We start from the raw sequence: 80,805 nt of genomic DNA, 5'->3' as shown, positions 1-80,805 counted from the left end.
GCGGGAATTGCCGTCCGCGATGAGCCCATCTGTCCCGCGCCGTCCTCGGGCGCCGGACCCCGTCCCGCGATCAAGACGCCTCGCGAAAGCGCCCCTCAGAAGACAAGGTGGAGTGAGTGTAAGGCAGGTTTTCGGGGCGGGGATATCTTTTGGCGCAGCGGCGCTCGGGACCCGTCTAGGAGGGTCCGCGCGAAGGTGGAGGCGGACGGGATCAAGGCCTTCTGGTCCTAAGCGCTGTCGGACCGCCGCGCGGTGACGACCAAAGGCCGGTTTCCACTCCATCGATCCGGGGAAGCTCACGATGGCGCCCAATTTCGCGGAGGAATGCGCCGCGCAGAGATCTAGACGAGAGGCCGCAAGGCGATCCAACTGAAGAACAGCAAGACGACCATGAGCACGGCGATCGTCAGCGGCTTGTTCCTGAACGCCGGCCCCACCCATTGGGATCGCCCGTTGAAGATGAGAAGCGCGAGCGCGAGGACCGGGAACAAGAGCGCGCCCGTCACCGCATAGGCCAATTGGATGTCGCGAAAACCCCAAAACAGTCCGGCCATCGGCACGGTGGCGATGAGGAGGAGATAGGCGCGGTAGGGCGCGGCCTGCGTATCGACGCGCGTTGACGCGTCGGAGACGCCGCCTTTCAGCAACCCCCAGCAGTCGGCGAAAAGATAGGGAACCGACTGCCAGACGCCGAGCAGGCTCGAGAACACCGCGCCGAGCGCGCCGACGAGAAAGAGCCATTTGCCGACCGGCCCCATGACCTCCTCGAGCCGGCTCGACAGCGTGACCAGCAGCTTGGCGCCCGAGCCTTCGATGCTGATGCTCGAGCCCACGATGACCATGGCGAGGCCGAAGACAGCGGTCAGGAGATATCCCGTAGCGAGATCGATACGGCACACGCGCAGATCGTCCGGCTGCGTCCGCCCTTCCTCGCGCAACCAATAGCCGTAGCAGAGCACGGTCAGCGTGCCGCCGACGCCGCCGATCAAAGCGAGTGTCCAGGACAGCCCCTGCCCGCCCGCATCCGGAATGCGCGGGACGAACAGACCCTCGAGGACGGGCAGCGTGCCGGGCCATAAAAGCCCCGCCGCGAGGACGACGGTGACGAGCATGACGACGATGCAGGCGCGCATCACGGCCTCGAACAGCCGGTAGCCTCCGAACCAGACAAGCACGAGGCCGGCGAGACTTGCCGCGATGCCGAACACGACCTTGCCGCGCGCCGCATCCTCGAACACCGGCAGCATGGCGTGCAGCGTGACGCCCGTCGCGCTCATCAACGCCGACCCGACGAAGAAGGACCACAGCAGGAGATAGGGCAGGAACAGCCAGACGACGCCACGGCCGAGACGGCCGACGGCGCCCTCGATCAGCGTCTCGCCCGTCGCCAGCTGCCAGCGCGCGAGCCCCTCGGTGACCACGAACTTGAAGAAGGCGCCGACGACGACGGCCCACAGCACGGCCGTGCCGAGCAATCCACCGACGAAGCTGCTCGTGGCGAGATCGCCGGCGCGACGCCGGTCGCGGCGAGCAACAACCCAGGCCCGATCATGAGAATGAGCGGGGCGCGCGATGGCGATGCGCGTCCTGGCATCGGCTCGGCCGCCTTCCTGAAGCCTTACGGCCGCTTGCAGATCGGCAACGGCTCCGGTTTCGCCGGCGGATGATCCTTCTTATACGCAACCAGCGCCGGCTCGACCGTCTCTCGCGGCCAGAAGTTGGGCGCGCCGATCTCCGCCAGGCAGGACGCGTTCCAATAGAGCCCGGCACGCGCCGGCGATTGGCCGGCCTTCACCGCGCGTCCCACGGCCACGATGTCCCGCGCTTCGGGATAAATATAGACCGTGGTCGGCCTGTTCTCCGCCAGCGGCAGAATCTTCGCGGAGTCCGACGCGGGCCAGCTGGTGCAGCCATTGCTGCGCCCGGCGCCGTAGTCGATCAGCTTGCCGTAAGGCACGTAGCCGTCCTCGTCCGCGTAGGGGCTGCTCGGATATTTCATCCGGCAGATCCACGACACGATCAGGCCGGGATGGCCGCCGATGGCGCGCGCCCGGGCATTCGCGGTATCGCCCTCGCCCTCGAACTGTAGGAACGAGCGGACCAGCGGCTGGTAGCTTCCGTCCGCGCGGTAATAGCCCTTGAAGGATGTCCTGGTCTCCGCCGTCACATAGCCGCCGCCGGTCGTCAGCTTGGAATTCTCCGCATTGCTGAAATTCTTGGCGCAGCGCACGCTGTTCGAGAGATCGGCGACACCCGGCAGATTGCGGCCGCTGCCGTGGCCGGACGGCACCGCGCGGAACGTCTTGTTGGCTTCGCAGATGACATAGAACCGGCGCCCCGAGACGGCCGGACGCGTGGCGTCGAAGGCGAAATAGCAGGCATTGTCGACAGCGCCTTCGCGAACCTTTTGCAGATAGAACGCCCGTGCTCGGCGGAGCACCAGCCCCGAGATCTGTCCGTCGCCGTCGCCCACATGAGCTTGCAGCCAGGGCGGAATACCCGGCGCGGACGGCGCGGCAGGCGACGGCGGCACCGGCGCGGCCGGAACGGGCGCGACGAGCCACGGCAGATCCTCGGCGAAGGCTCTAGGCGAGCCCGGCAAGGCGCAGAACGCAGCCAGCGCAAGGAGACTGAGAAGGAGAGATGACATCCGCATAGGATCGAATCCCCTCATCGATCCGATTTTCGATGGTGCCCCGAGCATCCCGCCCTAGGCGCCCCAACCGGTCCAGATCATCAGGAAAATTATTGTCTAATCTGAGACGTTAGGGCGGAGTGCTTAATCGGGCCTAAACGGCGGCGGCCCTGCCTCAGCGCGCGGGGGATCGCTTCTCGACCGGCCCCAAGACCGCGGAAGCCTCCATATAGCCGGTGACGCCCGGCCGCCACAGTAGGTCGTCATCCCGGAGCTCGCCGCGCTTCGCTTGCCGCCGCAGCTCCTCGTAAGTGAACGGGCCCGAGCGCGTGCCCCCGCGCGACACATGCCAGATGCGCTCGAAGATGTCCTCGCCCATGCGCTCGTCCTCGGTGGGCGCCCGTGCCTTCAAATGCGACCGGACGCGGTCGAGAAAGCGGTCCCGCAATTTCAACTGCCCCGCCTTGGAGCCGAAGGCGCGGAACGCGCGCACGCTGATCCCAAGCCACACGCCTAAGTAAAACGGCGGACTCGGATAAAGACGCTCCCAAGCGACTGGTGCGTAGAGCGCCAGGAGATAGCCGGCCAAGGCGAACAGCGCGCCCCACACGATGGGAGAAACGAGAAAGCCGGGGACCGCGCGCCAGCGCAAGCGCCCCTGCACCGCCCACAAGACGGCGCGGGGCAGCGCATAGAGAAGCGGCAGGGCGATCGCGTGGAACGAGAGCGCGCCGAGAACATAGCCAGCGGCGAAGAGGCCGGCTTCCTCGGCTAGAAATCGTACGAGGTCCCAGTCCATCGGCGATCCTAACCTGCCAAATAAGGCCGGGTTCGGGTCAGAGGCGCGTTCCCCCCTACTCCCACTCGATCGTGCCGGGAGGCTTGGAGGTGATGTCGTAGACGACGCGGTTGATGCCGCGCACCTCGTTGCTGTTGCGGGGGCCCGGCTGCTAAACATCCAGCCATGTTCGAACCCATCCTGATCCTTGTCGATGCCGATGCCTGTCCCGTAAAAGACGAGGTTTTTCGGGTCGCCGCAAGATACGCGGTCAAGACCATCGTCGTTTCCAACGCCTATATGATGCTGCCGAAGGACGCGAACATCGAGCGCGTGATCGTCGATCAGGGCCTCGACATTGCCGACGATTGGATCGCGGAGCGGGCCCGCCCCGGCGTGATCGTGGTGACAAACGACGTGCCCCTCGCCCATCGCGCCCTCACTGCGAAGGCCGAGGCCATCGCACCGAACGGCAAAGCCTTCACCGACGCTTCCATCGGCATGACCCTCGCCATACGCGATCTGATGACCGATTTGCGCTCGGCGGGCGAGATCACGGGCGGCCCGCGGCCGTTCTCGAAGGCTGACCGCTCGGCCTTCCTCCAGGCGCTCGATGCGGCGATCGTGCGCCTGAAGCGCAGCGGTCACCCCACGGATCAGCCCGGCGCGTGATGCGCGCCGCTAAGAGGGATCACTCCCACTCGATCGTGCCGGGCGGCTTGGAGGTGATGTCGTAGACCACGCGGTTGATGCCGCGCACCTCGTTGATGATGCGCCGGGCGGCGTGCCCCAGAAACTCGTGGGAGAAGTCGTAATAGTCCGCCGTCATGCCGTCGGTCGAGGTGACGGCGCGCAGCGCGCAGACGAAGTCGTAAGTGCGCGCATCGCCCATGACGCCCACGGTGCGCACGGGCAGCAGCACGGCGAAGGCCTGCCAGATCGCGTCGTAGAGGCCGGCCTTGCGGATCTCGTCGAGATAGATGGCGTCGGCCTGGCGCAGAATCTCCAGCTTCTCTTGCGTGATCTCCGCCGGGAATGCGAATGGCAAGCCCGGGCCCGGGAATGGATGCCGGCCGACGAAGGCTTCGGGAAGACCGAGCTCGCGGCCGAGCTTACGCACCTCGTCCTTGAACAACGCGCGCAACGGCTCGACCAGTTTCAGCTTCATGGTCTCGGGCAGGCCGCCGACATTATGATGTGACTTGATGGTGACGGAGGGACCGCCCGTCGCCGACACGCTCTCGATCACGTCCGGATAGAGCGTGCCTTGGGCCAGGAACTCGGCGTCCTCGAGCTGCTCGGATTGCTCCTCGAACACTTCGACGAACAGCCGGCCGATGATCTTGCGCTTGGCTTCCGGATCGGAGATGCCGTCCAGCGCGCGCAAGAAACGCTCGCTCGCATCCACATGGATCAGCGGAATGTTGTAGGTGCCGCGGAACAGATCGACGACTTGGCGAGCCTCGTCTTGGCGGAGCAGTCCGTGATCGACGAAGATGCAGGTGAGCTGATCGCCGATCGCCTCGTGGATGAGAAGCGCGGCGACCGCCGAATCCACGCCGCCCGACAGCCCGCACACCACCCGGCCCTCGCCCACCTGATCGCGGATGCGCGCCACCTCCGCCTCGCGGAACTGCGCCATGCTCCAATCGCCGTCGCAGCCGGCGATCTCGCGTACGAAGTTGGCGATGAGCGCCGCGCCCTTCGGCGTGTGCACCACTTCGGGATGGAACTGGACGCCGAACAGCTTGCGACTGTCGTCGGCGATGGCCGCAAACGGCGCGCCGGTCGAGATGCCGACGGCGCGGAAGCCCGGCGGCAGCTTGGTCACCCGGTCGCCGTGGCTCATCCACACTTGCGCCCGCTCCCCCTCGGCGAACACGCCGGCAAAGAGCGGCGTCTCGTCGATGATTCTGAGCTCGGCGCGGCCGAACTCGCGCTCGCGTCCCGCTTCCACCTGACCGCCCAGCGCCGCGACCATGGCCTGCTCGCCATAGCAGATGCCGAGCACCGGCACGCCCGCGGTGAACAGGGCTTTGCCGGCGCCGCGCGGCGTGCCGGTCTCATGCACCGAAGCGGGACCGCCGGACAGGATGATGGCGCGTGGCAGAACGGGACCGAGGGCGGCTTCGGCCTTGTCGAAGGGCACGATCTCCGAGTAGACCCCCGCCTCGCGCACCCGGCGCGCGATGAGCTGGGTCACCTGGCTGCCGAAATCGACGATCAGCACCCGGTCCTGGGAGCCGTCGGGGGCCGGGTCTTGGGGCTCTTCGACTGAAATCTCGCTCACATCCGTCATGGCCGGTGGTTATAGCAGGGAACCCGAGTCGGCAATGCCGCTTGTGCCGGAAACGGCCCCATGCGATTTCCGCCTTATGAGCCAGTCCGAGCACGACGCCGAGGCGCGCCTGCGGGGCCAGATCGAGGCCTATCATGACGCGGCACTTGCCTATGCCTGCGTGAAGCTCGGCCTGCCGGAGACCATGGGGGAAAGCGCCTGGACGGCGGAGGATCTGGCCAAGGCGCTGGACCTCTCGGCCCCTCATCTCCTGCGCACCTTGCGCGGGCTGGTGACCATCGGCCTCTGCGCCGAGCAGCCCGGCGGGCGTTTCGCGCTGACCGAGACCGGCCGCGCGCTGGCGCCGGACGCCCACTCAACCTTGCGCGAGAAGCTGCTGATCGTGGTCGAGCAATATTGGCGTCCCTGGGCGAACCTCGCCGCTTGCGTGAAGACGGGCACCCCCGCCTTCGAGCAGGTGTTCGGCGAGTCTGTCGGCGCCTGGCGGCGGTCCCATCCGGAAGCCGGCGCCGTGTTCGAGGCTTATGTGGAAGGCGAGACCTTCGCGCAAAGCCAGCCCATCGTGGACGCGCTCGACCTTGCCGGGGTGAAGACCGTGGCCGAGATCGGCGGCGGTCATGGCGCACTCCTCGCCGCCGTGCTCCTGGCGCATCCGCACGCGAATGGCGTGCTGATGGACGTGCCCCACAAGCTCTCAGGCGCCCGGGTCTATCTTCAGTCCGATGGGCTGGCCGGCCGCGTCGGGCTCATGGCCGGCGACATGCTGCAGGCCATGCCCGTCGAGGCGGACCTCTATCTGTTGAGTCCGTGCTCCAGCAGCATGACGATGCGCCAGCCCGCGCCATCCTGGAGAACTGCCGCAAAGCCATGAAGTCCGGCGCCAGGCTCGTCGTCATCGAGCGGCTCTTGCCGGAGCACGCCACCGACGACCCCGCCGCGGTCATGCTCGACCTCCACATGATGGCGATCACCGGCGGCAAGGCCCGCACCGAGTCCGAGATCAGAGCGCTGATCGGCGATGCGGGCCTCTCCCCCGCCGATCTCTCCGCCACCCGGACCGGCCTCTCCCTCATCGCGGCGACCCGCCCGTGAATCAAAAAACCCCGGCCTTTGGGCCGGGGCTTTCTGTCGTCGCAGCGTGTCTCAGCGGCTAGTCCGCGGGCGCGCAGGTCCCGGAAGCATCGTCCCAAACCATGCCAGCGTCCTCGCAGCTCGCTTGATCCGTGGGCGCGTCCTGAGCGAACGCGACAGACGAGGCAAACGGAGCCGCTAGGCCCAATGCAAGAAGCATCGCAACCAGACTTTTCATTGACGTTATTCCTAGATGAAGACCGCCGGAAACCGGCCAACTCGACGCTTACGAGCGGATTTTGACAACGTCAAGTCCGAACTGCGGCGAGGGGCGTACGCTTTGCCGCTGCAATTGCGGCGGGCCGTTCGGGCGCCGAGCGGGACCAAAAACCGCTCCGCCCCGGCGGCAACAAAATCCGCGAACAGATTCAAAGGAATCGTGAAATCGCCTTGCCCCCGGAAGCGCCATGGCGCCTGACACCCGGACGGCTTATGCTGAAAACCACTGGCGGCGACAGGATACTGACGGCGATGCGAGGCTGGGTGGCGGGTTTGACCTTGGCCTTCGGCATGGCCGCCGCAAGCGGAACGCTCATCGCCTATAGCGGCCCGGACTACGCCAAGCTCAAGGCGCTGCTGCCGCCGGGACCGGACGCGGCGCTCTGCCTCTCCCGAACCTACGACGCGGATCACTTGAACAAGCATAAGCAGCAGCAGGTCACCGCGCTCGTGCTCCTCATCCGCTATGTCGTCTTGAGCGATGACGACGCGATCCTCGTCGCCACCGAAGACGGCGGCATCAGGAAGCAGCACTTCCGCTACGACTTCACGTTGGCGGCGAAGGTCAGAGACCGGCGCGAGACCCTTTACGCCGAGCGGCGACAGCGCCTTCGGAGGAGGCGATCGGCTGCGGCGTGGAATGTGACGGCGGCGGCATCGAGGTCGAGCCGGTCGCGGGCGGCGATGGCGCGGTCCTCGTGCGGCTCGAGCGCATCCGCATGACGCAAGGCTGCAGCGAAGGCGACGCCGTCGACCTCGAAGGCGACGTGGACGACAAGGTCTTCAAGCTGAGCACGGCGCCCCGATCCCTGTGCGACGCCATGCAAAGCCGCGCCGCGAAGGCGCTGCAATGACTCGCGCTTCCGCTTGAGGGAAGCGCTAGCCTGTACGCTCGAAGACGGCCACGAAGAACCCGTCGGTCCCGTGGCTGAGCGGCGTCATCAGCAGCGTCTCCTCCGCCCGTCGGCCGAGGGCGGCGCGCCGATGGCAGGGCGGCCTCCCAGGCCGCGCGCCACGGCACGAGCTTGAAGTCGGCATGACGCGCGAGAAAGGCGTCGACCTGGCCGCGATTTTCCGGCGGCAGCACCGAGCAGGTCACATAGACGAGACGCCCGCCCGGCTTGACCAGCGGCGCGCCGAGATCGAGCACGGCCCGCTGCTCGGCGCAGCGCGCCTCCAGCATCTCCGGCGACAACCGCCATTTGGCGTCGGGCCGCCGCCGCCACACGCCGGACCCCGTGCACGGCGCATCGATGACCACCAGATCCATCTTGCCGTCGAGCGCGGTCAGCGCATCGGGCTCGCCGGCGCCGAGCACCTGGATGTTGCGCGCACCCGCCCGCTTCAGCCGCTCGAAGATCGGCCGCAAGCGAACCCGGTCGGAGTCGTAGGCATAAAGCTGTCCGGTGTTTTGCATTAGCCCTGCGAGCGCCAGCGTCTGTAGCCGCCCGCGCGCGCGCACAGATCGATGACCTGCTGGCGCGGACCCGCGCCGCTGAGCAGCGCGGCAAGCTGCGAGCCCTCGTCCTGCACCTCGAACCAGCCTTTGCCGTGCGCGGCGTCCGCCTCAACATTGGGGCTACGCCCCGGCCCCGCCCCTTGCGCGATCCGCACCCCAAGCGGCGAATGAGGGGTCGGCATGGCATCTAGGCGGTGAAGCGCCTTCAGCACCTTCTCCCGCGTGGCCTTCAGCGTGTTGACCCGGAGATCGACCGCGCGCGCGCCGCGAGCGCCGCGCCTTCAGCCGCTGCGCGCTCCCCGAACGTTTCCACAAAAGCCGCATCGAGCCAGTCCGGAAAGTCGCCCCGCACATGAGCCGGCGCATCGTCGGGGAGATGACGCTTCACGCCCGCGAGCTCGGTCTCGGACAGCGGCGGCGGCGCGAAGCGGCTGCCGTCGCACAAGGCCACTACCGCATCGGGCGTCATGCCCCAGCCTGTGACGAGCGTGCGCAGCACGAGCGCGCGCGGGGTCTCCTCCCCCATGGCGGCGGCGCAGGACGCGCGCTTGCGCAAACAATCGAACACCAGATTGCCGATCGCCGCGCGGTCGCCCGAACCGGCAAATCTGTGGCCGAGCCCCCAATCCTTCAGAGCCTCGGACGCGGGCCGCTTGCGTTGCGCAATATCGGCGAGCACCTCGATGGCCGCGCTCGCCCGCGCCGCTGGGGTCATCAGGCCGCCTGGAACAGGATGACGCGGGCGATGACGATCACCCACATCAGCGCCAGCGCGATGGCGCCGATCAGGAAGACCGGCGTGCGGTGGCTGAGCCGGTTCGAGGTCACATGGATAGTGGCGTGCACGATGCGCGACACGACGAACATCCACATCAGCACATAGAGCGTGACGTCGAGGGTCCGCGTGATCAGCGCCAGCAGCACCACCACGTAGAACAACACCGGCATCTCCACGGAATTGTGGAAGGCATTGCTGATCTGGAGCACGCGCGGCGGCCAGTTCGGCTCGCGCAGCGCGATCTGCTCCGGCTTCACTTCGCCCCGCCGCACCGCCCGGAGCCGGAGAATGATGGTCCAGAACAAGAGCACGAAGGTCAGCGCGACCTGGACGAACATCGGCATCAGAATAGCTTCGATCGACATTGGGTCCCCTTCATGTGCCGCGAACAAGCGACCGAGCGACAACCCGGCGCGGAGCCCTTATACGCTGTGGGACGCCATCTGTAAGCCGGGGCACGAAACCGCATGTCATCCAGACCGATGCTCACCTATCCGCTCGCCTTCCTGGCCGGTGCCATCGGCGCCGTGCTCGGCTGGTTCCTGACAGGGTTCGCGGCAAGCTACCTCGCCGGGCTCGCGGGCGTCTCGGACATGGAAGGCGGCCGCGCTATGTTCGCCTTTTGGGGCGTGGGGCCCTTTGGCGCCCTCGCCGGCCTCGTCCTCGGCGTCTTGATCGTGCTGCGCTATCAGGGCGGCTACCGGGGGCTCGCGGGCCTCGCCGGCCGCACGGCCGCGGTGGTCATCGGCCTTGCCGCCGCCACCGGCCTGGGGCTCTGGATCTACAGCCTCTCGGGCGATGTCCTCGTCACGAACGGACCGGCCCCGCGGCTCGCCTTCGAGATCCGGTTTCCACCCGATGCCGTTCTCCCGGCCAAGCTCGAGGGAGTGGGGGTCGATCTCGATACCGACAAGAACTCCATGCCCGCCGCCTATTTGCGGACCGGCAGCGACGGCACGCGTCCGGTGCTCTCCGGCGTGGTGGAGCTCTATTTCCGCACGAGCCACCGCATCGTCGTGCTGCGCGTCAAGGGCGAGCCGGACCGGCTGTTTCTCCTGAAGCTTGCAAGCAATCCTTCCGCATCGGCAGAATTCGGGGCTTGGCAGCCGGTCGATCATGTCGCCGACCGGCCGGACGGCGCGCTGCGCCGGGGAACGAAGGAAGACGGCTACGAGATCCGATATCTGGTCGAGCGCAATTAATTGCCAAATTGCTTGGTAAACATGGACGGATGTTCAATTGACGCGACCCGCCGGGCCCTTCTACACCTAGCCCCAAAGAAAAAGTCCAAGCGTTCCCAAGGAGGTTTTCCATGCGCTTTCGCGCTTCCATGCTCATTTCCGCCGCAGCCGCCGCGCTTCTCGTCGCGGCCGTCCCGGCGTCCGCCGCCGAGGCGGAGAAAGATCCGTGCTTCGACGCCCACGGCTCGGTCAAGGAGGTGCTCGACGCCTGCGCCGACTTTATCGCCAAGGGCTCCGACGATACGAAGCTCCTGATCCGGGCCCACACCATCCGCGCCATGGGGCTGTCGGCGACCGGCAGCCTCGATGAGGCTCTGGACGAGATGACCGCCGCCGTCGAGCTCAACCCCAAGCGCGCCAATAGCTACTTCATGCGCGCGGCCGGTTACGACGCCAAGAAGGATTACGACAAGGCGATCGCCGATCTCGATACCGCTATCGGCATCAACGACGCGGACGCCGACTACTATCTGCTGCGCGGCACCGTCTACAGCCACAAGAACGATTTCGATAAAGCGCTTGTCGACATGAACAAGAAGGTCGAGCTCGATCCGAAGGCGACCAACGGCTATTCGAGCCGGGGCGCGCTCTACCGCAAGCGGAAAGAGTATGACTTGTCGATTGCCGACTATTCCGAGGTCATCAAGATCGACCCGAAAAGCACCCAGGGCTATATCGATCGCGGTTGGATCTACGTGCTCAACGACGACCTCGACAGTGCCGGGGCCGATTTCGACACCGCGCTGAAGCTGCAAGAGAACAACGCCATGGCGTTGGTCGGCCGCGGCGTGGTCAAGAGCCGCAAGGGCAAGCCCACCGACGGCAGCGCCGATCTCAAGATGGCGAACAGGCTCGAGCCTGGCATCTTCGACGAGGTCCGCAAGCTCGGCATCAAGTAGCCTCTCGCCTACCCCTCGCGCGGATAGTTGGGCGATTCCCGGGTGATGGTCACGTCATGCACGTGGCTCTCGCGGAAGCTCGCCGTTCGAGATGCGGATGAACTCGGTGCGGGTCTGGAACTCGGGGATCGTGCGCGCGCCGGTGTAGCCCATGGAGGCGCGCAAGCCGCCGATGAGCTGATGCAGCACGCTCCCGGCGGGGCCCTTGTAAGGCACCTGCCCCTCGATCCCCTCCGGCACCAGCTTCAGCGTGTCCTTGATCTCCTGCTGGAAATAGCGGTCGGCGGAGCCGCGCGCCATGGCGCTGATCGAGCCCATGCCGCGATAGGATTTGTATGAGCGGCCTTGATACAGGAACACCTCTCCGGGGCTCTCGTCGGTGCCGGCAAGCAGCGAGCCGAGCATGACGCAATCGGCGCCCGCGGCGAGGCGCTTGGCGAGATCGCCCGAATAGCGGATGCCCCCGTCGGAGATCACCGGCACGTCCGCCTTTTTCGCCACCTCGACCGATTCCAAGAGCGCGGTGAATTGCGGCACGCCGACGCCGGCGACGATGCGCGTGGTGCAGATGGAGCCGGGACCGATGCCGACCTTGATGGCGTCGGCGCCGGCATCGATCAGCGCGCGGGTGCCGTCGGCGGTGGCGACATTGCCGGCCACCACCTGCACGGCGTTCGAATGGCGCTTGATGCGCGCCACCTGATCGAGCACGAGCTGCGAATGACCATGGGCGGTGTCGACCACCACGAGATCGACGCCGGCATCGATCAGATGCTCGGCGCGGGCGAAGCCCGAATCGCCGACGGACGTGGCCGCGGCGACCCGCAAGCGTCCCTGCTCGTCCTTGCAGGCATGAGGATGAGCACGGGCTTTCTCGATATCCTTGACGGTGATCAGGCCGACGCAGCGATAATCGTTGTCGACCACGAGCAGCTTCTCGATGCGGTGCTGGTGGAGCAGCCGCTTGGCTTCTTCCATGTCGACATTGTCGGCGACGGTGACGAGCTTTTCCTTGGTCATCAGCTCGGCCACGCGTTGGGTCGGATTGGTGGCGAAGCGCACGTCGCGGTTGGTGAGGATGCCGACGAGCTTGCCGCCGACCCCGCCATTGCCCGCGGGCTCGACCACCGGAATGCCGGAGATCTGATAATCGGCCATCAGCTTCAACGCGTCGGCCAGGGTCTGCTCGGGGTTGATGGTGACCGGGTTCACCACCATGCCGGACTCGAACTTCTTCACCTGGGCCACTTCGGCGGCCTGCTCCTCGGGCTCGAGATTGCGGTGGATGACGCCGATGCCGCCGGCCTGGGCCATGGCGATGGCGAGCCGCGCCTCGGTGACCGTATCCATGGCCGAGGACAGGATGGGAATATTGACCGAGATCGACCGGGTGACGCGGGAGGTCACTTGGACCTCGTTGGGCAGGACTTCCGACGGACCCGGACGGATCAAGACGTCGTCGAAAGTCAGCGCCAGGGCGCTGTCGGGGAATCGGGAGCTATTCGAAGACTGCCCGTTGGGCATTGGCCAACCTCTTTTCGTCGGGCCTCTCGCGGTCTTGCGCAGTGCAATAAGCGGTGGCCGGTTGGCGGCTTCCTTTAGCAGCTTGTCCCGGGCTTGGAAAGCTGCCCGGCCCGGTTAACCCTCGCTGTCCACCGGTTCGGCCCGTTTGAGCCGCTTGCGCAGGCGCGGCACCGCAAAGCTCGCGAAGCTTTGGACCTTCACCTGCGGCAAGCGGTCCTCCCGATGGATGAGGCTGACCGGGATGGCCTCCGGCTCGAAATCCTCCAGCAGCAGGCGGAGCGAGCCGTCCGCCAGGCTCGGATCGGCCTGGTAGGACAGCACCCGCACGATGCCGAGCCCGGCCTTGGCCGCGTCGATGGCGGCATCCGCCGTGTTGACGATGAGCCGGGGCTCGACCGTCACACTCGCGGCTTTGCGGCCGGCGAAGGCCCACCGCTCCGCCGGCGTGAAGGTGTTGAAGCTGATGCAGTGATGCTGCGTGAGGTCTTTCGGCGTCTGGGGAGCGCCGGCCCGCGCCAGATAGGCCGGGCTCGCGCATGTCACGTAGCGCACGGTGCCGAGCTGCGTGGCGCGCATGGACGAGTCGGGCAAGTGCCCGATGCGGATGCCGAGATCGAGCCCCTCCTCCACCAGATCGACCACCCGGTCCACCAGCAGCATGCGCGCCGCCATGCGCGGAAAGGCGTCCAGATACGCCGTCACCACCGGCAGGACGTGCCGCCGCCCGAACACCACCGGCGCCGTGAGCGCCAGCATGCCTTGCGGCTCGGCCTGCTCGCCGGTCAGGCGCCGCTCGGCCGCGTCGAGATCCCCGAGCACGCGCCGGCAGGTCTCGAGATAGGCGCGCCCCGGCTCGGTCAAGGACAGCCGCCGCGTGGTCCGGGTGACGAGACGGACGTCCAGCGCCTCCTCGAGCGCCTTCAAATGGCGGCTGACCGTGGTGAGCGGCATGGCCAGCCGACGCCCCGCCGGCGACAAACCGCCCGCATCGGCGACGGCGACGAACACGCGCATGGCGGTGAGACGGTCCATTTAATCCTTCCGAAATATGGGACAATCACTTGAGAGATTAGAGGATACCGCCGCTAAACGGAATACGGCATAACAGCCCTCGCGAGCCGGCATCCGGCTCTTGAACCGCCAATGGAGGATCACGTGGCCAAGCTGAAGCTGTACGACCTCGAGCCGTCGGGGAATTGCTACAAGGTCCGGCTCTTCTGCGCGCTGCTCGGACTGGAGCTCGACCTCGTGCCGGTCGACTTCATGGCCGGTGCCCACAAGAAGAGTCCGCTCATCGACATGAACCCCTACGGCGACGTCCCCATCCTCGAGGACGGCGACGTGGTCTTGCGGGATTCCCAGACCATCCTCGTCTACCTCGCCAGGAAATTCGGCGGCGAGGACTGGCTGCCGACCGATCCCGTCGCCATGGCCGAAATCGTGGGCTGGCTCATGGTCGCCGAGAACGAGATCGCGCGCGGACCGGGCGATGCCCGGCTGCACGACAAGTTCGGTTACGCCATCGATGTCGAGCGCGCCCGCGAGAACGCCGCCCGCATTCAAGGTCTGCTCGAAGCGCATCTGAAGAAGAACGACTGGCTCGCGCGCAATCGCCCGACCATCGCCGACATCGCCTGCATGCCCTATGTCGCGCTCGGTCACGAAGGGGGCGTGTCGCTCGAGCCCTACCCCGCCATTCGCGCCTGGATCGGCCGCATCAAAGCGCTCCCCGGCTTCATCACCATGCCGCGCTCTAGAGAGCCTTCGCATGACGACCTGGATGGACATCGCCTTCTCGCCCGCGGTCAAGGACGCGCAGACCCGGCGCGGCTCCCGCCAAGCCTATGCCCGCATGGAGGCGAAGGGCTCGCAGCGGACGTTTCTCGACGCCGACCTCGCCGGTTTTATCGCGAGCATGCGGTCCGTCTATCTCGCCACCGCGAGCAGCAATGGCCAGCCCTATATCCAGCATCGCGGCGGACCGCCCGGCTTCCTGCGCGTCCTCGACGAGACCACGATCGCCTTCGCCGACTTCAGCGGGAACCGGCAATATATCTCCACCGGCAATCTCGCCGAGAATCCGAAGGCGATGCTCTTCCTCATGGATTACGCCACCGGCCATCGGGTGAAGATCTGGGGCACGGCCCGCGTGATCGAGGACGATCCGGACCTGATCGCCAGCCTGATGCCCGAGGATTACGGCGCACGCGGCGAAGCGGCGATCCTGTTCACCGTCGCCGCCTGGGACACCAATTGTCCGCAGCACATCCCGAAAATGCTCTTTGCCGAGGACGTGACCCGGCTTGCCGAACGCGTGCAATTGCTCGAAGCGGACAATGCGCGCCTGCGCGCGGCGCTTGCTGAGCACGCTTAGCCGCCGCGGGCGCCCTCGAGCGCAGCCGGCCTCACCCCATGTCCCGCGTCAGCCCTTGCGCGAGCCCGCAAGCGTGCTAAACATCGTCCATCGTCGAATAACGATGAACTGGAGAGACGATGGCTGCCGTCAAATTGCGCGACCCGGCGCCCCTCGCGCGCGTCCCGGCCGAGCATGAAAACATCGCGTCCCTGGCCAAGGCGCTGGGGCACCCTGCCCGGGTTGGCATTGTGCAGATGCTGCACGAGAAACAATCCTGCATCGGCTGCGATATCGTCGACGAAATCGGCCTCGCCCAGTCCACCATCTCCGAACATCTGCGCATCCTCAAAGCCGCCGGCATCATCACCGGGAGCATCGAGCGTCCGCGGGTCTGCTACTCGCTCAACGCTGCGGCTTTAGAGCCACTGCGGCACTTTCTCGATGACGTGGCGAAGCGTGCGGCCCGCCACCAATAACAACAAAGACTGAGGTCTCATGTCCACTTTCGAACGCTATCTCACTGTCTGGGTCGCGCTTTGCATCCTCGTCGGCATCGCACTCGGACATTTCTTTCCGGGCTTCTTCCAGACGGTCGGTGCGGCGGAAATCGCCCACGTCAACCTACCTGTCGCGGCGCTGATCTGGCTGATGGTCATACCGATGCTCATCAAGGTCGATTTCGGCGCGATCGGCAAAGTGCGTGAGCACTGGCGCGGGATCGGCGTGACACTGTTTATCAACTGGGCGGTCAAGCCGTTCTCGATGGCAGCTCTAGGCTGGTTCTTCATCGGCTATGTCTTCGCCCCCTATCTGCCCGCCGATCAGATCAACAGCTACATCGCCGGACTGATCGTGCTCGCAGCCGCGCCTTGCACGGCCATGGTGTTCGTATGGAGCAATCTGTCCCACGGCGAGCCGGACTTCACGCTGACTCAAGTGGCCTTGAACGACACGATCATGGTTTTCGCCTTCGCGCCGATCGTCGGGCTTCTGCTTGGGCTGTCGGCGATCACCGTGCCGTGGGAGACCCTGCTCCTGTCGGTCAGTCTCTATATTGTCGTGCCGGTGATCATCGCCCAACTCGTGCGCCGATTTGTCTTGGCAGATGGCAACGGCGAGGCGCTTACGCGGCTCCTATCGTTCCTGCAACCGCTATCGCTCGTGGCATTGCTCGCGACCCTCGTGCTCTTGTTTGGCTTCCAAGGCGAGCAGATCCTGGCCCAACCCCTGATCATCGCCATGCTGGCGGTACCGATCCTCGTTCAGGTCTATTTCAACTCAGGCCTTGCCTATCTCCTCAACCGCGCCGCCGGCGAGACCCATTCGGTCGCCGGCCCGTCGGCCCTGATCGGCGCCAGCAATTTCTTTGAGCTCGCCGTTGCCGCAGCGATCAGCCTGTTCGGCTTCCACTCAGGTGCTGCCCTGGCAACGGTTGTCGGTGTCCTGATCGAGGTTCCCGTCATGCTGTCCGTGGTCAAGATCGTGAACAGCAGCAAGGGTTGGTACGAGGCTGGAGCCGGCGTCCAACGTGTCGCGCGTGAGAGAGGAAGCGCCTGAGCGACAGGTCTCGATCGCGCCCCTTCTAGCAGCAGCTCGATGTCGCCTCGGACGGCTCCGCCGCATTGAACGGCAACGCCGTTCCCGGGCTCGCGCAGCCGGGGAAGATCCCGTAATGGGTCGAGAAGTCGCCGATGAAATCGAAATAGGGATGGAACCGCGTCTCGGCCAGCATGCGCCAGGAGTTGCCGCAGATCGGAAACACCTTGCCGCGCTCTATCGTGTGATGCTGGTCCAACGCGAAGGCTTGGCTCTCCTCGGCCACGCCGCCGCGATAGATGACCGCTTGGCCGTAATCCTCGCACGCCGGCTCCAGCCCATCGAGCTTGAACAGCCGGTAGGTGGCGGAGAAGAATTTCGCCTGGCCGAGCTTCTGCCGCATCGCCTCGTTCTCCACGGTGATCGGCCGTGAGGTGACGAGGCGCGGGTCGAGGAAGCCTGCCGCCTTCGCCATGGGCAAGAAGTCGTTCCAATAGAGCGCGCCGCCGAGACACTCGCCATAGAGCAACGGATCGGCGCGCACCTCGTCGGGCAACCGCCGGTCGCAATAGACATCGGCGAAATAGATCTCGCCGCCCGGCTTCAGCAGGCGATGTGCGCCGCGCAACACCGCGAGCTTGTCCACGCAGAGATTGATGACGCAGTTCGACACCACCACGTCGAAGGTCCCGGGCTCGAGATCCAGCGCGTCAAGCTTCTCAAGATAGCCTTTGAGGAAATGGACATTGGGCTTGGCATAGCCGAACTGCCGCATGTGCCAGTCTTTATGGGTCTCGGCCGTGGCGAGCTGCTCGTCGGTCATGTCGACGCCGACCACCTCGCCCCGCTCGCCCACCAGCTGCGAGATCAGATAGACGTCGCGCCCCGAACCCGAGCCGAGGTCGAGCACGCGGCAATCTCGCAGCGCCGACGGGATGACGATGCCGCAGCCGTAATATTTCGACCGCACCTCCTCGTGCACGTTGGCGATGGCCGCCTCGAGATGGCCGGGCACTCCGCCGCCGTCGCAGCAGGCCGAGGTCTTGAGGTCCTGCGAGCCTTTCAGGATCTTGCCGTAATACTCCTTCACCACCTCGACATTCATGGCGCGCTCCCTGTTCGCCGCAACCGATCAATATGGGCACAGTTTAGCAAGAGTCGTGGGGCGGCAGCAGCACACGCCCAAGCACAGTCCCGTGAATGGCCGCGGCCTAGCCGTCCGCCGGCGCGCCGCGGAATCCGGTGGCCAGCACGTAGACTTCCGAGGAATCGGCGCGGGACGCCTTCGGCTTGACATGGGCCACCTTGGTGAAGCCTTGGCGCAGCCGCGTCACCAGTTCTTGGCCCGCGCCGCCTTGCAGCACCTTGGCGAGATAGGCCCCGCCCGGGTTGAGGGTATTCTCGGCGATGTCGAGCGCCGCCTCGGCGAGCCCGATGACCCGCAGATGGTCGGTGGCGCGATGACCGGTGGCCGACGCCGCCATGTCGGACAGCACCACGTCGGCGCGGGCGCCGTCGAGCGCCGTCCTGATCTTCTCGCCCGCGTCCGGATCGGTCACGTCGAGCACCATGAAGCCGACGCCCGGCACCGGCTCGATCTCGTTGAGGTCGGCGGCGATCACCTTGCCCTTGCCGCCTTCGGACTTCACGCGCGCGGCCGCCACCTGACTCCAGCCGCCCGGCGCCGCGCCGAGATCGATCACCGTCTTGCCAGGCTTGAGCAGGTGGTACTTGTCGTCGATCTCGATGAGCTTGAAGGCGGCGCGGCTGCGATAGCCTTGGCGCTTCGCCTCTTCCACGTAAGGGTCGTTGAGCTGCCGCTGGAGCCAACGGGTCGAGGCGATCTTCCGCCCCTTGGCGGTCTTGACCCGGACCGTGAGCCCGCGCCGCCCGCCACCGCCGGAACTCCCGCCTTTCGTTGATTTCACCATGTGTTAATCACGCCCCACGCCGCACCGCCTTGACCCAGCGGGCCGGCTCGCCCCATGTCCACCTTGTCCGTCCTCTAACACCTGCCACATGCCCCGCTATTTCGTCACCCTCATCGTTGCGGTCGCCTTGTTCATGGAAACCATGGACTCGACCATCATCGCCACGTCGCTGCCGGCGATCGCGGCCGATCTGGGCGAGGATCCTATCGCGCTGAAGCTGGCGCTCACCTCTTATCTGCTGTCGCTCGCCGTATTCATCCCGGTCAGCGGCTGGATGGCCGACCGGTTCGGCGCGCGCACGGTGTTCCGCGCGGCCATCGTCGTCTTCACGCTGGGCTCCGCGGCTTGCGGCTTCGCCCAAGGTCTCGGCGACTTCATCCTGTTCCGCATCGTGCAGGGCATGGGCGGGGCGATGATGGTGCCTGTCGGCCGCCTCGTCATTCTGCGGAGCATCCCCAAGGCGGAGCTCATCTCCGCCCTCGCTTGGCTAACCGTGCCGGCGCTGATGGGACCGGTGATCGGCCCGCCGCTCGGCGGCTTCATCTCCACCGTGTTCGACTGGCGCTGGATCTTCTGGATCAACATTCCCATCGGCCTGCTCGGCATCTATCTCGCCACGCGCTTCATCCACAATTTCCGCGAGGAGAAGGTGCCGCCGCTCGACGTCAAAGGCTTCTTCCTCTCGGGTATCGGACTGTCCGGCCTTGCCTTCGGCTTCACCGTCATTGGACAACCCCTGTTTCCCATCGAGTTCGTCGCGGGCCTCCTCGTTGTCGGCGCCATCGGCTGCACGCTCTATGTCCGCCACGCGCTCCGCACGCCCGCGCCCCTGCTCGACCTGCGGCTGCTTAAAATCGACACCTTTTATGCCAGCGTGCTCGGCGGCTTTCTGTTCCGCATCGGCGTGGGCGCCACGCCTTTCCTGCTGCCGCTGTTCTTCCAGCTCGGCTTCGGCATGACGCCGCTGCAATCGGGCCTCCTCACCTTCGCCACCGCCGTCGGCGCCATCGCCATGAAGACGACCGCCGCGCCGATCATCCGCCGCATCGGCTTCAAGCGCATCCTGGTGTGGAACGCATTGGTGACAGCCGCGTTTGTCGGCGCGTCCGCGCTGTTCACCGCCGCCACGCCGGCGGCGGTCATCCTCGCCGTGCTCCTGGTCGGAGGCTTCTTCCGGTCGCTCCAGTTCACGGCCATCAACTCCATCGCTTATGCGGATATCGAAGAGCATGAGATGAGCAAGGCGACCAGCTTTGCCAGCGTCGTCCAGCAACTGTCCATGTCCGCCGGCGTCGCCACCGGGGCGCTCGTGCTCGAGTTCGAGCGCATGGGCCGCGACTCGCATGAGGTGCTGGCGAGCGACTTCCCGCCCGCCTTCCTGCTGGTCGCCACCCTGGCGGCGAGCTCGGCCCTCGTCTTCATGCGCCTGCCGAAGACCGCGGGCTCTAGCCTGTCGCGGCGCGCGCATGCGGTCGGGCGAGCCGGCCAAGCCAGTCGAAACGGTGTAGTCGGACGGCGCTAGCCGCGGCCGGGATGAGGCTGGCCCCCGCCCCTACGGCGCCGCCGCTGCGGGCGCGGCGCGGACCGGCGCTCGTGACCGTCCTCGGCCATGAGCGTGGTGAGAATGCCCTCGCGCAAACCGCGATCGGCGACGCGCAGGCGCTCACAGGGCCACATGCGCAAGAGCGCTTCGAGAATGGCGCAGCCGGCCAACACGAGGTCGGCGCGCTCATGACCGATGCAGGGCTGCGCGACGCGGTCGGCATAGCTCATGGCGATGAGGTCGTTGGAGACGGTGCGCACGTCGCGCTCGGAGAGCCAGCAGCCATCGACGCGCGAGCGCTCGTAAGCCGGCAGCTTCAAATGAATGCCGGAGATCGTGGTGACCGTGCCGGACGTGCCGAGAAAATGCGCGCTGCCTTCGGTGACTCTCTCGCCGAAGCGATGCTGCGACTCGAAGCCTCTCAGCGCCACCATGACGTCTTCCACCATGGCCTCGTAATTGGCCGGCGTCACGTCGCGGCCGCCGTGGCGCTCGGCCAGACTGACGACGCCGATGGGCAGAGACGTCCACGCGGCGACGCAATTCTGTATCTCGGCGCGGTCGTGAAGCGTTCGCCGTCCGCGTCCGAGCCGCTTGAGGTCGAGCCAGATCAGCTCGGAGCTGCCGCCGCCGATATCGAACACCAGCGCCCAGTCGCAATTGCGGTCGAGCAGCGAGGCACAGCCCGACACCGCGAGCTTGGCCTCGGTTTCCCGGCCGACGATCTCGAGCTTGAGCCCGGTCTCGTTCTGCACCCGGTCCATGAACTCGGCGCTGTTGGTGGCGACTCGGCACGCCTCGGTGGCGATGAGCCGGGAGCGCGTCACCCCGCGCCGGCGCATCTTGTCGGCACAGACCCTGAGCGCGTCGACCGTGCGCTTCATGGCGGCGTCGGAGAGCTTGCCGGAGCTGAGGACGCCTTCGCCGAGGCGGATGATGCGGGAGAACGCGTCGATGACGACGAAGCCGCGGCGCGACGGCTTGGCGACGAGGAGCCGGCAGTTATTGGTGCCGAGGTCGAGCGCGCCATATACCGAATGAGCCGGACCTCGCGCGAGCGCGCCCGTCGCTTTTGTACCCTCGGCTGCCCTCGCGACACCGTCGGCCAACGCACTGACCGGTCCTTTGACCGGCGCGCCTGCGAGCGCCTTGGCCCCAACCGGGACCGGCGCACCGCTCTCGCCTGTCTCGCTTCGCATGGGGTCGGCGTCACGCGAAACTATGGCAGCCGTGCGGGGATCGCCGCTCGGCCCTATCACAATGGTCAAACCTCGTTCGCCGAGAGCCGCCAGCGTCTCTTGAGCCCAGCCAGCGGCTACGGCATTGATCCTATGTGACTAATCTAACAAGCTCCTGGGGCAGGTAAAGCGGGTTTCGGAAAGCCACCGCGGACAGGCCGAAAGCCTTGCCAGGCCCCACGTCAGCGTGCGGTCAAAGAGCGAGCGGAGGTCGAGAGCGTCGTCTTTCCGGCGCGTAGACACGCAAGACGACTCAAAGCCAATGAACATGCTAGACCCCCAAGACGCGGATCGGGACCGCGGCTCCACCCAAAGCCATCGCGGCTATCCAGCCGCGGGCCCCGAATGGAAGATCCGGGGTCGAACCGTCGGTCAGGAGTAGCGAAGTGAACCGCAATATCTATTTGATCGGAATGTTACTCGCCGCATCTGTCGCGAGCGGACCTGCTTTCGCAGAGAGCGCTCGGATGGTCTGCGAGCGGGCGTGCATTGCAACGTACAAAGCGAAGACCGACCGTGTGCAGAGCAAACTCAAAGAGTGCCGTGCGGATTTCTCGATCCCTCGCCCCCCCTGCGACGCAGCCCAGCTAACCGAGGATTACGCCCTGGACACGTATCGGCAGTGCGAGAAGAAGTGCGTAAAGCTGACGATTGCCCCTCCGTCTTAAGCACCCGGGCTCATCTGGTCGTTTAGCGCGACTGCCGCAAGACGCTTGGCCAACAGAATCGCTGCCCAGGCGAAGACGTAGGAGGCGAACAGCCATGTCTGCCACAGATCGAAGCCCGAGGCGCCGACGGCCGCGCCCGCCGCGAAAAGCCCATTGGCGCCGGCCTGGACCAAGGCCGGCAGGGTGCCGATCTGCCAAAGGGCCACCAGCCCTAGCCCGAGGGCCAGAGCCGCGCCGATAGCGCCGAGTTCGAGCCAGATCTGCAGGAAGATATTGTGCGGATGGGGCACGCGCCGCCCGTCGGCCACCGGATTGGCCTCGCGCAGCATCTTGGGATCGGCCGGCAATTGCAGCTTGAGCCCGCGGGCGCCGCGAATGCCCACGCCCATGATCGGGGTCTTCCAGACCTCGTCGGCCATGTGCTTCCAGATATAGAAGCGTGCCGCCACGCTCGCCGGCGGCAGCCACGTCCAACGGTTCCAGCCGAGATCGTAGGGCAGCGCCGACAGCGGCACGGCGAAGACCATGGCGATCGTCCACGCCACCATCAGACCCACCCGCGTGGCTTTTAGCGACAGCGCGCTTGCGCCCAGCACCAGCGCACCGAGACTAAAGGCGACGAGCGACGTGCCGCTTTCGGAGATCAGCACGCAGATGGCCGCCGCGAGGACCAGCGCCGCGAGCACCGCGTGACGCCTCGTCCGCGCCGCCAAGGCAGACGTGAACATCAATCCGGGGATCAGGAGGAGCACGAGGCTGGTGACGTTGCGGTTCAGCACCGAGGCCTTCACATCGACGATCTCGCCGTCGACGATCACCACTTTCTTCGGCGCCAGATCGAACAGCAGAATGACATGGTTGGCGATGTAGCGCTTGATCGGCTCGTCAAAGACCAGCTCGAGCAGCAGAAACGCCACCCCGAGCACGAGGCCGGCCAACGCCGACTTGGCCAGCACCCGCGTCTCCCGTGGGTCGCCCAGCAGGAAGGACGAGGCGATGAGGAACCCCGCCACCACAAGCCCGAGGGTGGCGGCGGCCTGGAGAATTCGCCGCTGCCGGTCCAGGCCGTATTGACGAAGAGATAGACGATGAACAGGACGAGCGCGATGCCGACCGGCGTGCGCAGCAAGGCCGACGGCCGCTTCGCATCGGCGGCGAACACGTGGAACGCGGCGACGATGCCGAGCAGGCCCAAGAGGACCGGGAGCAGGCGCGGAAACGCCGGCGAGGCGAAACACAGAAAGCCGACCAGCACCGCCTCGATACGAAACAGCAGCCGCCCATGGGGCGTGCGGGACCGGCCCCACCGTCAACCAAATCCGTAGCCACGCGGCATCCCCCCAAAGGCGCCAGGCCCCCACGGCCATTTTCGCGCAAAGCTACCGGGCTTGTGGCGGATTGACCATAGGGCATCCGGGACTACAGACCCGGCCAGCCTTTGCGTGCCAGCGGCGCCTAGGCCCGGCGGGCGTAATCGCGTGGCGCCATCCCGGTCCAGCGCCGGAAGGCCCGAATGAAGTGCGCCTGATCCGAATATCCAAGCATGAAGGCGATTTCCATGGACGAGCCGTCACCGGTCACGACACGGCGAGCCGCCTCGACGCGCCTGACGTCGTCGACGATCTCCTCGAACGCGAAGCCCCAGTCGCGAAGCCGCCGCTGCAATGTTCGCGTGCTCATGCGCAGCAACGCCGCCACCCGCTCTATCGTCACCCCACCGTAAGGCAACATCTCCTTCACCAGCGCGCAGAGATTGGCGGCGGTCTGCATGGGATCCGCTCCATTTGACGTCGCATGCGGTGCTGCCATGCTAGAATCCATGATCGCGCGATCGATCACGATGGCATCGAAATCACAACCGAACTGAAGCGACGGCCCGAACGCCTCCTCGAGCCGGTCGACCGTCCGCCCATAAGGTTCGGAGAATTGCACACCGATCGCTTCGGGCACGCCGGCGAGCAAGGCCACGCTGCGTAACACCGCCAGCGCGCCGTGGATGTGCTGCCGGGGGTCCGCGCTGGACCGGCCGGCGAACGCCAAACTGAGTTTGGCGACGCCGTTGGACTCGACCAACCGCATTTCGGTACCTTTGTGGATGAGACCGATGCCGTTTATGGCCGCGTGGCACGCCTGCCTGAGAGTCGCCGCGCCGGACACCGCTTCGCCCCATGGCCCGAGATCGGCCAGCCTGAATCGCCGCCCGACCGCGGCGCCGGGAAACAGCTCGCCGGTGGCGGCATACAATTCGTTACCGAGACGGAAGCAGAGATTGCGCGGTACCCACCCGTTCGCATCCAGCAGAGCCGACGGTGCCAGCCCGGCGCGCTTGAAGATCTCGATGGGATTGACGGAGCGGCTTCGCAAATAGGGCGCTATGTGGAGCAGCGTCCTTGGATTATGCGCGAAGGCTTCACTCGACATTGGCCAACTCTCCTTTGGCGCGAAATGGCAAGACTTATAGCGCGTACAGCCAATAGCGTCACCGGGCATATCACGCCGCCATTCAACCAGGAGTATTCCAAGGTGCTCGAGGGCGACATGCCGGCCAAGGGCGAAGACGTTGCCGTGTTCATCGACATCATCGGTATGCCGTTGACGCCGCTCTCCTACGCGGGCGTGGCGCGCCGCTCATTTCGGCGGGCTGCCATTTACTAAAGATCGTATGCTGCCCGGATGACAGGGACGAGACTCAGCAGTCTGCGAGAACGTTGGAGCGACCCGCTTCTGACGGCGCTCACGCTGCTGCTCGCTCTGCTGATGTTCGTTCTCGCGCCGCTTCGTGCGGAGCAAATTCCAGGCGCTCAGGAATTGGGATTCGCGCTCGTGGCCCTGGTCGCGGGCGCGGTTCTGATTCTGTCTGGGAAACGGTTCGCCATGTGGGCGTTGATGGTCGCCATTCTCATGGCTGCCATCGCCGCCATCCATCGGCATTTTCAGCCATCCACCTTGGATGTGTATCTCGACGCCACGGCGTGGCTGCTGATCAGTCTGGCACTCATTTTGGAGGTGGGCCGCGCGGTTTTCGGTCCGGGGCGCGTCACCTATCACCGCGTCATGGGCGCCATACTGCTCTATCTCGCCATGGGCTTGGCCTTCGCCGCGCTCTATACATTTATCGGCTTAGCGAACGACGCAGCATTCTCGGGCTTCGTCGTCAGGGACAGCCCAAACCTCGCCGACACCATGATTTATTTCAGCTTTGGAGCGCTGACCGGCATCGGTTCGGGCGATATCACGGCGCTGCACCCGATCGCGCGCAGCCTGACCATTGTGGAGGCCATGATCGGACAGCTTTATCCGGCGACGCTGCTGGCACGCCTCGTGACGCTCGAGGTGGAAGACAGCGGACGCCTTTAAAACTGGCATCCACGGCCGTCAATTGGCGCCAAATGGCAAGACTTGTTGCTATCGCGGCGAATAAGACCTCCTAATTATCAGCTGGCCAGGATGCCGGGCCATCATCAACCCAGGGGGGAAACACATGACGAAATCAGTTCTAGTAATTGCAGCCTTGTCTGGAATGCTGTCCACGGCGGCCTTCGCCGGCCAGCCCACGCAGGAAGAAACCCAGTTCTGCGCCCATGATTATCGGCAGTACTGCAACGAGGACGGGATCGGCAGCCAGTTGCTGGCACTTTGCATGCGCCAGCACGGCAAGGAGCTCTCCGCGCAGTGCATCAAGGCCCTGGAAGACGCCGGCGAGGTCACGCCGCAAGAGGAGGCCGAACTTGAGAAGCGGGGCCAATAAGCGAAGCCCGCAAGGCTTCGCTGCTCCACTTAAGCCGACCACGGATGGCCCGACGTCGCGACCTCAGGTTGTCGCAATTCCCTGCTAAGGCAAAATGTAATTCACCCGGGCCATCCGGGACCGCCTCGCTTGGATCGTGATGATGCCGGGCGAGAGCATGTGTTCGCACACGAAAATGCCCAATCTGGAGAAGATGGATGAAGCCTATCCAACTCGCCGCGCTTGCTACGGCTCTGACCTTGGGAACCGCTCTCACAAGCTTCGGCGCCGCCCTCGCCGAGGTCTCTCAAGAGACGGTCGATTCTCTCTCCGCGCCGAACAAGATCGACACCAGCCGGGGCACGCTTGAGTTCGAGGACGGTGCGCCGACTGTGGATACGGCCAAGAAGGTCTACGACACACTCGACTTCACACGCGCACTCAACGTCTACAACAACAGCTTCCGCGGCGCCTCGGCGCTGGCATTGGTCAAGGGCTTCGAAACCATCGGCGCAAGCCCGGCGACGTCGCCATTTTCTCCGAGCTGATGGATTCGAACTCGCTGTTCCTGACGGCCAACGCCGACACGGTCTACTACCTCACAGCGCTCGATCTGAGCCATGGGCCGGTGGTGATCGAACAGCCGTCGAACGCCGTCGGCACGATCAACGATATGTGGTTCTCCTGGATCATCGACATCGGCGGTCCCGGACCGGATCGCGGGCTCGGCGGCAAGTATCTGATCGTAGGACCCGGCTATGACGGCCCGCTGCCCGAGGGCGGCTACTTTATCGCCCATTCCAAGACCAATCTCGCCCTCTATGCCGCGCGCGCCTACCTCGTCGACAACGACCCGAAACCGGCCATCGACAACGTCAAGCAGAACCTCAAGATCTATCCCTACCAGCCGGGCAGCTTCGGCACGAGCATTGCGCAGGCCCTTGAGGGAACGGTGCGCATCGCGGGCGAGCCGAAAATCCCCGAAACGAAATTCATTGAGGCGAGCCACCTGTCGTTCAACACGATCCCGCCGAGCGATTTCGGCTTCTTCGAGATGATCAACGAGAACGTCCAGAACGAGCCGGCCACGAGCTACGACGTCGAGCTCGCCGGTCAGCTTGCCGCCATCGGCATTGTTCACGGCAAGGACTTCAAGCCGGGCGATCGGATGAAAAAGATTCTGTCGGAGGCGGCCGCCTTCGGCCAGGCAACCGGCCGGTCGCTCAACTGGCGCTACGCGATGAAGCACTCAGACTGGGCGTATTACGAAGGGTCGAAGTGGGGCAGCATGCTTTGGGAGGGTGGTGCATTTTTCGAAACGCCCCCGCCCGCCTTCAAGGACGGCATGTTCAAACCGTATCCGCCGACGGGTGCGCGCACGCTCGATTCGCGCGCGGCCTTTTACTACGGCTACACACTCGACTCGCCGGGCATGATCATGCGCATTCCGGGCGTCGGCTCGCAGTATCTGATGGGCTTTCTCGATGCGGATGGAAATCCCTTCGACGGCGACAAGACGTATAAAGTGACGTTGCCCAAAGACATTCCGGCAGAGGCGTTCTGGTCCTTCACCCTCTACGACAACCAGACCCGCTCGATGCTGCAGACGCCGCAGAAATATCCGCGCGCCGGCAGTCAAAGTTACCCCTCGCCCGCCGCGGAAGCCGATGGCGACGGCTCGACGACCGTCTATTTCGGTCCCGAGCAGCCCGACGGCGTGAAGCGCGGCAACTGGATCCAAACCGACCCCAAGAAGGGCTGGTTCACAATCCTGCGCCTCTACAGCCCGCTGCCGTCCTTCTTCGACAAGAGCTGGCGCCCAGGCGAGATCGAGCTTGTCGATGCCGGCGGCGAAAAGGCGGGCGGCACGATGATCCAGAAGATCGAAAAGAAGATCGAGGAACGGATGGACAAGAACTAGGCATCCCGCCAAAGGCCGAATAGCGCGAGCCTCCTGCGGCTTCAGCGAATGCGCCACCACAATCTCGTGCAAAATGAAGGAAACTCCCTGATGCAAACTCTGTTCGCGACCAGATCCGGTGCTCTCGCGTTCGCGGTCGCTGCAATTATCGCCTCTCCGAGTATGGCGCAGTCGATCGCGTTCGACGGCGCGACGGCGGACTTGATTCAAGTCACCGCGACGGTCGATGCGGTCGACAAAAAAGATCGCCTGATCACCCTGACGGGTCCGCAGGGCAACACCGTCGTGATCAAGGCAGGACCCAAGGTGAGGAACTTCGATCGGATCAAGGCCGGAGACGATGTCGTCGCCAGTTACTTCGAGGAAATTTCCGTCGTCGTCACCGATGCTCCGTCCGACGGCCCGCCGATGACCAAAGAGGAAGGTCTTGAAGAAGATGCCGAAGGCGGCATGGACGCGCCTCCTCCCGCCACCGTGGACGTCGAAGCTGGAGCGGCGGTCGCAGCCAAGGGCGCCGAGCCCGGCGCCGCGGTGGGAGAGGTCGTGACCATCAACACGACCATTGAGGCCGTCGAATACGATACCCGCATCGTCACCTTGGCCGGCCAGAACGGGTTGTCCCGGCGCGTGAAGGTCGGTCCGGCGGTCGCGATCGAACAGCTAAAGGCCGGTGACGGCGTGACGATACAGATCAAACAAGCCGTCGCCGTCGACGTGCAGGTTCCGTAATCGTTCCAAATTCATTAGAGGGAGACCAACAATGTTGTGGTCGAGAAGACTGACTTTAGCCGCGCTTGCCTTTGCAGTTTCGCTCGGCGGATTGGCTGCTGTGTCGATCGGACAGGCGCAGGCGGCGGACGACGACGCCGGCAAGATTCTCAAGTCGATGTCGGACTATATGGCAGCGCAGAAAACCATTTCTCTCACCTTCGATTCCAGTCTCGAGGTGATCACACCGGAAATGGAAAAGATTCAGTTCGCCAGTTCCGGCACCTTACTCATGCAGCGCCCCAACGAGCTCAAGGCGACGCGCACGGGCGGATATGCAGACGTGGAGCTGTTCTTCGACGGGAAGACGCTCACGGTGTATGGCAAGAACATCAATGGCTATGCGCAGCTGGACGCGCCCGGGTCGGTGGACCAGCTGATCGACACGTTGCGTGGGCGCGGCTGGGCCCTGCCGGGGGCGGATCTGCTCCTCGGTGACATCTCCGGCACCCTCATGTCGGATGTGATCTCCTCCAAGAACATCGGCCTTGGCGTTGTCGGTGGCATCGAGTGCCACCACCTGGCTTTTCGGAACCAGGATGTCGACTGGCAGCTGTGGGTCGAGGTTGGCGACAAGCCCATCCCACGGAAACTTGTGATCACGAGCAAGGCCATTGGCGGCGCGCCGCAATACACGCTCGTTGTCAAGGATTTCAAGACCGACGTAACGGCGGATCAGGCGATGTTTGAGTTCACGCCTCCAGATGGCGCAACAAAGCTCGATGTGGATGCCCTCGCCAAGCTCGACGAGCTCCCCCCAGCAGCACCCGCGAAAGGACAATAGTCATGAAGAAGTCAGCGAAGTCTCTCATGCTTGTTGCCGCAGCCGTCGCTGTCGGCGCTACCGCCTACCTCTGGAATGGAGACATCACCCAGACCTCAAAGTCGGGATTCGTGACAGAGGCTCAGGCGATCATCGGACGCCCCCTGACGCCACTAAGCTATGCCGGGGTCGCGCGCCGTACGGTACGTCGTTGCGCCGTTGGCGTTTATTATTGCTAGCAGTCATTGCACAACAGCGCCCGGTTCTCCGGGCGCTGTTTTTGATGAACTGGATCGGCTTTGTCTGGGCCATCGGGTTGCTTGGCCGAGAACTGCAGAAATGCACCGAAGCGCGCCACTAAGATGCTCGCGACAACGGTAGTGTCTCGGCTGTTGCCTCTTACGGCCACAGATCGCGAATGCGGGATAGGAGTTTTTGGACCATGAAACACGCGACACATTGGACCCAGACAGCGGTGGCGATGGCGCTCGCCGGCGTCTTGGCCGCCTATTCCGCTCCAGCAGCAAAAGCGGCCGAATGGCCCGGCATCGTCGAAGCCAAGGATATCGCCGAGGAAGGCTTCATCTACGGCCTGCCCATCGTGATGAACTATGCGGTGATGTACGCCTACGCCGTCGACAAGAACTCGGGCCAGTTCAAGGCCCCGTTCAATGAGATCAAGAACGAGGCGCGCGTGTTCACCTACGAGGACACGGCAATCGTCACGCCGAACAGCGACACGCCCTATTCCTTCGCCTGGCTCGACCTGCGTGCCGAGCCCGTCGTGCTTTCGGTGCCGGAGGTCGAGAAGACCCGCTACTACGCGGTGCAGCTCGAGGACGGCAACACGTACAACTACGGCTATATCGGCAGCCGCGCGACCGGCAACGAGGCTGGCGACTACATGGTTGTCGGTCCCGATTGGCAGGGCGAAGCGCCGAAAGGCATCAAGAAAGTCTTCCGCTCGTCCACCCAGTTCTCGCTTGCCGCCTATCGCACGCAACTCTTCAATCCAGCCGACATCGATAATGTGAAGAAGGTGCAAGCCGGCTACAAGGTGCAGCCGCTATCGGCCTATCTCGGTAAGCCGGCCCCGGCGGCCGCGCCGAAGATTGATTTCCCGAAGATCGACAATGACCTGGTCAAGGCCCACTTCTTTGAATATCTCGACTTCGCGCTTCAGTTCGCGCCGGCCCAACCGAATGAAAAAGACATTCGCGCCAAGCTCGCTCAGATCGGCGTCGGCGCGGGGAAGAACTTCGACTTCCACGAGCTGCCGCTCGGTCACAGACTCGAGGTCGGCCTCGGCATGAAGCAAGGCGACAAGAAGGTTGACGCCTATGTGGCCAGCGGCGCCAAGAACGTGAACGGCTGGAAGATCGGCTCTTGGTTCGGCGATAGCGCCTTCTTCGACGGCAATTGGCTGCTGCGCGCCGCCGGCGCCAAGGGCGGCATTTACGGCAACGATTCTGTGGAGGCGACCTATCCCCTGACCCGCGCCGATGGGAAGGGTCAACCGCTCGACGGCAGCAAGCACAACTACACGCTGACATTCCCGAAAGGTGAACTGCCGCCGGTCAACGCCTTCTGGTCGGTCACCATGTATGACGGCAAGACGCAGCTCCTGATCGAGAATCCGATCAACCGCTACCTCATCAACTCGCCGATGCTGCCCGAGCTGAAGAAGAACGCGGACGGCTCGCTCACCCTCTACATTCAAAAGGACTCGCCCGGCACCGACAAGGAATCCAACTGGCTGCCCGCGCCGGACGGCCCGATCTATCTCGTGATGCGGCTGTACTGGCCGAAGACCGAAGCACCGTCGGTCCTGCCGGCGGGCGAAGGCAGCTGGCAGCCGCCGGCTGTCCAAGCCGTGAAGTAGCGCGAGCTAATTGCTCTTGCCGAAAAGGCCGCCAAAGAGGCCATCGCCACCAAACAAGCCCCGCTTGCGCGGCTCGGCAGCCGGGGCGGACTCCTCGGCAACCGGAGTCTCCTTCGGCGTTGCTCTCGGCGCCGACGCCGTTGAAGGCTTTCGCCCGCCCGCAGCCGGGGCGGCCCGCGGGGGCGGCGCGGTCGCAGCGCGCCGGCGGTGCGAGGGCCTCTTTGTCGATCCAGCCGGTCGCGCCGCTCTTCAGTCCCGGATATGGGCGAAGCCTCCCTCTTGACCGATCACGCGGAACGGCCTGCCCGCGGGGAAGCCGAACATGACCGCCGCCGATGGCGACGGACTTGCCAGCAATTCGACGGGCCTTCTGGCGACCAGCATCAAGCCGGCGCCCGGCAGTTCGGCCGCGTCGCGTCGGCCCGGCCTGCTGAGCCGCATCCCCCGGTCTGCTCGACCGGCTCGCCGGCGGGGTCGCGGCCTCCTGCGTGGCGGGCGGGGGGTCTGACCGGGTACCGTTGCGGGCGGTAGTCTCACGCGCCGGAGCGGGCTCGGGCGCTTTGGCTGCCTCGGGGACCGTGGTGGTCTGCGGCGTAGAGGTTTCAACCGCGGCCGGCGCCTTATCCTCGCCGGCGGGCCCACCGATATAGTGGCCCGCGCGCAGCCCGATACCCACCACGAGAATGAGGCCGGCGACGCCAAAGAACGCGACCTGCTTCAACGAGAATCTGCCGAGCTTCGGCTGTGGTTTGGTGGGGCCTAGGTCCATGCCCGGATCATGGCATGGCCTGGCGTTTCGATCTACTCGGACGGGCGGCGCAAAGCCTCGTCAATAAGGCCTATGGCGTATCGGCGTGTGCCCCGGGCCGCCAATCGGCGACCGCCTTGGCATCCAGCTCCGGCTCCCAGCGGCCGCCCTGCCGGGGCGCTTCGTGTGGCGCATCGGCCAGCGCGGCAAGCCGCCGCAAATAGTCGGCGCGCGGCATCTCGTGGAATCCCATCTGCGCCGTGGTGGGCGTGAGCCACTTGTTGTCGGCGAGAACGAAGCCCCAGCGGGCGAGATGCCAGGCGAGCACCGAGAAGCCGATCTTGGACGCGTTCGACACGCGGAAGAATTGCGACTCGATGACGAAGACGCGGCCGACGGCGACGCCATAGCCACCGCCGACCAGTTCGCCCTGGTCGTTCCACACCTCGAAGGAGTGCACATGCCCGGCATCGTGAGCCTCGGCATAGGCGTGCATGATACGCGGCGTGATCCAGGTCAGGTGCCATTGGCCTGGCCGCCGTCCGGCGCACGCCTTGATCACGCCCTCGAAGTCGCGGTCGAAGGTGACCGCGTAGCGGCCCTGGCGCATCATGCTGCGTAAGCGCGACGAGATCCGGAAATTGTCGAGATGAAGCACGCCGCGCTTTGCCGGCGACAGCCATTTGGGCGCCCCCACATGGCCATGCGGAAACAATCCCTGGCGATAGGCGGCAAGCAAGGTCGGCACCGACAGGTCCGGAGCGATCCCGGCGAGCTCGCACGTCTCGGCGAGCGCGCCCGCATCAGGCAGGCCGCGGCTCGGGGCGACGAGGCTGGCGAGCCACATCCGCGCCAAGGGCCTCAGCGTGCCGATGCGGCCCGGCTTCAGCGCCCAAGCCGTGCCGAGAAGCATCCGCTCGCAGATCTGAAACGGCGTTTCGCGAAACAAGCACGCGCGCCTGGCCTCGGCCCTGTCGCGGCCGGCCACCGAGCCAGGCGCCGCGGACAGCCCGCGTGATATGACATTTTGCTCGGACACTGTTTCCCTTCGCGGCCCCATCACGTCCATGGGCCGAAAATAGCAGCCCGGAGCGCAGCATCCCGGGTCTCTGTGAGATCGCGGTTAATCGTGGCGCCCGCTCAAAATTGCCGAACGAAACCGAGCGCTGGGCGTTTTCCCTGTCCTGGCAATGCAACAAAAGGAAAACGACTATGACAGGACAGCATCCCTCGCATCAGCCGGCCAACGACGCTGACCGCTCGGCGGGCAATCTTGGTCAGAAAAAGGCCAAGGCCGAGAGGGCCAGCGACAGGAAACTCGACCATATGGGGACGCCCGACAAGGATAAGGCGAACCAGCCGTATCGCAATAATCGGCGTTCGGCCTAGCGAGGCGCCCGCCTGCGGTCCCACAGTCTCTCGTCGAGGACCCGCTGGACCCGTTCCGCCGGAGGAATCTCCTCGAGCTCGCGCGTGAAGCTGTGATATTCGTGCCGCGCGTCCTCGGGCCCAACCCCATGGAGCAGGCTGTTGCGCCATTCCAAGAGACGCCGCCAGCCGCGCGCATCGCCCCCCTTCTGGGGCGGCGGGACCCCGGCGATCACCAGACGCCGCATGACGGATTGGGCCGCCTCGGCCTCGTCTTGGCCGGCCTTGACCAGGAGATCGATCACCGCGGCGCGCGCGCCAGAAGCACCGGGCTCGGGGCCGATTTGTGACGGCGGTCGCGTTGCATGGCAACCGGGCCGGGCTGCGGCTTCCACGTGTCATCGAGACGCGTCTGCAAATCGACGAGTGGCTGAAGATCGTCCGTGGAGACGCCATCCGCGGCAAGCTGGGCGATCACCGCGCGCAGGCATTTGGCTCCGAGCACGGTGATATCCCCGTCCTCGGCCGTGTGCGTCTCGCGCAGCGCGCGAAGCGCCGCGCCCATGCGATCAGCCGATGGCGAGAGCGTTTCCATCCGGCCACATTACCCGGAAGCCTTGCAAATTTGGTTACTGCCCAAGGGTTTTTCCGCCCCTCCGGCCGCCTCAGGGTAAAAAGTCCGTTAGACTGTCGCTAGCCTTGCCAAGCGAGCGCGGCTGCGGCTAGAAGACTTGGCGGCCTCTGGTGGGGGATCGTCTAATGGTAGGACAGCGGACTCTGACTCCGCCAGTCTAGGTTCGAATCCTAGTCCCCCAGCCACCTCAGCACTTTCTCACTCTCCCGACCGTGCGATCCGCAAGCGAAGCACAGCCCTCGCGGGCATTCCGGCTTGGCACCCGCCGGCTGGGCGTCTAGCCTTTGGCGTGCAGACCTGGGGGAGGCGAATTGGGCCGGCCATTGCGCAGTATCACGATTGTCGGCGGCGGCACGGCGGGCTGGCTCGCGGCCTGCGTCCTCAATCGCTACTGCAAATCCCACGATTCAAAGCACAAGCTCGACATCACGCTGATCGAGTCGCCGACGATCCCGATTGTCGGCGTGGGCGAAGCGAGCCTGCCGGGCATGGTCGTGCTGTTGAACCAGCTCGGCATCCCTGAATCGGAGTTCTTCCAGGCCACGGATGCGACTTTCAAGGTCGCCGCGCATTTCATCAACTGGAACCACGACGACAAAGGCCGGCCCGTCGAGTTTCTGAACATCCTCAACGCTCCCGGCGCGATCGATGGCCGCCCGCTCGCCGATTATTTCGTCACATACGACCCGGCACGCGCCGCGCCGGACGCAGGCATGGCCTATGTGCGCGCCTTCTCGCCGGTCGCGGAGATCGTGCGCGGCAATCTCGCGCCGCGCCGCCCCGGCGAGCCTGATTTCAGCGGCGAGGTTGGCTACACCTATCATTTCGACGCGACCAAGCTCGCCGTGCTCTTGAAAGACGTCGCGACCGGCCGTGGCGTGAAGCACGTCCTGGACGACGTGGACAACGTCAATCTCGATGAGCGGGGATACGTCAAGTCGCTCACGCTGCGCCGCCAAGGCGAGCACGCGATCGATCTCGTCATCGACTGCACCGGCTTTCGCGGATCGATTCTGCAGCAGGCCTTGGGAGAGCCTTTCGAACCTTATGCCGACTATCTGCTGAACGATCGCGCGGCTGTCGTGCAGATCCCACACAAGGATCCGCGCATCATCGCGCCGACAACGCGGGCGACGGGCTTCTCGTCGGGCTGGAATTTCAACATCCCTCTGACGACGCGCGTCGGCACCGGCTACATCTTCTCCAGCCAGTTCATCTCCGACGAAAAAGCCATCGAGGAGCTGCTCGCTTTCTATGGCGATCAGGCGAAGGGCTGCGAGCCGCGCATCATTCCCATACGGACGGGCCGCGTGCGCAAGGCCTGGGTCAAGAACTGCGTCGCGTTGGGTCTCGCCGGCGGCTTCATCGAGCCTCTGGAAGCGACCGCGATTTTCATGACCGATCTCGGGGCGCGTTGGCTCCAGCACTATTTGCCGACACAGGATTTCGAGCCCGAACTCGCCGCCGCCTATAACCGTCAAGTGAGCCGCGTGTACGAGGAGGTGCGGGATTTCATCCAGGCGCATTACCACCTGAACAATCGGCAGGACTCCGAGTATTGGCGAACGGCGCGCGAAGGCATGAAGCTTTCCGACCGCCTCCAGGAAAATCTCAAGCTATGGCGGCACACGACGCCGGAATCGCTAGACCTCGACAGCTCATATCTCTTCGGCAGTCCGGTTTACACCCTGCTACTGATCGCCAAGGGCTTCTACAAGGACGCCAGGCTGGCGAAGGCGCCGTCTCTAAGCCGTACCGCGTATGACCGCTACCGCGCCGCCGAACGCAAGGCGCGTCCCGACCAGCTCGCGGGTCTCGTCAGTCATGCGGAGTTTCTGAAAACGGGGGGCAAGGCACCGGTCGGCCTCTTCACGAGTCCGCAGGTCGTCGATGCTCCGGCCTTCGCATCGGCGACGCGGATCAAGCTGCCCCCCTCGCCCGCCTTTTCGCACGGCCGGCGAAAGCCGAAGCGGTGACGGCGCTGGGTCGGGCGGCGGCTTGGACGCCGTTCAGATAATCTCGTCTTCGTCGAACAGCGGGTCTTCTTCGAGCTGACCGGCAAGCAAGTCGATCGTCGCGGCCGGATCGTCGCGCTGGCGAATTCGCGCGACATGGAAGAGACCGTCCCCTTCGTTCACCACGGGCAAATTCGTGCGGCCCACGATCAAGCCCGCTTCGTCGGCGATAATCTCGGTCTCCACGTCGCCGAACGGGTCGGACACCAGACCGAGGATGTCGCCCTGCTCCACATGGCTCCCCGGCGCTTTCAACGTCCGTAACAGCCCGCCTGCCGGCGCCCGCAGCCAAAAGCTGGAGGACGATCGCATCGGCGCCACATGCGGCTTGGTAATGCCCTTGGCCTTGAGCATGCCGAGCTGCCGCATCACGCGCAACGTGCCCATCACCCCGGTACGCACCGCGAGCTCGTCGAACCGCAAACCCTCGCCGGCCTCGAACAGCAGAATGTCCACGTCGTGCCGTTGAGCCGCCTGCCGCAACGACCCGTCGCGGATCTTGGACGTCATCACGATGGGCGCGCCGAAAGCTTCCGCCAGCGCCATCGTCTCGGGCTTGCGCGGCGATACGCGGATTTGTGGTAGATTGGTTCGGTGGATCGCCGCCGAATGCAGGTCGATGCCGACATCCGAGCGCGACACGATTTCCGTCATGAACTGATGGGCGAGCCGTGCCGCCAGCGATCCCGCCGCGCTGCCCGGAAACGTGCGGTTGAGATCGCGGCGGTCCGGCAGATAGCGTGAGTGGTGGAGGAAGCCGAAGGTGTTGACGATCGGCACCGCGAGCAACGTGCCCCTCAACGTATCGAGACTGGGCGTCCGTAAGATTCGGCGGACAACCTCCACCCCCATCACCTCGTCGCCGTGAATTGCGGCGCTAACGAACAATGTCGGACCCGGCTGCTTGCCGTGCACCACATGCACCGACATGGTGATTGGCGTGTGATCGGACATGACACTGACCGGCAGATCCACCGTCCGGCGCGTGCCCGGGGCGACGCTGTGGCCCCCGATCTTGAATGCGCTCTGTGCCGCCATCAGCCCTTGCCGCGCGTCCCCGTCTTACCCGGCTTCGCCTCTTTCTCCATGAAGTCGATAATCTTACCGGCGATATCGATGCCCGTCGCGTTTTCCACGCCTTCGAGCCCCGGCGAGGAATTGACCTCCATGACCACAGCGCCGTGATTGGTGCGCAGCATATCCACGCCGCAAACATTGAGCCCGAGCGACTTCGCCGCGCGCACCGCGGTCGAACGTTCCTCCGGAGAAATCTTGACCGGGATCGCGCTGCCGCCGCGATGCAGGTTGGACCGGAACTCGCCTTCCGCCCCCTGGCGCTTCATCGCCGCCACGACCTTGCCGCCGACCACGAGGCCCGGATATCGCTGCCGCCGGCCTCCTTGATGAACTCCTGCACGAGGATGTTCACATTGGCGCCGCGGAAGGCTTCGATCACCGACTTGGCGGACCGGTCGGTGTCGGCGAGAACCACACCGATGCCTTGCGTGCCCTCGAGCAGCTTGACCACCAGCGGCGCGCCGCCGGCAAGCTTCACCACCTCTTCGGTCTGCGAGGGATCGTGGGCAAAAGTCGTCACCGGCAGGCCGATGCCGTCGCGGGCGAGAATTTGCATGGAGCGCAGCTTGTCGCGGGACCGGCCGATGGCGACCGACTCGTTGAGCGGAAATACCCCCATCATCTCGAACTGACGCAACACGGCGAGGCCGTAGAACGTCACCGACGCGCCGATACGCGGGATCACTGCATCATACACGGGCAATCTTTCGCCGTTGTAGAAGATCTCCGGCCGCCGGGACGCGATATTCATGTAGCAGCGCAGCGTATTGATAATTTCGAGCTCGTGGCCGCGCTCTTCCGCCGCATCCTTGAGGCGCTGGTGCGAGTAGAGCTTGGCGTTGCGCGCCAGCATTGCGATCTTCATAAAAATCTCCGTTTCTATCTGGTCCGGCGCGCTGTTAGGCGCAGGACGCCGCGGCTTTGGGTCCCAGCGGCATTCCGGCGATATAGGACCGCCCAGGATTGACGACCATGCGATGGCGGCGAACAGCCGTGCGGCCGACGATGAGATCGAACTCCATATTGTCCCGGTTGGTCAGCGAGACCTCGATGACCCAGCGGTACCGGCCAAGGACCAACGTGGTCTCGATGATGGGGCGCTCTTCCGTGCTGCCACCCGTATTCTTGATATGGCGGTGATGGACGAGCGGCGCTTCGCAGCGCAACTCGTTTTTCCGTCCGGTAAGCGGCGAAAATCTGACCCAGGCGATCCCGTCGCGCTCAAAGCGTTCGATTCCCCCCGCATGCAGCGCGGAGGTCCGCGCGCCGGTGTCGATCTTTGCACGCATGGAGGAGACCCCGAGATCCGGCAGGCCGACATACTCGCGCCAGCCAATCTCCCGCCCGATCCGCAATTTGTCGGCTGGGCCAAGCTTCCTGTGCTTCATGACAGGCTATCCTCGTTGGCGCGCCGATAATTGACGAAGGTGTTGGCGGCCATCACCACGAAGAAGGTGTCCATATCGACCAGGATATAGCCTTGCTGCGCGAGCGCCCGCGTGAGCATCCGCACGTCATCCTCATAGAGCCGGCGGCATCCGAACATCTCCCGCAACAGCCGTGCCGAGATGCGATAGCGGCCGGTCTTCTTGCCGCCGAAGGGCTTGGCGTAGAGCGCCGCCAGCCTGTCCGCGACCGAGCTATAGTCGAGTCGATAACTCATGCGTCCCATCCATAGAAAGCCAAAGAGAATTTGTCTATGGAAATTTTTTTTTGCCTACAAGCCTAGCAGCCACTATATGGGGCCACGGGACGGCTCGCTGAGAGGGGTCTTTGATGGACCAAAGTGACGGCTTGCTTTTCGCCTATGTCCTGGACGGACAAGGCGGCGGGAGGGAGCTCGACTGGCAGGGCATTCGCGCGTGGTCACCGGCAGATGGGGTCTTGTGGGTCCATCTCGACCGGACCGGCGAGAAGGCCCGGTCGTGGGTCTCCGACGAGACCGGCATCGACAAGGCGACCTCTGAGACCTTGCTGTTGCCGGCGGCGACGCGCCCGCGGGTGCAACGCATCGCCGACGGGCTCTTCGTCGTCCTGCGCGGCATCAACCAGAATCCGGGCGAAGAGCACGACGACATGGTCGGCCTGCATATGTGGATCGATCCGGGGCGGATCATCACCTTGCGCCGCCGCCGCCTGATGGCCGGACAAGCCATCCGCGATCGTCTCATCAAGGGGATTGCCCGCGCGACCCGAGCGATTTCCTCGCAACGGTGGCGGAAGAGCTCTTGCATCCCATGGTGCCGATCATCAGCGATCTCGACGATGCGGTGGATGAGATGCAAACCGAGCTTCTCGTCTCGACGGACAAGCCGATCCGCAAACGGCTGCATGGCATCCGCCAGGAGGCGATCGCCTTGCGCCGCTACCTCGCGCCTCAGCGCGACGCCATGTCCCGCCTACAGACCGAGCCCATGACCTGGCTGAACGATCTCGACCGGGCCTATCTGCGCGAGACCGCCGACCGGACGTTGCGCTTCGTCGAGGATCTCGACTCGATCCGCGAGCGCGCGGCCATCGCTCAGGACGAGCTCAACAACCGGGTCAACGACCAAATGAACCGGACCATGTACCTGTTGACCGTCGTCGCCACCCTGCTCCTGCCCGCCAGCCTGCTCACCGGGCTGCTCGGTATCAATGTCGGCGGCGTACCGGGCGTGGAGTCCGACTGGGCATTTCTCGCGGTGGCCATCCTGATTCCGGGACTTGCGCTGCTGGAGTTCCTCTTCTTGCGCTGGATGAAATGGATCTAGCGCGGACGAGGCCGTCTCATCCTTGGAGGTTCGCTTGGACCACATTCTGAATGGCGAGACTTTGACGAAGGCCCGGGAGCTTTTCGAGCACTGGGTGCGAAGCGACGTCTTCGTGTGGTCGAATCTCGTCCAATTGCTCATCATCGTGCTGCTCTTTGCCGTCTCCCGGCCGATCGCCCGGGTGCTGCAGGCCAGGCTCGATACCTTGTTCGCCCGTGAGACCCGCCGGCGCGTCTCCTCCATCCTGCTCAAGAACGCGGCCAAGCTCACGGCATTAACGCTGCCGGCGACATGGCTGTTCCTGCTCTGGGTCACCCTGGTGGCGTTTGACTACTATGAGCAGCCGGCCGAGTTCTTGCGTATAGCCGCCGTCCTGCTGGCGGTGTGGCTGGTCATCCGTCTAACCTCCACGCTCGTGCGCGATCCGGGCTGGGCCAAGGCCATTACCGTCATCGCTTGGGCCATCGCCGCCTTGAGCATTGTCGGGTTGCTGGACGACGCCGTCGCCGTTCTCGACGGCGTGTCGCTGACCATCGGCGGTGTGCGGGTCTCCGCCTTGCTCGTCCTCAATGCCGTTCTGTCGCTCGCCATCTTGCTGTGGGTCGCCGTCATGGCCTCCCGCATCTTGGAACGGCGCATCACCCAAAGCGTGCAGCTCACGCCCACATTTCAGGTGCTGCTGATCAAGCTGCTCAAAGTGGTGCTTGTCGGCATTGCCATCGCTCTTGCCCTATCGACGGTGGGCATCGATCTCACCGCCTTCGCCGTTCTCGGCGGCGCCATCGGCCTCGGCATCGGCTTCGGCCTTCAGAAGATCGTGTCCAACCTAATCGCCGGCGTCATCATCCTGCTCGACAAGTCCATCAAGCCCGGCGACGTCATCTCGGTCGGCGAGACCTTTGGCTGGATCAACTCGCTTGGCGCCCGCTACGCCTCCGTCGTCACGCGCGATGGGACGGAATATCTGATCCCGAACGAGGACCTGATCACCCATCAGGTGGTGAACTGGTCCTACAGCAACGACGCGGTCCGCCTGAAAATCCCAATCGGGATTTCCTACAAATCCGATCCGCGCCAGGCGATCGCGCTCTGTTTCGAAGCCGCCCGCGAGGAGAGCCGCATACTGAAGCAGCCGGCGCCCAACGTGCTGTTGAAAGGCTTCGGTGACAGCTCGGTCGACATCGAGATGCGGGTGTGGATTCGCGACCCGCGCAACGGCGTGTCCAACATCAAGAGTGCCATCCTCCTCAGGGTTTGGGACAAATTCCACGAGCACGGCATCGAGATCCCCTACCCGCAGCGAGACCTTCATCTCGTCCCGCCTGCAGGTCTCGAAGTGGGCGCTGTAGTTAAGGAAAGCTGAAGGCCACCAAGGGCCCGAGCGTGCGGTTCCCGGCAAGGCTTTCTGCTCTGCAAAGCGCCCGCGAGCGCCCCGCCTCGCGGCCCCAAACGCCGCGCGAAGGCGGCGGCCGCCACGCCATCCCGACATCTGACCAGCCACGATTTATCCTTTATTTACTGCGGCATAGAACCTTTTTCCGGTTTTCAGAACTGTAGAGCATCTTGCAAGTTCGTCGGCTCTACATTGCCTCTGTAAAGGCTGACCGAGAGCGAACGTACCGAAAGAAGAATGCTGAAATTCACCGACAGGCGAGACGTCCCCGGCACGCAGGTGAGTGTCGGCCACTCACCGTCCGATGACCGCCCCCAAAAGCGCGCTGTCGTGGCCGCTACGCTGATCGGCGTCGCCTCCGTTCTGCTGGGCCTGATCGTGCTCGCCGGTTGGGTCTTCGGCGTAGATGCCATCAAGTCCATCCAGCCCGGCTGGGCGACGATGAAGGCAAACACTGCGATCGGATTCATCCTCGCCGGCACGGCTCTATGGTCGATCCAGCGCCGCTCCATCACGCCATGGGTCGTACCCGTGTCGATTGCCTGTGCCTTGGCGACGGTGGCGCTCGGCGGCATCACGCTGATTCAATATTTTACCCATGTCGATCTCGGCATCGATCAGGCGCTGTTCCCCACCGACGATAACGAGTTCCTGCCTGGCCGCCCCGCGCCCATAACCGCGTTCAACTTCACCCTGCTCGGCGTGGCGATGCTCCTGCTTTGCATCAAGGCGAGCGGACCTCGCGCCGCGGCACAGATGGTGGCCATTCCCGTGCTGACGCTGTCCTACGTCGCGTTGCTTGGTTACGCCCTGTCCTCGAGCTCGCTTTATCAGATCCCCGGATTTGTCTCCGTGGCGTTCCATACGGCCGTGGGCCAAATGCTCCTCGGCATCGGCACCATGGCTTCCTCGCCGGAGACGGGCATCACCCGGCTGCTGATCGGGAGCGGCAAAGGCAGCCGTCTCGCCAGGCGGCTCGTTCTCATAAGCGTGGTTCTATTTCCACTGCTTGGATGGATGAGGGTCGAGGCCGAGCTCGCGGGCCTCGTCACCGCGGAAATGGGCGTCGCCCTGCTCATCTCGCTGACGCTCATTATCGTCTTGTCCTTTATCTTACTCCCCATCGAGGCGCTCGCGCGGGCTGAAGTGGAGCGCGAGAGGCTCGGCGCCGCCGTCGTCTCCAGCAAGCGCGCCGAGAACACGATCCGCAACGTTCTCGACGCGGCGCCTGATGGCATGCTCGTCGTCAATCGAGCGGGCGAAATAGTCATGGCGAACACAGAGGCCGAGAAACTTTTCGGATATACCCATGATGAGCTGATCGGCCAATCCGTGGACATGTTGGTGCCCACGCGCCACCAGCAGATCCATGGCAGCCATCGCGGAACTTTTTGGAGCGAGCCGAGCACGCGGCCGATGAGCCAGGGGTCGAAACTGTCAGGACTGCGCAAGGACGGCAGTGAGATCCCCGTCGAGATCGCCTTAAGCCCCGTTCAGACCGATACGGGCGATCTCGTCATCAGCAGCATTCGCGACATCAGCGAGCGCATACGCTTCTTCGAGGCCTTGCGTGAGAAGAATATCGAATTGGAGCGGGCGGCAAAGGCGAAGGATCATTTTCTCGCCAACATGTCTCATGAGCTGCGCACGCCGCTGACCGTCATCATCGGCTTCGTCAAGACACTGATGATGAAAGTGTCAGGTCCGCTTGCCGCCGAGCAGGAGCGGCAGGTCCTAAAGATCGAAGCCAACGCGACACATCTCCTGGCTCTGCTCAACGACCTTCTCGATCTGACGAAGGTGCAGTCCGGCAATGAGGACATCAGTCTTGAGCCCGTTGACGTTCGATCCGTCCTTGAGGACGTGGAGACCTCGTTGCGCCCGCTTGCCGAGAGCAAAGGTCTGGCCCTCCAGATCGAATGTCCGCAAAAATATCACCTCAACCGCAGCAGCCGCCGCACCCTCCTGCAGATATTACTGAACTTGGCCAACAACAGCATTAAGTTCACCAATAGTGGATCGGTTCGCATCGTGATCGAGGGAGCGTCGCAGAACACGCAGACGATCACGCGCATCCACGTCATCGACACCGGCATCGGCATCCGGCCGGAAGATCAAGAAAAACTCTTCCACCCGTTCACGCAGTTGAACCCGGACGCAAACCAAGGCGGCACCGGCCTTGGGCTCCATCTGAGCCGCAGCCTCGCCCACTCGCTCGGGGGTGAGGTAACGTTCCGCAGCCTCTATGGCCAGGGCAGCACCTTCACCCTGACCTTGCGCGAGGAGTCGGAGGCGCCGGCTCAAACGCGCATCGCCAGCTAGAGCGCCTGAGCGACGCGCACGCCTACTCCGACTCTCCTGAATTGAAAATGTGAATGCGCGAAGCGGCGCAGGCGCCTGCAATCAGGCCGAGGAACGCGCAAGAATATCGCGGACGTTCTTGGCCAAGGTCATCGGGTCGAACGGTTTGGCGATGACCCCAAGAGCGCCGAGATCCATGTAACGAGACCGCTCGTGATCCATGGTGCGCGCCGTCATGAAGATGACTGGCGTCCGTGCGTGGCCCGGCAAGCCGCGAAGACGTGCAAGCGTCTCGATGCCGTCGATCTCGGGCATCATGACGTCGAGCAGAATGACGTCAGGCTTGAAACCATCCGACAGAAGGTTGAGCGCCTCCATACCGGACGCGGCGGTCCTCAGTGCGATGTCAGGATCGACGCCCAGCGAAATCTTGACGATGTCCCGGATGTCGTCCTGGTCTTCGACCTGCAAGACCTGTAGCGATGTCACGGGTTCGGTTTTCCCTTCCGAATAGCCAGCCGATTGACCCCCCTCATGCGGCTCGCGAACAAAATCCCAGTACATGGTTGCGCTCCAACTTCAAAAAGCGCGAGCGTGATGCCTCTGGTTGGTGAATCCACCATTAGCTCGCGGCTGACGATTGTTGCTTTCGGGAGACAAAACACGCAGCGCCATAGCGCCGTTCCCCGCATCCCTCGTCCATGCCTAACGAACTAAAACCGATGTCCAAGTCGGTTACTCGCCCTCGCTAGTTTGGGCGCAAACCAGGCAAAAAAGGGGCTGTGAGGCCGTCATCGCGCTCTATGGTTACAAGAGCGGCACCGAATAATTGACGATTGCGCGGAACTGCGTCAGGTCGTCACTCGGCAGCCCGGCATCGAACACCTGCCAGTCGATATATTCCAACTCCACACGCAGCCCCTCCAGACGCCCGCGATGCGGCTCATACACGAAACGCAGGTCGAGCTCTTCCTGGTCGGCGAAGCCGCCATTGGTGGCGAGATCGGGCGCGCCGCTTCCCTTGCCCCATGCGGCATGGAGCTTCACCCCTTCAAGCCCGATCTGCTCCAAGTCGTAAGACAGGGAGAGGAGATAGGCCCGCACGCTCGCTTGGTCGAAATTCGTCACGATCATCGCCGTGTAGGACGTCGAGAAGCCGAACGGCTTTTGGATGCTGGCTTCGTCGCCGACATCGGACACCGCGCCGGTGAAGACGAACCCCGCATAGCTGGCGATGAGCCGCGCCGAGGCCTGATAGGTTTGATAGGGGCCACCCGCGATCAGGTCCGCGCCCACCGTCCTCTGGTCGAGAGTGTTGACGCCAACGCGAAAACTCGGACCATCCCCGCCACCGCCGAAGGGCAGCATATAGTCGAGCTCCGCATAGGCGGTGTTGAGCGTGTCCTTGATCCAATAATTCGCGACGCCGGCATTCCACCGGGCGCCGTGATAGCCGATGCCGTTGACGAGGACGCCCTCATCCTGGGCGACACCGAGCCCGTTGCTGAACGACTGGAACGTGGCGGTGTTGCGCGGCTTGTATTGCGTCAGATAGGACGCGATGTAGTCGAGCGTCTGGTTCTCCTTGTGCTCCGGCACGAGGACAATGCCCTCGAAAGTCAGAGGGATCATCCTGACATCGTAGGGATTGATATACGGGGTGCGCACGAGTTGCCGGCCCACGGCGAGCTCCTGCCCCCCGAATTTCACCAGCCCGTTGATCTGACCGAGCGTGGTGATCTGATCGCCGTCAGTGGTGAGATTGACCGAGTCCCCGGCGAACGCATTCCCATAGAGCGGCTGGGATGTGTAAAGGACGCTGCGGAGCTGGAAGAAATCGGCGATATAGCCAGACTCGTAGGCCAGGGAGCCGCCGGTGGTCAGCGCCTTGGGCTCGTCGTAACCGAAGTTATGCTCGTCGAACCAGTAGGTCCGGCTGTTGGCCTTAAGTTGCGTGTCGCGGAAGAAGGCCGGCGCGTTCGGCATGTGCTCGCCGCGCACCGCGTCGAAACGCGCCTCCCGCGAATCGGCATAGGGCTTCGGACCCCTCAGATCGTCCCGCGGACCGAGAGGCGTCGTGAACCCCTCACCGATCGGGCTGAAAGCCTCTTTGGCGCTGGACGGGATGGGATAATCGGTGGCGCCTTGGGCGAATGCCCGGGACGAAAGCCCGGCGCTGGCCGCCAAGCCGCACCCCAAGAGGGCAAGGAAAAGGGCTGCACGCCCCGCCCCGCCTCTCATCACCTGAGCCATAGCCCCCGCCTCCCCCGCCATGAGGCCAGCCCCTAGGAACGGGAATGCCGATCCTAGCAGATTCTCGATTGCCTGCGATTCGCGCACCTTCAGGCTCCCGCAAGCTGGCGCGCTTTGCTAGTGTCGCGCCATAAAAAATCCCCGCCAACTCAATAAGGTCGGTTCATGCTCAAACATTCGCGCCGCCGCGCGCTGGGTCTTCTGATCGCCGCCGGCATCGGCATTCGCCTCGTTCCGGGCGCCTCCCGCGCCCTCGCCGCCGGTGAGGCCGAAGAGCCCGAGACCACGGAGGATATGGAGGAGGCCGAGGAGGCAGAGTCGGACGAGGTCGAGTGCTACGACTCCAAGGACTTCGGCCCTTGGAAGGCGCAAGCCAGCGACCGCAGCGCCGGAGCGCGGCTAGGCGAAGTGCCGGTGCTCAATCCCAAGGCCTGCGACCTGACCATCGAGCTTCAGGTCAATACGGACTTCGACGCGAAGATCTTCATCACCGGCAATCCCGACGAATTGCCGGAGGACTTCCTTATCAAGCCGGAGAACCGCCTGATCGCCAAGACCGCCGCGGGCAAGGTCACCGTGGACGAGCAGTTATGCGGCAATTGCACCGACATCTACGACGACCAGGTGAGCGTCGTGCTGCCGCTGGCCACCGCCCCGCTGTTCCGCGATGAGGACAGCGTCGAACTCGTCATCAGGCTTGCCGGCAAGGAGGCGGACTGCCGCTTCAAGGTGGACACCGTCACCTTGCGAAAAGCGCTCGATTGGGCCGATGAGCGGCGGGATGCGCTGGCCAAAGAGCGCGACGACGACAAATGCGTCTCGCCGGAAGGGTGCTTCATCACCACTGCCTGCTGCGAGGTGCTGGGTCTCGGCGACGATTGCTTCGAGCTGCGCGCGCTTCGGCGCTACCGTGACGAGGTGCTCGCCAAGCAGCCGGGTGGCGTATCCGACATCGCTCGCTATTACGCGCAGGCGCCGCGCATCCTTGCGGGGCTTTCCACGCAGACGCGGGAAACGCGCTTGCTGTCGGTCTATGCCCGCTTCGTGCTGCCCGCGGCCATCGCCGCGCGGCTCGGTCTCAACCGTCTGGCCTATCGTCTCTATGTGCGGATGCTCGATGAGCTCGCGCCGGACATGCTGACGGGCGCGGAGCAAGCCCCGCGCCCGTTGCGCTAAGCGGACCAGGGACAGCCGGCTAGCTCACCGCCTCGGTCTTACCGAAGGTCAGCGGATCGCCGATGGGCTCGAACGCCCACACCATGGCGTCGCCCGTGGCGTTGCAAAGATAGAGCGCACCGCCCTTGTCCTCGACGAAAACGGCATAGCCGGGATCCTCGGAAAGCCCATCGGGCCGGCTCGACAGCACCGTGCCGCCCTCCGTCAAATAGGCCGCGCAGATCGTCTCGGCGACGGTCTGCGGCTGATCCTCGTAGCCGCCATTGGACGCGGGCTTCAGGCCGATCAACTCCGGCCCCGCGCCTTCGAGAAGATCGTCGTTCACCAGGGAGTAGGAATAGACGAAGCCCTCGGAATCGGCATCGCACATCCACAGCCGGTCCTCGGAATCGGTGATCCAGACCAGGCTGAAGCCGATGCCGCTGCCGTCGTCGACCGCGCCGATAGCCTCGACCGGCTGGGCCGGGTTGACCGTGGAGCAGGCCTGAATGGCTTTGTCATGGTTGCTTTCGCCGGTCTTAGCCGTGGCCGGAACGAGCGCGACCGCGGTCAGGGATAGCGCGGCCAGCCCCGCGCCAAGCATCGCAAGTTTGCGTGTCATTTTCAGTCTCCTCAGAAATTCGCCAAAAGGCAGGATTGCCGTTGGCCTTGAGGGACAGATGGCGGCCCGCGGGGCGCCTCATTGTGAGCGGCCTCACACTCGCCGCCACAGACAAAGCCAGGCTTCGCCCCATTGAGGCCGGGCTGATGCCCCGCTTCCCCAACTATCATTCGGCCCACGGCGGAATTTCGGGAACCGGATCGGGACTTCGCGCATTGGGGTGCAGGACCGCCGGCAAGGGGACTTCGGCCGGTCTTGGAGGGACCTCGCCAATGCCACGACCATTGCTTCGGAGCCACGTGCGTGCCGGCTGGCCCGCTGGCGCTTGCCTGCTTGTCCCAGCCTCAACCCAACCAATTCACGGGAGGTGCCGCCGACACCGCTGATGACCTTGCCGCGCTCAGGGGCACGAGCGCACGTCCGAAATTGGGGAATGGGGGGCGTAGGCCGCAACGGTGGGGAACCCGTACGGCCAAGCGAGGGAGCCTACGATGATCAGTTCCACACTACCGTTGGTCGAGCATCCCGACTGGCACCCGGTACACCGGGCCACGGCAATGCTGCGCCAAGCGCTTCTCACCTCCGCCTCGTCCCGTCCGGATGCCGCGGAGATTTGGGGCGATCGCCTATACCGCCTCGATCCGGCGCCGGTCGAACTCGTGAACGGCCCGGTCAGCATGGCGCAGCCCGCCTCGCTGCCGGCGCTTCTCGGCCTGCTGTCCATCGACGACGCGGCCGGCGTGTGTCAGTCGCCTGTCACATATGGCAACGATGTTAGCGCCCCGGAGGGCTCCGCCATGGAGTCGTCGGGAGAGGACGAGATGCTCGACAGGACGGAGCTGCTGCAACTGCAGGGGCTGGTGCAGGCCTTTTACCGGCGCCAACGCCAAGCGAGCCTGTTGGTGGCGGCCTCGATCGCCGCGGCGGTCGTGCTGACCTTCGGCGGTCTCATTCTGCTGTTCAGCATGACGGGTCCGGGGCCGGACAAACGCGAGGATGCGGCGCCGAAGGACGGGACCTCCGTCGCCCGCGCCGCGCGCGCGCGGAGATCGAAGCCCCGTTCTTTCAACCCATCCCCGTGCGCGTGAGCCGGCCGGCTGCGCCCGCGGCCCTCCTGATCCGGGCCAAAGCCGAAGTACCGGCGTCCGACCAAAGCGCCTTGGACACCAGCGTCGTCCACGCCACGGCCAAACGCCCGCTCGCCCTCGGACCGCTCCTGCCGCTCGGCTCGGCGCGCTATCTCATGATGCGAGGACTTCCCGAGGAAGCACAGCTCTCCGCTGGACGCCGCACCGGCACCGGCACCTGGATGGTCAAAGCCGCGGACATGGCCGATCTCACCCTCACCCTCAACGATGGCGCGGGCGGCGACTATCCGCTCGATGTCTATCTGCTGGATACAAGCAACGGCCCGCAGGCCCGGCGGCGCCTGGTGCTCCGGGTCGATCCGGCGCCGCAAGCACCGCAGGCCTATGCGGCCGGTTTCGGCCTGACCTGGCCCGCGCCGCAGACGCCGCCGTCGCCTGCCGCCGAGACCGGCACGGCGTCCGCCCTGCTGGCCGACGCCGATGCGCTACACGAGCGCGCCCAAGTGCTGCTCGGCGAAGGTAAGCTCGCCGCGGCACGGCGTCTGCTCACAAGCTTGGCGGAAGAGGGTCACGCCGAGGCCGCCTACGAGCTCGCCCTCACCTATGACCGGGAAGTGCTGGATCATGCCGGCATCCACGGCGTCGACGCCGACCCCGCCATCGCCACCGCCTGGTACGAATATGCCGCCAGGGAAGGCCATGCCGGCGCGGCCCAGCGCCTGAAGGTTCTGGCTAGACGACGTGGCGACGCCTGAGCTCGTCGACCAGCATCTCGACCAAGGCTCGGGGCTGGTATTGCTCGTCGACAGGGCAAGCTCGGCCTGCTCCGGCGGCTCGTAGCTTGAGTCGATGCCGGTGAAGTTGCGGATCAGGCCCGCCCGCGCCTTGCGGTACAGCCCCTTCGGATCGCGTGCCTCGCAGACTTCGAGCGGGGTATCGACGAAAATCTCGATGAACTCGCCCTCGCCCACCAGCTCGCGGGCCATGCGCCGCTCGGAGCGGAACGGCGAGATGAACGACACCATGACGATGAGCCCAGCATCGACGAACAGCCGCGCCGCTTCGGCCACGCGCCGGATGTTCTCCACCCGGTCGGCGTCGGTGAAGCCGAGATCCTTGTTGAGCCCGTGGCGGACATTGTCGCCGTCGAGCATATAGGTGTGTCGGCCGAGAGCGTGCAGGCGTTTCTCGAGCGTGTTGGCGATGGTGGACTTACCCGAGCCGGACAGCCGGGTGAACCACAGCACGCATGGCTTCTGACCCTTGAGAGTGGCGCGCGCCGACTTGTCGATGAACAGCTCCTGCCACTGAACATTGGTCGCGCGGCGCAGGCCGAACTCGATCATGCCGGCGGCCACCGTGGCGTTGGTGAAGCGGTCGATCAGGATGAAGCTGCCGGTCTCGGCGTTGTCGCCGTAAGGGTCGAACACCAGCGGCCGCGCCAGGCTGATATTGCACAAGCCGACCTCGTTGAGCTCCAGCGTCTTGCCGGCCACATGGTCGAGACTGTCGACATTGAGCTTGTATTTGAGCGCCGAGATGGTGGCGGTAGTCGCCTGGCTGCCGCACTTGATGGTGTATGCACGGCCCGGCAGCATCGCCTCCTCGTCGAACCAAATGACCTTCGCGGCGATCTGATCTGACACGGACGGCGCGGTCTCCGGCATCGCCGCCGCGATGACGTCACCACGGCTGGCATCGACTTCCTCGGCGAAGGTCAGCGTCACCGCATCCCCTTCTTCCGCCCTCTCGAGATCGCCGTCAGCCGTCACGATGCGCGCCACATGCACATGCTTGCCGGACGGATGGATGACGACCTCGTCGCCGGTCTTGATGCTTCCGCTCGCCACCGTGCCGGCATAGCCGCGGAAATCCAGATGCGGCCGGTTCACCCATTGCACGGGAAAGCGGAACGGCGCGTTCGTCACCCGATGGCTGACATCGACCGTCTCCAGATGCGCAAGCAGCGTCGGGCCGTGATACCAGTGCATGTGCGGGCTGGGGCTGGTGACATTGTCTCCGCGCAGCGCCGAGCACGGGATCGACGTGATCAGCTCGAAGCCAAGCGGCCGGGCGAACTCGGCGAACTCTTCGGCGATCGCCTCGAACCGCGCCTGATCGAAGTCGATCAAATCCATCTTGTTGACCGCGACCGCGACCTTGCGGATGCCGAGCAGCGACAGGATACAGGCATGACGCCGGGTCTGCGTCAGCACGCCTTGGCGCGCGTCGACCAGCAGCACGCCGAAATCGCAATTGGACGCGCCCGTCGCCATGTTGCGCGTGTACTGCACATGGCCCGGCGTATCGGCGACGATGAATTTCCGCCGCGGCGTGGAGAAATAGCGATAGGCCACGTCGATGGTGATGCCCTGCTCGCGCTCGGCCTGGAGACCGTCCACAAGGAGGGACAGATCGATCTCGCCGCCTTGCGTGGCGTTGGGACGTTTGGAGTCGCGCTCCATGCTTAGAAGCTGATCCTCGAGCACGAGCGCGGAGTCGTAGAGCAACCGGCCGATCAGCGTACTCTTGCCGTCATCCACGCTGCCGCAAGTGAGGAAGCGCAGCAGTCCGCGATCTTCCTCGGCGGCGATCCTGGCGGCGAGGCGATCGCTGGCGCTCTCCTTCTTGCCGCCGACTACGCTCAACTGCGGCATCAGAAGTAGCCCTCCTGCTTCTTCTTCTCCATGGACCCGGTCTGGTCGTGGTCGATGACCCGGCCCTGACGCTCCGAATGGCGCGAGGCGATCAGCTCGTCGATGATCTCCGGCACCGTGGTCGCGTCGGACCGGATGGCGCCGGTCAGCGGATAGCAGCCCAGCGTGCGGAAACGCACCTTGGCCATCTCGGGAGTCTCGCCGGGATCGAGCGGCAGACGCTCGTCGTCCACCATGATCAGCGTCCCGCCGCGCTCGACCACCGGCCGCTTGTCGGCGAAATAGAGCGGCACCACCGGAATGTTCTCAAGATAGATGTAGGTCCACACGTCGAGCTCGGTCCAGTTCGACAGCGGGAACACGCGCATGCTCTCGCCTGGCTTCACCTTGGTGTTCGCCAAGTGCCACAGCTCCGGCCGCTGGCGCTTCGGGTCCCAGTTATGCGCGGCGTTGCGGAACGAGAACACCCGCTCCTTGGCCCGCGACTTTTCCTCGTCGCGCCGCGCGCCGCCGAAGGCCGCATCGAAGCCATGCGCGGCGAAGGCCTGCTTGAGCGCCTCGGTCTTCATCACGTCGGTATAGAGCGCGCTGCCATGGGTGATCGGCGACATGCCCTCGCGCTTACCCTGCTCATTGGTGTGGACCATGAGATCGACGCCGAGCCGCTGCGCTTCGCGATCGCGAAACGCGATCATCTCGCGGAACTTCCAAGTGGTGTCCACGTGCAGCAAGGGGAATGGCGGCTTGGCCGGATAAAACGCCTTCATGGCGAGATGCAGCATCACCGCGGAGTCCTTGCCGATGGAATACAACATCACCGGATTCCGGAACTCGGCCACCACCTCGCGCATGATGTGGATGCTCTCGGCCTCGAGCTGGCGAAGATAGCTGGAAAGTCGATGTTTCATCGTCAGGCACTCGTACTCTTGGTCTTGTCGGCGGCGGGCCGGGAGGACGCCTTCGCCGGCTTTTCCTTATCAGAACCCTTGCCGTTCTGGGTCTTGGCATGCGCCTCGGCCTTCCGCTTCTCGGCGAGATAGCGATAGGCGCTGACGGGGATCAGGGCGAGGTAGAGCACCGAGCCGACGGCGAGCGTCAGGGATGGATAGGTCAAGAGCATGGCAATGAAAAGCGCGGCGAGCACAAAAACCGGCGGCACATACTCCCGGGGGATGCGCTGACCGATCATTTTGGCCGAGAAAGTCGGCACATTGCTGACCATGAGGAGCGCGATGGCGAGCGTGTAGACCAAGATCAGGGGCGTCAGAACCGGCACATGCAGGCCGAGATCCTGGGAATAAATCGGCAGTAGGAGGATGATGGCCCCAGCCGGGGCCGGCACCCCGACAAAGAAGGCGTTCTTCCAGGCGGGCTGGTCGGTCTGATCGAGCGACACATTGAAGCGGGCGAGCCGGAGCGCCGAGCAGACCGCGAACACCAGAACGGCGATCCAGCCCAGACTGCGCAAATCCTCCAGCGCCCAGTTGAACATGATGATGGCGGGGGCCACGCCGAAATTGACGAAGTCGGCAAGGCTGTCGAGCTCGGCGCCGAAACGCGATGACGCTTTCAGCAGGCGCGCGACGCGGCCATCGATGCCGTCGAGAAAGGCCGCGAACACGAGCGCCGCCACCGCCAAATCCCAGCGATGCTCGATGCCCATGCGGATCGCGGTGAGACCGGCGCAGAGTCCGACCAAGGTGAAGATGTTGGGGATGAGCACCCGCACCGGGACTTGCCCACGGGCGAAACTCAGCGGACGCCGCTTGCGATCCTCGCGCCCCGGCTCGAAAGGAGGAAACATTGACCGCCTACGCCTCCCCTGCCGCGGATTGCCCACGACGCGCTTCACCCACGAGTGCCGCCAGCACCGTCTCTCCGCCAATCGCCGTTTGGCCGAGCTCTGTGAGAATCTCGACGCCCTCCGGCAGATAGAGATCGACGCGGCTGCCGAAGCGGATCAAGCCGATCCGCTCGCCTGCGGCCACGCTAGCCCCCTCGCTCACGAAAGTCACGATCCGCCGCGCCACGAGGCCGGCGATCAAGATGACCCCGATCTTGTCCCGGCCGCAGTCTCGATGACGAAGGCTGGCGCTCGTTCTCCTCGCTCGCCTTGTCCAGCTCCGCGTTGAGAAACGCACCGGGCACATAGCGCCGTGGATGATCTTGCCGCCCACCGGCGCGCGTATGATGTGCACGTCGAGCACCGAGAGAAACACCGAGACACGCGTCAGCGGATCGGTGCCGAGCGCCAACTCGCGCGGCGGCATCACGCCTTCGGCCACGGCGGCGATCTTGCCGTCGGCGGCACTGACCACGAGGCCATCCCGGTCCGGCGTCACCCGGTCGGGGTCGCGGAAGAAATAAGCGCATGCCGCGGTGAGGACTGCGGCGAGCCAACCCAGCGGCGGCGCCAGCAAGAACAAGAACAAGGTCGCCACCGCGAAGCCGGCGACGAACTTGTAGCCGTCGCGGTGAATGGGCACGAAGGCGCCCGTGATGCTGTCCAGAATACTATGCCGGTCGTTCATGTGTTGCTTCAGGTCCAATCGGTTCAGGTCGACGCCAACGCCTCGTCCTCGAGACGCTCGGCGCCCGGGAGGCGGGAAGATCTTCTTCGTCCAACGCATGGGCCAGCCGCTCGCGCGCCTCGTCGGCCTCGCGCTGACGGGCCCACAGGCTCGCATAGAGTCCATTCTTCGCAAGCAGCTCGAGATGGGTGCCCTGCTCGACGATCTCTCCGTGATCGAGCACGATGATGTTGTCGGCGTGCACGACCGTGGAGAGGCGGTGGGCGATCACCAAGCTCGTGCGCTCGCGCGCTACGCGCTCCAGCGCATCCTGAATATCCATCTCGGTGTGACTGTCGAGCGCAGAGGTCGCCTCGTCCAGCATGAGGACCGGCGGACCTTTTAGAATGGTGCGGGCGATGGCGACACGCTGCTTCTCGCCGCCCGACAGCTTGAGGCCGCGCTCGCCCACCAGGGAGTCGTAGCCTTGCGGCAGCCCCATGATGAAGTCGTGGATCTGCGCAAGCCGGGCCGCCTCGCGAACGTCCGCCGGACTCGCGTCCGGCTTGCCGTAGCGGATGTTGTACTCGATCGTGTCGTTGAACAGCACCGTGTCCTGGGGAACCATGCCGATCGCCGCGCGCAGCGAGTCTTGCGTCACGTCCTGGATGTTCTGGCCATCGATGGTCACCGCCCCGCCGGACAACTCATAGAAGCGGAACAGGAGGCGCGAGATAGTGGACTTGCCCGCGCCAGTCGGCCCGACAATGGCGACCATCTTCCCCGCCGGGACCTCAAAGCTCACATGTTTCAGGATCGGCCGGGCCGGGTCGTATGCGAAGGAGACATCGTCGAACTTGATCTCGCCCTTGGTCACCGCGAGCGGCTTCGCGCCGGGCTTGTCGACGATCTCCGCCTTCTCATCCAGCAGCGCGAACATGGTCTCCATGTCGATCAGCCCCTGCTTGATCTCGCGATAGACCATGCCCATGAAATTGAGCGGCATGTAGAGCTGCAACAGGATCGCGTTGATCATCACGAACTCGCCGACGGTGAGCACGCCATTCGTCACGTCGCGCGCCGCCAGCAACATGCAGACGACCATGCCGAGGGTGAAGATCACCGCCTGGCCGGTGTTCAGCACGCCGAGCGAGGTGTAGGCGCGGACCGCCGCCCCCTCGTAGCGCGCCATGGAGGCATCGAAGCGGCGCGCCTCCAGCTCTTCATTGCCGAAATATTTCACCGTCTCGAAGTTGAGCAGGCTGTCGACCGTCTTGGCGTGCGCCTCGGTGTCGGACTCGTTCATATCGCGGCGAATGGCGATGCGTTTCTCGGAGGCGAAGAACGTGAACCACACATAGAGAACCACGGTGACGAACACGACGGCCACGTAGATCCAGCCGAAATACCAGGCGACCAGACCGGCGATCATGACGAGCTCGACCGCGGTCGGAATCGAGTTCAGCACCGCCATGCGCATGATGGTGTCGACGCCGGCGATGCCGCGCTCGATGACGCGGTTGAGCCCCCCGGTGCGCCGCTCGAGATGAAAACGTAAGGAGAGCGCATGCAGGTGACGGAAGGTGCGGTTGGCAAGCCGGCGCACGGCGTTCTGCGATACGACCGTGAACACCACGTCGCGCAGCTGGGCGAACAGCACCATGAGGATGCGCCCCACCCCATAGGCGATGATGAGCATGGCCGGGACGGCGGCGAGGCCGAGGAAGCTGACCCCCGGCGCCGGGCCCGTGGCGCCCTCGCCGGTGAGGAAATCCACGACATTCTTGTAGGCGATCGGCACGGCCAGGGTGATGACCTTGGCGAGCACCAGCGCCGCGAAGGCGAAGATCACGCGCCGGTGCAGATCCGGCCGGTTGGCGGGCCACACATAAGGCACCAGCTGGCGCAAGACGGCGAGCTGCCCCGCCCGTGCCTGAAGCACGGCGTCGCTCGTCGATTGCGGCAGCCGGTCTCGCATGAAAGGTCTTTTCTATCAGCGCGTTAGCGCGCGGCAAAAGGGGCAGCGCCAAGAGCTGCCCCTGCTGTCTCAAGGATATAGTCCTCAGGCGCTCTCGCGCCAAGCGCCTCGGGGATTTTAGCCCGCGCTTGGACTACGGCCTGACGCCGGGCGGAGGCATATTCGCCGGGTCCGGCTTGGTGAGCGAGATGTTGAACATCGCCCGGCCGGCCAGCATGCGGGTCTTGTCGTCGAACTGCTCGACCCTGATCTGGTGCACCTCATCGTCGAGCGCCGTCTTGTCCTCGGCGCTCCATTTCCCCTCACCGTCGGCGGCGACTTGAGCAAAGGGCTTACCGTCCACGTAAATATAGACGCTGCTGTTGGCGATGGCCGTACCGGCGAGCTTCAGGGTGCCGGGGCCCTCTTCCGCCTTGGCATAGTCGACAACGCTCACCTTGATCGGCGATTTCGGTGACGGCGAAGACGCCTCACCGACAACGTCAGCCGATCCGTCTTCCGCCGCGGCGGCGGGCGCGAGATAAGGCGCGCCGGCGACGGCCGCAATTGCCGCGATCAGGGCGATGAACTTGTTACCGATCATCTAGGTCGTTCCTCTAAAAGATTCCATCGTGCCGGGGGAGCCGATCCATGGACCCGCCAGCTTGGGCCGGACCCTAGCGGATCGGCCGCGCCGCCGCCACACAGCAAGCGAAATAGGGTTGCTTGACGCATGCGGAGGCCCAGTGGCAGATGGGGCCCATGAAGGACAGCAAGAACACGCTTAATATCAGGAATATCTGCGTCTATTGCGGCTCGGGCGCCGGCCGGAATCCCGCCTTCATGGAGGCGGCGCGTCAACTGGGCCGCATCCTGGCCGCTTCACGCATCGGCCTCGTCTATGGCGGCGGCGATCTTGGCCTCATGGGCGCCGTCGCCCACGCGGTGCTGGAGAACGGCGGCTACGTCACCGGCATCATTCCGGGCTTCCTCCGCCAGCGCGAGCACATGCTGATCGAGGCCCAAGAGCTGATCGTCGTGGACGACATGCATCAGCGCAAACATTTGATGTTCGAGAAGTCCGACGGCTTTGTGGCGCTGCCCGGCGGGCTCGGCACACTAGAGGAATTCGTCGAGCAGCTGACCTGGACGCAGCTCGGCCAGCACAGAAAGCCCATCGTGCTCGCCAATATCGCAGGCTTCTGGAATCCCCTGCTCGAACTCTTCGACAAGATGAGCGGCGAGACCTTCATCCGCTCCGGGCTCGAACTGAAGATGACCGTCGCCGACCGCGTCGAGGACATTCTTCCGGCCATCGAGAGCAGGCTCGAAGCCTATCCCGAAGAGGCCGAGGCGGAAGCCGAGATCGCCGCGAAGTTTTGAGGCGGCCTACTGCGTCTCGATTAGCGCGATGGTGTCGGGCAGCTCGAGCCAGTGGTGCCGCCGCGACGCCCAGAAGAGCTTGGAGGGCCGCGGGAAGCCCGGATCGGCGAAGCAGCCCACCGGCACGCCGAGCGTTCCCGGCAGACCTTCGGCGCGGAAGGCAATAGCCGTCCCGCACGTCGGACAGAACGTGCTGTCGATGGCGCGCCCTGAGTCCCCGCGATGCGTGTATTGCCGCCGCTCGCCGGCGATCGACACCGCAGCCTCCGGAAACAACGCGGCATAGGAGAACGCGCTTCCCGTTCCGCGCTGGCAGTCCGTGCAGCTGCACAGATAGACATCGAGCGGCTCGCCCTGCACCGCCGCCATAAGGCCACCGCAAGCGCAGCGCGCGCTACGCTCTATCACCGCTTCCTGCTCACGATCTGAACCCTTCGCCGTTTAGGCGCCCGGCGCCGGCGCGCCGTCGCGGATCAGCTTGTAGTTGATGGAATCGAGCAGCGCCTCGAAGGAGGCGTCGACGATGTTCGGCGAGACGCCCACGGTGAACCAGCGGTTCCCCTCCCCGTCGCGGCTCTCGATCAGAACGCGCGTCACGGCGTCGGTGCCGCCAGTGAGGATACGCACCTTGTAGTCCACCAGCTCAAGGTCATCGATATAGCTCTGGTACGGGCCAAGGTCCTTGCGGAGCGCGTTGTCCAGCGCGTTGACCGGACCGTTGCCCTCGCCCACGGACATCACCGTGTCGCCGTCGATGCGCGCCTTCACGGTTGCCTCGGAGATGGTGACGAGCTCGCCGAGCGCGTTGTGGCGGCGCTCCACCATGACGCGGAACGAATCCACATCGAAGAATTGCGGGACGTTGCCCAGCATGCGCCGCGCCAGAAGCTCGAAGGACGCCTCGGCCGCCTCATAGGCATAGCCGGCCGCCTCGTGCTCCTTCACCGTATTGAGCAGGCGGGTGACGCGCGGGTCGTCCTTGGGCACGGCGATGCCGATGCGGTCGAGCTGTGCCATGATGTTGGAGCGGCCGCCTTGGTCGGAGACCAGGAGCTTGCGGACATTACCTACCGATTCCGGCGGGACGTGCTCATAGGTACGCGGGTCCTTCTGCACGGCCGAGACATGGATGCCGCCTTTATGGGCAAAGGCTGACTCGCCGACATAGGGCGCATGCCGGTTGGGCGCGCGATTCAAGATCTCGTCGAGAACCCGCGAGGCATGGGTCAGCGTCCGCAGCTTGTCCGGCGTGACGCCGGTCTCGAAGCGTTCCGCATAGCCCGGCTTGAGCATGAGCGTCGGGATGATTGAGGTCAGGTTGGCGTTGCCGCAACGTTCGCCGAGACCGTTCAGCGTGCCCTGGATCTGACGCGCGCCCGCGCGCACCGCGGCGAGAGAATTGGCCACACCGTTATCGGTGTCGTTGTGCACGTGAATGCCCACGTGATCGCCGGGGATATGCTTCACCACCTCGGCGACAATGGTCTCGACCTCCTCGGGAAGGGAGCCGCCATTGGTGTCGCACAGCACCACCCATCGCGCGCCGGCCTCATAGCCGGCCTTGGCGCATTCGAGCGCGTAAGCCGGGTTCGCCTTGTAGCCGTCGAAGAAATGCTCGCAGTCGAGCAGCGCCTCGCGACCCGATGCCACGACCGCTTCCACCGACTCCTTGATGCCGGAAACATTCTCCTCCGGCGTGATGCCGAGGGCCACGTCCACATGGAAGTCCCAGGTCTTCCCCACGAGGCAGACGGCATCCGCGTTGGCGGCAAGGAGCGCCTGGAACCCGGGATCGTTGGAGATCGAGCGGCCCGGCCTCTTGGTCATGCCGAAGGCGGTTGACTTGGCGTTAAGGGCGCGCGGCTCGCCGAACAGCTTGGTGTCGGTCGGGTTCGCGCCGGGATAGCCGGCCTCGACATAGTCGAGGCCGAGCGCATCGAGCTGCTCGGCGATGAGCCATTTGTCCTCGAGCGAGAAGTCGACGCCATGGGTCTGGGCGCCGTCCCGTAGCGTCGTATCGTAAAGCGAGAGCCGTTCGCGAGCCATGACCTACACCACGCCGAAGAAGAAGTGCAGCGCCAGCAACACGGCCAGCACCAGCACCACAAGCTTGATCACAAAATAGACGCGCCGCGATCCTTTGAACGGCACATCCCGGAGAAACGGTTTCACTGCGCGGTCTCTTTCCCGCCGAGCGGCTTATGCATCGTGGTGTTGGCGAGCCACTCATCCCCGCAGCGGACGCTGTTGCGCTGCTGAGGGACATAACCGCGCCGGGCGAAGAAGCCGGACGCCGTATCGCTCGCATCGACCTTGAGGCTCGCCACGCCGCGCCCGCCGGCCACCTTCTCCAAGGCATCGGCCAGAACCGCGCCGACGCCCTGCCCCGCGACCGCCGGATGCACGTAAAGGAATCCGATCTTGTCGTCGGTCTCGAGCGTGCCGAAGCCAACCGGCGCGCCGCCGAGCGTGGCGACGATGGTCAACTGGTCGCCGAGCCGCTTGGCGAAGGCCGCCTCGTCCTCGGCCGCCGCCGCCCAGGCCTCCTGCTGCATCTCGGTATAGTCCTCGCCCGTCAGCTCGGTGATGCTGGACCGGAAGATCTCGGCAAGGAGCCGCCCTTCGCCCGGCAGCATTGGCCGCACGGCGAGCGTGGGATTGGCTTGTGCGTTCATCGTGCCGCCTCCCAGGTGGTGACGAGTTCGCCCGTGTTGGGGTCCTTGGCGTCCTTCAAGACGATGCCCATGGCCTCCAGCTCGCCGCGAATGCGATCGGCCTCGGCGAAGTTCTTGGCTTTGCGCGCGTCGCTGCGGGCGGCGATCAACGCATCGACGGCGTCAGCGTCGGCCGCCTCGCTGCCGGCCTCATCCTGCCGGGACCGTTCGATCCTAGCCCGTTCTCCCGAAAAGCCGAGCAAGCCAAGTGCCGCACGCAAGCCCTCGAAATGGCCGGCACTATGCAGCTTGTGCAACTCGGCGATGACCTTCGGCGTGTTGAGGTCGTCGGAGAGGGCCTCGATGATCGAGGCCGGCGCCTCCGGCGCGGCCGCGCTGCCCTCCACGGCGCCGTACCACTCCCACAACGTCTTATGCGCCTCGTCGAGCCCGACGAAGGTCCAGTCCAGCGGCTGGCGGTAATGGGTCCTGAGCATGTTCAGGCGTAGCGCTTCACCGGGCCAGGCATAACCCTGCCAGCCCGTCAGCAGCTCATGCACGGTGACGAAGTTGCCGAGGGACTTCGACATCTTCTCTCCCTCCACCTGGAGAAAGCCGTTATGCATCCACACTTGCGCCATCACGGCCGAGCCATGAGCGCAGCGGGACTGCGCGATCTCGTTCTCGTGATGCGGAAACACGAGGTCGATGCCGCCGCCGTGGATGTCGAACACCTCGCCGAGATGGGCCGCGGCCATGGCCGAGCACTCGATATGCCAGCCCGGGCGTCCCGGCGTCTCGATGCCGCCAGGTGAAGTCCATGACGGCTCGCCGGGCTTGGACGGCTTCCACAGCACGAAATCCATCGGGTCGCGCTTGAACGGCGCCACCTCGACGCGCGCGCCGGCAATCATCTCGTCCAGCGACGCCCGGACAACCGCCCGTAATCGGGGCATCGCCGCCACATGGAACAGCACGTGGTCCTCGGCGACATAGGCGCAGCCATTGGCGATGAGGCGGTCGATCATCGTCCGCATCTCGCCGATATGCTCGGTGGCGCGCGGCTCGACCGTGGGCGGCAAGGCCCCCAGTGCGTCCATGTCGGCGTGGAACTGGTCCGCCGTCTTCTGGGTCACTTGGGCGATCGCCTCGTTCAGCGGCAGGCCGGGATAGTCCTTCGCGGCGCGTGCGTTGATCTTGTCGTCGACGTCGGTGATGTTGCGGACATAGGTGACATGCTCGGGCCCATAGAGGTGCCGCAGCAGGCGGTAGAGCACGTCGAAGACGATGACGGGCCGCGCGTTGCCGATATGGGCATAGTCGTAAACCGTCGGCCCGCACACATACATGCGCACCTGTGCCGGATCGAGGGGCGCGAACGGCTCCTTCTTGCGGGAAAGCGTATTGTAAAGCGTAAGCGCCACTGCCAAGCCCCTTCGGCTTGAGGCTCGCCGGATGTTCGTCAGCAGAAGGAATAAGGTTAAAGGAGGAACGACCCGCGCGAGCTGATTGCTAGCCGGTAATGATGCAGCACGAAATCATAAGGATGGGTTGCTCTGGCATCATGATGGGGCCGCTTATGGCGGGAAACGGCCAAATCGTCAAGCGAGCCAATCATATTCATGCCTCATTGACCCCGGATTTAAGGGCGCATAATGGGTTAGAGGCTCCCCGGGGATCGGAAAAGCAATCGTGAGCGTTAATCGCCATCTTCGGCGCGTGTTCGCGCCGTCTGCGCGGTCGGTCGGCCGTCCCGGCATCGTTGCGCTCGCGCTTATCGGCCTGGCCGTCTCGGGCGGTGCGCTCGCGCAAGGCATGAGCGAGCAGCAGATTCGCTGCATGCAGCTCCAGCAGGAACTCGCCGCGGCCTCCGGTGGAGGCGCCGGCGGCGAAGAGCTCGGCCGTCTGCAGCAGGAGATCGCCCAGCAAGACCGGATCTACCAGGGCACCCAGGCCTCCATGGAGGACGCCGGCTGCTACGAGCGCCTGTTCATTTTCGGCCGCGCCCTGAAGCGCAATCCCAAATGCCTCAACATGAATGCCCGGGTGGAAGACGCCCGCCGGCAGCTCGCCCGTCTGCAAGAGCAGCGCAAGTCGCTCCAGCGCGGCGGCGGCAATCGGCGCCTCCAAGCGGAGCTGCGCCAGGCGATGCAGCGCAGCGGCTGTAGCGGTGCCCCGGAGCGCCGCGGCGGCGGTCTGTTCGACTTCTTCGGCGGGGACCGCGAGCCGGAATACCAGACACCGGTCTATCGCAGCATCAATCCCAACGGGCGCTATCGCTCGGTTTGCGTACGCCTGTGCGACGGCTTCTACTATCCGGTCAGCTACTCGACCTATGGCAGCCGGCTGGAGCAGGACAAGGCGCAGTGCGAGCAGAATTGCGCCGCGCCCGCCGAGCTTTACGTCTATCGCAACCCCGGCCAGGAAATCGAGCAGGCAATCTCGCTGCACGGCTCCGCCTATATGGATCTGCCGGTGGCGCTGAAATACCGCAAGGAATACGTCAAGGGCTGCTCGTGCAAGCAGGCGGAATACAACCCAACCGAGATCGAGGCGGCCAATAAGAAGGCTGCGGCCGATCCGGCCGACGGCGCAGCCCAGACGGCTGCGGCGGCACCTGCCGCCGACGCCGGCGAGGCGCCTCAACTCGATCTCGATATCACCGGCAGCGCCGAACCGGCCGCACCGGCCGTCGAACAAGCGCCTGCCGAGCCCGCGACCGAGGTCACGACCGACATCACGCCGCCCCCTCCCCCGCCGGAGCCGGGACAGTCGGTCATCACCAAGCAGCCCAGCGCCGCGGTGAACTAATCCAGTCTTCGGCTGTCCAAGGGATCTAGGCCAAGGGACTTAGGCCGTCTTGCCCTCGAGCCGCGCCAGCGCCCGGTCGCGGCCGATCAGCGGCAGGAGATGCTTGAGCTCCGGCCCGGTCTCCGCGGCCGTCAGCGCCAGCCGCAAGGGGTGGAACAGCGCCTTGCCCTTGGCGCCGGTCTCGGCTTTGACGGCGGCGCACCACGCCGGCCACGTCTCCTCGTCCCCAGGGCTCGGGCGGGAGCAGCTGCGCCGCCTGACGGCAAGCTCCGGGCTCTCGATCACCGGCGTGAGCGGTCCTTGCACCACGCCCCACCACATCTTGGCCTCCGACAGCACCGCGAGATTGCCCCGCACCGCCTCCCAGAAAGCCTCGCCCCCGCCGACACCCAGACCCTCCAAGCGGGCCGCCACCGCCTCATAGGGGAGCGCGTGCAATAGCTTGGCGTTCAACAAGCGAAGCTCATGGGGATCGAAGCGCGCCGGTGCCCGCGACAGCTTGATGAAGTCGAAAGCCTCCACCAATTCGTCGAGGCTCACATGGGGGGCGACCGGGTCCGACGTGCCGATAGTGGCGGCGTAGCTCGCCACGCTCAGGGCCTCCAAACCCTCGGCGCGCAAGCCCTCGATCGCCAGCGACCGGTCGCGCTTCGACAGCGCCTGGCCGTCCGGCCCGACGAGGAGGTTGTGATGGCCGAAGGCCGGAGGCGTAGCCCCCAGCGCCTCGAAGAGCTGGATCTGCGGCGCGGTGTTGGCCACGTGGTCCTCGCCGCGAACGACATGGGTGACGCCGAGGTCGATATCGTCGACCACGCTCGGCAGCGTGTAGAGATAGGTGCCGTCGCCCCGGATCAGCACCGGATCGGACAGAGATGCCGCGTCCACATGCTGCCGGCCGCGCACGAGGTCGTCCCACACCACGTCGCGCGGCTCGAGCTTGAAACGCCAATGGGGCGCGCGTCCTTCCGCTTCCAGCCTGGCCTTGTCCTCGTCGGAGAGCTGCAAGGCGGCGCGGTCGTAGACGGGAGGCTTGCCCCGGGCGAGCTGGCGCTTGCGCTTGAGGTCGAGCTCCTCCGGCGTCTCATAGGCCGGGTAGAGACGGCCCATCGCTTTCAGCCTCTCGACCGCGCCTTCGTAGAGCGCGAAGCGGTCGGACTGATGCACGAGCTTCGCCCACTGGATGCCGAGCCAGACAACGTCCTCCTCGATGCCTTTCGCGAACGCCTTGGTCGAGCGCGCCTGATCGGTGTCGTCGAGACGGAGGATGAAATCGCCGCCGTGCTTCCGCGCGAACAAATAGTTGAGCAGCGCCGTGCGGATGTTCCCGGCATGAAGCCGTCCCGTGGGGCTCGGCGCAAATCGGACGGTGACGGGCATCTACAGCCGCTCGCGGAATTTGTTGGTGATGGGGTAGCGGCGGTCCCGGCCGAAATTCTTCGCCGTGATCTCACGCCCGGGGCCGCCTGCCGCCGCTTATACTCGGCGAGGTAAAGCATGCGCTCCACTTTCTTGACGAGCTCCGGCGCATGACCGCGCGCGACGATCTCGGCAATCGGCAGTTCCAGCTCGACCAGGCAATTGAGGATGTCGTCGAGCGCTTCATAGGGCGGCAACGTATCCTGATCGCGCTGCCCGGGCTTGAGCTCGGCGGACGGGTCCTTGGTGAGGACGCTTTCGGGAATGATGAGCCCCTCCGGTCCGCGGCAGTCTTTGGGCCGGTGCGTATTGCGGTAGCGCGACAGCGCATAGACCTGGCCCTTGTAGAGATCCTTGATCGGATTGAAGCCGCCATTCATGTCGCCATAGAGCGTGGCATAGCCCACCGAGACCTCGGACTTGTTGCCGGTGGTGAGCACGAGAGGCCCGAGCTTGTTGGAGATGGCCATAAGCAGCGTGCCGCGTGCGCGCGACTGCAAATTCTCCTCGGTCGCGTCGGCGGCAAGGCCTTCGAACAGCTTGCCGATGCTCTCGTTTAGGCCCTCCACGCTCTTGTGGATCGGCACGATGTCGTAGCGCACGCCGAGCGCCTCGGCAATTGCCTTGGCGTCACTCAAGCTCTCTTCGCTGGTATATTCGTAAGGCATCATCACGCAGTGCACGCGCTCCGCGCCAAGCGCATCCACGGCCATCGCCGCGCAGAGCGCCGAGTCGATGCCGCCGGAAAGCCCGAGCACCACGCCTGGAAAGCCGTTCTTGTCGATGTAATCGCGCAAGCCCGTGACACAGGCGAGATAGTTGGCGGCGTCGCCCTCCTCCACCGCGGCAACCGGGCCGGGCAGGCAATGCCAGCGCCCGCCCTCGCGATGCCATTCGGTGACCGCGAGCGCCACTTCCCAAGCCGGAAGCTGCACGGCGAGCTCCTCGTCGGCATTGAGCACGAAGGATGCGCCGTCGAACACGAGCTCATCCTGGCCGCCGACCTGGTTGACATAGACGAGCGGGCGGCGCGTCTCGGCCACGCGCGTCTCGGCCACGCCGTAGCGGGTTTCCTGCTTGCCCATCCAATAGGGTGAGCCGTTAGGCACGATAAGGATTTCCGCGCCCGCCTGCGCCAAGGCTCGCAGACCTCCTCCGACCAGATGTCCTCGCAGATGGGCACGCCGAGCGAGAGACCGCGGAACGGAATCGGCGCCGGAACCGGGCCAGGCGCGAACACGCGCTTCTCGTCGAACACGCCGTAATTGGGCAAGTTGTACTTATAGCGCACCTCCGCGATCCGGCCTCCGTCGAGCAGCGCCACGGCGTTGTAGACGAATGGCGCCTCGCCCCAAGGCAGCCCCATGAGGATGGCCGGCCCGCCATCGGCCGTGTCCCGCGCCAACGCCTCGCAGGCCTCGCGCGCCGCCTTCTGAGCGCGGGCTTCAGCACCAGGTCCTCGAGCGGATAGCCGGTGAGGTAAAGCTCGGTGAAGACGATCAGGTCGGCGCCGGCCTTGCCCAGCGGCCCGCGCACCTTGCGGGCCTTGGCGAGATTCCCCTCGATGTCGCCCACGACCGGGTTGAGCTGCGCAATCGCGAGCTTCAAGGAGTCTCTGTTGCCCTCTGCCATGACCGGAGCCTAATCCGAAACTCGTTCGTCATGGCCGGGCTTGTCCCGGCCATCCACGTCTTTGCTTTCTAGAAATTCTTGGATGCCCGGCACAAGGCCAGGCATGACGAGCCTATATACCAACCGGGAGCCTACTCGCCGGCGGCGATGGACACCTTGGGTTCCGGACGCCCCTCGCGCTCCCGCTTCAACCGCTCAGCCACGATGAAGGCGAGCTCGATCGATTGGTCGGCGTTGAGCCGGGGATCGCAATGGGTGTGATAGCGGTCCGACAGATCCGTCTCAGTGACGGCCTTGGCACCGCCCACGCATTCGGTGACGTTCTGGCCGGTCATCTCCACATGGATGCCGCCCGCATGAGTGCCCTCGCTGCGGTGAATATCGAAGAAGGCTTCGACTTCCGACAGGATCAGGTCGAACGGCCGGGTTCTATAACCGCTGCTGCCGGCCTTGATCGTGTTGCCGTGCATCGGATCGCACGCCCACACGACCGACTTGCCCTCGCGCTCCACCGCCTGGATCAGCGCCGGCAGATGGCTACCCACCTTTTCGGCACCGAAGCGGCAGATCAGCGTGAGCCGTCCCGGCTCGTTCTGCGGGCTCAGCAGGTCGATCATCTTCAGCAGATCGTCCGCCTTAATGCTCGGACCGCATTTCACGCCGATCGGATTCTTGATGCCGCGCAGATAATCCATATGGGCGCTGTCCAGCTGGCGCGTCCGGTCGCCGGCCCACAGGAAATGTCCCGAGGTCGCGTACCAATCGCCCGAAGTGGAATCCACGCGCGTCAGCGCCTGCTCGTAGCCGAGCAGCAGCGCCTCGTGACTCGTATAAAGACTGGTCGAGCGAAGCTGCGGCGCATTCTCCGGCGTCAACCCGATGGCGCGCATGAAGCGCAGCGTTTCGGCGATGTGGTCGGAAAGCTCCTGATAGCGGTGCCCGGCGGGGCTATCCTTGACGAAGCCGAGATTCCACTGATGCACATGCTCCAGATTGGCGTAGCCGCCTTGGGCAAAGGCGCGCAGCAGGTTGAGCGTGGCGGCCGCCTGCCGGTAAGCCATGAGCATGCGCTGCGGGTCGGGCGTCCGCGACTCCTCGGTGAAGTCGATGCCGTTGATGATGTCGCCGCGATAGCTCGGCAGTTCCTTGCCGTCTTGCGTCTCGGTGGGCGAGGAGCGCGGCTTGGCGAACTGGCCGGCGATGCGGCCGAGCTTCACCACCGGCGAGCCGCCGGCATAGGTCAGCACCACGGCCATTTGCAGGAACACGCGGAAGAAGTCGCGGATCGTGTCGGCGCTGTGCTCGGCGAAGCTCTCGGCGCAATCGCCACCCTGAAGGAGAAAGGCCTCCCCTTGCGCGACGCGGGCGAGCTTGGCCTTCAGCTCCCGCGCCTCGCCTGCAAAAACCAGCGGCGGGAACGAGGTCAGCTGCTGCTCGACCTGAGCGACTTGATCCGGATCGGGATAGACCGGGACCTGCTCGATCGGCTTCGTACGCCAGCTATCGGGGCTCCATCGCGGTGCCATTGTCACACTCTCCAACAAAAAGTCCCCGCTATATAAGCGATTGAAGGGACTGTGGCTAGGCGGGCTTGCGGCAATTGCCGACTCCCGCCATGCATGCCACATATTCCTTAAGGTCATGGGAAGGAACGAAATTTTGGTTCGCCTCGAGCATAGCCATACGCCCCGCGCGATTGCCAAGCGCCTGCGCGACGGACCGCGCGTGAGCTACTTGCGAGACTGGGTCTATGGAGGCATCGACGGCACGGTCACCACATTCGCCATCATGGCGGGGGTGGTCGGCGCCAACCTCTCAGCGACCGTGGTGATCATTCTCGGCGTCGCCAACCTGCTCGCCGACGGATTCTCCATGGCCGCCGCCAATTTCACCGGCACCAAGGCCGAGCAGGACGAATACCAGCAACTCCGTCACATGGAGGAGCGCCACGTGGCGCTCGCGCCGGAAGGCGAGCGCGAGGAGATCAGGCAGATTTTCCGCGCCAAGGGCTTCGAGGGTGAAGCGCTGGACTCCGCCGTCAACGTCATCACCGAGCATCGCGGTCGGTGGATCGACACCATGATGGCCGAAGAGCACGGCATGCCGGCGCAGATTCGCTCGCCCCTAAAGGCGGCGGTCCTGACCTTTGTCGCCTTCGTGTTGTGCGGTTCCGTCCCCCTTATTCCCTATGCGCTACATCTTCCGGATGCGGCGCTGCCATCGGCGGTCATGGCCGGAGCGACCTTCTTCTTGATCGGCTCGTTTCGCAGCCACTGGTCGCCGTCGCCCTGGTGGCGTGCCGGCCTGGAAACTTTCGTCATCGGGATGATTGCCGCCGGCGTCGCCTATCTCGTCGGCGACTTGTTGAAGGGGCTTGTCTGAGAGCATTCACCCTACCCCCAGCCTTGCCAGTTATGCCACCATACGCGCCATGGTCACTCCGGAACCAAGTTTCAGCATCGGCATCGAGGAGGAATATCTCCTCGTCGACAAAGAGACGCGCGACCTCGCGCCCGAGCCGCCACCGGCACTACTCGCCAAGGCCGAGGAGGCGCTGCACGGCCAAGTGAGCCCCGAGTTCTTGCGCTCGCAAATCGAGGTCGGCACCCGCGTCTGTCACACGGTACAGGAGGCGCGCGATCAGTTGGTCGAGCTCCGCGCGACCGTCGGCGGCATCGCCGACGAGTTCGGACTCGCACCTATCGCCTCCTCCACGCATCCCTTCGCCAAATGGGAAAGCCAGCACCACACCGACAAGGAACGCTACAACGTTCTGGCCAAGGACCTGCAGCACGTGGCGCGCCGGCTCGTCATCTGCGGCATGCATGTCCATGTCGGCATCGAGGACGACGATCTGCGCATCGACCTGCTGAGCCAAGCGCCGTATTTTCTGCCGCACCTCCTGGCGCTATCCACGTCCTCGCCCTTTTGGCAGGGCACGCAGACCGGCTTGAAGTCGTATCGCCTGTCCGTGTTCGACGAGCTGCCGCGCACCGGCCTCCCCCACAATTTCGCGAGCTATAGCGAGTACGAGCGCACCATCGAGCTTCTGGTCAGCGCCGGACTCATCGAGGACGCCACCAAGATCTGGTGGGACATGCGGCCATCCGCGCGCTTTCCGACGCTCGAAATGCGCATCACCGATGTCTGTCCGCTGATCGAGGACACGATCGCCATCGCCGCACTCTATCGCTGCATCTTGCGGCTGCTCTATCGCTTGCGCCGCCAAAACCAACGCTGGCGCCACTATCCGCCCTTCCTCATCCGCGAGAACCGTTGGCGCGCCCAGCGCTACGGCGTCGAGCAAGGCATGGTGGATTTCGGCCGGGGCGCCATCGTGCCCTTCGACACGCTGCTTGAAGAGCTGTTCGATCTCGTGGCCGAGGACGCCGCCTATTTCGGCTGCACCGCCGAGGTCGCCCATGCCAGGACGATCCTGCAACGCGGCACATCGGCCGACCGCCAACTTGCGCGCTACGAGGCGGTGAAGACGCTCGGCGGCACCGACCATGCGGCGCTCGTCGCCGTGGTCGACGAGATCGTCGAGGAGACGCTGACCCTGCCGGAGACGAAGCAGAAAGCCGCCCGGGCGAAAGCCGGCATTTAAGTAAACCCTAGGCGGGCGCTACTCCTCGTAAGCCATATAGCGGACGATCTTCCAGCGCCCGTCCGCCTGCCGCCGGAAAATATCCATGCCTGGTTCGACGGATGTGATCTTCCGGCCATCGTTCTGCTTGATCGTCAGCGTCCACACGAGACGCACGACAACCACGTCGCCGAAACTCAGAATCTCCTTGATGTCCAGGGCGTAGCGGAAATCCCGGGTGCTGTCGGACAGCGACTTGGTGAGCAGATCGCAGACCGCTTGGTGATCGCGCGTGGGATATCCCCGATAGTCGGCGCGAATGTCGTCCGCGAACAGATCGCAGACCCGGTCCGACTTGCCCGCATTGAAGTCGGCCATCCATTGGGTCAAAGCCCGCTTGACCTCCGCCGCCGCAGCGTCGGCCAGCACCGGCACGGTGCCGGATAAGAACAGCAAGACGGCACACAGCGTGAGCCCGGCCCCGAAATGCAAGCGCCTAGCTGGATTGGCTCGTTTTGCGCGCGTCATTTCCGACCCTTGAACGACCGCACGAAGCTCTAAAGCGTCGTCCCCATGCCGCCGTCGACATTGAGCGATGCGCCGGTGACATAGCCCGCCTCGTCGGAAGCGAGGAACAGCGCGGCGTTGGCAATGTCTTGGGGCTCGCCGAAGCGCCGCAGCGGCGTTTGCGTCAGCAGCGCCTTGGCGATCATCGGGTTCGAGAGATACCGGCCGATCAGCGCCGTCTCCACATAGCCCGGCAGCAGCGTGTTCACGCGAATGCCGTAGGGCGCGTATTCCACCGCGAGGCTGCGCGACAGGGCAGACACCGCGCCCTTGGTCGCCGAATAGACCGACATCTGTCGCGTGTGCTTCGCCGACATCACCGAGGACAGGTTGATCACGGAAGCCTTGCCGGAGGCGCGCATCAGGTCGAACGCCTCGCGCGCGCAGCGCACCGTGCCGTCCACATTGACCTGCCACACGCGGTCCCAAGACTCATCGTCCATATGCCGGAAATCGGCGCGCTCGCCGATGCCCGCATTGTTGACCAGCACATCGAGGCGGCCATGGGCGCCCTTGATGGTCTCCATCAGCGCCTTGACCTGCGCCGTATCGGTCACGTCAACGGCATAGGCGGTCGCCGCGCCATTCGCCTTGACGATGGCGTCGGCCACGGTCTTGGCGGCGTCGCCGTCGATATCCGCCACGAAGACATGAGCACCCTCGCGCGCGAAGGTTTCGGATATGGCGCGGCCGATGCCGGCGCCTCCGCCCGTGACGAGCGCGATCTTGTCCTCAAGCCGCCGCATCGGACCCCTTGATGGGCACCGGCGCCTCCCATTTGTGGCGCATGGTCACCAGCTCCTCGGCGACGCTCGGGTGTAGCGCCATGGTCGAATCGAGTTGCGCCTTGGTGACGCCGAGCTTGAGCGCCACCGCCGCCATCTGCACGATCTCGGCCGCGTCGGGACCGAGGATGTGAACCCCGAGCACCTTGTCGGTCTCGGCATCGATGACGAGCTTCATCAACATCTTCTCGTTGCGGCCGCTGATGGTCGCCCGCATGGGCCGGAAGCTCGACTTATAGATATCGACTACGCGGTACATTTCACGTGCCTGCTCCTCGGACAGCCCGACCGTGCCGATCTCCGGCTCGGAGAACACCGCCGTGGGAATGAACTCATAGCTCATGGCCTTGGGCTTGTCCTCGAACACGGTCTCGATGAAGGCCGTCGCCTCGCGGATGGCGACCGGCGTCAGATTGGCCCGGTCGGTCACGTCGCCGACCGCGTAGATGCTGTCCACCGATGACTTGGAGTAGTCGTCCACCACCACATGGCCGTTCCAGCCGAGCTCGACGCCCACCTGCTGCAGCCCTAGACCCATGGTGTTCGGCGTGCGCCCCGTGGCGGCCATCACCAGGGCGGCGGAGACCGATCCCCCGTCCTTCAGTGCGACGCGATAGCCGTCGCCGTCCTTCTCGATCGCGGCGATATCCGTGTCCATGCGGAGATCGATGCCCCGGTCGCGCATGGCTTCGGCCACGCCGTCGCGGAGATCCATGTCGAAGCCGCGTAACACCTGGTCGCCGCGATAAAGCACGGTGACCGACACGCCAAGCCCGGAGAAGATCGAGGCGAACTCCATGCCGATATAGCCGGCGCCGATGATGACGATGCTGTCGGGTAGCGCGTCGAGCTGGAAGCACTCATTGGAGCTGATCAGATGCTCCGCCCCGGGCACCTGCGGCATGGAAGGATAGGAGCCGGTTGCCACCAGAATATACTTCGCCGAGACCGGCTCGTCGCGGTCGGCGAGCCTGATCGTATGCGGCCCTTCGACGGTCGCGCGCGCGAGAAAGCGCTGGACGCCGGCATTCTCCAGCGTGCGCGTATAAACACCATTCAGCCGGTCGACCTCGCGCCGGACATTATGAATGAGCGTCGGCCAATCGAAGCGCATATCCTCGCACGTCCAGCCGAAGCCGCGCGCATCTTCGATCTCGCCGCCGTAGCGGCTGCCGTAAACCAGAAGCTTCTTCGGCACGCAGCCGCGGATCACGCAGGTGCCGCCGATGCGATATTCCTCGGCGATGCCGACGCGGGCGCCGATCTCCGACGCCAGCCGCGCCGCCCGGACACCGCCCGAGCCCGCGCCGATGACGAACAGATCGTAGTCGTACTCTGCCACTTGGATCTCAGGCTCCCGCGCGTCGTATCACTTGGACGCCGCCGCTGCCGGCGACGATGGCCACATCGGCGAGGCCGAGAAACAGCCCGTGCTCCACGACGCCCGGCACGCGCTTCAGCGCGAAGGCCAGCACTTCCGGCTCGGGAATCGTGTGGAAGGCGCAATCGACGATCAGATTGCCCTGGTCGGTGATGAAGGGCAGATCCCCCTGCCCCGGCCGCAAGCGAACCTCGCCCTCGCAGCCGGCCTCCGCGGCAAGCGCCTGGATTAGCCGCGTGGTCGCGCGCAAGCCGAAGCGTACCACCTCGACAGGCAGAGGATGCGAGCCCAGCGTCTCGGACATCTTGCTCTCGTCGGCGATAACCACCATCCGGTCCGAAGCGGTCGCCACGATCTTCTCGCGCAGCAACGCGCCGCCGCCGCCTTTGATCAGGCGCAGCTGGTCGTCGATCTCGTCGGCGCCATCCACCGTGAGATCGAGTTGCGGCGTTTCGTCGAGCGAGGACAGCGGAATGCGAAGCTTCTCGGCATGGGACCGCGTGGCCTCGGACGTGGGCACGCAAAGCACCTCGAGCCCGTTCCGCACCAATTCCCCCACCGCCTCCACGAAATGATAGGCGGTCGAGCCGGTACCGAGACCGAGCTTCATGCCGGGCTTGACGAGATCGATCGCGGGGCGCGCCGCCTGCACCTTATAGTCGTCGGCCTTGGTCGCAGCGTCCGCCATCAGCCTTCGAGCCCCCCATCATCACGTATTTCAACTCAACGAACTCGTCGATCCCATGATGGGAGCCTTCGCGACCTTGACCGGATTCCTTGACGCCGCCAAACGGCGCCAGCTCGGAGGAGATGATGCCCTCATTGACGCCGATCATGCCATATTCGAGCGCCTCGGCCACCCGCCAAGCACGCGAAAGGCATAGGATGGCGTGACCGAGATCCTTGATGATGGTGGGGGCTTTCAACTGCATGGCCCGCTCTCTACGCCGCCCCTTGCCGGGCCGCAAGACCCGCCCCCGGACGGGGACCACGAGGCCCACGCTTGCCAGGCAGGGAGACCCATGTGACAGAGGCGCCATGCTCAAAGGTGCAACCATCGTCTTCGACCTCGACGGCACCCTTATCGACACCGCGCCGGACCTGACCAATGCGCTGAACCACGTGCTCATGGCCCGGGGCTACGACCCGGTCGCGCCTGCCGCCGTGCGGGAAGCGGTCGGACGCGGGGCTCGAGTGATGATCGAGCAGGCACTCCGGATGGCGCAGGCGGAAGACGACGTCGACCGGATGCTGACCGACTTCCTCGTCCACTACGAGGCCAATATCGCCGCGATGAGCCGCCCCTTCCCGGGCGCCCTGGCGGCGCTCGACCGGCTCACGGCGGCCGGCGCCACGCTCGCCGTGTGCACCAACAAGCGCGAGCGGCTTACCCGCATGCTGCTCGAAGCCCTTGGCATCGAGCACTTTTTCGCCGGCTTGGCCGGACGCGACACGCTCGGCGTCGCAAAACCCGACCCGGGCCACCTCACTGGCGCCATCGCCCTTGCCGGCGGTGACGCTCGCGCGCCGGTCATGGTCGGCGACAGCGCCGTCGACATCGCGGCCGCGCGAGCGGCGTCCGTGCCCTCGATCCTCGTCAGCTTCGGCTACGCGCCGCCACCGCCGGAAGGCCCTCACGCCGATGCCGTCATCGACCATTTTGATGCCCTTGAAGAGCAGATCCGCGCCTTGCTGAATCGCTTGACAGACGCGACCGGCGCGCCGTCCTAATACGCCCCAATTCTGCCCGAGATCGAGCCTAATGCCGGCCGCGGTCGCAACGAAGAGTCATGGTCGGCGGATAGTCTCGCGGGCTCTGGTTTGAACTGGGACGCTGACGCAAAAGGAGAAGACGGGAATGCGCAAACGCATCGTAATCGGCGCTTGCTTTTTGGGGCTCATGGGGAGCGCAGCCCACGCCGTTGACGACCAGGCCGGGGTGGACGCTTGCACCGAGGAGCTTGCCCGCGTCGAGGGACTGTTCCACGACAAGATCGAAGGCGCCAATTCCCCGAACGAGGCCATGGTCGAGAAGGCCAGCATGCTTCTCGACGACGCCGATGCGCAGTGTACCGAAGGGAAGTTCGATGAGGCCAAGGCGACCCTGGCCGCCGTCACCAAGCTGGTCACCGCGCCGGATCAGTAGGCCGCTGGCTCGGATCGAGGCGCCTTGGCGCCCCGCTCCCAGGCACGCCAAGAGTGCCGGCGCCGCGGCTTCCTTGACTTACCCCGGACCCACTCGCTAAATCCCCCGTTCCAGCCGCATCATCGCGAAAGATCGGGCAACCGGTCTTGGCACGATGAACGCGCCAAGCGGATCGGGCGGTTAGCTCAGCTGGTAGAGCACTGTGTTCACATCGCAGGGGTCACTGGTTCGAATCCAGTACCGCCCACCATTAACATTCGGAAATTAGTAAGCTTATTGACTTCGCGCCGGGAGCGGACCGTGCCGGAGACCTGACACACGCGCGGGGCGTATGGTGACCTTCGCCGCCCTTGGGCGGTGATCTTTGCGCGCGACGCTGTCGCTCAAGTGTGAAAGCAACTAGACTTGCGCAAGTGCCTTCAAATCGAACGACAAGCGGGCGGCATTATCCCTGGGAGCACATGACGCAGCGCGAGTTGCTGTCTGTCAGGCTGTGTGACCTGAAAGTCTCCATCGAGGGAACCTGGCTCGAGGAACGTATCGCCCGGGTCCGCGATGAGCTCGGCCAGCGCGACCTGCGCTTCAACCCGCATTTCTGGCTATCCGATGAGTGGTTCTCGCCGACCGGAGTGCCTGGCGTCGCGCTGCCGTTCTATCTTGCCCATCCCAAGCTCACGCGTCTCGAGCGCTCGCAGATGCTCGAAGCGGAGGGAGCCACGGCTGACGCCTGCCTGCGGCTATTGCGCCACGAGCTGGGGCACGCCATCCAGCACGCCTTCAAGCTGGAGCGCCGCCGCGAGTGGCAGCGCCTGTTCGGCAAGGCGAGCACACCCTATCCGGAGGCCTACCGGCCCAATCCCGCGAGCCGCCGCTACGTACACAATCTTCCCGCCTGGTACGCCCAGAGCCATCCGGAGGAAGACTTCGCCGAGACTTTCGCGGTCTGGCTGCGCCCCCGCTACAACTGGCGCCGGCACTACCAGGGCTGGCCGGCGCTGCGCAAACTCAAATATGTCGACAGGCTGATGGCGGAACTGGCCGGTCAGCCGCCGCGGGTTCGCAGCCGCGCCAAGCCCTTCCCCTTGTCTCGCGAACGGATGACGCTAGGGACCTACTACGAGCGCAAGCGGGCCCACTATTCGGTTGGCTTTACCGATGCCTATGACCGCGATCTAAAGCGTCTGTTCAGCGAGGCCGAGGGTCCCCGCGACCGGCGCGAGACAGCGGCGACGTTTCTGCGGCGGCACCGCCGCGAGATCAGAGGCATGGTCGCCAAGTGGACCGGCGAGTACCAATTAACGCTCAATCAGGTTCTCGAGCAGATGATGGGGCGATGCAAGGAGCTGCGCCTCGTCGCCGACGGCCCCGAACGCAAGCTAGTCCTGGACTTCGCCATCATGCTGACGGTGCATGGCATGAACTACCTCTATCGGGGGCGCGAATGGCACGTCATGTGAGGCCCTAGGCCATGCTCAAGAAGCGGGTGCTCGTGCTGATGCACGCTGACCTGGTGCCCCCCGACGACATCGCCGGCAAGCCAGAGCAAGAGGTCGTCGAATACAAGACCGAATATGACGTAGTGACCGGCTTGCGTGAGCAGGGCCACGAGGTCGAGCCGCTTGGGCTCTATGACGACCTGACGCCGCTCCGCCGCGCCATCCAGAACTTCAAGCCGCATATCGTCTTTAACCTGCTCGAGGAGTTTCACGGTGAGCCGATGCTCGACCAGAACGTCGTGAGCTTTCTCGAGCTCGTGCGGGTGCCCTACACCGGCTGCAATCCCCGCGGCTTGATGCTCGCCCGCGATAAAGCGCTGTCGAAGAAGATCCTGTACTACCATCGCATCCGCGTTCCGCGCTTCGCCGTCGTCCCGGCCGGCCGCAAGCTCAAGCGCAAGCCTGCCCGGCTCACCTACCCGCTTATCGTCAAGTCGCAGGTCGAGGAGGCCTCGATCGGCATCGCCGAGGCCTCCATCGTCAACAGCGACGAGAAGCTCGCCGAGCGGATCGAATTCATGCACGCGCAAGTGGGCACCCCCCTCATCCTCGAGCAATACGTGGATGGCCGAGAGCTCTATGTCGGGGTCATGGGCAATGCACGCTTGCAGACGCTGCCCGTCTGGGAACTGGAAATGCGGCGGCTGCGCGCCGACGCACCCATGATCGCCACGAGACGGGCGAAGTGGAACCGCAAGTTCCAAGAGCGCCGCGGCGTCGAGATCGGCCCGGCACGGGACCTGCCGCCGGCGGTCGAGCAGCTCCTGATCAAGACGAGCAAGCGTCTCTATCGTCTGCTCCAGCTCAGCGGCTATGCCCGCGTGGACTTCCGCCTCGACACCCAGGGACGCCCGTACTTCCTCGAAGCCAATCCGAACCCCGACATCGGCTACGGCGAGGAATTCGCCGAGGCCGCCGAGGCCGCCGGCATGAACTACGGCCCCCTGCTCGACCGCATCATCGCCATCGGACTTCGCAAGCGCCTACGAGCCCCGTAGCCGCGCCTAGCCCTTCCGCCTGAGCAGCGCATCGAGGCTCCAGGCCCGCCGCCGGCAAAGACCAAATAGAGGAAGATGAAGCAGTACAGGATGGCGGCTTCGCCGTGATTGAGAAGCGGATATGGGCTGTTGGGCGCATGCGCGATCCAATAAGCGACCGCCATCAGACCGGAAAGAACGAAGGCGACGGGCCGCGTGAAGAGGCCGACCACGAGAAGCGCGCCGCCGACGAGTTCGAGCACGCCCGCGATCCACGGCAGAGACATGACCGCCGGCGACATGTCCGAGGGCGGAAAGCCGAGCAGCTTCGCCGACCCATGTTCGAAGAACAGCAGCGCCGCGACGATGCGCAAGACGCTGAGGACGCGTGGCGCCCATTCACTCTGGAGACTGTCGGTGGTCATGGCGTGCGAATCCCCCTCGGCTTCTGATTGAGCATTAAGTGGAGGACAGTGTAGCCCATCGCGCCGGGCGCCGTCAGTACACGCTCTCGTTAGGCATAGTCACCTCCCGAACTGGCAATCTCTCTCACCACCGCGTCAGCCAATGGCACGAACCGCTTGAAACGATTCGCCAAGAAAAAATGGGGGCCCCGCGATGGGGACCCCCATTTGTTTGTCTTCGCGTACGTCGCAGAGCTTAGGCCGCGGCGCTGACCTTTTCGGACGCGACGGATTCGATCGTCTTCAGGATCTGCGAGGCAATCTGGTAGGGATCGCCCTGCGAGTTCGGACGGCGATCTTCGAGATAGCCCTTGTAGTCGTTCTTGGCGAAGCTGTGCGGCACGCGGATCGACGCGCCACGGTCGGCGATACCGTAGCTGAACTGATCGATCGCCTGGGTCTCGTGCTTGCCGGTCAGCCGCATGTGGTTGTCCGGTCCATAGACCGCGATGTGTTCCGCGCAGTTCTTCTCGAACGCCGCCATCAGCGCCTCGAAATACGCCTTGCCGCCCGTCTCACGCAGATAGGTGGTGGAGAAATTGGCATGCATGCCGGACCCGTTCCAGTCGGTGTCGCCGAGCGGCTTGCAGTGATACTCGATATCGACGCCGTACTTCTCGGTCAGGCGCTCCAGCAGATAGCGGGCCATCCACATTTCGTCGGCGGCCTTCTTGGACCCCTTGCCGAAGATCTGGAATTCCCACTGGCCCTTCGCCACCTCAGCATTGATGCCTTCGTGATTGATGCCGGCGGCGAGGCACAGATCGAGATGCTCCTCGACGATCTGGCGGGCGATCGAGCCCACGTTCGAAAAGCCGACGCCCGTGTAATAGGGGCCCTGCGGCGCGGGATAGCCGTCGGACGGGAAACCGAGCGGACGGCCGTCCTTGTAGAGGAAATACTCCTGCTCGAAGCCGAACCAGGCGCCTTCATCGTCCAGAATGGTCGCGCGCTTGTTCGACGGATGCGGCGTGCCGTCCGGCATCATCACTTCGCAAAGCACCAGGACGCCGTCCTTGCGCGCCGCGTCCGGGAAGACCCGAATTGGCTGGAGAACGCAATCCGAACTCTTGCCTTCGGCCTGCATGGTCGAGCTTCCGTCAAAGCCCCACAACGGAAGTTCTTCGAGGGAAGGAAAGCTGCCATATTCTTTGATCAGCGTCTTACCACGCAGATTCGGTGTCGGAGTATATCCATCGAGCCAAATATACTCGAGTTTGTACTTTGTCATTGCGGGTCCTTCTTGAAGCTGTTCTCGCGGAATGAGAGAGAGTCTCTGACGTCGCCTGGATGACTGGCGGCCAATGCGTTGGTATTCCAGCAGCATTTGTGCCAATGCGGACCCTGGGACAGTGCAGTCCCGGCGCAGGGGCCCCACGCGCAAGCCAGTCCCGCCGCCGACCATTCATTTTTTCGTAATAATTAGCGTCACTTCGCCGGAGCCCTCGGCGCGCGCCAAAAGTCTTCGATTGTTTCGTCGACGACGCGACATCGACCGCACTGCACAATGCTGCGCCAGAATGCAGAAGCAAAAGGCGCTGAAATAATAGTCATTCCGCAAATTTGTTGTGCAGTGACTCCCTGAATTTCGTTATGGTGAGGGTAATCAGTCGTCGAGTCGCTAGTGCTTCGACGCGAAACATTCGAATGGAGAATACAATGACGACAAGTTCTTTTGAGGGGACCGCCAAGATCTACCAGTTCCCCAGAGGCGGTCGCGCGGGTCTAACCAGCGGCCGCTATGAGGTCAAGCCCATGGACGAATTCGCGCTGCGGACGGCCAATGTCGTCGCGGGCGGCGCCTGGTACCACGAAGAGGCGGTCCGGGAGGCTGCGCATACGCGCAAGAACTGACATGGGCTTGCTGGTGCGCCCGAGGCGCGACCGTGACAAGCAACTGATCGCAGAGGGCCGGCTTACCAAAGCGCGGCCCTCTTTCGTTATGGGGAACTCCGGCGCTTAGGCGCGCGCCGGCCACGCGGCTTGGGAGGTCTCGTCCTCGGCGCTCTCATACATGGACAGCATCGGCTCGTCCGTCAGCACCACCTCATCGAACACACCAAAGCCGTTGAAACGATTCGCCAAGACGCGGCCGTAAGCGCCGATCTGTCCGATCTCGAGATAATCGCCTTCGGTGACCGATGCAGGCAGCATGAAGGGGCCCGGCAGATAATCCGAGCTGTCGCAGGTCGGACCGTAGAGCACGAACTCCGCCTCCGGCGCAGTCCTGCCGCGCGACGGCGTGACGAGCCGCGCGGGAAAACGGAAGCCGGAATATGCTGCGTCGAATAGCGTCCCGAACGCGCCATCATTGAGGTAGAGCGCGTTGTCGCGGCGCGCGTCGACGCGGACGATGACGGACTCTGCCTCGGCCACCAGCGCCCGGCCCGGCTCACACAGAAGGCTCGCAAGAGTGCTCCGCCAGTTCGTCCGCGGCACGCACCACCTCGTCCATGAAGCTCGCCAGATCGGGCGCTCGGAATGGGGATAGCGGCTCGGAAAACCGCCGCCGATGTCGATGGCGTCGACCAGCACGCCCGAGGACACGATCAGCTGTCCCACCTGCCGGATTGCCTCACCGAAGGCGGCGGGCACTACGGCCTGCGAGCCGACATGGAAGGTGATTCCGAGCCGGGTCGCACGCTGGCGCGCTTTCAGCAGGAGTTCCGGCGCTTCCGCTTGGCTAGCGCCGAACTTCCCTTCGAGCGGGATAAGGCTGTGGGTGTTGGGACAGGCGATCCGGAGGAACAGGGTGAGGTCGTCCGCCCCGTCCGTCTCCTCGATGACCTTGTCCAACTCATCGGCGGAGTCGAAGGCAAAGCGCCGTACGCCGAACTCACGATAAGCCCGCGAGATGGCCGCCCCGCGACTCACCGGATTCATGAAATAGAGCTCGGCGTCCTTGACCGCCGCCATCCGCTGGATCTCGACCAGAGAAGCGACATCGAAGGCCGTGATGCCGGCCTCGGCCAGAGCCTCGATGATCTGCGGCGCATCGTTCGCCTTGGCGGCGTAGAGCACCCGGCCGGGAAAGTTGGCAAGAAACCACTTCGCCGCGCGCTGCGCGGCGTGCGGCCGAAGAGCTAGGACAGGTCGCTCGGGACGATGATGACGAAGAAGCTCCGAGGCAGAAGTGAAAACGTCCATCTCATGTCTACTCCCACACGAGATTGCCGATGTCAGTGCTGCCCTTGGGCGAGTGCGCTTGCGAGCCGGCTTGGTCCCTAAGAAATCCTAGGCCCGTTGTAAAGGAGAATTCGTGTGCTGACTATCTCTGTCTCCCGCCTCGCGCCATCAATCGGGCTTGGCGGCGACGGCGTCCGAACCCGACAGCATAGGCGTCGCCGCGCTCGAGTAGACCGGCTCCTGCAATAGCCCGAATGTCTTGCGCGCCGACAGCCTCACCATGGCAGCGGTGTAAGCGTAGATCTCAGCGCTATCGACCATGCCATCGCCGTTGCGACCGGATAAAGATCGGCGGAACCGGCCAGACCCTCGATCAGGTAGCGAGTGAACAGCCCGATGTCGTAGCTCGTGTCGATCAGGGTGCGCTGGCCCCGGTCCGCCGCAGCGAGCACCGTCACCGTGGAGAGCGGCGCCGGCGGAAGGACCGAGCTCGTCGTTTCGGGCAGGTTGGGCGGCAGGACATAGGAACCGTGATCCCGGCCATATTCGCTTTC

78 protein-coding genes, 2 tRNA genes and 9 pseudogenes (1 of these 89 only partly in view) are annotated in these 80,805 nt (G+C 64.7%); 36 read left to right on the top strand and 53 right to left on the bottom strand.

All coding sequences use genetic code 11. The features are described 5' to 3' along the window. Window positions 1–341 precede the first annotated feature (341 nt). From AUC69_RS05900 to AUC69_RS16125, 4 genes and pseudogenes are all read right to left on the bottom strand, one after another. Window positions 342–1,574 (bottom strand): Nramp family divalent metal transporter, encoded by a 1,233-nt coding sequence (locus tag AUC69_RS05900; RefSeq protein ID WP_280136621.1) that lies wholly within the window; start codon window positions 1,572–1,574, stop codon window positions 342–344. Between the two features lie 44 nt (window positions 1,575–1,618). Continuing rightward, window positions 1,619–2,650, bottom strand: coding sequence for a hypothetical protein (locus AUC69_RS05895; RefSeq protein WP_425283508.1), 1,032 nt, complete (start codon window positions 2,648–2,650; stop codon window positions 1,619–1,621). A 160-nt stretch (window positions 2,651–2,810) separates the two neighbouring features. Further along, on the bottom strand, window positions 2,811–3,434 hold the full coding sequence (locus AUC69_RS17380) for a DUF4339 domain-containing protein (protein ID WP_069441319.1): 624 nt from the start codon (window positions 3,432–3,434) through the stop codon (window positions 2,811–2,813). Window positions 3,435–3,489: 55 nt separating this feature from the next. Then, window positions 3,490–3,564: pseudogene (locus AUC69_RS16125) on the bottom strand (GMP synthase (glutamine-hydrolyzing)); the annotation flags it as partial. A gap of 35 nt (window positions 3,565–3,599) precedes the next feature. On the opposite strand from AUC69_RS16125, the gene AUC69_RS05885 reads away from it, so the two are divergent. Then, window positions 3,600–4,085, top strand: coding sequence for a YaiI/YqxD family protein (locus tag AUC69_RS05885; RefSeq protein WP_069441318.1), 486 nt, complete (start codon window positions 3,600–3,602; stop codon window positions 4,083–4,085). Window positions 4,086–4,104: 19 nt separating this feature from the next. Here AUC69_RS05885 and guaA read toward each other — a convergent pair whose 3' ends face one another. Continuing rightward, window positions 4,105–5,712 (bottom strand): glutamine-hydrolyzing GMP synthase, encoded by a 1,608-nt coding sequence (gene guaA, locus AUC69_RS05880; RefSeq protein ID WP_069441317.1) that lies wholly within the window; start codon window positions 5,710–5,712, stop codon window positions 4,105–4,107. On the opposite strand from guaA, the pseudogene AUC69_RS05875 reads away from it, so the two are divergent. Then, window positions 5,603–6,804, top strand: a pseudogene (locus AUC69_RS05875) (methyltransferase). The gene guaA and the pseudogene AUC69_RS05875 sit on opposite strands and share 110 nt — an antisense overlap. A gap of 228 nt (window positions 6,805–7,032) precedes the next feature. Here AUC69_RS05875 and AUC69_RS19290 read toward each other — a convergent pair. Continuing rightward, the gene (locus AUC69_RS19290) at window positions 7,033–7,596 is read right to left on the bottom strand and encodes a hypothetical protein (RefSeq protein WP_342018538.1); all 564 of its coding nucleotides are present in this window, start codon (window positions 7,594–7,596) and stop codon (window positions 7,033–7,035) included. Between the two features lie 164 nt (window positions 7,597–7,760). On the opposite strand from AUC69_RS19290, the gene AUC69_RS16940 reads away from it, so the two are divergent. After that, the gene (locus tag AUC69_RS16940; RefSeq protein WP_158008034.1) at window positions 7,761–7,916 is read left to right on the top strand and encodes a hypothetical protein; all 156 of its coding nucleotides are present in this window, start codon (window positions 7,761–7,763) and stop codon (window positions 7,914–7,916) included. A 215-nt stretch (window positions 7,917–8,131) separates the two neighbouring features. Here AUC69_RS16940 and AUC69_RS19285 read toward each other — a convergent pair. From AUC69_RS19285 to AUC69_RS05855, 4 genes and pseudogenes are all read right to left on the bottom strand, one after another. Beyond that, window positions 8,132–8,479: pseudogene (locus AUC69_RS19285) on the bottom strand (MFS transporter); the annotation flags it as partial. Beyond that, complete coding sequence (locus tag AUC69_RS19280; RefSeq protein WP_342018537.1) at window positions 8,479–8,733, bottom strand: hypothetical protein; 255 nt, start codon at window positions 8,731–8,733, stop codon at window positions 8,479–8,481. The gene AUC69_RS19280 and the pseudogene AUC69_RS19285, both read right to left, overlap by 1 nt. A 17-nt stretch (window positions 8,734–8,750) precedes the next feature. Then, entirely contained in the window at window positions 8,751–9,236 is a 486-nt protein-coding gene (locus tag AUC69_RS19275; protein ID WP_342018536.1) for a hypothetical protein, read from the bottom strand. Next, the gene (locus AUC69_RS05855; protein ID WP_069441313.1) at window positions 9,236–9,664 is read right to left on the bottom strand and encodes an MAPEG family protein; all 429 of its coding nucleotides are present in this window, start codon (window positions 9,662–9,664) and stop codon (window positions 9,236–9,238) included. The genes AUC69_RS19275 and AUC69_RS05855 overlap by 1 nt, the downstream gene beginning before the upstream one ends. A 102-nt stretch (window positions 9,665–9,766) precedes the next feature. Between AUC69_RS05855 and AUC69_RS05850 the strand changes: the two genes are divergently transcribed. Further along, window positions 9,767–10,501, top strand: coding sequence for a hypothetical protein (locus AUC69_RS05850; RefSeq protein WP_141700617.1), 735 nt, complete (start codon window positions 9,767–9,769; stop codon window positions 10,499–10,501). Window positions 10,502–10,611: 110 nt separating this feature from the next. After that, window positions 10,612–11,439: a tetratricopeptide repeat protein gene (locus AUC69_RS05845; protein WP_069441311.1), complete on the top strand. Its 828-nt coding sequence runs from the start codon at window positions 10,612–10,614 to the stop codon at window positions 11,437–11,439. 8 nt (window positions 11,440–11,447) lie between these two features. Here AUC69_RS05845 and guaB read toward each other — a convergent pair. Further along, window positions 11,448–12,963: pseudogene (gene guaB / locus AUC69_RS05840) on the bottom strand (IMP dehydrogenase). A gap of 114 nt (window positions 12,964–13,077) precedes the next feature. Continuing rightward, window positions 13,078–13,995 (bottom strand): LysR family transcriptional regulator, encoded by a 918-nt coding sequence (locus AUC69_RS05835; protein WP_069441310.1) that lies wholly within the window; start codon window positions 13,993–13,995, stop codon window positions 13,078–13,080. Window positions 13,996–14,106: 111 nt separating this feature from the next. Here AUC69_RS05835 and AUC69_RS16935 point away from each other — a divergent pair. From AUC69_RS16935 to arsB, 4 genes and pseudogenes are all read left to right on the top strand, one after another. Continuing rightward, window positions 14,107–14,634, top strand: a pseudogene (locus AUC69_RS16935) (glutathione S-transferase family protein); the annotation flags it as partial. Between the two features lie 97 nt (window positions 14,635–14,731). Beyond that, window positions 14,732–15,337, top strand: coding sequence for a pyridoxamine 5'-phosphate oxidase family protein (locus AUC69_RS16930; protein ID WP_069441308.1), 606 nt, complete (start codon window positions 14,732–14,734; stop codon window positions 15,335–15,337). A gap of 119 nt (window positions 15,338–15,456) precedes the next feature. Beyond that, a complete protein-coding gene (locus AUC69_RS05820; RefSeq protein ID WP_069441307.1) occupies window positions 15,457–15,795 on the top strand; it encodes an ArsR/SmtB family transcription factor in 339 nt (112 codons plus the stop codon). Window positions 15,796–15,814: 19 nt separating this feature from the next. Continuing rightward, window positions 15,815–16,876: an ACR3 family arsenite efflux transporter gene (arsB, locus tag AUC69_RS05815; RefSeq protein ID WP_069441306.1), complete on the top strand. Its 1,062-nt coding sequence runs from the start codon at window positions 15,815–15,817 to the stop codon at window positions 16,874–16,876. Window positions 16,877–16,901: 25 nt separating this feature from the next. On the opposite strand, the gene AUC69_RS05810 is transcribed toward arsB, so the two are convergent. Together AUC69_RS05810 and AUC69_RS05805 are read right to left on the bottom strand one after the other, a co-directional pair. After that, complete coding sequence (locus AUC69_RS05810) at window positions 16,902–17,960, bottom strand: methyltransferase domain-containing protein (RefSeq protein WP_069441305.1); 1,059 nt, start codon at window positions 17,958–17,960, stop codon at window positions 16,902–16,904. 106 nt (window positions 17,961–18,066) lie between these two features. Beyond that, on the bottom strand, window positions 18,067–18,786 hold the full coding sequence (locus tag AUC69_RS05805) for an RlmE family RNA methyltransferase (RefSeq protein ID WP_069441304.1): 720 nt from the start codon (window positions 18,784–18,786) through the stop codon (window positions 18,067–18,069). Between the two features lie 88 nt (window positions 18,787–18,874). Between AUC69_RS05805 and AUC69_RS05800 the strand changes: the two genes are divergently transcribed. Continuing rightward, window positions 18,875–20,308 (top strand): DHA2 family efflux MFS transporter permease subunit, encoded by a 1,434-nt coding sequence (locus AUC69_RS05800; RefSeq protein ID WP_069441303.1) that lies wholly within the window; start codon window positions 18,875–18,877, stop codon window positions 20,306–20,308. Here the strand turns inward: AUC69_RS05800 and AUC69_RS05795 are convergent. The 3 genes from AUC69_RS05795 to AUC69_RS05780 all read right to left on the bottom strand — a co-directional run bounded on the left by AUC69_RS05795 (window position 20,305) and on the right by AUC69_RS05780 (window position 24,656). Next, window positions 20,305–21,528, bottom strand: coding sequence for a Ppx/GppA phosphatase family protein (locus AUC69_RS05795; protein WP_069441302.1), 1,224 nt, complete (start codon window positions 21,526–21,528; stop codon window positions 20,305–20,307). The genes AUC69_RS05800 and AUC69_RS05795 overlap by 4 nt on opposite strands. A 703-nt stretch (window positions 21,529–22,231) precedes the next feature. After that, window positions 22,232–23,248: an O-antigen ligase family protein gene (locus AUC69_RS05785; protein WP_158008033.1), complete on the bottom strand. Its 1,017-nt coding sequence runs from the start codon at window positions 23,246–23,248 to the stop codon at window positions 22,232–22,234. 442 nt (window positions 23,249–23,690) lie between these two features. Beyond that, on the bottom strand, window positions 23,691–24,656 hold the full coding sequence (locus AUC69_RS05780) for an AraC family transcriptional regulator (protein WP_158008032.1): 966 nt from the start codon (window positions 24,654–24,656) through the stop codon (window positions 23,691–23,693). A 24-nt stretch (window positions 24,657–24,680) separates the two neighbouring features. On the opposite strand from AUC69_RS05780, the gene AUC69_RS17370 reads away from it, so the two are divergent. From AUC69_RS17370 to AUC69_RS05745, 8 genes and pseudogenes are all read left to right on the top strand, one after another. Next, a complete protein-coding gene (locus tag AUC69_RS17370; protein ID WP_069441299.1) occupies window positions 24,681–24,890 on the top strand; it encodes a hypothetical protein in 210 nt (69 codons plus the stop codon). An 18-nt stretch (window positions 24,891–24,908) separates the two neighbouring features. Further along, window positions 24,909–25,592: an ion channel gene (locus AUC69_RS05770; protein WP_069441298.1), complete on the top strand. Its 684-nt coding sequence runs from the start codon at window positions 24,909–24,911 to the stop codon at window positions 25,590–25,592. A 124-nt stretch (window positions 25,593–25,716) separates the two neighbouring features. After that, window positions 25,717–25,983 (top strand): hypothetical protein, encoded by a 267-nt coding sequence (locus AUC69_RS05765; protein ID WP_069441297.1) that lies wholly within the window; start codon window positions 25,717–25,719, stop codon window positions 25,981–25,983. 197 nt (window positions 25,984–26,180) lie between these two features. Beyond that, window positions 26,181–27,802 (top strand): annotated as a pseudogene (locus tag AUC69_RS05760) (DUF1254 domain-containing protein); the annotation flags it as partial. 171 nt (window positions 27,803–27,973) lie between these two features. Continuing rightward, window positions 27,974–28,612: a hypothetical protein gene (locus AUC69_RS05755; RefSeq protein ID WP_141700616.1), complete on the top strand. Its 639-nt coding sequence runs from the start codon at window positions 27,974–27,976 to the stop codon at window positions 28,610–28,612. A gap of 31 nt (window positions 28,613–28,643) precedes the next feature. Continuing rightward, entirely contained in the window at window positions 28,644–29,435 is a 792-nt protein-coding gene (locus AUC69_RS05750) for a DUF2092 domain-containing protein (RefSeq protein WP_069441295.1), read from the top strand. 2 nt (window positions 29,436–29,437) lie between these two features. Beyond that, window positions 29,438–29,653, top strand: a complete 216-nt coding sequence (locus AUC69_RS18355) for a hypothetical protein (protein ID WP_425283505.1) — start codon at window positions 29,438–29,440, stop codon at window positions 29,651–29,653. A gap of 203 nt (window positions 29,654–29,856) precedes the next feature. Continuing rightward, window positions 29,857–31,296 carry a DUF1254 domain-containing protein gene (locus AUC69_RS05745; protein ID WP_083239135.1) on the top strand — a complete coding sequence of 480 codons (1,440 nt, stop codon included), beginning with the start codon at window positions 29,857–29,859 and terminating at the stop codon, window positions 31,294–31,296. A gap of 249 nt (window positions 31,297–31,545) precedes the next feature. Here the strand turns inward: AUC69_RS05745 and AUC69_RS05740 are convergent, their stop codons facing one another. Both AUC69_RS05740 and aat read right to left on the bottom strand, forming a co-directional pair. Then, window positions 31,546–31,737, bottom strand: a complete 192-nt coding sequence (locus AUC69_RS05740) for a hypothetical protein (RefSeq protein WP_069441293.1) — start codon at window positions 31,735–31,737, stop codon at window positions 31,546–31,548. Window positions 31,738–32,135: 398 nt separating this feature from the next. Further along, window positions 32,136–32,993 carry a leucyl/phenylalanyl-tRNA--protein transferase gene (aat, locus tag AUC69_RS05735; RefSeq protein ID WP_158008031.1) on the bottom strand — a complete coding sequence of 286 codons (858 nt, stop codon included), beginning with the start codon at window positions 32,991–32,993 and terminating at the stop codon, window positions 32,136–32,138. A gap of 197 nt (window positions 32,994–33,190) precedes the next feature. On the opposite strand from aat, the gene AUC69_RS16925 reads away from it, so the two are divergent. Next, a complete protein-coding gene (locus tag AUC69_RS16925) occupies window positions 33,191–33,433 on the top strand; it encodes a hypothetical protein (RefSeq protein WP_141700615.1) in 243 nt (80 codons plus the stop codon). Here AUC69_RS16925 and AUC69_RS05730 read toward each other — a convergent pair. Together AUC69_RS05730 and AUC69_RS05725 are read right to left on the bottom strand one after the other, a co-directional pair. Further along, the gene (locus tag AUC69_RS05730; RefSeq protein WP_069441291.1) at window positions 33,430–33,717 is read right to left on the bottom strand and encodes a hypothetical protein; all 288 of its coding nucleotides are present in this window, start codon (window positions 33,715–33,717) and stop codon (window positions 33,430–33,432) included. The genes AUC69_RS16925 and AUC69_RS05730 overlap by 4 nt on opposite strands. Beyond that, on the bottom strand, window positions 33,714–33,977 hold the full coding sequence (locus AUC69_RS05725) for a hypothetical protein (protein ID WP_141700614.1): 264 nt from the start codon (window positions 33,975–33,977) through the stop codon (window positions 33,714–33,716). Before AUC69_RS05725 ends, AUC69_RS05730 begins: the two co-directional genes overlap by 4 nt. Before the next feature lie 180 nt (window positions 33,978–34,157). On the opposite strand from AUC69_RS05725, the gene AUC69_RS05720 reads away from it, so the two are divergent. Continuing rightward, window positions 34,158–34,231 (top strand) — tRNA-Gln (locus AUC69_RS05720). 138 nt (window positions 34,232–34,369) lie between these two features. Then, complete coding sequence (locus AUC69_RS05715; protein ID WP_069441289.1) at window positions 34,370–36,022, top strand: tryptophan halogenase family protein; 1,653 nt, start codon at window positions 34,370–34,372, stop codon at window positions 36,020–36,022. A gap of 33 nt (window positions 36,023–36,055) precedes the next feature. Here AUC69_RS05715 and AUC69_RS05710 read toward each other — a convergent pair whose 3' ends face one another. The 5 genes from AUC69_RS05710 to AUC69_RS05695 are packed head-to-tail and all read right to left on the bottom strand — an operon-like array spanning window position 36,056 to window position 38,801. Continuing rightward, complete coding sequence (locus tag AUC69_RS05710; protein ID WP_069441288.1) at window positions 36,056–37,099, bottom strand: succinylglutamate desuccinylase/aspartoacylase family protein; 1,044 nt, start codon at window positions 37,097–37,099, stop codon at window positions 36,056–36,058. Continuing rightward, the gene (locus AUC69_RS18960; RefSeq protein ID WP_210180234.1) at window positions 37,099–37,431 is read right to left on the bottom strand and encodes an ATP-grasp domain-containing protein; all 333 of its coding nucleotides are present in this window, start codon (window positions 37,429–37,431) and stop codon (window positions 37,099–37,101) included. The genes AUC69_RS05710 and AUC69_RS18960 overlap by 1 nt, the downstream gene beginning before the upstream one ends. Beyond that, window positions 37,401–38,003 carry a RimK family alpha-L-glutamate ligase gene (locus tag AUC69_RS18955; RefSeq protein ID WP_210180233.1) on the bottom strand — a complete coding sequence of 201 codons (603 nt, stop codon included), beginning with the start codon at window positions 38,001–38,003 and terminating at the stop codon, window positions 37,401–37,403. Before AUC69_RS18955 ends, AUC69_RS18960 begins: the two co-directional genes overlap by 31 nt. Before the next feature lie 34 nt (window positions 38,004–38,037). After that, window positions 38,038–38,526 carry an ATP-dependent zinc protease family protein gene (locus AUC69_RS05700; RefSeq protein WP_069441287.1) on the bottom strand — a complete coding sequence of 163 codons (489 nt, stop codon included), beginning with the start codon at window positions 38,524–38,526 and terminating at the stop codon, window positions 38,038–38,040. Next, window positions 38,523–38,801: a hypothetical protein gene (locus AUC69_RS05695; protein ID WP_069441340.1), complete on the bottom strand. Its 279-nt coding sequence runs from the start codon at window positions 38,799–38,801 to the stop codon at window positions 38,523–38,525. Before AUC69_RS05695 ends, AUC69_RS05700 begins: the two co-directional genes overlap by 4 nt. Before the next feature lie 113 nt (window positions 38,802–38,914). Here AUC69_RS05695 and AUC69_RS05690 point away from each other — a divergent pair. The 3 genes and pseudogenes from AUC69_RS05690 (at window position 38,915) to AUC69_RS05680 (ending at window position 43,606) form a co-directional block, all read left to right on the top strand. Beyond that, window positions 38,915–39,891: pseudogene (locus AUC69_RS05690) on the top strand (zinc transporter ZntB). 34 nt (window positions 39,892–39,925) lie between these two features. Then, a complete protein-coding gene (locus AUC69_RS05685) occupies window positions 39,926–41,254 on the top strand; it encodes a mechanosensitive ion channel family protein (protein ID WP_204377273.1) in 1,329 nt (442 codons plus the stop codon). A gap of 267 nt (window positions 41,255–41,521) precedes the next feature. Beyond that, complete coding sequence (locus tag AUC69_RS05680) at window positions 41,522–43,606, top strand: sensor histidine kinase (protein WP_083239130.1); 2,085 nt, start codon at window positions 41,522–41,524, stop codon at window positions 43,604–43,606. 81 nt (window positions 43,607–43,687) lie between these two features. On the opposite strand, the gene AUC69_RS05675 is transcribed toward AUC69_RS05680, so the two are convergent. Further along, entirely contained in the window at window positions 43,688–44,074 is a 387-nt protein-coding gene (locus AUC69_RS05675) for a response regulator (RefSeq protein WP_069441338.1), read from the bottom strand. A gap of 318 nt (window positions 44,075–44,392) precedes the next feature. Beyond that, window positions 44,393–45,772 carry an OprD family outer membrane porin gene (locus AUC69_RS05670; protein WP_069441285.1) on the bottom strand — a complete coding sequence of 460 codons (1,380 nt, stop codon included), beginning with the start codon at window positions 45,770–45,772 and terminating at the stop codon, window positions 44,393–44,395. Window positions 45,773–46,003: 231 nt separating this feature from the next. Between AUC69_RS05670 and AUC69_RS05665 the strand changes: the two genes are divergently transcribed. Then, a complete protein-coding gene (locus tag AUC69_RS05665) occupies window positions 46,004–47,014 on the top strand; it encodes a hypothetical protein (protein ID WP_069441284.1) in 1,011 nt (336 codons plus the stop codon). 19 nt (window positions 47,015–47,033) lie between these two features. On the opposite strand, the gene AUC69_RS05660 is transcribed toward AUC69_RS05665, so the two are convergent. After that, window positions 47,034–47,615 (bottom strand): hypothetical protein, encoded by a 582-nt coding sequence (locus tag AUC69_RS05660; protein ID WP_141700613.1) that lies wholly within the window; start codon window positions 47,613–47,615, stop codon window positions 47,034–47,036. Window positions 47,616–48,106: 491 nt separating this feature from the next. Here AUC69_RS05660 and AUC69_RS05655 point away from each other — a divergent pair, with 491 nt between their 5' ends. After that, on the top strand, window positions 48,107–48,703 hold the full coding sequence (locus AUC69_RS05655) for a hypothetical protein (protein WP_141700612.1): 597 nt from the start codon (window positions 48,107–48,109) through the stop codon (window positions 48,701–48,703). Between the two features lie 485 nt (window positions 48,704–49,188). On the opposite strand, the gene cysN is transcribed toward AUC69_RS05655, so the two are convergent. The 6 genes from cysN to AUC69_RS05625 all read right to left on the bottom strand — a co-directional run bounded on the left by cysN (window position 49,189) and on the right by AUC69_RS05625 (window position 56,431). Beyond that, window positions 49,189–51,360, bottom strand: coding sequence for a sulfate adenylyltransferase subunit CysN (gene cysN, locus AUC69_RS05650; protein ID WP_069441281.1), 2,172 nt, complete (start codon window positions 51,358–51,360; stop codon window positions 49,189–49,191). After that, window positions 51,360–52,268: a sulfate adenylyltransferase subunit CysD gene (gene cysD / locus AUC69_RS05645; protein WP_069441280.1), complete on the bottom strand. Its 909-nt coding sequence runs from the start codon at window positions 52,266–52,268 to the stop codon at window positions 51,360–51,362. The genes cysN and cysD overlap by 1 nt, the downstream gene beginning before the upstream one ends. A gap of 2 nt (window positions 52,269–52,270) precedes the next feature. Next, entirely contained in the window at window positions 52,271–53,164 is an 894-nt protein-coding gene (pssA, locus tag AUC69_RS05640; RefSeq protein WP_069441279.1) for a CDP-diacylglycerol--serine O-phosphatidyltransferase, read from the bottom strand. A 7-nt stretch (window positions 53,165–53,171) separates the two neighbouring features. Next, window positions 53,172–53,891 carry a phosphatidylserine decarboxylase gene (locus AUC69_RS05635; RefSeq protein WP_158008029.1) on the bottom strand — a complete coding sequence of 240 codons (720 nt, stop codon included), beginning with the start codon at window positions 53,889–53,891 and terminating at the stop codon, window positions 53,172–53,174. Then, on the bottom strand, window positions 53,875–55,848 hold the full coding sequence (locus AUC69_RS05630) for an ABCB family ABC transporter ATP-binding protein/permease (protein WP_069441278.1): 1,974 nt from the start codon (window positions 55,846–55,848) through the stop codon (window positions 53,875–53,877). Before AUC69_RS05630 ends, AUC69_RS05635 begins: the two co-directional genes overlap by 17 nt. Window positions 55,849–55,981: 133 nt before the next feature. Then, entirely contained in the window at window positions 55,982–56,431 is a 450-nt protein-coding gene (locus AUC69_RS05625; protein ID WP_069441277.1) for a hypothetical protein, read from the bottom strand. A 158-nt stretch (window positions 56,432–56,589) separates the two neighbouring features. On the opposite strand from AUC69_RS05625, the gene AUC69_RS05620 reads away from it, so the two are divergent. Next, window positions 56,590–57,210: an LOG family protein gene (locus AUC69_RS05620; RefSeq protein WP_069441276.1), complete on the top strand. Its 621-nt coding sequence runs from the start codon at window positions 56,590–56,592 to the stop codon at window positions 57,208–57,210. Window positions 57,211–57,216: 6 nt separating this feature from the next. On the opposite strand, the gene AUC69_RS05615 is transcribed toward AUC69_RS05620, so the two are convergent. The 5 genes from AUC69_RS05615 to cysS are packed head-to-tail and all read right to left on the bottom strand — an operon-like array spanning window position 57,217 to window position 61,288. After that, window positions 57,217–57,618, bottom strand: coding sequence for a GFA family protein (locus AUC69_RS05615; RefSeq protein ID WP_141700610.1), 402 nt, complete (start codon window positions 57,616–57,618; stop codon window positions 57,217–57,219). Window positions 57,619–57,651: 33 nt separating this feature from the next. Beyond that, window positions 57,652–59,256: a citramalate synthase gene (gene cimA, locus AUC69_RS05610; RefSeq protein ID WP_069441274.1), complete on the bottom strand. Its 1,605-nt coding sequence runs from the start codon at window positions 59,254–59,256 to the stop codon at window positions 57,652–57,654. Between the two features lie 3 nt (window positions 59,257–59,259). Further along, window positions 59,260–59,382, bottom strand: coding sequence for a hypothetical protein (locus tag AUC69_RS18950; protein ID WP_280136619.1), 123 nt, complete (start codon window positions 59,380–59,382; stop codon window positions 59,260–59,262). Continuing rightward, window positions 59,379–59,885: a GNAT family N-acetyltransferase gene (locus tag AUC69_RS05605; RefSeq protein WP_069441273.1), complete on the bottom strand. Its 507-nt coding sequence runs from the start codon at window positions 59,883–59,885 to the stop codon at window positions 59,379–59,381. The genes AUC69_RS18950 and AUC69_RS05605 overlap by 4 nt, the downstream gene beginning before the upstream one ends. Further along, window positions 59,882–61,288 carry a cysteine--tRNA ligase gene (gene cysS, locus AUC69_RS05600; RefSeq protein ID WP_069441272.1) on the bottom strand — a complete coding sequence of 469 codons (1,407 nt, stop codon included), beginning with the start codon at window positions 61,286–61,288 and terminating at the stop codon, window positions 59,882–59,884. The genes AUC69_RS05605 and cysS overlap by 4 nt, the downstream gene beginning before the upstream one ends. 268 nt (window positions 61,289–61,556) lie before the next feature. On the opposite strand from cysS, the gene AUC69_RS05595 reads away from it, so the two are divergent. Beyond that, window positions 61,557–62,675 (top strand): DUF2865 domain-containing protein, encoded by a 1,119-nt coding sequence (locus tag AUC69_RS05595; protein ID WP_141700609.1) that lies wholly within the window; start codon window positions 61,557–61,559, stop codon window positions 62,673–62,675. Between the two features lie 39 nt (window positions 62,676–62,714). Here the strand turns inward: AUC69_RS05595 and gltX are convergent, their stop codons facing one another. The 3 genes and pseudogenes from gltX to AUC69_RS05580 form a co-directional block, all read right to left on the bottom strand. Continuing rightward, window positions 62,715–64,052, bottom strand: a complete 1,338-nt coding sequence (gltX, locus tag AUC69_RS05590; protein WP_069441270.1) for a glutamate--tRNA ligase — start codon at window positions 64,050–64,052, stop codon at window positions 62,715–62,717. Then, a pseudogene (locus tag AUC69_RS05585) lies at window positions 64,053–65,723 on the bottom strand (NAD+ synthase). Window positions 65,724–65,854: 131 nt separating this feature from the next. Continuing rightward, on the bottom strand, window positions 65,855–67,249 hold the full coding sequence (locus AUC69_RS05580; protein ID WP_069441269.1) for a class II 3-deoxy-7-phosphoheptulonate synthase: 1,395 nt from the start codon (window positions 67,247–67,249) through the stop codon (window positions 65,855–65,857). A gap of 199 nt (window positions 67,250–67,448) precedes the next feature. Between AUC69_RS05580 and AUC69_RS05575 the strand changes: the two genes are divergently transcribed. Both AUC69_RS05575 and AUC69_RS05570 read left to right on the top strand, forming a co-directional pair. After that, the gene (locus AUC69_RS05575; protein WP_244500107.1) at window positions 67,449–68,105 is read left to right on the top strand and encodes a VIT1/CCC1 transporter family protein; all 657 of its coding nucleotides are present in this window, start codon (window positions 67,449–67,451) and stop codon (window positions 68,103–68,105) included. 49 nt (window positions 68,106–68,154) lie between these two features. Further along, a complete protein-coding gene (locus tag AUC69_RS05570; RefSeq protein ID WP_069441267.1) occupies window positions 68,155–69,330 on the top strand; it encodes a carboxylate-amine ligase in 1,176 nt (391 codons plus the stop codon). A gap of 18 nt (window positions 69,331–69,348) precedes the next feature. On the opposite strand, the gene AUC69_RS05565 is transcribed toward AUC69_RS05570, so the two are convergent. The 5 genes and pseudogenes from AUC69_RS05565 to AUC69_RS05545 form a co-directional block, all read right to left on the bottom strand. Next, a complete protein-coding gene (locus AUC69_RS05565) occupies window positions 69,349–69,837 on the bottom strand; it encodes a YybH family protein (RefSeq protein WP_083239126.1) in 489 nt (162 codons plus the stop codon). A 29-nt stretch (window positions 69,838–69,866) separates the two neighbouring features. After that, on the bottom strand, window positions 69,867–70,622 hold the full coding sequence (locus AUC69_RS05560) for an SDR family NAD(P)-dependent oxidoreductase (protein WP_069441265.1): 756 nt from the start codon (window positions 70,620–70,622) through the stop codon (window positions 69,867–69,869). Then, window positions 70,609–72,003: a glutathione-disulfide reductase gene (gor, locus tag AUC69_RS05555; RefSeq protein WP_069441264.1), complete on the bottom strand. Its 1,395-nt coding sequence runs from the start codon at window positions 72,001–72,003 to the stop codon at window positions 70,609–70,611. The genes AUC69_RS05560 and gor overlap by 14 nt, the downstream gene beginning before the upstream one ends. A gap of 7 nt (window positions 72,004–72,010) precedes the next feature. Continuing rightward, entirely contained in the window at window positions 72,011–72,730 is a 720-nt protein-coding gene (gene rpiA / locus AUC69_RS05550; RefSeq protein WP_069441263.1) for a ribose-5-phosphate isomerase RpiA, read from the bottom strand. Next, window positions 72,696–72,920 (bottom strand): annotated as a pseudogene (locus tag AUC69_RS05545) (aldehyde dehydrogenase family protein); the annotation flags it as partial. The pseudogene AUC69_RS05545 and the gene rpiA, both read right to left, overlap by 35 nt. A 160-nt stretch (window positions 72,921–73,080) precedes the next feature. Between AUC69_RS05545 and AUC69_RS05540 the strand changes: the two are divergent. The 5 genes from AUC69_RS05540 (at window position 73,081) to AUC69_RS05520 (ending at window position 76,682) form a co-directional block, all read left to right on the top strand. Then, window positions 73,081–73,773, top strand: a complete 693-nt coding sequence (locus AUC69_RS05540) for an HAD-IA family hydrolase (protein ID WP_069441261.1) — start codon at window positions 73,081–73,083, stop codon at window positions 73,771–73,773. 127 nt (window positions 73,774–73,900) lie between these two features. After that, window positions 73,901–74,188, top strand: a complete 288-nt coding sequence (locus AUC69_RS05535) for a hypothetical protein (RefSeq protein WP_069441260.1) — start codon at window positions 73,901–73,903, stop codon at window positions 74,186–74,188. Window positions 74,189–74,362: 174 nt separating this feature from the next. Beyond that, window positions 74,363–74,438 (top strand) — tRNA-Val (locus tag AUC69_RS05530). 211 nt (window positions 74,439–74,649) lie between these two features. Then, complete coding sequence (locus tag AUC69_RS05525; protein ID WP_069441259.1) at window positions 74,650–75,645, top strand: putative zinc-binding metallopeptidase; 996 nt, start codon at window positions 74,650–74,652, stop codon at window positions 75,643–75,645. A gap of 11 nt (window positions 75,646–75,656) precedes the next feature. Further along, window positions 75,657–76,682 carry a D-alanine--D-alanine ligase family protein gene (locus AUC69_RS05520; RefSeq protein WP_069441258.1) on the top strand — a complete coding sequence of 342 codons (1,026 nt, stop codon included), beginning with the start codon at window positions 75,657–75,659 and terminating at the stop codon, window positions 76,680–76,682. On the opposite strand, the gene AUC69_RS05515 is transcribed toward AUC69_RS05520, so the two are convergent. Both AUC69_RS05515 and AUC69_RS05510 read right to left on the bottom strand, forming a co-directional pair. Next, window positions 76,619–77,086 (bottom strand): DoxX family protein, encoded by a 468-nt coding sequence (locus AUC69_RS05515; RefSeq protein WP_083239125.1) that lies wholly within the window; start codon window positions 77,084–77,086, stop codon window positions 76,619–76,621. The two genes, AUC69_RS05520 and AUC69_RS05515, sit on opposite strands and share 64 nt — an antisense overlap. Before the next feature lie 235 nt (window positions 77,087–77,321). After that, complete coding sequence (locus AUC69_RS05510; protein ID WP_069441257.1) at window positions 77,322–78,356, bottom strand: glutamine synthetase beta-grasp domain-containing protein; 1,035 nt, start codon at window positions 78,354–78,356, stop codon at window positions 77,322–77,324. A 428-nt stretch (window positions 78,357–78,784) separates the two neighbouring features. On the opposite strand from AUC69_RS05510, the gene AUC69_RS05505 reads away from it, so the two are divergent. Further along, window positions 78,785–78,979: a DUF2735 domain-containing protein gene (locus tag AUC69_RS05505; RefSeq protein ID WP_069441337.1), complete on the top strand. Its 195-nt coding sequence runs from the start codon at window positions 78,785–78,787 to the stop codon at window positions 78,977–78,979. Between the two features lie 105 nt (window positions 78,980–79,084). On the opposite strand, the gene AUC69_RS05500 is transcribed toward AUC69_RS05505, so the two are convergent. The 3 genes from AUC69_RS05500 to AUC69_RS05495 form a co-directional block, all read right to left on the bottom strand. Further along, window positions 79,085–80,272 carry a type III PLP-dependent enzyme domain-containing protein gene (locus tag AUC69_RS05500; protein WP_069441256.1) on the bottom strand — a complete coding sequence of 396 codons (1,188 nt, stop codon included), beginning with the start codon at window positions 80,270–80,272 and terminating at the stop codon, window positions 79,085–79,087. A gap of 147 nt (window positions 80,273–80,419) precedes the next feature. Next, window positions 80,420–80,572 (bottom strand): hypothetical protein, encoded by a 153-nt coding sequence (locus tag AUC69_RS17360; protein ID WP_158008028.1) that lies wholly within the window; start codon window positions 80,570–80,572, stop codon window positions 80,420–80,422. After that, window positions 80,527–80,805, bottom strand: the 3' portion of a protein-coding gene (locus tag AUC69_RS05495) for a caspase family protein (protein ID WP_141700608.1). Its footprint extends 1,233 nt past the window's final position; the window shows 279 of its 1,512 coding nt (coding positions 1,234–1,512); its start codon lies off the right edge, out of view; it ends in the stop codon at window positions 80,527–80,529. The genes AUC69_RS17360 and AUC69_RS05495 overlap by 46 nt, the downstream gene beginning before the upstream one ends.

Source organism: Methyloceanibacter superfactus, assembly GCF_001723305.1.
In the GTDB taxonomy this organism is placed as follows: domain Bacteria; phylum Pseudomonadota; class Alphaproteobacteria; order Rhizobiales; family Methyloligellaceae; genus Methyloceanibacter; species Methyloceanibacter superfactus.
This window is presented reverse-complemented; position numbering and strand designations above follow the sequence as displayed.

Excerpts from the sequence above, each read along its gene's own strand:
- AUC69_RS05895 (WP_425283508.1), bottom strand. The coding sequence starts at position 2,650 with ATGTCATCTCTCCTTCTCAGTCTCCTTGCGCTGGCTGCGTTCTGCGCC.
- AUC69_RS17380 (WP_069441319.1), bottom strand. The coding sequence starts at position 3,434 with ATGGACTGGGACCTCGTACGATTTCTAGCCGAGGAAGCCGGCCTCTTC.
- AUC69_RS05885 (WP_069441318.1), top strand. The coding sequence starts at position 3,600 with ATGTTCGAACCCATCCTGATCCTTGTCGATGCCGATGCCTGTCCCGTA.
- guaA (WP_069441317.1), bottom strand. The coding sequence starts at position 5,712 with ATGACGGATGTGAGCGAGATTTCAGTCGAAGAGCCCCAAGACCCGGCC.
- AUC69_RS19275 (WP_342018536.1), bottom strand. The coding sequence starts at position 9,236 with ATGACCCCAGCGGCGCGGGCGAGCGCGGCCATCGAGGTGCTCGCCGAT.
- AUC69_RS05855 (WP_069441313.1), bottom strand. The coding sequence starts at position 9,664 with ATGTCGATCGAAGCTATTCTGATGCCGATGTTCGTCCAGGTCGCGCTG.
- AUC69_RS05850 (WP_141700617.1), top strand. The coding sequence starts at position 9,767 with ATGTCATCCAGACCGATGCTCACCTATCCGCTCGCCTTCCTGGCCGGT.
- AUC69_RS05845 (WP_069441311.1), top strand. The coding sequence starts at position 10,612 with ATGCGCTTTCGCGCTTCCATGCTCATTTCCGCCGCAGCCGCCGCGCTT.
- AUC69_RS05835 (WP_069441310.1), bottom strand. The coding sequence starts at position 13,995 with ATGGACCGTCTCACCGCCATGCGCGTGTTCGTCGCCGTCGCCGATGCG.
- AUC69_RS16930 (WP_069441308.1), top strand. The coding sequence starts at position 14,732 with ATGACGACCTGGATGGACATCGCCTTCTCGCCCGCGGTCAAGGACGCG.
- AUC69_RS05820 (WP_069441307.1), top strand. The coding sequence starts at position 15,457 with ATGGCTGCCGTCAAATTGCGCGACCCGGCGCCCCTCGCGCGCGTCCCG.
- arsB (WP_069441306.1), top strand. The coding sequence starts at position 15,815 with ATGTCCACTTTCGAACGCTATCTCACTGTCTGGGTCGCGCTTTGCATC.
- AUC69_RS05810 (WP_069441305.1), bottom strand. The coding sequence starts at position 17,960 with ATGAATGTCGAGGTGGTGAAGGAGTATTACGGCAAGATCCTGAAAGGC.
- AUC69_RS05805 (WP_069441304.1), bottom strand. The coding sequence starts at position 18,786 with ATGGTGAAATCAACGAAAGGCGGGAGTTCCGGCGGTGGCGGGCGGCGC.
- AUC69_RS05800 (WP_069441303.1), top strand. The coding sequence starts at position 18,875 with ATGCCCCGCTATTTCGTCACCCTCATCGTTGCGGTCGCCTTGTTCATG.
- AUC69_RS05795 (WP_069441302.1), bottom strand. The coding sequence starts at position 21,528 with ATGCGAAGCGAGACAGGCGAGAGCGGTGCGCCGGTCCCGGTTGGGGCC.
- AUC69_RS05780 (WP_158008032.1), bottom strand. The coding sequence starts at position 24,656 with ATGTCGAGTGAAGCCTTCGCGCATAATCCAAGGACGCTGCTCCACATA.
- AUC69_RS17370 (WP_069441299.1), top strand. The coding sequence starts at position 24,681 with ATGGCAAGACTTATAGCGCGTACAGCCAATAGCGTCACCGGGCATATC.
- AUC69_RS05770 (WP_069441298.1), top strand. The coding sequence starts at position 24,909 with ATGACAGGGACGAGACTCAGCAGTCTGCGAGAACGTTGGAGCGACCCG.
- AUC69_RS05765 (WP_069441297.1), top strand. The coding sequence starts at position 25,717 with ATGACGAAATCAGTTCTAGTAATTGCAGCCTTGTCTGGAATGCTGTCC.
- AUC69_RS05755 (WP_141700616.1), top strand. The coding sequence starts at position 27,974 with ATGCAAACTCTGTTCGCGACCAGATCCGGTGCTCTCGCGTTCGCGGTC.
- AUC69_RS05750 (WP_069441295.1), top strand. The coding sequence starts at position 28,644 with ATGTTGTGGTCGAGAAGACTGACTTTAGCCGCGCTTGCCTTTGCAGTT.
- AUC69_RS18355 (WP_425283505.1), top strand. The coding sequence starts at position 29,438 with ATGAAGAAGTCAGCGAAGTCTCTCATGCTTGTTGCCGCAGCCGTCGCT.
- AUC69_RS05745 (WP_083239135.1), top strand. The coding sequence starts at position 29,857 with ATGAAACACGCGACACATTGGACCCAGACAGCGGTGGCGATGGCGCTC.
- AUC69_RS05740 (WP_069441293.1), bottom strand. The coding sequence starts at position 31,737 with ATGCGGCTCAGCAGGCCGGGCCGACGCGACGCGGCCGAACTGCCGGGC.
- AUC69_RS05725 (WP_141700614.1), bottom strand. The coding sequence starts at position 33,977 with ATGGGCGCGGCGCTTCGCGCGCTGCGCGAGACGCACACGGCCGAGGAC.
- AUC69_RS05710 (WP_069441288.1), bottom strand. The coding sequence starts at position 37,099 with ATGGCGGCACAGAGCGCATTCAAGATCGGGGGCCACAGCGTCGCCCCG.
- AUC69_RS18955 (WP_210180233.1), bottom strand. The coding sequence starts at position 38,003 with ATGAAGATCGCAATGCTGGCGCGCAACGCCAAGCTCTACTCGCACCAG.
- AUC69_RS05700 (WP_069441287.1), bottom strand. The coding sequence starts at position 38,526 with ATGAAGCACAGGAAGCTTGGCCCAGCCGACAAATTGCGGATCGGGCGG.
- AUC69_RS05695 (WP_069441340.1), bottom strand. The coding sequence starts at position 38,801 with ATGAGTTATCGACTCGACTATAGCTCGGTCGCGGACAGGCTGGCGGCG.
- AUC69_RS05680 (WP_083239130.1), top strand. The coding sequence starts at position 41,522 with ATGCTGAAATTCACCGACAGGCGAGACGTCCCCGGCACGCAGGTGAGT.
- AUC69_RS05665 (WP_069441284.1), top strand. The coding sequence starts at position 46,004 with ATGCTCAAACATTCGCGCCGCCGCGCGCTGGGTCTTCTGATCGCCGCC.
- AUC69_RS05660 (WP_141700613.1), bottom strand. The coding sequence starts at position 47,615 with ATGACACGCAAACTTGCGATGCTTGGCGCGGGGCTGGCCGCGCTATCC.
- AUC69_RS05655 (WP_141700612.1), top strand. The coding sequence starts at position 48,107 with ATGATCAGTTCCACACTACCGTTGGTCGAGCATCCCGACTGGCACCCG.
- cysN (WP_069441281.1), bottom strand. The coding sequence starts at position 51,360 with ATGCCGCAGTTGAGCGTAGTCGGCGGCAAGAAGGAGAGCGCCAGCGAT.
- cysD (WP_069441280.1), bottom strand. The coding sequence starts at position 52,268 with ATGAAACATCGACTTTCCAGCTATCTTCGCCAGCTCGAGGCCGAGAGC.
- pssA (WP_069441279.1), bottom strand. The coding sequence starts at position 53,164 with ATGTTTCCTCCTTTCGAGCCGGGGCGCGAGGATCGCAAGCGGCGTCCG.
- AUC69_RS05635 (WP_158008029.1), bottom strand. The coding sequence starts at position 53,891 with ATGAACGACCGGCATAGTATTCTGGACAGCATCACGGGCGCCTTCGTG.
- AUC69_RS05630 (WP_069441278.1), bottom strand. The coding sequence starts at position 55,848 with ATGCGAGACCGGCTGCCGCAATCGACGAGCGACGCCGTGCTTCAGGCA.
- AUC69_RS05625 (WP_069441277.1), bottom strand. The coding sequence starts at position 56,431 with ATGATCGGTAACAAGTTCATCGCCCTGATCGCGGCAATTGCGGCCGTC.
- AUC69_RS05620 (WP_069441276.1), top strand. The coding sequence starts at position 56,590 with ATGAAGGACAGCAAGAACACGCTTAATATCAGGAATATCTGCGTCTAT.
- cimA (WP_069441274.1), bottom strand. The coding sequence starts at position 59,256 with ATGGCTCGCGAACGGCTCTCGCTTTACGATACGACGCTACGGGACGGC.
- AUC69_RS05605 (WP_069441273.1), bottom strand. The coding sequence starts at position 59,885 with ATGAACGCACAAGCCAATCCCACGCTCGCCGTGCGGCCAATGCTGCCG.
- gltX (WP_069441270.1), bottom strand. The coding sequence starts at position 64,052 with ATGCCCGTCACCGTCCGATTTGCGCCGAGCCCCACGGGACGGCTTCAT.
- AUC69_RS05580 (WP_069441269.1), bottom strand. The coding sequence starts at position 67,249 with ATGGCACCGCGATGGAGCCCCGATAGCTGGCGTACGAAGCCGATCGAG.
- AUC69_RS05570 (WP_069441267.1), top strand. The coding sequence starts at position 68,155 with ATGGTCACTCCGGAACCAAGTTTCAGCATCGGCATCGAGGAGGAATAT.
- AUC69_RS05565 (WP_083239126.1), bottom strand. The coding sequence starts at position 69,837 with ATGACGCGCGCAAAACGAGCCAATCCAGCTAGGCGCTTGCATTTCGGG.
- AUC69_RS05560 (WP_069441265.1), bottom strand. The coding sequence starts at position 70,622 with ATGCGGCGGCTTGAGGACAAGATCGCGCTCGTCACGGGCGGAGGCGCC.
- rpiA (WP_069441263.1), bottom strand. The coding sequence starts at position 72,730 with ATGGCGGACGCTGCGACCAAGGCCGACGACTATAAGGTGCAGGCGGCG.
- AUC69_RS05540 (WP_069441261.1), top strand. The coding sequence starts at position 73,081 with ATGCTCAAAGGTGCAACCATCGTCTTCGACCTCGACGGCACCCTTATC.
- AUC69_RS05535 (WP_069441260.1), top strand. The coding sequence starts at position 73,901 with ATGCGCAAACGCATCGTAATCGGCGCTTGCTTTTTGGGGCTCATGGGG.
- AUC69_RS05525 (WP_069441259.1), top strand. The coding sequence starts at position 74,650 with ATGACGCAGCGCGAGTTGCTGTCTGTCAGGCTGTGTGACCTGAAAGTC.
- AUC69_RS05520 (WP_069441258.1), top strand. The coding sequence starts at position 75,657 with ATGCTCAAGAAGCGGGTGCTCGTGCTGATGCACGCTGACCTGGTGCCC.
- AUC69_RS05515 (WP_083239125.1), bottom strand. The coding sequence starts at position 77,086 with ATGACCACCGACAGTCTCCAGAGTGAATGGGCGCCACGCGTCCTCAGC.
- AUC69_RS05510 (WP_069441257.1), bottom strand. The coding sequence starts at position 78,356 with ATGACAAAGTACAAACTCGAGTATATTTGGCTCGATGGATATACTCCG.
- AUC69_RS05505 (WP_069441337.1), top strand. The coding sequence starts at position 78,785 with ATGACGACAAGTTCTTTTGAGGGGACCGCCAAGATCTACCAGTTCCCC.
- AUC69_RS05500 (WP_069441256.1), bottom strand. The coding sequence starts at position 80,272 with ATGGACGTTTTCACTTCTGCCTCGGAGCTTCTTCGTCATCATCGTCCC.
- AUC69_RS17360 (WP_158008028.1), bottom strand. The coding sequence starts at position 80,572 with ATGGTCGATAGCGCTGAGATCTACGCTTACACCGCTGCCATGGTGAGG.